Origin of the sequence: Pseudoalteromonas agarivorans (assembly GCF_024518735.1) — a bacterium.
GTDB classification, from domain to species: Bacteria; Pseudomonadota; Gammaproteobacteria; order Enterobacterales; family Alteromonadaceae; genus Pseudoalteromonas; species Pseudoalteromonas atlantica.
The window spans coordinates 634,385-749,727 of record NZ_JANIGJ010000001.1 but is presented as its reverse complement, the minus strand read 5'-3'; the positions used below and the strand labels follow the sequence as shown (position 1 = coordinate 749,727).

At 40.4% G+C, this 115,343-nt stretch carries 92 protein-coding genes, 1 tRNA gene and 1 pseudogene (2 of these 94 running past the window's edge); 68 read left to right on the top strand and 26 right to left on the bottom strand.

The window, feature by feature from the left end:
- A protein-coding gene (locus NQT65_RS03285; protein ID WP_256850500.1) for an Ig-like domain-containing protein crosses the window boundary here: on the top strand, positions 1 to 2,450 show its 3' portion. 853 nt of this gene lie to the left of the window's left edge; the window shows 2,450 of its 3,303 coding nt (coding positions 854-3,303); the start codon falls outside the window, past its left edge; its stop codon occupies positions 2,448 to 2,450.
- Between the two features lie 249 nt (positions 2,451 to 2,699).
- Positions 2,700 to 5,396, top strand: a complete 2,697-nt coding sequence (gene topA, locus NQT65_RS03280; RefSeq protein WP_256850499.1) for a type I DNA topoisomerase — start codon at positions 2,700 to 2,702, stop codon at positions 5,394 to 5,396.
- Between the two features lie 119 nt (positions 5,397 to 5,515).
- Here topA and NQT65_RS03275 read toward each other — a convergent pair whose 3' ends face one another.
- Entirely contained in the window at positions 5,516 to 5,758 is a 243-nt protein-coding gene (locus NQT65_RS03275; protein WP_004587793.1) for a hypothetical protein, read from the bottom strand.
- A 235-nt stretch (positions 5,759 to 5,993) separates the two neighbouring features.
- On the opposite strand from NQT65_RS03275, the gene NQT65_RS03270 reads away from it, so the two are divergent.
- The gene (locus NQT65_RS03270; RefSeq protein ID WP_256850498.1) at positions 5,994 to 6,545 is read left to right on the top strand and encodes a TIGR00645 family protein; all 552 of its coding nucleotides are present in this window, start codon (positions 5,994 to 5,996) and stop codon (positions 6,543 to 6,545) included.
- Positions 6,546 to 6,671: 126 nt separating this feature from the next.
- On the opposite strand, the gene NQT65_RS03265 is transcribed toward NQT65_RS03270, so the two are convergent.
- Complete coding sequence (locus NQT65_RS03265; protein ID WP_138685152.1) at positions 6,672 to 8,297, bottom strand: alpha-glucosidase family protein; 1,626 nt, start codon at positions 8,295 to 8,297, stop codon at positions 6,672 to 6,674.
- 653 nt (positions 8,298 to 8,950) lie between these two features.
- Between NQT65_RS03265 and NQT65_RS03260 the strand changes: the two genes are divergently transcribed.
- The 6 genes from NQT65_RS03260 to NQT65_RS03235 all read left to right on the top strand — a co-directional run bounded on the left by NQT65_RS03260 (position 8,951) and on the right by NQT65_RS03235 (position 21,063).
- Positions 8,951 to 11,737: a TonB-dependent receptor gene (locus NQT65_RS03260; RefSeq protein WP_256850497.1), complete on the top strand. Its 2,787-nt coding sequence runs from the start codon at positions 8,951 to 8,953 to the stop codon at positions 11,735 to 11,737.
- A gap of 115 nt (positions 11,738 to 11,852) precedes the next feature.
- A complete protein-coding gene (locus NQT65_RS03255) occupies positions 11,853 to 13,346 on the top strand; it encodes a tryptophan halogenase family protein (RefSeq protein WP_256850496.1) in 1,494 nt (497 codons plus the stop codon).
- The gene (locus tag NQT65_RS03250) at positions 13,346 to 15,202 is read left to right on the top strand and encodes a glycoside hydrolase family 13 protein (protein ID WP_256850495.1); all 1,857 of its coding nucleotides are present in this window, start codon (positions 13,346 to 13,348) and stop codon (positions 15,200 to 15,202) included. The genes NQT65_RS03255 and NQT65_RS03250 overlap by 1 nt, the downstream gene beginning before the upstream one ends.
- A gap of 88 nt (positions 15,203 to 15,290) precedes the next feature.
- Positions 15,291 to 17,150 carry an alpha-amylase family glycosyl hydrolase gene (locus NQT65_RS03245; protein WP_256850494.1) on the top strand — a complete coding sequence of 620 codons (1,860 nt, stop codon included), beginning with the start codon at positions 15,291 to 15,293 and terminating at the stop codon, positions 17,148 to 17,150.
- On the top strand, positions 17,143 to 18,642 hold the full coding sequence (locus NQT65_RS03240) for an MFS transporter (protein ID WP_256850493.1): 1,500 nt from the start codon (positions 17,143 to 17,145) through the stop codon (positions 18,640 to 18,642). The genes NQT65_RS03245 and NQT65_RS03240 overlap by 8 nt, the downstream gene beginning before the upstream one ends.
- Before the next feature lie 9 nt (positions 18,643 to 18,651).
- Complete coding sequence (locus NQT65_RS03235; protein ID WP_256850492.1) at positions 18,652 to 21,063, top strand: glycoside hydrolase family 15 protein; 2,412 nt, start codon at positions 18,652 to 18,654, stop codon at positions 21,061 to 21,063.
- Between the two features lie 108 nt (positions 21,064 to 21,171).
- Here the strand turns inward: NQT65_RS03235 and NQT65_RS03230 are convergent, their stop codons facing one another.
- Positions 21,172 to 22,188 carry a LacI family DNA-binding transcriptional regulator gene (locus NQT65_RS03230; protein WP_054982417.1) on the bottom strand — a complete coding sequence of 339 codons (1,017 nt, stop codon included), beginning with the start codon at positions 22,186 to 22,188 and terminating at the stop codon, positions 21,172 to 21,174.
- 279 nt (positions 22,189 to 22,467) lie between these two features.
- Between NQT65_RS03230 and glk the strand changes: the two genes are divergently transcribed.
- The 5 genes from glk (at position 22,468) to gap (ending at position 28,354) form a co-directional block, all read left to right on the top strand.
- Entirely contained in the window at positions 22,468 to 23,460 is a 993-nt protein-coding gene (gene glk, locus NQT65_RS03225; protein WP_024034046.1) for a glucokinase, read from the top strand.
- Between the two features lie 34 nt (positions 23,461 to 23,494).
- Positions 23,495 to 24,508 carry a LacI family DNA-binding transcriptional regulator gene (locus NQT65_RS03220; protein WP_024034047.1) on the top strand — a complete coding sequence of 338 codons (1,014 nt, stop codon included), beginning with the start codon at positions 23,495 to 23,497 and terminating at the stop codon, positions 24,506 to 24,508.
- A 325-nt stretch (positions 24,509 to 24,833) separates the two neighbouring features.
- Positions 24,834 to 26,684 carry a phosphogluconate dehydratase gene (gene edd / locus NQT65_RS03215; RefSeq protein WP_029773525.1) on the top strand — a complete coding sequence of 617 codons (1,851 nt, stop codon included), beginning with the start codon at positions 24,834 to 24,836 and terminating at the stop codon, positions 26,682 to 26,684.
- Positions 26,685 to 26,718: 34 nt separating this feature from the next.
- Positions 26,719 to 27,339, top strand: a complete 621-nt coding sequence (eda, locus tag NQT65_RS03210; RefSeq protein WP_256850491.1) for a bifunctional 4-hydroxy-2-oxoglutarate aldolase/2-dehydro-3-deoxy-phosphogluconate aldolase — start codon at positions 26,719 to 26,721, stop codon at positions 27,337 to 27,339.
- 10 nt (positions 27,340 to 27,349) lie between these two features.
- On the top strand, positions 27,350 to 28,354 hold the full coding sequence (gene gap / locus NQT65_RS03205; protein ID WP_029773117.1) for a type I glyceraldehyde-3-phosphate dehydrogenase: 1,005 nt from the start codon (positions 27,350 to 27,352) through the stop codon (positions 28,352 to 28,354).
- A 69-nt stretch (positions 28,355 to 28,423) separates the two neighbouring features.
- Here gap and NQT65_RS03200 read toward each other — a convergent pair whose 3' ends face one another.
- The 3 genes from NQT65_RS03200 to NQT65_RS03190 all read right to left on the bottom strand — a co-directional run bounded on the left by NQT65_RS03200 (position 28,424) and on the right by NQT65_RS03190 (position 32,738).
- The gene (locus NQT65_RS03200; protein ID WP_256850490.1) at positions 28,424 to 29,719 is read right to left on the bottom strand and encodes a leucine-rich repeat-containing protein kinase family protein; all 1,296 of its coding nucleotides are present in this window, start codon (positions 29,717 to 29,719) and stop codon (positions 28,424 to 28,426) included.
- A gap of 73 nt (positions 29,720 to 29,792) precedes the next feature.
- On the bottom strand, positions 29,793 to 30,506 hold the full coding sequence (locus NQT65_RS03195) for a YebC/PmpR family DNA-binding transcriptional regulator (protein WP_004587809.1): 714 nt from the start codon (positions 30,504 to 30,506) through the stop codon (positions 29,793 to 29,795).
- A 168-nt stretch (positions 30,507 to 30,674) separates the two neighbouring features.
- Positions 30,675 to 32,738: an HAD family hydrolase gene (locus NQT65_RS03190; protein WP_256850489.1), complete on the bottom strand. Its 2,064-nt coding sequence runs from the start codon at positions 32,736 to 32,738 to the stop codon at positions 30,675 to 30,677.
- 612 nt (positions 32,739 to 33,350) lie between these two features.
- On the opposite strand from NQT65_RS03190, the gene NQT65_RS03185 reads away from it, so the two are divergent.
- The 6 genes from NQT65_RS03185 to NQT65_RS03160 all read left to right on the top strand — a co-directional run bounded on the left by NQT65_RS03185 (position 33,351) and on the right by NQT65_RS03160 (position 38,879).
- Positions 33,351 to 33,812, top strand: coding sequence for a hypothetical protein (locus NQT65_RS03185; protein ID WP_256850488.1), 462 nt, complete (start codon positions 33,351 to 33,353; stop codon positions 33,810 to 33,812).
- 99 nt (positions 33,813 to 33,911) lie between these two features.
- The gene (gene secD, locus NQT65_RS03180) at positions 33,912 to 35,750 is read left to right on the top strand and encodes a protein translocase subunit SecD (protein WP_256850487.1); all 1,839 of its coding nucleotides are present in this window, start codon (positions 33,912 to 33,914) and stop codon (positions 35,748 to 35,750) included.
- Positions 35,743 to 36,675, top strand: a complete 933-nt coding sequence (gene secF, locus NQT65_RS03175; protein WP_256850486.1) for a protein translocase subunit SecF — start codon at positions 35,743 to 35,745, stop codon at positions 36,673 to 36,675. Before secD ends, secF begins: the two co-directional genes overlap by 8 nt.
- 117 nt (positions 36,676 to 36,792) lie before the next feature.
- On the top strand, positions 36,793 to 37,269 hold the full coding sequence (locus NQT65_RS03170; protein WP_126006789.1) for a GreA/GreB family elongation factor: 477 nt from the start codon (positions 36,793 to 36,795) through the stop codon (positions 37,267 to 37,269).
- Positions 37,270 to 37,414: 145 nt separating this feature from the next.
- Positions 37,415 to 38,368, top strand: coding sequence for a hypothetical protein (locus NQT65_RS03165; protein WP_256850485.1), 954 nt, complete (start codon positions 37,415 to 37,417; stop codon positions 38,366 to 38,368).
- Positions 38,369 to 38,477: 109 nt separating this feature from the next.
- A complete protein-coding gene (locus NQT65_RS03160) occupies positions 38,478 to 38,879 on the top strand; it encodes a hypothetical protein (RefSeq protein WP_420875619.1) in 402 nt (133 codons plus the stop codon).
- A 60-nt stretch (positions 38,880 to 38,939) separates the two neighbouring features.
- Here the strand turns inward: NQT65_RS03160 and NQT65_RS03155 are convergent, their stop codons facing one another.
- A complete protein-coding gene (locus NQT65_RS03155; RefSeq protein WP_126006791.1) occupies positions 38,940 to 39,281 on the bottom strand; it encodes a zinc ribbon domain-containing protein YjdM in 342 nt (113 codons plus the stop codon).
- 305 nt (positions 39,282 to 39,586) lie between these two features.
- Here NQT65_RS03155 and NQT65_RS03150 point away from each other — a divergent pair, with 305 nt between their 5' ends.
- Genes NQT65_RS03150 through NQT65_RS03140 form a run of 3 tightly spaced genes read left to right on the top strand, consistent with a single transcriptional unit; the run spans position 39,587 to position 42,624 of the window.
- Positions 39,587 to 40,981, top strand: coding sequence for a RimK family ATP-grasp domain-containing protein (locus tag NQT65_RS03150; RefSeq protein WP_256850484.1), 1,395 nt, complete (start codon positions 39,587 to 39,589; stop codon positions 40,979 to 40,981).
- Positions 40,982 to 40,984: 3 nt separating this feature from the next.
- Complete coding sequence (locus NQT65_RS03145; RefSeq protein WP_256850483.1) at positions 40,985 to 42,094, top strand: GNAT family N-acetyltransferase/peptidase C39 family protein; 1,110 nt, start codon at positions 40,985 to 40,987, stop codon at positions 42,092 to 42,094.
- A gap of 17 nt (positions 42,095 to 42,111) precedes the next feature.
- Positions 42,112 to 42,624: an MgtC/SapB family protein gene (locus tag NQT65_RS03140; RefSeq protein ID WP_024034059.1), complete on the top strand. Its 513-nt coding sequence runs from the start codon at positions 42,112 to 42,114 to the stop codon at positions 42,622 to 42,624.
- A gap of 36 nt (positions 42,625 to 42,660) precedes the next feature.
- Here the strand turns inward: NQT65_RS03140 and NQT65_RS03135 are convergent, their stop codons facing one another.
- The gene (locus NQT65_RS03135; RefSeq protein WP_008131596.1) at positions 42,661 to 43,671 is read right to left on the bottom strand and encodes a GlxA family transcriptional regulator; all 1,011 of its coding nucleotides are present in this window, start codon (positions 43,669 to 43,671) and stop codon (positions 42,661 to 42,663) included.
- A gap of 124 nt (positions 43,672 to 43,795) precedes the next feature.
- Here NQT65_RS03135 and NQT65_RS03130 point away from each other — a divergent pair, with 124 nt between their 5' ends.
- Positions 43,796 to 45,703, top strand: a complete 1,908-nt coding sequence (locus NQT65_RS03130; protein ID WP_256850482.1) for a beta-ketoacyl synthase — start codon at positions 43,796 to 43,798, stop codon at positions 45,701 to 45,703.
- A 330-nt stretch (positions 45,704 to 46,033) separates the two neighbouring features.
- Positions 46,034 to 47,059, top strand: coding sequence for an energy transducer TonB (locus tag NQT65_RS03125; RefSeq protein ID WP_256850481.1), 1,026 nt, complete (start codon positions 46,034 to 46,036; stop codon positions 47,057 to 47,059).
- A gap of 60 nt (positions 47,060 to 47,119) precedes the next feature.
- On the opposite strand, the gene NQT65_RS03120 is transcribed toward NQT65_RS03125, so the two are convergent.
- Together NQT65_RS03120 and NQT65_RS03115 are read right to left on the bottom strand one after the other, a co-directional pair.
- Positions 47,120 to 48,304, bottom strand: coding sequence for an acetyltransferase domain-containing protein (locus NQT65_RS03120; RefSeq protein ID WP_256850591.1), 1,185 nt, complete (start codon positions 48,302 to 48,304; stop codon positions 47,120 to 47,122).
- A 169-nt stretch (positions 48,305 to 48,473) separates the two neighbouring features.
- A complete protein-coding gene (locus NQT65_RS03115; RefSeq protein ID WP_004587826.1) occupies positions 48,474 to 48,890 on the bottom strand; it encodes an MgtC/SapB family protein in 417 nt (138 codons plus the stop codon).
- 228 nt (positions 48,891 to 49,118) lie between these two features.
- On the opposite strand from NQT65_RS03115, the pseudogene NQT65_RS20245 reads away from it, so the two are divergent.
- Positions 49,119 to 50,611: pseudogene (locus tag NQT65_RS20245) on the top strand (BCCT family transporter).
- Positions 50,612 to 50,769: 158 nt separating this feature from the next.
- Entirely contained in the window at positions 50,770 to 51,144 is a 375-nt protein-coding gene (locus NQT65_RS03100) for a hypothetical protein (RefSeq protein WP_138685134.1), read from the top strand.
- On the opposite strand, the gene fghA is transcribed toward NQT65_RS03100, so the two are convergent.
- Positions 51,098 to 51,940 carry an S-formylglutathione hydrolase gene (fghA, locus tag NQT65_RS03095; protein ID WP_256850479.1) on the bottom strand — a complete coding sequence of 281 codons (843 nt, stop codon included), beginning with the start codon at positions 51,938 to 51,940 and terminating at the stop codon, positions 51,098 to 51,100. The genes NQT65_RS03100 and fghA overlap by 47 nt on opposite strands.
- Positions 51,941 to 52,008: 68 nt before the next feature.
- Positions 52,009 to 53,130: an S-(hydroxymethyl)glutathione dehydrogenase/class III alcohol dehydrogenase gene (locus NQT65_RS03090; protein ID WP_004587830.1), complete on the bottom strand. Its 1,122-nt coding sequence runs from the start codon at positions 53,128 to 53,130 to the stop codon at positions 52,009 to 52,011.
- Between the two features lie 131 nt (positions 53,131 to 53,261).
- On the opposite strand from NQT65_RS03090, the gene NQT65_RS03085 reads away from it, so the two are divergent.
- The 5 genes from NQT65_RS03085 to NQT65_RS03065 all read left to right on the top strand — a co-directional run bounded on the left by NQT65_RS03085 (position 53,262) and on the right by NQT65_RS03065 (position 57,977).
- Complete coding sequence (locus tag NQT65_RS03085) at positions 53,262 to 54,131, top strand: LysR family transcriptional regulator (RefSeq protein ID WP_029774426.1); 870 nt, start codon at positions 53,262 to 53,264, stop codon at positions 54,129 to 54,131.
- Positions 54,132 to 54,256: 125 nt separating this feature from the next.
- Positions 54,257 to 55,474: a lipoprotein-releasing ABC transporter permease subunit gene (locus NQT65_RS03080; protein WP_256850478.1), complete on the top strand. Its 1,218-nt coding sequence runs from the start codon at positions 54,257 to 54,259 to the stop codon at positions 55,472 to 55,474.
- Positions 55,467 to 56,165, top strand: a complete 699-nt coding sequence (lolD, locus tag NQT65_RS03075) for a lipoprotein-releasing ABC transporter ATP-binding protein LolD (protein WP_248451462.1) — start codon at positions 55,467 to 55,469, stop codon at positions 56,163 to 56,165. Before NQT65_RS03080 ends, lolD begins: the two co-directional genes overlap by 8 nt.
- Entirely contained in the window at positions 56,155 to 57,399 is a 1,245-nt protein-coding gene (locus tag NQT65_RS03070; protein ID WP_256850477.1) for a lipoprotein-releasing ABC transporter permease subunit, read from the top strand. The genes lolD and NQT65_RS03070 overlap by 11 nt, the downstream gene beginning before the upstream one ends.
- A 113-nt stretch (positions 57,400 to 57,512) precedes the next feature.
- Positions 57,513 to 57,977: a YehS family protein gene (locus tag NQT65_RS03065; RefSeq protein ID WP_256850476.1), complete on the top strand. Its 465-nt coding sequence runs from the start codon at positions 57,513 to 57,515 to the stop codon at positions 57,975 to 57,977.
- A gap of 62 nt (positions 57,978 to 58,039) precedes the next feature.
- On the opposite strand, the gene NQT65_RS03060 is transcribed toward NQT65_RS03065, so the two are convergent.
- Both NQT65_RS03060 and NQT65_RS03055 read right to left on the bottom strand, forming a co-directional pair.
- Entirely contained in the window at positions 58,040 to 59,773 is a 1,734-nt protein-coding gene (locus NQT65_RS03060; RefSeq protein WP_256850475.1) for an AMP-binding protein, read from the bottom strand.
- Positions 59,774 to 60,077: 304 nt separating this feature from the next.
- Entirely contained in the window at positions 60,078 to 60,524 is a 447-nt protein-coding gene (locus tag NQT65_RS03055) for a DUF3010 family protein (RefSeq protein ID WP_004587837.1), read from the bottom strand.
- A gap of 383 nt (positions 60,525 to 60,907) precedes the next feature.
- Here NQT65_RS03055 and thrS point away from each other — a divergent pair, with 383 nt between their 5' ends.
- From thrS to NQT65_RS03005, 10 genes are all read left to right on the top strand, one after another.
- Positions 60,908 to 62,818, top strand: a complete 1,911-nt coding sequence (thrS, locus tag NQT65_RS03050; RefSeq protein ID WP_004587838.1) for a threonine--tRNA ligase — start codon at positions 60,908 to 60,910, stop codon at positions 62,816 to 62,818.
- A gap of 59 nt (positions 62,819 to 62,877) precedes the next feature.
- Positions 62,878 to 63,438, top strand: a complete 561-nt coding sequence (infC, locus tag NQT65_RS03045; RefSeq protein ID WP_024034072.1) for a translation initiation factor IF-3 — start codon at positions 62,878 to 62,880, stop codon at positions 63,436 to 63,438.
- Positions 63,439 to 63,649: 211 nt separating this feature from the next.
- On the top strand, positions 63,650 to 63,850 hold the full coding sequence (gene rpmI / locus NQT65_RS03040; RefSeq protein ID WP_004587840.1) for a 50S ribosomal protein L35: 201 nt from the start codon (positions 63,650 to 63,652) through the stop codon (positions 63,848 to 63,850).
- A gap of 15 nt (positions 63,851 to 63,865) precedes the next feature.
- Entirely contained in the window at positions 63,866 to 64,228 is a 363-nt protein-coding gene (gene rplT, locus NQT65_RS03035; protein WP_004587841.1) for a 50S ribosomal protein L20, read from the top strand.
- Positions 64,229 to 64,674: 446 nt separating this feature from the next.
- Positions 64,675 to 66,492 carry a M14 family metallopeptidase gene (locus NQT65_RS03030; protein WP_256850474.1) on the top strand — a complete coding sequence of 606 codons (1,818 nt, stop codon included), beginning with the start codon at positions 64,675 to 64,677 and terminating at the stop codon, positions 66,490 to 66,492.
- Between the two features lies 1 nt (position 66,493).
- The gene (locus NQT65_RS03025) at positions 66,494 to 67,135 is read left to right on the top strand and encodes an MBL fold metallo-hydrolase (RefSeq protein ID WP_256850473.1); all 642 of its coding nucleotides are present in this window, start codon (positions 66,494 to 66,496) and stop codon (positions 67,133 to 67,135) included.
- A 90-nt stretch (positions 67,136 to 67,225) separates the two neighbouring features.
- Positions 67,226 to 67,684, top strand: a complete 459-nt coding sequence (locus NQT65_RS03020; RefSeq protein WP_002960703.1) for an Lrp/AsnC family transcriptional regulator — start codon at positions 67,226 to 67,228, stop codon at positions 67,682 to 67,684.
- Between the two features lie 129 nt (positions 67,685 to 67,813).
- Positions 67,814 to 69,370 carry a SulP family inorganic anion transporter gene (locus NQT65_RS03015; protein WP_004587844.1) on the top strand — a complete coding sequence of 519 codons (1,557 nt, stop codon included), beginning with the start codon at positions 67,814 to 67,816 and terminating at the stop codon, positions 69,368 to 69,370.
- Positions 69,371 to 69,599: 229 nt separating this feature from the next.
- Positions 69,600 to 70,673: a sensor histidine kinase gene (locus tag NQT65_RS03010; protein ID WP_024034075.1), complete on the top strand. Its 1,074-nt coding sequence runs from the start codon at positions 69,600 to 69,602 to the stop codon at positions 70,671 to 70,673.
- Entirely contained in the window at positions 70,670 to 71,494 is an 825-nt protein-coding gene (locus tag NQT65_RS03005) for a LytR/AlgR family response regulator transcription factor (protein ID WP_256850472.1), read from the top strand. The genes NQT65_RS03010 and NQT65_RS03005 overlap by 4 nt, the downstream gene beginning before the upstream one ends.
- A gap of 62 nt (positions 71,495 to 71,556) precedes the next feature.
- On the opposite strand, the gene pyk is transcribed toward NQT65_RS03005, so the two are convergent.
- Positions 71,557 to 72,993, bottom strand: a complete 1,437-nt coding sequence (pyk, locus tag NQT65_RS03000) for a pyruvate kinase (protein ID WP_256850471.1) — start codon at positions 72,991 to 72,993, stop codon at positions 71,557 to 71,559.
- A gap of 384 nt (positions 72,994 to 73,377) precedes the next feature.
- On the opposite strand from pyk, the gene gndA reads away from it, so the two are divergent.
- Positions 73,378 to 74,751: an NADP-dependent phosphogluconate dehydrogenase gene (gene gndA / locus NQT65_RS02995; protein WP_256850470.1), complete on the top strand. Its 1,374-nt coding sequence runs from the start codon at positions 73,378 to 73,380 to the stop codon at positions 74,749 to 74,751.
- A 66-nt stretch (positions 74,752 to 74,817) separates the two neighbouring features.
- Here gndA and ansA read toward each other — a convergent pair whose 3' ends face one another.
- Positions 74,818 to 75,828, bottom strand: coding sequence for an asparaginase (gene ansA / locus NQT65_RS02990; RefSeq protein ID WP_024034079.1), 1,011 nt, complete (start codon positions 75,826 to 75,828; stop codon positions 74,818 to 74,820).
- An 82-nt stretch (positions 75,829 to 75,910) separates the two neighbouring features.
- The gene (gene sppA / locus NQT65_RS02985) at positions 75,911 to 77,776 is read right to left on the bottom strand and encodes a signal peptide peptidase SppA (RefSeq protein ID WP_096739664.1); all 1,866 of its coding nucleotides are present in this window, start codon (positions 77,774 to 77,776) and stop codon (positions 75,911 to 75,913) included.
- Between the two features lie 219 nt (positions 77,777 to 77,995).
- Here sppA and NQT65_RS02980 point away from each other — a divergent pair, with 219 nt between their 5' ends.
- The 7 genes from NQT65_RS02980 (at position 77,996) to NQT65_RS02950 (ending at position 83,453) form a co-directional block, all read left to right on the top strand.
- Positions 77,996 to 79,957: an oxidoreductase gene (locus tag NQT65_RS02980; protein WP_256850469.1), complete on the top strand. Its 1,962-nt coding sequence runs from the start codon at positions 77,996 to 77,998 to the stop codon at positions 79,955 to 79,957.
- Positions 79,958 to 80,047: 90 nt separating this feature from the next.
- Positions 80,048 to 80,731: an HvfX family Cu-binding RiPP maturation protein gene (locus tag NQT65_RS02975; RefSeq protein WP_256850468.1), complete on the top strand. Its 684-nt coding sequence runs from the start codon at positions 80,048 to 80,050 to the stop codon at positions 80,729 to 80,731.
- Between the two features lie 242 nt (positions 80,732 to 80,973).
- On the top strand, positions 80,974 to 81,522 hold the full coding sequence (locus tag NQT65_RS02970) for an NAD(P)H nitroreductase (RefSeq protein WP_004587853.1): 549 nt from the start codon (positions 80,974 to 80,976) through the stop codon (positions 81,520 to 81,522).
- Positions 81,523 to 81,726: 204 nt separating this feature from the next.
- Positions 81,727 to 82,104 (top strand): hypothetical protein, encoded by a 378-nt coding sequence (locus NQT65_RS02965; RefSeq protein WP_024034084.1) that lies wholly within the window; start codon positions 81,727 to 81,729, stop codon positions 82,102 to 82,104.
- Between the two features lie 128 nt (positions 82,105 to 82,232).
- Positions 82,233 to 82,323, top strand: a tRNA-Ser gene (locus tag NQT65_RS02960).
- Between the two features lie 53 nt (positions 82,324 to 82,376).
- The gene (locus tag NQT65_RS02955; RefSeq protein ID WP_029772511.1) at positions 82,377 to 82,763 is read left to right on the top strand and encodes a hypothetical protein; all 387 of its coding nucleotides are present in this window, start codon (positions 82,377 to 82,379) and stop codon (positions 82,761 to 82,763) included.
- A 69-nt stretch (positions 82,764 to 82,832) separates the two neighbouring features.
- Positions 82,833 to 83,453 (top strand): BamJ family beta-barrel-assembly machinery protein, encoded by a 621-nt coding sequence (locus NQT65_RS02950; protein WP_004587856.1) that lies wholly within the window; start codon positions 82,833 to 82,835, stop codon positions 83,451 to 83,453.
- A 268-nt stretch (positions 83,454 to 83,721) separates the two neighbouring features.
- Here NQT65_RS02950 and NQT65_RS02945 read toward each other — a convergent pair whose 3' ends face one another.
- Together NQT65_RS02945 and NQT65_RS02940 are read right to left on the bottom strand one after the other, a co-directional pair.
- On the bottom strand, positions 83,722 to 86,103 hold the full coding sequence (locus NQT65_RS02945; protein WP_256850467.1) for a TonB-dependent receptor: 2,382 nt from the start codon (positions 86,101 to 86,103) through the stop codon (positions 83,722 to 83,724).
- Positions 86,104 to 86,227: 124 nt separating this feature from the next.
- The gene (locus NQT65_RS02940; RefSeq protein WP_004587858.1) at positions 86,228 to 86,617 is read right to left on the bottom strand and encodes a YkgJ family cysteine cluster protein; all 390 of its coding nucleotides are present in this window, start codon (positions 86,615 to 86,617) and stop codon (positions 86,228 to 86,230) included.
- 212 nt (positions 86,618 to 86,829) lie between these two features.
- Between NQT65_RS02940 and NQT65_RS02935 the strand changes: the two genes are divergently transcribed.
- From NQT65_RS02935 to NQT65_RS02925, 3 genes are read left to right on the top strand one after another with little or no spacing between them, the layout of a single operon-like run.
- Complete coding sequence (locus tag NQT65_RS02935) at positions 86,830 to 87,258, top strand: tetratricopeptide repeat protein (protein WP_256850466.1); 429 nt, start codon at positions 86,830 to 86,832, stop codon at positions 87,256 to 87,258.
- Positions 87,259 to 87,297: 39 nt separating this feature from the next.
- A complete protein-coding gene (locus tag NQT65_RS02930) occupies positions 87,298 to 87,777 on the top strand; it encodes a hypothetical protein (RefSeq protein ID WP_256850465.1) in 480 nt (159 codons plus the stop codon).
- A 22-nt stretch (positions 87,778 to 87,799) separates the two neighbouring features.
- Complete coding sequence (locus NQT65_RS02925; protein ID WP_256850464.1) at positions 87,800 to 88,384, top strand: DUF1287 domain-containing protein; 585 nt, start codon at positions 87,800 to 87,802, stop codon at positions 88,382 to 88,384.
- Positions 88,385 to 88,386: 2 nt separating this feature from the next.
- Here the strand turns inward: NQT65_RS02925 and yfaE are convergent, their stop codons facing one another.
- From yfaE to ubiG, 5 genes are all read right to left on the bottom strand, one after another.
- Positions 88,387 to 88,659 carry a class I ribonucleotide reductase maintenance protein YfaE gene (yfaE, locus tag NQT65_RS02920; protein WP_004587862.1) on the bottom strand — a complete coding sequence of 91 codons (273 nt, stop codon included), beginning with the start codon at positions 88,657 to 88,659 and terminating at the stop codon, positions 88,387 to 88,389.
- A complete protein-coding gene (nrdB, locus tag NQT65_RS02915; RefSeq protein ID WP_004587863.1) occupies positions 88,659 to 89,789 on the bottom strand; it encodes a class Ia ribonucleoside-diphosphate reductase subunit beta in 1,131 nt (376 codons plus the stop codon). Before nrdB ends, yfaE begins: the two co-directional genes overlap by 1 nt.
- A gap of 73 nt (positions 89,790 to 89,862) precedes the next feature.
- Positions 89,863 to 92,145, bottom strand: a complete 2,283-nt coding sequence (gene nrdA / locus NQT65_RS02910) for a class 1a ribonucleoside-diphosphate reductase subunit alpha (RefSeq protein ID WP_256850463.1) — start codon at positions 92,143 to 92,145, stop codon at positions 89,863 to 89,865.
- A gap of 412 nt (positions 92,146 to 92,557) precedes the next feature.
- The gene (locus NQT65_RS02905; protein WP_256850462.1) at positions 92,558 to 93,238 is read right to left on the bottom strand and encodes an HAD family hydrolase; all 681 of its coding nucleotides are present in this window, start codon (positions 93,236 to 93,238) and stop codon (positions 92,558 to 92,560) included.
- Positions 93,238 to 93,948 carry a bifunctional 2-polyprenyl-6-hydroxyphenol methylase/3-demethylubiquinol 3-O-methyltransferase UbiG gene (gene ubiG / locus NQT65_RS02900; protein WP_004587866.1) on the bottom strand — a complete coding sequence of 237 codons (711 nt, stop codon included), beginning with the start codon at positions 93,946 to 93,948 and terminating at the stop codon, positions 93,238 to 93,240. Before ubiG ends, NQT65_RS02905 begins: the two co-directional genes overlap by 1 nt.
- A 178-nt stretch (positions 93,949 to 94,126) precedes the next feature.
- Between ubiG and gyrA the strand changes: the two genes are divergently transcribed.
- The 10 genes from gyrA to NQT65_RS02850 all read left to right on the top strand — a co-directional run bounded on the left by gyrA (position 94,127) and on the right by NQT65_RS02850 (position 104,889).
- Positions 94,127 to 96,826, top strand: a complete 2,700-nt coding sequence (gyrA, locus tag NQT65_RS02895; protein WP_024034094.1) for a DNA topoisomerase (ATP-hydrolyzing) subunit A — start codon at positions 94,127 to 94,129, stop codon at positions 96,824 to 96,826.
- Between the two features lie 110 nt (positions 96,827 to 96,936).
- Positions 96,937 to 98,019 carry a 3-phosphoserine/phosphohydroxythreonine transaminase gene (serC, locus tag NQT65_RS02890; protein ID WP_126006938.1) on the top strand — a complete coding sequence of 361 codons (1,083 nt, stop codon included), beginning with the start codon at positions 96,937 to 96,939 and terminating at the stop codon, positions 98,017 to 98,019.
- Positions 98,019 to 99,296, top strand: coding sequence for a 3-phosphoshikimate 1-carboxyvinyltransferase (aroA, locus tag NQT65_RS02885; RefSeq protein WP_004587869.1), 1,278 nt, complete (start codon positions 98,019 to 98,021; stop codon positions 99,294 to 99,296). Before serC ends, aroA begins: the two co-directional genes overlap by 1 nt.
- A 107-nt stretch (positions 99,297 to 99,403) precedes the next feature.
- Complete coding sequence (gene cmk / locus NQT65_RS02880) at positions 99,404 to 100,114, top strand: (d)CMP kinase (RefSeq protein ID WP_004587870.1); 711 nt, start codon at positions 99,404 to 99,406, stop codon at positions 100,112 to 100,114.
- Positions 100,115 to 100,209: 95 nt separating this feature from the next.
- On the top strand, positions 100,210 to 101,877 hold the full coding sequence (gene rpsA / locus NQT65_RS02875) for a 30S ribosomal protein S1 (protein ID WP_004587871.1): 1,668 nt from the start codon (positions 100,210 to 100,212) through the stop codon (positions 101,875 to 101,877).
- A 65-nt stretch (positions 101,878 to 101,942) separates the two neighbouring features.
- On the top strand, positions 101,943 to 102,230 hold the full coding sequence (ihfB, locus tag NQT65_RS02870) for an integration host factor subunit beta (RefSeq protein ID WP_004587872.1): 288 nt from the start codon (positions 101,943 to 101,945) through the stop codon (positions 102,228 to 102,230).
- Positions 102,231 to 102,251: 21 nt separating this feature from the next.
- A complete protein-coding gene (locus tag NQT65_RS02865; protein ID WP_004587873.1) occupies positions 102,252 to 102,533 on the top strand; it encodes a lipopolysaccharide assembly protein LapA domain-containing protein in 282 nt (93 codons plus the stop codon).
- A gap of 2 nt (positions 102,534 to 102,535) precedes the next feature.
- The gene (gene lapB / locus NQT65_RS02860) at positions 102,536 to 103,672 is read left to right on the top strand and encodes a lipopolysaccharide assembly protein LapB (protein ID WP_256850461.1); all 1,137 of its coding nucleotides are present in this window, start codon (positions 102,536 to 102,538) and stop codon (positions 103,670 to 103,672) included.
- Positions 103,673 to 103,718: 46 nt separating this feature from the next.
- Positions 103,719 to 104,423, top strand: a complete 705-nt coding sequence (pyrF, locus tag NQT65_RS02855) for an orotidine-5'-phosphate decarboxylase (protein WP_256850460.1) — start codon at positions 103,719 to 103,721, stop codon at positions 104,421 to 104,423.
- A gap of 91 nt (positions 104,424 to 104,514) precedes the next feature.
- A complete protein-coding gene (locus tag NQT65_RS02850) occupies positions 104,515 to 104,889 on the top strand; it encodes a hypothetical protein (RefSeq protein WP_004587876.1) in 375 nt (124 codons plus the stop codon).
- 250 nt (positions 104,890 to 105,139) lie between these two features.
- Here NQT65_RS02850 and NQT65_RS02845 read toward each other — a convergent pair whose 3' ends face one another.
- Together NQT65_RS02845 and NQT65_RS02840 are read right to left on the bottom strand one after the other, a co-directional pair.
- A complete protein-coding gene (locus NQT65_RS02845) occupies positions 105,140 to 105,970 on the bottom strand; it encodes a CvfB family protein (protein ID WP_054982457.1) in 831 nt (276 codons plus the stop codon).
- Positions 105,971 to 105,972: 2 nt separating this feature from the next.
- The gene (locus tag NQT65_RS02840) at positions 105,973 to 107,298 is read right to left on the bottom strand and encodes a DEAD/DEAH box helicase (RefSeq protein WP_256850459.1); all 1,326 of its coding nucleotides are present in this window, start codon (positions 107,296 to 107,298) and stop codon (positions 105,973 to 105,975) included.
- A gap of 198 nt (positions 107,299 to 107,496) precedes the next feature.
- Between NQT65_RS02840 and trhO the strand changes: the two genes are divergently transcribed.
- The 5 genes from trhO to NQT65_RS02815 form a co-directional block, all read left to right on the top strand.
- The gene (gene trhO / locus NQT65_RS02835; RefSeq protein WP_138685112.1) at positions 107,497 to 108,504 is read left to right on the top strand and encodes an oxygen-dependent tRNA uridine(34) hydroxylase TrhO; all 1,008 of its coding nucleotides are present in this window, start codon (positions 107,497 to 107,499) and stop codon (positions 108,502 to 108,504) included.
- Between the two features lie 253 nt (positions 108,505 to 108,757).
- Positions 108,758 to 109,774, top strand: a complete 1,017-nt coding sequence (locus NQT65_RS02830) for an efflux RND transporter periplasmic adaptor subunit (RefSeq protein WP_420875618.1) — start codon at positions 108,758 to 108,760, stop codon at positions 109,772 to 109,774.
- A gap of 2 nt (positions 109,775 to 109,776) precedes the next feature.
- Positions 109,777 to 112,854, top strand: coding sequence for an efflux RND transporter permease subunit (locus tag NQT65_RS02825; RefSeq protein ID WP_256850458.1), 3,078 nt, complete (start codon positions 109,777 to 109,779; stop codon positions 112,852 to 112,854).
- A 137-nt stretch (positions 112,855 to 112,991) separates the two neighbouring features.
- On the top strand, positions 112,992 to 114,887 hold the full coding sequence (locus NQT65_RS02820; protein ID WP_004587882.1) for a DUF294 nucleotidyltransferase-like domain-containing protein: 1,896 nt from the start codon (positions 112,992 to 112,994) through the stop codon (positions 114,885 to 114,887).
- Positions 114,888 to 114,890: 3 nt separating this feature from the next.
- Positions 114,891 to 115,343, top strand: the 5' portion of a protein-coding gene (locus NQT65_RS02815) for a 3'-5' exonuclease (protein ID WP_256850457.1). 255 nt of this gene lie beyond the right edge of the window; the window shows 453 of its 708 coding nt (coding positions 1-453); it begins with the start codon at positions 114,891 to 114,893; its stop codon lies off the right edge, out of view.

Genomic DNA, 115,343 nt, shown 5'->3' with positions numbered 1-115,343 from the left:
TTAGCACAATCAGCGCCGCAGATAGCGCAGTTGTTAAAGCAACTATTCTTGACGGAGATGGCGTTGAAGTTGAAGGGGCAGTTGTAAACTTCTCATCAACTTTAGGTAACTTAATCCCAAGTATTGGTACTGCACTAACGAATGAAAGTGGTGTTGCATCAATTAACTTAACTTCGGGTACTGTAGAAGGTGCAGGCGTTATAACAGCCCAGTACGAAGGTGTTGAGCAAACGCTGGGTTTTTATACAAAAGGTGATGCTGTAAATCCAGACCAAAGTACTGCAGATATTAGTTTTTCAATTCTAGAAAATTGTCCAGCAGACTTTAAATCTCAAAGAGATGCAAGCCAGTGTGATCTTGTAACTAGTATCTCAGGTGATTCAACGGCGATTCTTTATATCGAAGTGACTAACGAGAATTCGACAACTCCTCTTACGCAGACCCTAGTAACAGCGAGTACAACAATTGGCTCAATTACACCTTCAACTGGCACGGCTATTACCGATGCAAATGGTATCGCACTTTTAGATATAGTTCCTGGTCAAGATGTAGGCGCCGGTGAAATTACTGTGTCAGTGCTCGATAGCGATTTAACTAAGGCATTTCAAATTGCTGCTGTAGATGTTGAAATTGCTATTAGCAGCTCGGTTGCAGACGATGAACTATTAGCTGCAGGTGCAACAGCACTTATCTCAATTGAAATCTCAAAAGACGGTGAGCTATATACCACACCACTTACAGTTGAATTTTCATCTGGTTGTGTTGGCTCTGGCCAAGCACTTATAGACGAAACAGTAACCAGCATTGGCGGCTTTGCACGCTCTACATACCGTCCGCTTACTTGTGTGGGTGGGGATATAATTACGGCTACCGTGATCACCGGTGGCGATACGGTTTCTGCTAGTACCACTATAAATGTATCACCTGCCAATATTGGCTTTTTACAATTTGTAGAAGTGACTGAACCAGTAATTGCATTAAAAGGTACGGGTGGTGCTGACAGAACTGAAATCTCTGAAGTAACATTTAAACTTGTGGATTCAAATGGCAATGATTTAGCTTCAAGAACGGTTAACTTTGAGCTGTCAACGGCAGTCGGTGGTATAACGTTAGGCACAGCCAGTGCAATTACTAATGCCAGCGGTGAAGTGACTACTTCAGTTCAATCGGGTTCAATTGCTACGCCTGTGCGTGTTATCGCTTCCAGCGAAGAAGACGTAGATGGCGACACGGTTATTGTAACCGCCCCTTCAGATATTCTTGTAATTAGTACAGGCATTGCGGATCAAAATAGCTTTTCGCTATCTCGTTCTATATTTAACCCTCATGCGTTAAATGTTGATGGTAATACCGTATCGGTTAATGCTCGCCTAGCTGATCACTTTAACAACCCTGTGCCAGATGGAACAGCTGTTAGCTTTATAACAGAAGGGGGCGTAATAGAGCCAAGTTGTACAACAACCAATGGTACGTGTAGCGTAACGTGGACTAGCAGTAACCCGCGCCCGTTTACTGACTCTATGTATGAAAATACTATTACGCAAAAGTGTGATGGTGGCTTACCATGCCCATTAGGAATTTTAAATAATGACTTAACGGTAGATTTACCGCTAGGTGGTCGCGCCACTGTACATGCCTATGCAATTGGTGAAGAAACGTTCTCTGATTTAAATGGCAACGGCTACTTTGACAGTGAAGACTTTTTTGATGATTTATTTGATATCCCAGAAGCCTTTATCGATAACAATGAAGATGGCACCTATGGCGGTAAAGACTGTAATGATGGTACCGACCCCTGTTCACGCGATAACTCAACCGGTGATGAGTTTGAAGAATTTGTCGATTTTGATGGCAATGGTACATGGACCACAGAAAACGGCCTATACAATGGTTTATTGTGTCGTGAAGAAGACGAAGCCGCAGGTGTTTGTAGTCGTCAAATGGTTAATGTATTTCAAAACCAAGAAATCGTTATGTCGGGTGATACTGCATACTTTAGGCTAGTTACATACGCAGATGATTGTTCTGCTATCGCGGGTGCAACCGCTTCAGAGGTACGTGTAAACAGCGACCCTGCAAGTCCGCTTGTTCGCCGTGTGCAAAACGACCCCACTAGCGCAATAATGTGTCAGGTTGACTCGATTGACTTAACACAAACTACTGGTGCATCAAGTTTAAACCTTACGGTATTTATAGCAGATATATATAACAACCCAATGCCTGCTGAAACAACCATTTCTATTGACACAGACAACGGTATTTTAACAGGTAGTGATAATTACACTTACCCTAATACAACAAGTATTGTGCCTGTTGGTTTATCGTTTGGTATTACGCGTGAAGACTTAGATGGAGGAAATGAGCAGTTTAGTGGTATTTTAACCGTTACTGCCGAAGCGCCTTCTGGGTTAGAAAGTACGCTTTCTGTTAGCGTAACCGACGATTTATAATCGGTAGAATGTAAAAAATGCCAACCTTAAGGTTGGCTTTTTTATTTGTGTTCTATATATTCCACAGCAATTATTTTAAAAACACCGGTTTGTATAATTTAACAACAAAAATTGTTTGTTTATTCAGTAAATACTGAAAAGTTTGTATTAAAAGCTTGTAACAATAGGTGTTTGTAGATATACCTATAAATATTCGCGCCGTTTATGTCGGCAAAACACATTTAAATATTTGGTTAGAAATAGGCAACTATGGGCAAATCGCTAGTAATTGTAGAGTCACCTGCTAAGGCTAAAACAATTAATAAATACTTAGGTAAAGACTTCATCGTAAAGTCCAGTATTGGACATGTGCGTGATTTACCTACTTCAGGTTCGAACAAAGCTAAAGTACCGGCGACTAAAACGCCAGCTGAAGTTCGTAAAATGGAACCTGAAGAAAAGGCAGCGTATAAACAGCAACGAGATTACACTAACTTAGTTGCACGTATGGGTATTGATCCTGAAAAAGGGTGGGAGCCACATTACGAAATTTTGCCAGGTAAAGAGAAAGTAGTTCAAGAGTTAAAAAAGCTGGCCGAAAATGCAGACCAAGTTTATCTCGCAACGGATTTGGATAGAGAAGGGGAAGCAATTGCTTGGCACCTTCAAGAAATTATTGGTGGTGAGCCTGAAAAATATAAACGCGTTGTATTTAACGAAATTACAAAAAATGCGATTCAACAAGCGTTTGAAACACCAGGTGAGCTAAATACCGACATGGTATATGCACAACAAACACGCCGCTTCTTAGACCGTGTAGTTGGCTTTATGGTATCGCCATTATTATGGGCTAAAGTAGCGCGCGGGCTTTCTGCTGGGCGTGTGCAATCGGTTGCGGTACGTTTATTAGTAGAGCGCGAACGTGAAATTAAAGCGTTTATTCCAGAAGAGTTTTGGGATATACACGCCGATGTTAAAAATACTGAGTCACAATTACGCTTAGAAGTCACCAAACAAGCAGACAAGCCATTTAAGCCGGTAAATGAGGCACAGGCTACAGCCGCAGTTAAAAGCCTTGAGACAGCCGAATATAAAGTAATAAGTGTTGAAGAAAAACCAAGCAAAAGCCGCCCAAGTGCGCCTTTTATTACTTCAACCATGCAACAAGCCGCCAGTACACGTTTAGGCTATGGCGTTAAAAAAACAATGATGCTTGCACAGCGCCTTTATGAAGGCGGTTACATTACTTATATGCGTACCGATTCAACTAATCTGTCAAAAGATGCAGTTGAAATGTGTCGTGATTATGTAACGCAAGAGTTTGGCGCAAAGTACTTACCTAAAGACCCAATTAGCTACAGCTCTAAAGGCAATGCACAAGAAGCGCACGAAGCGATCCGTCCTTCAAGTGTCACTGTACTTTCTGGGCATGTTGAAGGTGTTGATGCCGATGCCAAAAAACTGTACGAATTAATTTGGCGTCAGTTTGTTGCCTGTCAAATGGTACCTGCAGAGTACGACTTAACAACGCTTACTGTGGCCGCTGGTGAGTTTCAACTAAAAGCAAAAGGGCGAGTACTTCGCTTTGATGGTTGGACAAAAGTGCAACCTGCGGTACGTAAAAAGAATGAAGAAGATCAATCGCTGCCAGCAGTAAAAGAAGGCGAAGTACTTAGTTTAATTGAGCTTGACCCTAAGCAGCACTTTACTAAACCGCCAGCGCGCTTTAGTGAAGCAAGTTTAGTAAAAGAGCTTGAAAAACGTGGTATTGGTCGTCCATCTACGTACGCATCAATTATTTCAACAATTCAAGACCGTGGTTATGTACGGGTAGAAAACCGTCGTTTCTTCGCTGAAAAAATGGGCGAAATTGTTACCGACCGTTTGGTTGAAAACTTCACTGATTTAATGAACTTTGATTTTACCGCAAAAATGGAAGGTCGTTTAGATGATATCGCCGAAGGCGAGCGTGTATGGACCCAAGTGCTTGATAAGTTTTATGCTGATTTTTCTACGCAATTAAACATAGCCAAAGATGAGCCAGAGCAAGGCGGAATGCGCCTTAATCAAATGGTCGAAACCGACATTGACTGCCCTACATGTGGCAGAAAAATGGGTATTCGCACGGCATCAACGGGTGTTTTCTTAGGGTGTACAGGTTATAACTTACCGCCTAAAGAACGTTGTACAACCACTATGAACCTAGTGTCAGGGGATGAAGCGGTTGCGGCAGATGTTGAGGACATTGAAACTGAAACATTAATGCAAATGAAGCGCTGTCCAATCTGTGAAACGGCTATGGACTCTTACCTAATAGACGAAACCCGTAAATTACATGTTTGTGGTAATAACCCTGCATGTGAAGGGTATATCGTTGAGCAAGGTACCTTTAAAATTAAAGGATACGATGGGCCTATTATCGAATGTGATAAATGTGGTTCAGACATGGAGCTTAAATCGGGCCGTTTTGGTAAGTATTTTGGCTGTAACAACGAAGAGTGTAAAAATACGCGTAAGTTACTTAAAAACGGCGAAGCTGCACCACCAAAAGAAGATCCTGTGCACATACCTGAACTTGAATGTGAAAAGTCAGAAGCTTATTTTGTTTTACGTGACGGGGCTGCAGGTATTTTCTTGGCGGCTAACACTTTCCCTAAATCACGCGAGACGCGAGCGCCTAAAGTGGCTGAGCTAAAGCGTTTTAGAGAGCGTATTTCACCTAAGTTTTATTACTTAGCTGATGCGCCAGAAAAAGATCCTGATGGTAATTTAGCCGTAGTACGTTATAGCCGTAAAAATAAAGCGCAATACGTGATGACTGAAGTTGACGGAAAAGCCACAGGCTGGACTGCTCACTATGAAGCGGGTAAATGGGTAGAAGAAGCGAAGAAAAAAGCAGCGCCTAAAAAGAAAGCGGCTGCAAAAAAATCGCCAGCTAAACCTAAAGCAAAAAAAGAAGCTGAATAAACTTTAAAATTAATCTAGTTTAAGACAAATAAAAACCGGAATGCACAGCCTGTGTCATTCCGGTTTTTTTATGATTATATGCGTCGCAATGGCTTTATTAGCCGCATATTTTTTATTGTTTAGATTTGTACAGTAGATACTTTTTTGTAACCTTCAGACTCTAATTCATCATTAACGCATTGAAGAACATAGCCAAATAGATCGTCGTTACTTACATCATCATCTTTAGCCCAATTTACACACATATCTGTGTATTCTTTAATTGTTTGTGCAGAAGCTACTGGTGCATCGTCTGCGATTGCAACTGTTGCAGATACAGCAAAAAGTGGTGCAACTATTAATGCTAGCAATGCTTTATTCATTTGTTGATTCCTAAATAAATGGTTTTACGATTTAAATACATTTTAAAGCTGTATTTAAATAGTGCCCAATGCAGAACAACTCTGTTGGTGTAGTGATTTTTAATCGAAATTAAAATAAAAGATAACGAAAAATTTTTATCGTCAAGATGAGTAAATTACGCTTAAATAATTATATAAGTAATTGTGTTGTAATAAATTATAAGCTAAGGTCGCTTTTTTATAAAAAGATAAGTTAATGTCAGAACACCGAGCAAAACCAACCAGTACGCCTCGTAAAATACACAAAGTAGAGCAGGGCTTAGAGTCGTTTATATTTAAAGGGCGCTGGTTATTAGCCCCGTTTTTTGTAGGCCTACTATTTGCTGTAATATTGCTATTAATAAAGTTTTTTAAGCAACTTTATTTAATGGGTATTGCCACTTTTAGTGCAACAAACCAAGAGTTATTAGTGGGTATACTTACCCTCGTTGATACCGCTTTACTGGCTGGTTTATTACTTATTATTATTTTTAGTGGTTATGAGAACTTTGTTTCAAAGCTTAATATTGAGGGCCACGAAGATAGGCCGTCATGGATGGGGAAAGTAGGTTTCTCTGGCTTAAAAATGAAGCTTATTAGCGCAATTGTTGCCATATCTGCAGTTGAGCTTTTAAAGGTATTTATTAATTCTAATATTCATTCAAGTGATGAGCTATTTTGGAAAGTGATTATCCATGTCACCTTTGTAAGCTCTGGCGTGTTATTTGCGCTCACTGATTATTTAAATAGTAAAACACAATCACATTAGAAAGGTTAAGTTAGTGGTTTGGAGGTCGGTATTTCGTCTTAATACCGGCTATAGCAGCCCCACGATTTGAGCGCACAAAAAAGCCCGATACAATCGGGCTTTTGAGTATTATTAGTCAGGGCATTCTTATTTTACAAAAGCAAAGTAACAGTCAAAACCATTCATGTTTAGCTTATTACCATCTAAAGTAGCATTACAATGAGATAGTGAGTCATGCGCCTCAGTCACTGTTTTAGTCAACTCAAATGTTTGATTGGTATCAGCTAAGTTAAACACACATAACATAGTTTGCTCGTTTAGCGTTCTGTAAAAAGCGAGGATAGGCTCAGCAGTATCAATAAACTTAATATCGCCTGCTAATAACACAGTATGCTGTTTACGCCATGCCATAAACTCACGATAAGCATTAAGTATAGAGTTTGCATCTTTATCTTGTACAGACACAGCCTGCTGCGTATGCGCGCTATCAACCGGTAACCAGGGTTTAGCAGCACTAAATCCTGCATTTTGTGTGTTGGTCCCTTCCCATGGCATTGGCGTTCTACAGCCGTCGCGACCTTTAAAGTTTGGCCAAAAGGTAATGCCATATGGGTCTTGTAGGTCTTCAAATGCTACAGAGGCTTCACCTAGCCCCAGCTCTTCACCTTGGTACATACATACGCTACCACGCAAAGAAGCTAATAAAGCTGTAAGCATTTTGCATTGTTCTGGGTTTATTTCACCATTTTGGCTCCAGCGGCTCGCAACACGCTCTACATCATGGTTGCTAAACGCCCAGCACGGCCAACCTTCAGTCATGCGTTGCTCTAGAGTCTGTACGGTTTCTCTTATGTATTCACTTGAATAATCATCCGTGAGTAGCTCAAAACTGTAACCCATATGCAGCTTATCACCGCCTTGGGTATATTCTGCCATTGTTGCCAATGAATCTTCCGATGAAATTTCACCAAGTGATACAGTACCCGGGTATTTATTAAGTAGTGCACGTATGTCTTGCATAAACTCAATGTTTTCTGGTTGGGTGTTATTATAATAATGGTACTGAAACGCGTATGGGTTATCTTCACTAAAGCCACGGCCTTGGCGTTTATCTTTAGGCTTTGCAGGATTGTCACGTAATTGTGCATCGTGGTAGCAAAAGTTAATAGCGTCTAATCTAAAACCATCTACACCTTTTTTAAGCCAAAACTCTACATTTTCTAAAACAGCTTTTCTTACATCTGGGTTATGAAAGTTTAAATCAGGCTGTTCGGTTAAAAAGTTATGTAAATAGTATTGACCGCGACGAGGCTCCCATTGCCAAGCACCGCCACCAAAAATAGATAACCAGTTATTAGGCGCTGTGCCATCTTCTTTAGCATCTGCCCATACGTACCAGTCAGCTTTATCATTGTTTTGGTTTTCGCGGCTATCTAAAAACCATTGATGTTGGTCTGATGTATGGCTTAACACTTGGTCAATAATAATTTTAATGTCGCGTTTATGTGCTTGATCTATTAACTCATCAAAGTCGTTTAGGTCACCAAATATGGGGTCTATATCGCGATAGTCACTTATGTCGTAGCCAAAATCTTTCATTGGAGATTTGAAAAAAGGAGAAATCCAAATAGCGTCAACGCCTAAGCTTTTAATGTAATCAATGCGATTAATTATCCCTTTAAGATCACCAATACCATCGTTATTGCTGTCTTGAAAGCTTCGCGGGTAAACCTGATAAATAACCGCACCTTTATACCACTGCTGTTGGGCCATGCTTTTCTCCGTCGTTCCACACAGTATTTATATTGTTATTAGTTTGATTGAAACAATCACTAAATTTTCAAAAAGCATACGTGAAGGGTGCTGCTCTGTAAAAAGTCTGCATACGTATGCAGCTAATTTACTTACATAAAAGCGGTTTTAGCTAAGCAGAAAGTTACCCATAAAAACCACCGCAGCACTTTTACCAATCATGTTTATTTTTGTGTAACTAAAACAGCTGACTATTTTGGTGCTTATTTTTAAAGGGCTGCACAGCTTTGGTGATTTCATTCTTTGGTCAGACCAATTTAATCTGATAATCTTTACAAAAGATATGCGTGTAAATTTATAAAAAACCTTTAATTAACGCTATTTACAAACGATGACACAGGGATTTCAGTTAAATAATTGATGTATTTTTATGATGATAATAAATCACTAAGTTGCACCAATATAAAACTATTTAAAACAGTAGGTTAAAGTTTTATTTGTGAACTCATTGTTAACTTTTAGCCTTTTGCATAGTACTGAATACGTATGCATAAAGTTGTTAATAAAATAATTCGAGCGTTAATATTGATGCTGACAACAAAATTAGCTCGCCTGTTTGACTATCACTCAAATAAAGAAGCGAGTATCACAATATGGGTAACGGGAAAAACATCATGTCTATGTTCAAACCAAGTATATTAACGTTGGCAATGGCTACTGCAGGATTAGCAAGCTTTGCCTCTGTAGCAGCACAAGAAGATACAGTTAAAAATGATGACGTTGAGGTTATCGAAGTAAAAGGCTTTCGTGGCAGTGTTGTAGAATCAATCAACACAAAGCGTTTTTCTACTCAAGTCGTTGAGTCAATTTCAGCTGAAGATATAGGTAAACTTCCTGATTCATCTATTGCTGAGTCTATTGCACGCTTACCAGGTTTAACGGCGCAGCGCCTAGATGGTCGCGCAAGTAGAGTATCAATTCGTGGTTTTGGTGAAAACGAAAGTGGCACTACATTTAATGGCCGCGAGCAAGTATCTATTGGCGATAACCGCGGCGTAGAGTTTGACCTTTACCCATCAGAAATTATGAGCGGCGTTACCGTATATAAAACACCTAATGCAAGTATTGAAGCAGAAGGTATTGCCGGTGTTATTAACATGCAAACCGTACGTCCTTTAAGTAAAGGCGAGCGTGTATTTCAAGTTAACGGCCAATACGAGCAAACTAGCTTTGATAAACTAAACCCAGACGGTAACGACGATGGTTACCGCGGTACTATTTCATACATTGATCAATTTGCAGATGACACCATAGGTGTTGCGTTTGCACTAAATACCATGAGCTCTCCAAATCAAGAAAAACGTTGGAACTCTTGGGGTTACCCTGAATTTACTGCTGATGATGGTCAAACGTACTCTATATTAGGGGGTGCAAAACCATTTGTACGTTCATCAACCCTTGAACGTGACTCAGCGATGCTCGTACTAGAGGCCGCTCCTACAGACAAATTAAACATGACGTTTGATGCGCTATATGTTGATTTTACAGATGAAAAAATCTTACGTGGTATCGAAATCCCATTCGCATGGGGTCAAGGTTCGATTGACCCGGCAAGCGTAGCTGTAGATGACGCAAGTGGTTTTATTACCAGTGCGGTAACAAATGGCCAACGTGTGGTTGTTCGTAACGACTACGAAGAGCGTGAAGCAGAACTAACCGCGTTTGGCTTTAACACTAAATACGATATTGATGACTCGTGGTCAGTAGAGTTTGACGCAAGTTACTCTCAAGTAGACCGTAAAATTTGGAGCCTTGAGAGCTACTCTGGCACAGGCCGAGGCGATGCTCGCGGTGTTGCAGATAACCTAGGTTACACATTTAACGGTGGTAATACAGGTGCTACGTTTACTCACGATTTAGATTACAGCGATTACAGCTTAATACAATTAGGTGGTCCTTTATCATGGGGTGCAAGCTCTGCTTTAAATGATAAATATGGCTTAACCGGCACCGAGTATGAAAACCAAGCGCAAGATGGTTTCATTAATGCACCTACAATTGAAGATGAGTTATCTACGTTAAAACTAGCGGCATCTAAAGTATTAGAAAACGAATACTTCAGCTCAATTGAATTTGGTATGTCTTATAAAGAGCGCGAAAAAACCAAAGATTCGCAGGGCTTCTTTATGACGTTATCTGGGTTTTCACTTGATAACCCGGGTTTAGTTACCGTGCCAGAGCAGTATCGAATGGGCAGCGTTGATTTAGACTTTATTGGCATGGGCGATATGATTGCCTACGATGTAAATGGTCTTGTTAATGACGGCTACTACGACTTACTTGATGAAAGCTTAACAAATACGAGCCATTTAACTAAATCGTGGACCGTAAAAGAAGAAATTACCTCAGCGTTTGCACAAGCTAATATTAATGCAGAAGTAAGCGGCTTAGCGTTAACAGGTAATATAGGTGTACGTTACGTTCACACTGTTCAGTCATCGCAAGGTAATGCATTTAGTACTGTAGATGGCATTGTTGTGGCATCACCTACCAATATTAGCCACGATTATTCACACGTTTTACCAAGTTTGAACTTATCACTTGCGATTGATGAGCAGCAAACAGTGCGTTTTGGTGCAGCTAAAACAATCTCACGCGCCCGTTTGGATGAAATGAACTCATCTATTGATGCATCATACAACACAACGCCTGATGAAAATGGTAACTTTTGGTCTGTATCGGGTGGTAACCCTAACCTAGAGCCTAAAGAAGCAACTGGTTACGATTTAACGTACGAAAACTACTTTAGCGATGAAGGTTACTTCTCTGCTGCGTTTTTCTATAAAGACTTAACCCAGTGGATTTTTGACGGCACATACGAAATTGATATGTCGGGCGTTGCTGACCCTTCAACAGGTGAAATCCCAGCTACTTCTGAAGGTACTGGTAGTGGTAAAGTAAATGGCGGTGGCGGCGACCTATACGGTTACGAGCTATCTCTTGCATTGCCATTTAAAATTTTCCACCCGTCACTTGAAGGTTTTGGTTTAATTGCAAGCCATACCGGTATTGAATCAGACATTGAAGATCAAAACGGTAATGAGTACGAGTTACCGGGTCTGTCTGACAAAATTCAAAGCTTAACGGTTTACTACGAAATGAATGGTATTCAACTGCGTACCAGCATGCGTAAACGTAGTGCCTTTAAAGGTGATGTATACGGGCTAGGTTTTGATACCGAGCAAGTGGATATCCTAGGCGAAACAATTTGGGACATTCAAGCGGGTTACGACTTTAGTGAGGCCGGTGTTGAAAGTCTTGAAGGGTTATCAATTCAGTTCCAAGTTCAAAACTTAACAGAAGAGCCGTTTACATCGCTTTCTGGCGATAACGCGCTACAAGTTCGTGACTACCAAGATTACGGTCGTACTTACTTGTTAGGCTTTAGCTACAAGCTATAATAAAGGTTGTGTGTAGGAGCCCTTGTAATTTGTTTTACAAGGGCTTTTTTATAGCTACTTTATTTAAATTTTATCAAACTTAACAAAGCTTTAAACTGTAAACGTGGACAATAATATGAAACCAATAAAACACGTCGTAATCGCAGGCGGGGGCACGGCAGGGTGGATAACAGCCGCCTTGCTTAATAAAGTGTTAGGTAAAGTAATTAAAATAACCCTTATTGAGTCAAGTACTATTGGCACTATAGGCGTGGGTGAAGCAACAATTCCGCCTATTATTCAACTTAACAATGCACTGGGTATAAACGAGCAAGATTTTATAAACGCTACAAATGCATCTATAAAATTAGGAATTGAGTTCGAAAATTGGAAAACCCCCTCCCATAGCTACATGCATGCTTTTGGCTCATTTGGAAAAGACTTCCCCTTTTGCGATTTTTACAATTTTTGGGTAAAAGGGCATATTAGCGGTGCAGAGGAAAGCTTATGGGATTTTTCTCTTAACTACCAAGCGGCTAAACAGCATAAATTTGCACCCTTAAATACCATACCTAATACACAATTGCCTGGCTTGAGTTATGCCTATCACTTTGACGCAACGTTATATGCTGAGTTTTTAAAAAAACTCGCAACATCACGCGGTGTTGAGCATATTGATGCCAAAATAGAGCAGGTTGAACAATGCCCTCTATCAGGGAATATAAAATCATTAACCCTTGGTAACACACAGCAGATAAATGGTGACCTTTTTATAGACGCTACTGGGCAGCGCGCCTTACTCATAGAGCAAACCCTTAACACAGGTTTTGTCGATTGGTCTCATTATTTACCGTGTGATAGCGCCGTGGCGGTGCAGTCTCAAGGTACTAGCGAGCTAAAACCTTATACGCGTTCAATTGCACACAGCGCAGGCTGGCAGTGGCAAATACCGCTGCAAAGCCGAATAGGAAATGGCTTGGTGTACTGTAGTCGTTATTTATCTGACGATGCGGCAACGCAGTTATTATTAAATAATTTACCTGCTGAGCCAATGACTGAGCCGCGGGTGATAAAATTTAAAACAGGACGACGTTTAAAACAATGGCATAAAAATGTGGTATCGGTTGGCCTTGCCAGTGGCTTTTTAGAGCCGCTAGAGTCTACCAGTATTCATTTAATACAAAGTGCCGTAACCCGTTTAATAAAGCTGTTTCCACACAATGGCATAAGCGATGCCTTAGTTACTGAATTTAATAAGCAAAGCGTGATAGAAATAGAGCACATTCGTGATTTTATAATATTGCATTACACACTAACAGCACGAGAAGACTCTCCATTTTGGCGACAATGTAAGCAAATGGACATTCCTGACTCATTGGCCCATAAGCTCAAATTATTTAAGCAAACCGGTAAAGTAGTGCGCGAAAACGACGAATTATTTGCCGAAGTTGCCTGGCAACAGGTGTTTATTGGCCAAGGGCTTATCCCCGAAGATTACAACAGCATTGTTGACTCACTCAGTAGTGAACAACTAAACGATTTATTCTCAACACTAAAAACGCTTATTACCTCAACGGTAGATCAATTACCCACTCATAAAAATTTTTTAGCAAAAATTAAAAAGGCCTGATGATGCAACTTTTAAAAAAACTTTTACTTGTAAGTGCCTGTACTTTACCAACCATTAGCTACGCACTTGACGTTGAGCCAGCTAATTGGTGGGTTGGCATGAGCAAAAACACGATTACCATCATGGTTCATGAGCAAAACATTGCAAACGAGCAAATTAAATTAGCTAAATACAACGGCGTTAAGTTAAATAAAGTAACCCGTACCGATAATCCAAATTATGTATTTTTAAATATTACCATTACCGACGCCGCTAAAGCCGGAACGCTTGAATTTAATAGCAGCGAAACAAGCAATAACTTTGAGTTTCCACTTCTTGAGCGAGATAAAAACAGCGCTCAGCGTCAAGGGTTTACATCAGCTGATACGCTTTATTTAATTAACCCAGATCGCTTTGCTAATGGTGATAAACAAAACGATACTGTCGCAAGCATGTTAGAAGCGGCAAACCCGAGTATAAAAGGTGGGCGCCACGGTGGTGATATTCAGGGCGTTATAAACGCGCTACCCTATTTAAACGATTTAGGCGTAACACAGCTTTGGTTAACCCCAGTGCTTGAAAACAACATGCCTAATTATTCTTATCATGGTTATGCAATTACAGACTTTTATAAGGTTGACCCACGAATGGGCTCTAACCAGCTATACAAAACGTTATCAGTAAAAGCAAAAGAGCAGGGTATAGGCCTGGTAATGGATATGGTCCTTAACCATTTTGGCTCTGAGCATACTTGGGTTAACGATAAGCCAACTAAAGATTGGATTAACTTTAATGGTGAGTTTAATAAAGGCAAAAATGCCACTAGCCATGCGCGCCAAACCATACAAGACCCACACGCTAGTGAATACGACAAGCGCCAGTTTAACGATGGCTGGTTTGTAGAAACCATGCCTGATTTAAATCAGCGCCAACCACTGTTAAGTGAATACTTAATTCAAAATGCAATTTGGTGGATAGAATACGCCGATTTAAGCGGCATACGTGTTGATACCTACTCTTACTCAGATAAAGCATTTTTGAGTGATTGGACAAAAGCCATAATGCAAGAGTACCCAGATTTTAATATTGTTGGAGAAGAGTGGACGTCTAACCCTGCTATTGCCTCTTACTGGCAACGAGGCAAGCATAACCAAGATGGCTATACATCAAGCTTACCAAGCGTGATGGACTTTTCGTTGCAAGAGTCGGTAATTCAAGCGCTAAATGAAGATGAAAGCTGGAACACGGGTTGGGTTAAAGTATATGAATCGTTAGCTAATGACTTTTTATACCCTGATACAAATAACATTATGGTATTTGCCGATAACCACGATATGAGCCGTGTCTACACTGAGCTTGGTCAAGATGTAGCCAAAACAAAAATGGCGATGACCTTGTTTTTAACCACACGTGGCATAGCGCAAATGTATTATGGTACGGAAGTACTATTAGATAACACCCCAAGTAAAGACCATGGTGATATTAGAATCGACTTCCCCGGCGGGTTTGAAGGCCAAACTCGTAATGCCTTTACCAAAGAGGGCTTAACAAAACAGCAAAAAGAGATGCATAACACCATCAGTACGTTGCTTAACTTTAGAAAAAACAGCTCAGCACTAGATAAAGGAAAGCTTGTACACTTTACGCCTCAACAAGGGGTTTATAGTTATGCGCGTATTAGCGATGAGCAAACTGTGTTGGTATTTATGAATAAAAACACACAAGCGCTACAAAAAAATATTGAGTATATGCAAGAGGTAATGCCTAACAGCACAACAGCATTTAATTTATTTACTCAAAAAACACAAAAGCTTGGCAAAACCATTGAATTACCAGCGATGAGCGCAACGGTACTCGTTATAAATACGCCACAATAGTGACCTGAATACGTATGCAGCAACTGTATGGTTGCTGCAGTAATCTTTAGTATAAAGTTAATAACAATACTGACAAAAAAGACACACAATGAAAAAATCAGTTTATGTACCCGCAGTACTGTGCAGTGCACTTATTGCTACAGGGTGTTCAGAAAATAACAAACCTGAACAACAGCAAGCACCTGCCCACACGCAAAATGAGCTCACCAAGCCGGTTGTATATCAAGTATTTACCCGTTTGTTTGGTAATACCGAAACAGCCAATGTGTCATGGGGCACTAAAGAGCAAAACGGTGTAGGTAAATTTGCCGACTTTAACGATGCAGCCCTCAAAGGCATTAAAGAGCTAGGTACCACGCACGTTTGGTATACCGGTGTATTACACCACGCGTTAGTGGGCGATTATACCGACTACGGTATTTCACAAGATGACCCCGATGTAGTAAAAGGCCGCGCAGGGTCACCGTACGCAATTAAAGATTACTACGATGTTAACCCCGATTTAGCCGTTAATGTAACAAACCGCATGGGGGAGTTTAGCCAGCTTATTGAGCGTACACATAACCACGGTATGAAAGTCATTATTGATATAGTGCCTAACCATGTTGCCCGAAATTATCAATCACTTGGAAAGCCTAAAGGCGTAGAGGATTTCGGCGCGCAAGACGACACCAGTAAAACGTACGATAAAAATAACAACTTTTATTATGTGCCTGGGCAGTCATTTCAAGTGCCTACCTCTACAACTTATACCGTGTTAGGTGGAAAGGCTCACCCACTTGCGGATGGCTTTTTTGATGAAACACCTGCTAAATGGACAGGTAACGGTGCCCGTGCACCAAAACCCGATATTAACGATTGGTACGAAACAGTAAAAGTAAATTATGGCGTAAAGCCAGATGGGAGCTATGATTTTGCTCAGCTGCCAAACGACTATAAAGACAAAGATTACCGTGCTCATTATGCGTTTTGGCAAGATAAAGAGCTACCAGATAGCTGGTACAAATTTAGAGACATTGCGCTTTTTTGGCTAGACAAAGGCGTTGATGGCTTTAGATACGACATGGCCGAAATGGTACCGGTTGAATTTTGGAGCTTTTTAAATTCGTCAATAAAAATGCAAAAAAGCGATGCCTTTTTATTGGCTGAAGTATATAACCCGTTAATGTACCGTGCGTATATTCAGCAAGGTAAAATGGATTACCTGTACGATAAAGTCGGCTTTTACGATACCTTAAAAGCGATAATGCAACTTAAACAACCTGCCAATAGTATTTTTGATGCGCATCAAAGTGTGCTCGATATAGAGCAACACATGCTGCACTTTTTAGAAAATCACGACGAGCAACGAATCGCAAGCCCAGATTTTGCGGGTAATGCCCAGTGGGGTAAACCTGCTTTAGTTGTTTCTAATTTAATTAGCCGCGCGCCAACACTTTTATATTTTGCACAAGATGTGGGAGAAGATGGCTCTGAAAACGCGGGGTTTGGAGCGCCGACACGTACCAGTATTTTTGACTACATTGGCGTTCCAGCGCACCAAGCATGGATGAATAACGGAAAATTTGATGGCGCTAACTTAACCGCAGAGCAAGTAGCACTTCGTGATTACTACAAAGCGGTTATGTCACTTAATAGTTTACCTGCTGTAGTAGGCGGAGAAATGTCGGCACTTAACCTTGTAGGAAGTGAACGTGTAGTTGGTTTTACCCGCTCTTTAGGCCAGCAAAGTGTGTATGTGTTAAGTAACTTTAGTGAGAAGCCACAAACAGTTACGGTTAATTTATCAAAGGCACAATTAGGTGCAATGAGTGAAAATACGCTATTAAATGATTTACTTGAAAATCACACCACCGAGCTTAAAGCTCACCCGCAAGGCGCTACATTTAACCTCACACTTGATGCATTTAGCAGCGCAGTATTAACAAATAAGGCTAATAATGAATAATCAAAATAATAATACCGATAAGCCAAATTTAAGTTTTTGGCAAATATGGAACATGTGCTTTGGCTTTTTAGGCATACAATTTGGTTTTGCCCTGCAAAACGGCAATGTGAGCCGAATATTTCAAACATTAGGTGCACAAGTTGATGATATTCCCATTTTATGGGTTGCAGCCCCGCTTACAGGCTTAATTGTTCAGCCTATTATAGGCTATTGGAGCGATAAAACGTGGGGGCGCTTTGGGCGTCGTCGTCCGTTCTTTTTTATAGGCGCAGTGTTAACAACGCTTTCACTATTTATTATGCCGCATTCACCAACGCTTTGGATTGCCGCGGGTATGTTATGGATCATGGATGCGTCAATCAACGTAACCATGGAACCGTTTAGAGCACTTGTTGGCGATAACTTGCCAGCAAAACAGCGCGCGACAGGTTACGGTTTACAAAGCTTTTTTATTGGTATTGGGGCGGTGTTAGCCTCAGCGCTACCATGGATGATGACCAACTGGTTTGATGTAAGTAATACCGCAGCCCCAGGGCAAATTCCTGAATCTGTTAAATACTCATTTTATTGGGGTGGGGTGGTGTTACTTGTTGCCGTGCTTTGGACCGTGGCACGTACTAAAGAATACAGCCCTGAGCAATTAGCGGCTTTTGAAAAGCAAAGCGCTCAACATACAACAAGCAAAGTGGTTGATATTAACTTTAATAAAGGTGCCATTATTTTTGTGGTACTGGGTTTAGCAACTCTTGCATTAGTCATGGGCTTATCCCTTGAAAAAGAATTATACCTACTTGCTGGTGGTTTATTAGCGTTTGGTATTGTGCAGTGGATTGCAGCGGCGCTTAAAAGTGCGAATAAAACCCAAGGTGGTTTTTACCAAGTAGTACAAGATGTATTTACTATGCCAGAGGCCATGAAGCAGCTTGCCTGGGTGCAGTTTTTTAGCTGGTTTACTTTATTTGCTATGTGGATTTATACCACCGCTGCAGTAACAAGCTTTCATTATGGTAGTAGCGATGCAACTTCTAAAGCATTTAACGATGGTGCAGATTGGGTGGGTATTTTATTTGCCGCCTACAATGGATTTGCCGCAATTGCCGCTATTTGTATTCCGTTTTTAGTTAAAAAAATGGGATTAAAAGGCGCGCATTGCTTTAATTTATTGCTTGGCGCGTTAGGTCTTGCAAGCTTTATGTTTATACAAGACCCTAAAATGCTACTTATACCTATGATAGGCGTAGGGTTTGCGTGGGCGTCTATTTTATCACTCCCGTATGCCATGTTAAGTAATGCACTACCGAGTAACAAAATGGGCGTTTATATGGGGATTTTTAACTTTTTTATAGTTATACCTCAGTTACTTGCCGCCAGTGTTTTAGGGCTTATCTTACGCCACGTATTTTCTAATCAGCCTATTTACGCATTATTAATTGGTGCAGCTTCGTTTGTTGTTGCTGCTGTTGCAGTAATGCGCGTTAAAAATTCTCATTAAGGACTCACAATGAAAAAATATAACCTTATAACCGCCTCTCTTTTAACGTTAGGTTTAACGGCTTGCGGCGCTCAAAACACAAGCACGACTAACGAAAGTACCACAGCACAGGTTACATCGGCACCAGGCGCCCCAGGTGCAGAGCCTTTTTGGGCCTATGCAGGTAAAACAGGAATTGGTACATCATACGAGCAATACCAAAACGGCCAATACACTGATGCAGCTGCAACGGGAGATGTGTCTAAAGTATGGTTTTCAATAGCTAAAGGGATGATCACCGAAACCATATTTGGGCTTATTCACCAAGCACAAATAAAAGACATGCAATTTATAGTAACAGGTAAAGATTTTACAGTTAGTGAAGCGGATGATTTAAATGTCACCATTGATTACTTACATAAAGATGCACAAGGTCGCCCGTTATCGCTGGCTTATAAAGTAACAAGCACTGATAAACAAGGCCGCTTTAGCCTAGAAAAACACATATTTACTGACCCAGATGGGCAAACCCTGTTTGTACGCAGCGTATTTAATACTGAGCTTGAAGGGTTAAAAGCGTATGTGTCTGTTAATCCGTACATTAATAATAACGGCTTAGGTGACTTTGCTAAAACGACAGAGCAAGGCCTAGTAGCATGGGAAAACGATAACTATCTATCACTTCAATCCGCGACACCATTTAAAGCAAAAACAGTAGGGTTTACAGGAAAAAGTGATGGCATTAATGCACTTAAAACTACGCAATCTCTAAATAACCAATACACAAATACCGGCGAAACTGCTGGTAATGTAAGCATGCTTGCAGAGCTTGGCGAGATAAGTACTAATACCACTTTTGATTTAGCCCTGAGCTTTGGTAAAACGCAGCAGCAAAGTATTCAGCAAGGTGAACAAAGTTTGGCAAAAGGGTACCAAGCGGTGCTCGAACACTACAATGGCAAAGGTGAAGCGCTAGGCTGGGAAGATTACCTACAAAGCCTAAAACCGCTTAATACCATGGTTGAACAAACAGCCGATAACGGTAAGCTTTTATACACCAGCGCCATGGTATTAAAAGCACAAGAAGATAAAACACACGCAGGGGCATTAATTGCTTCTTTATCTAACCCATGGGGCGAAACGGTTTCAGCCAAAGAAGGTTCTACGGGTTATAAAGCGGTATGGGTGCGCGATTTTTATCAAGTAGCCATGGCATTTATGGCGCTTGGCGATACTGCCACAGCAAAAACAGCGTTCGAATACCTTGAAAAAGTGCAAGTAAACAGCAAAACACCAGGTAATAAAGGCGATACAGGCTGGTTTTTACAAAAAACACACGTCGATGGTGAATTAGAATGGGTAGGCGTACAGCTTGATCAAACTGCTATGCCTATCATGCTGGCATGGAAGTTACATAAAGCCAACGTACTTAGCGATGAAGAGCTAAAAAGCTGGTACGGCAAAATGTTAAAACCAGCGGCCGATTTTTTAGTCGAGGGGGGACTTGCTAAAATTTTGTGGAACGACACACAAATTACACCACCGGCAACACAACAAGAGCGCTGGGAAGAGCAAAGTGGTTATTCGCCATCTACAACTGCGGCAATAGTGGCAGGCCTTATTACCGCAAGCGATATCGCAACGCTTAGTGGCGATGATAAAAACGCGCAGCGCTACCTTGCTACGGCTAAAAAATACAGCAGCGATATTGAATCGCAAATGTTTACTACCGAAGGTAACTTAAAAGGCGAGAATAGCGATGGCGAATACTTTATTCGTATAGGCCAAGATACCGATGCAAACTCAAACACTAAAATTAACGCTAATAATGGCCGCGAAGGCTTTAATAAAAAGCAAATTTTAGATGGCGGCTTTTTAGAGTTAGTACGCTATGGCGTACGCGGTGCAAATGATGAAAGCATCGTTAAAACACTACCTGAGTATGACGACGAAACACTAGAAGATAACCTACAAGTTAAATACAGCTTTAGCTTTGACGATGGCAGCGGCACTTTTGCAGGCTACCGCCGCTATGGCAATGATGGCTACGGTGAAGATGAAGTTAAAGGCACGAACTATGCTGAGGGTGGCAGCAATACACCAGGCCAACGTGGGCGTGTATGGCCATTTTTCACCGGTGAGCGCGGGCATTACGAAATAGCAGCAGCTAATGCAAACAACGCTCTGGATGATGCTAAACAAGCGCAAATTAAAAACAGCTATGTAAAAGGCTTAGAGCAATTTGCTAATAACGGCCTTATGTTACCAGAGCAAGTATGGGATGGTGTAGGGGTTAACAAAGCAGGTTATGAGCTAGGCGAGGGGACTAATTCAGCAACACCATTGGCATGGACTCATGCCGAGTATATTAAATTAGTTCGTTCACTGAGCGACAAACAAGTTTGGGATCATTATCCCGTTGTTGAGAAAGCTTTAAAATAAGGCTAGTTCAAAATGTAAAATTAAAGCCACGGTTAACAGCCGTGGCTTTTTTGTATCTAAGTGGGGGTTTAATGTTTAATAAGCACAATGACGTTGAGTGATAAATTCTTAACTAGACCCTCTGGCAATTAATACCGGCGGTAAAAGGGTGCTTTGTACTTCTTCTTCACGTATTAATTTAAGCAGGTTCTCTACTAACATTTGCCCTGCAACGGTGGTGTCTTGCGCTATGGTTGTAAGCGGTGGGTTTATGTAGCTTGCAATGGCTATGTTATCAAAACCGACCACGGCCACTTCGTTAGGAACATTAATATTGGCTTCTTTTAAAGCGCGAATTGCACCAATGGCAATTAAATCACTAGCGGCAAATAAGGCGTTAAATTTTATGTTATTAGCAATAAGTGAGCGTGTAGCATGATAACCAGACTCTTCAGTTGAAATAGCATTGGCCATTTTTCGCTCATTAATGGTTATACCATTAGTAAGTAGCTCATCTTTAAACCCCTGAAAGCGGGCAAAAAATTCTGGGCTGTGATCAGATGCATCACCGATAAACGCGCAATCGGTGCGGTTATGGGCAATTAAATGGCCAGCGGCTAGTTTGCCCCCGCCGTAGTTGTCGCAGCATACAGTAAGATCTGGGCGGTTATCTACTGTGGCGCCCCAGCATACAAACTTAGTGTTTTGGTCAAGCAAGGTTTTAAATTTTGGTTGAAAGTCTATGTAATCACCATAGCCGAGCAAAATAATACCATCGGCTCTGTGGCTGTCTTCGTAGTCGGCTTGCCAATCGGCACTAGCTGATTGAAACGATACTAATAAGTCGTAACCTTCTTTTGCACACGCACGGGTAATACTGCCCAGCATTGATAAAAAGAATGGATTTATTTGTGATTCATCTGATGTTGGGTCTTCAAACAACAATAGCGCAAGGGTACTACTTTGCTGAGTACGCAAGTTGCTGGCATTTTTATCAACTTTATAGTTAAGTTGTTTTGCTATGTCGTGGACGCGTTTGCGTGTTTCTTCATTAACAAGGGGGCTGTTACGTAAAGCGCGAGATACAGTTGATTGTGAAACCCCTGCATAATGGGCAATGTCAAATGAGGTGGCTTTACCTTTCATTGTTACAACTTAATTAAATGCTAAATAATTGTGTCATTTTCGACTATTAGTGAATTATTTCAAGCTTTTTGCGATTTATTATTGATCTAATCCTGACACCGGTGTCATAATGCCAATGTTTTATCATTTTGTTGTCAAAACGTATTAGCTGCTATTTTATATAGCAGCATTTTTTACTGTGATAGCTACTTTGAGGTGATAGCTCAAAGTGTATAAATAACAACGCATAGCCGTTGTAAAATAATAAGCATAAGCCGCTTACACAAAAGAGATAATACCATGAGCCAAAATTCTTCTGCCCAGTTTAACCCTATCTTAGTTGCCGATATTGGTGGCACCAATGCGCGCTTTGCATTAATTACCGACTTTAATGAGCAAACTAACCAATTTGTTATTGAGCATATTAACATATTTCCCAGTGCTAATTTTGGCTCTTTAGAAAGCGCACTTGAACAATACCTAACAACGATTCCCCATGTTACGCCAACTCAGGCATGTTTAGCTGTTGCAGGCCCTATAAAAGCAGGCCAAGTGCATTTAACCAATTTAGGTTGGCATTTTAGTGTTAGTGAATTTAAAGCACATTTTAATTTAACACAATTAGAAGTAATTAATGACTTTGCTGCTTTTGCTTATGCAGCGCCTTATTTAGACTCAACGCAAAACATTACTATTAAGCCTGGCCAAGCCGATGCAAATGCAAACATTGGTGTTATGGGCCCAGGTACTGGCTTTGGTGCTGCGTGTTTAGTGCGTACAGCGCAGTCAACGGCAGTATTAAGCTCTGAGGGCGGGCATATGTCGCTTGCTCCTGTAAACGAGCTAGACGCTTTATTAATTAACGAGCTTCGAAAAGAGCACCCTCATGTATCTATAGAAACTGTTTTTTCAGGCCCAGGTATTGCCCATTTATACAAAGCAATGGCAGCCGTGAAAGGGGTTACAGCTAAAAATTTAGACGCAGCACAAATTAGTAGCCTTGCAAACAGTGGCGAGTGTGAAGTGTGCGATGCAACGCTTAATCAGTTTTGTGACTGGATAGGCAGTGTGGCAGGCGATTTAGCGGTAGTATACGGCGCATTAGGTGGCCTATTTATAGGTGGCGGTATTTTACCGCGCATGCAAACCCGATTACTTGAAAGCCGCTTTGTAGAGCGTTTTTCGCAAAAAGGTGTTATGTCGCAATATGCAGGGCAAATTCCAGTTACTTTAGTAACACAAGATAACATACCGCTAATTGGGGCGGGTGCGTGTTTATATAACAGCAAGTAAATTTGCTTAATGGTTGTATTTGGATAATGAACAAATGAAAAAAGTAACCATAAATAGCGTAGCAAGCCATGCGGGGGTTTCTAAAAAAACCGTGTCGCGGGTTTTAAATAATGAGCCTAACGTGAGTGCAGCTACGCGCGAAAAAGTACTTAAAGTATTTAAAGAGCTTGATTACACGCCGAACCCAATAGCACGCGGGCTTGCGCAAAATCGCAGCTTTATTATTGGCTGCTTATACGACAACCCCAGTAAAAGTTATATAACACGCGTACAAACGGGTGCGCTTGCTGCCTGTAAAGAAAATAACTACAACTTACTAATACACCCGTGCGAATTACGTGGCGATGATTTAATTAACGATATAGAGCAGTTATTACAAACCTCGCGTTTAGATGGCGTAGTACTTACCCCGCCATTTGGTGATTTTGAAAAACTCGCTAATTTTTTAAAAGCAAAAAAAATACCCTATGCACGGGTTGCATCGGCACTGCTAGAAGATGATTCAATTTCAGTGCGCAGCAACGACGAGCAGGGCGCTTATGAAATAACCGAGCACTTAATTTCGCTTGGTCATAAGTCGATTGCTTTTATTAAAGGGCACCCTGATCACAGTGCAACTCAGCAGCGCTTTAAAGGTTACAGACGAGCTTTAGCAAGCCATGGAATAGAATTTGACGAGCGCCTAGTAGAAGAGGGTAACTTTAGTTATCACTCAGGTGTAGACAGTGCGCGCAGCATTTTAGATTTATCGCCACGTCCTACCGCGGTATTTGCATCGAACGATTACATGGCGGCAGCGGTGCTAAAGCTTGCCACACAACGCCAATTAAGAGTGCCAGATGATATATCTATTGCAGGGTTTGATAACGCACCAATTGCACGCCATATTTGGCCGGGCTTAACGACTATTGCACAACCTGTAGAAGAAATGACTAAACAAGCTGTTACGCAGCTTATATCGCATATTTCGCAGCCACAAGAGCAGCCGTATCAGGTAACGCTAGAATCACGCTTAATTACCCGCGAGTCTACTGCTGCAATAAAATAACCCCCTTTTTTGTTTTTCACAGTAACCCGAATTTGAGTGACGCTTATTCGGGTTTTTTTTGTGCGGATTTTAGCAAATAAACTAAAATTAGCATGGTCATTAATTGGTCACGTTAAAATTTTACACTATTTTTGTTACTCAGGGTTGACACCGGTGTCAATGCTATGCGTTAATACAGTGACACCGGTGTCAGGGTTGTTGTGAGAGGCTCCCTGGTAGCGTACCTTTGAACGGGTAAATCAAAGATGCTCAGTGCAGTTATTTACGTGGAGTCTGTAATTGCTACTGAGCCTTTTTCCTCTAACTAATAGAGATGAGCTAAATTATGTTGCACCCTCGCATTGAAGAAGTCACCCAACGCGTTATTGAACGCAGTAAACAAACCCGTCAAGATTATTTAGATCGTATTTCGCACGCAAAAAAACAAACAAGAGTCCGTGCCGGGCTAGGCTGCGGAAACATCGCTCACGTTATGGCTGCGTGTAGCAGCGACGACAAAGCGCGCTTAAAGGCTGATGAGCAGCCAAATCTTGCTATTATCAACTCATATAACGATATGCTTTCGGCCCATGTGCCATACAAAGATTTCCCAGATTTAATTAAAGACCTTGCTACTAAGTACGACGCAACTGCCCAAGTTGCAGGCGGTGTACCAGCAATGTGTGATGGCGTTACGCAAGGGCGTGACGGCATGGAACTATCGCTTTTTTCTCGCGACGTAATTGCTATGTCTACTGCGGTATCACTATCGCATGACGTATTTGACGGCGTTTTTTGTTTAGGCGTATGTGACAAAATTGTCCCAGGTTTATTAATTGGTGCCTTATCTTTTGGTCACTTACCGGTATTCTTTTTACCTGCTGGGCCAATGCAATCTGGTATTCCTAACAAAGAAAAAGCACGTATTCGCCAAAAATTTGCACAAGGCTTAGTAAGCCGTGAAGACTTACTTGAAGCTGAAAGCGCCTCGTACCACAGCGCAGGTACGTGTACGTTTTACGGTACCGCTAACTCAAACCAAATGTTAATGGAAATAATGGGCTTACACCTTCCAGGTAGCTCGTTTATTAATCCTTATACTGAGCTTCGCGATGGTTTAACAGGTAATGCTGTAGAAACCATGCTTAAGCAGCTTACAGATGATAAAGAAAGCCCGTGTTTAGCAGATGTAATCAGCGAAAAAACCATTATTAATGGTTTAGTTGGCTTGCTATCTACAGGTGGCTCAACTAACCACGCTATTCATATTGTTGCTATCGCAAAAGCGGCGGGTATTCAAGTAACGTGGAAAGATATGTCTGATTTATCAGAAGTTGTACCACTACTTACGCGTATTTACCCTAACGGCTCAGCCGATGTAAACCATTTCCAAGCCGCAGGCGGTATGGGCTTTTTAATGCGTGAATTAGCCGGTGCGGGTTACTTGCATACTGATGTTAAAACTATGCTTGGTGAAGGTTTAGCGCCTTACATGATGGAGCCGCGTTTAGATAAAGACGACAGCTTAATTATGAGCAACTCAACAGGCCCTTCAAAAGTGAAATGGGTAGATTGCCCAGAAAACTCACTCGATGAAGAAGTACTGCGTCCAATTAGCAATCCATTTAGCAAGCAAGGCGGCCTACAACTACTTACAGGTAACCTAGGTAAAGCAGTCATTAAAGTGTCTGCTGTAGCCACTGAGCACCAAGTAGTAACAGCCCCAGCTAAAGTATTTAGCTCACAAGGCGAACTGCAAGAGGCATACAGCCGTGGCGAGTTAAACCAAGACTTTATTGCCGTGCTTAAAGAGCAAGGCCCTAAAGCGAAAGGTATGCCAGAGCTGCATAAATTAACGCCAGTAATGGCAACACTTCAAGACGAAGGCTTTAAAGTAGCCATTGTGACTGATGGCCGTATGTCGGGCGCATCAGGTAAAGTGCCTGCTGCTATTCATTTAGCGCCAGAAGCTGTTGAAGGTGGCATTATTGCAAAAATTCTTGAGGGCGATTTAGTAACACTGGATGCGCCAAACGGAATATTAAAAGTACATGTTAGCGACGAAGAGCTTGCTAAGCGTGAACTACAACTTAGCCAACCAAGCTTAACCTTTGGTACCGGCCGAGAGTTATTTACTGGATTTAGAAATATTGTAAGCAGCGCCGATTTAGGTGCGAGTGCTTTTGGACTTGAATAATAATTGCCACACACTGGGTAATGAGGAACAAGTAATGAGTATTAAAAAAATCTTAGCGTCGGCACCTGTGGTGCCAGTGGTTGTAATCGAAAAACTAGAAGATGCAGCACCACTCGCTACAGCGTTATACAACGGTGGCTTAAAAGCCCTTGAAATTACGCTTCGCACGCCTGTTGCAGTGGAAGCTGTAAAACTAATGAAAGCAGAAGTTCCAGAAGCTTACGTTGGTACAGGTACAGTGGTTGATAAAGCAAGCTTTGATGCTTCAGTAGAAGCAGGCGCTGATTTTATGGTAAGCCCAGGTGTAAGTGATGAATTATTAGCATTAGCTAAAGATTCAGACATCCCTTTTTTACCGGGTGCAGCAACTGCAAGCGAAGTAATGCAGTTAGCAAGCCATGGCTTTAAGTACTTAAAATTCTTCCCTGCAGAGGCTGCAGGTGGAACGGCAATGCTTAAGTCGATTGGCGGGCCATTGCCGCACATTACTTTTTGCCCAACCGGTGGTATTAGCCTAGCAACAGCCCCTAATTACTTAGCGCTTAATAACGTTATTTGTGTTGGTGGTACGTGGATGCTAGATAAGCAACTAATTGAAAACAAAGACTGGCAAGCCATTGAAGCGCTTGCTCGACAAGCAAGTGAAGTTAAATAGGAGTCTAAAAATGATTAATGTAGCAATTAATGGCTATGGCCGTATCGGTCGCAACGTATTACGTGCACTTTACGAGTCAGCACAAAACAGTGAAATTAAAATTGTAGCAATTAACGATTTAGCACCGGCTAACGTAAATGCGCATTTAACACAATTTGACTCAGTTCACGGTCAATTTTCTCAAAAAGTAACGTTATCAGATAACACTATGCTGATTGGTGATGACGTAATTACTTTGACTCAAGAGCGTGACCCTGCAAACTTACCGTGGAAAGAGTTAAACGTAGATATCGTTTTAGAATGTACTGGTTTTTTCACTAAGCGTGAAGACGCAGCTAAGCACATTACAGCAGGTGCTAAAAAAGTAATTGTGTCTGCTCCTGGTAAAGATTTAGATGCAACGGTAGTACACGGCGTTAACAGCGATGTAATTAACGCTGATAGCAACATTATCTCTAACGCATCATGTACGACTAACTGTTTAGCGCCAATTGCAAAAGCAATTAACGACACAGTAGGTATTGAGCAAGGTAGCATGACTACAATTCATGCATATACAAACGATCAAAACTTATCTGACGTTTATCACCCAGATCTATACCGTGCACGTAGTGCAACTCAGTCTATGATCCCAACTAAAACAGGTGCTGCTGCAGCTGTTGGCTTAGTACTTCCTGAGCTTGCGGGTAAATTAGACGGTATGTCGGTACGTGTACCTACTATCAATGTTTCTTTAGTTGATTTTACGTTTATCACTAAGCGCGAAACAACTGCTGAAGAAATCAACGAAGTAATGAAAGCCGCAGCAACAGGTTCAATGAAAGAAATTTTAGAGTACAACGAGCTTCCGCTTGTTTCTATTGATTTTAATCACAACCCTGCGTCATCAATTTTTGATGCAACGCAAACTAAAGCTGATGGCAAACTAGTTAAAGTAATGGCTTGGTACGACAACGAGTGGGGTTTCTCAAACCGCATGTTAGACCAAGTTAAAGCATTAGGTCAGTACTTATAATTGACCCTGTAAAAGTTTAGCTTTATCCAACCAAGCCTGCATTATGCAGGCTTTTTTATTTTGATTAATTTACAACCACTCGTTTAATAAAGCGCTTAGCTCTTTAAAACTAGGGCGCGATGCAATATCCGTATTTATAGCACGCGCTGCTATATCGGACATTTTACCAAACAGTTCGTTTTGCTTATCTGCAGTGCTAACAGTGCTTAATAAGTCCTCAATTAAACAACCAAAAGCGCGTACTTCTATAAATTCTATGCGTTTTTTCTCTTCTTGAGTAAGCATGGCTAAATTTGTAGCTGCACCAAAATCACCAAATAAAACGTCATATTGTTCATTTATCATGGTGTTGTGTGCGTAAATATCGCCATGGCTTACGTAATTATCATGTAGGTGAGTTAGCGTATTTGCCATCTGTTTTGCTATTTTATAAACAGCTTCAATAGGGTAATTACAACCGTCATTAAATGTATCGCGCGTACAGGTTTCTAAACTTGGCGGCAAACCTAAATTAGCAAAGCGTGTATCTATTAGCTCCATTACTAAACCAAGCTGTGTGCTTTGCTCTATGTAGCTTAATACGTTAATTAAGTTTTTATGATAGCCTGCTTGTAAACAGCAGTTTACTTCATCAAGTGGGTAGCCATCGCTTGTAATTGCCCCTTTAAATAATTTTACCGCCACATCATGCTGTACTGTTTTAGCTAAATGAATAACGCCCGATGCACCTTGGCCAATTACTTTTTTAAGCTGAAAATTTTCAAGTGGCGTGTTTTGTAAACGACTGTTAGTTAAGCACTGAGCTTTATTAAATGCATTACCCGCAAAGGCAAGCCAAGCAAGTTTGGGGAGTTCTAATAGCCAATTATCAAGTTTTGTTAGGTTATTAGCAGAGAGCCTAACTAGCTCTAAATTAGTACAAGAAGCCATACTCGCGGGTAGTTGTTTTAGGTTATTTCCTGCAAGGGCGAGCTTTTTAAGCTGTGTGAAATTACCAAAGTCACTTGGCAATGCGCTTAATTTGTTATCAGTAAGTATTAACCATTCAATATTTTTAGGTAAGCTGTTTAGTTCAAACTCTGTTATTTGATTGCCTTTAAATGCAACCATAATTAAAGCAGGGCACTTAGCGAGTACTTCAGGTATATGATTAAATTGGTTAAACGATAAAAACACCCGCTTAAGCTTTGTTAAGCATGCAAATTCATTTGGCAGTGTAGTGAGATTATTGTTTGATAAATCGAGTACTTCTAGGGTATCTGCAAGGGTTAAAATTTCTAAAGGAAACTCAGTTAAGCCTTCAACGAGTTGTAAGCGAGTAACACCATTCAACCTACCAGCTCTAAGCTCTGCAAGGGTATTCATAAATTTTCACAAGCCTTTTAAAATAAAAAAGCCAACATCGCTGTTGGCTTAAAGTAAATACGTTTAGTAAAGTTTAAAATTGCGCGTTATGGTAAACGTTTTGCACGTCGTCACAATCTTCAAGCATGGCTAAAAAGCGCTCCATTACTTCTACGTCTTCACCTTCAATAGGGGCTTCAACTTGTGGTACAAACGAAATTAAATCTACGTCAAAATCTGTAATACCCATTTCTTCAAGCGCTGTACGGGTGTTGTTGTATTCTGTATGTGGTGCAAAAACCGTCACTTTACCGTTTTCTACTTCTACATCTGTTACATCAACATCGGCCATCATAAGGGCTTCTAGTACTGCTTCATCGTCATCGCCATCAAAAACAAAAATAGCGAGGTGATCAAATAAATGTGATACCGAATTTTGTGCGCCTATTTTAGCGTTTGCTTTGGTAAAACAAATACGTACATCAGCAAACGTACGTTTGTTGTTGTCGGTTAAACAGTCAACAATAATCATACAGTTACCAGGGCCGTAACCCTCATAACGTGTGGCTGCGTAATCTTCACCGCCACCGCCTTTGGCTTTGTCTATTGCGCGCTCAATAACGTGTGCGGGTACCTGGTCTTTTTTAGCGCGCTCGATTAAACGGCGCAGCGCAAGGTTACCATCTGGATCTACGCCACCATTTTTAGCGCATATGTAAATTTCTTTACCGTACTTAGAATAAACTTTAGTTTTAGCACCCGCAGTTTTAGCCATTGAATCTTTTTTGTTTTGGTAAGCTCTTCCCATCTGCGTTTCGCCTTAATATAAGTAAATTATTGAATAAAATTGCAAGGCCGTATTCTAAAGGTAAAGCCGCAGTATCGCCAGTAAATGGCGTTAATTAATCATCTTGCTGGTGTAATAGATACCTATAAAAGAGCTAATACAACATTCAGTAGGCGTGTAGCCGTGCATTTACCTATGTTTTAAAAAGCAGTATAAGCTGTCAGGTAATACATATCTAAGGTAGCGTTTTCTAAAACCTGCTTTCCATAATGAAGAGGAGTACTTTCTACGAAATTTTAATGGGTTAAAGTACATCTTCCATGGTGATGATGCCTTTGCAAAACAGTTTTCATAACTGTTATCACCAACATATTCAGAGTGCTTTAAATCACCAAAATGTATTGACTCATTATAGGTAGGATTATTTAATAGCCGAGAGATAGGCTTGATAGCAAATTCAGGGTTAATGTGAATTTCTTTAAAGGCTTTTTCAACCTCCTTAAAGTCTGAAATAAAATCAAGTGCACCTTTTTGAAAGTTATTGATGATTATAATTTTTTGATCAGAAGACTTATTAGGCTCACAAACCGGCACTATTTTATCTCCTTCTTCACGAAACTTAATGACAGAGCCATGAGGTGCGGAAAAAATAAACTCAAACATATGAACGCTTTCCGCCAAAATATTAAAATTATTTTTTGGGGTCGACAAATTACACATATAACCTGACATATTCATGCCTTTGTCAATAAACTTGGCAGCCGTTTGAAAAGTGCCAATATAGTAACCATCGATTTCGACTTTTTCATTTGCAATATTCATTAGCTCAGAAAGTGAATTTTGAATAGTTCCTTGCCAACCAATATCAACAATCGCTACTTTTTTAGCCCCAATGAATTTAATTTGCTCTAAGTATTTAATTAAATAACGCCTTTCTATTACTGAAACTTTAGTAACATCTGCAACAAGCAAATTAAATAATAAAGCAAGTTTTTGTTTATCGTCATTGTTTAAAATAATTTGATCTTTATCATTAAAACCAACTTGATGAATTTCTTTTGTGTAATTAGAGGCACATAAATCAACCCTTTCAAGATAGTTTTTAACACTTAAATTTGGGAAAGTATGACAGAGAATTTTAATCGAGCTTTCATCTATCTTATTTCGGATAGTGGGGATGTTTATAGCTCTTCTTGATGCGTACATGTATTCGCTTAGAGGGGCGCTACTGTCGCTATTTAAAAGCTTATATGTTTGATGCATTATATAACCATCGCGCGCCAAAAATAGAACTTTATCTGGTTCATTGTTGGCTAGCTGAGCTGTTAGCCAGCGTATAAAACCAAAGTAAATTATCCCGCAATATATATAGCCAAAGTCGTACCAAAAATCTGCTTTTTTAGTATTCCTTTTTGAGTATGCTTTATTCGTTATTGTTGCAAAATATAATGACTCTTCAATAGATAAGTTTTTATTATAAAGTTCTCTCAATCTTTTAAAATGGGTGTTTTTTAATGCGTAATCACTTACTTTTTTATAATAAAAAATATTTATATTATAATGTTGTGCATTAATTATATCTTCTTTGAAGTTGGCACCTATATGTAATATTTTTTTTGATTTGCATTTTAATTCTTTTAATATGTACTTATATAACCCGCCTTTATATTTTGATTTTCTTATTTCTCCAGATAAGTATATATTTTCATATTTTTCATAGCCATTATTTAATAATATTCTTTTTATAATATCTTTAGGTAGGTACATGTCAGAGGTGAATATAACCTTTTTATTTTGCGCAATACATTGCTGATAATATGAAAAAATATATTCATTTCGGGTGCAGAACTCTAATTCTGTTTGCATTTCTATTGATTTAAGAATGTTTAATTCGCGTTTACTAATGTTTAGTGATTCATGTATATAATCATAAATTTCATCTAAGCAAATCGATTCTGTGTAGTTTTGTTTAGATATTAGTTTTGCCGCTTGCTGCTCTGCTTTAGTTCTAACATCTTTGAAATTAAAACTCAGTGCGCCATGCTTTTCAGTATAGACTTTTTCAGTTAGGTAAAATATATCAGACGGTGAGTATACTTTCCTTAGGATAGCAGTATCAAATATATCAAAAGATATGATGTCATTTTTGGTAATGAGGCTGCATAAATCTTTATTGTTAAAGACGCTATACTTTATCTTAAAAATTTTAGTGTAAAGTCTTGAGTAGATACGCTTTAGTAAATTATTTTTCATAATGACTTCCTGCACACATTATTAGTTATCCATAACAAAAATAACGAAACAAATAAATATTTTGTTATATTCAGCTATTGTACATAATTTATTATTATTTGTGCAATGATAAAAAACACACCGTTACTATATTTTTAAAATAACAATCACCACAAATTTGAAAACTGTACCTACATTTAATAACTATCCTTTTAAATTTATTTAAATACCTCGCGGTATAGTTTGATTTTAAAATGTACATAGTTAATTAATGCCTTTTTAATACACAAATGCAGCACTAAAGTGCTGGTTTTTGCTGTTCTATAATTTCTACCTTTATTTTTGCTTCAATAGATTTATAGGTGCCTCTTTGGTACGTCCGGCTTAGAAAGTGCATTTAAAGAAGTCTATATTCAAAAAAAGGAACAAAAAATTGCACAGACATATATAGTTTTGGCTTTGCTAATCAAAAGTATCAATAGCTCAGTAGGGGGAGTCTCAATAACTCTAAATTAGCAAGTACGAGGTAAGTTTTGTGTTGTAGTTATCTTACAAGATAATTTCTGTAATGCATTGTATTTTAAATACTTGCCCATATATATTACGCATCCCCTATTTTAGTTTGACGCAACCATGTTTAACATTCGTGTGTTTATATCTGCTTTTTTACTGTTTTGTGCGCTTTTTAGTGTTCAAAGTAGTGCGCAGTGCGCGACACATAAATTAAACACTGCAACCACCTCATTGAGTGTGTTTGCTGATAGCGTTGAGTTAGCTAAAACGCTGCCTATATCAAAATCGGTAAAGGGGAGTGAGCACAAAAAAACTCATCAAACAGGGTTTGACGCTCATCAACCTAGGTTAACGGCCAGTAATTCTTCGTTATTTTTACATGTCGTGCAAAGTGAGCCTGAATACGACGTTGTATTTGAGTTTTTTGCACACACCCTTTTTAGAGAAATATACCTAAGCCCCAACGCGTTTATTGCCCAACAGCCATGGTATACACTTGTAACGCATAGCAAAAAGTCGCGACTCAGCGGCTGGAAAGACGCTAATTTACTCTATACCGCCGTAAGTACCTACCACGCTTAATTTTCTTATTTAATTTTTACTAGGTTTTTACGTTTAAGCCTTTAGATTAATTGTGCTTTTAGAAAAGTACGTTACCGGTTCTGGTAATAAGGAAACACCATGTTAAGTGTAAAAAAAGATCACAAGCCGTTTATGGCTAAATTTAAATTAAGCTATATAGCCATGCTTATTGTGCTGGTTTTATTAGCCATTAGCGCATTATCCAACTTATACCCAAATAAATCGTGGTTACATGTAAGCAATGCACCTCATAGCGAAACACAAGTTGTGCCAAGTACTAATACATTAGTTACTTTTTTAAATAACCAAGGCTTAAAAGTTGAGCAAGGGCTAAATAATCAAACATCTATAAATATTTTGTTAAACGAGCCAACTAAAAGCGCACAAGCGCAAGCGGCTATAAAGGCGCAGTACCCAAACACGCAAGTTAAAATTGTAGAGCATGCAACGAGCCCACTTTGGCTGCAAGAGTTTGGTTTATCGCCAATCAAATTGGGACTAGATTTAAACGGCGGTGTGTTATTTGTACTCGACGTAGATTTAGATAAAGCAATTGATGAGCAATTAGTCAGTGCGTATCAACAAGCAAAATCAATTATTATTAAGCAAAAAGCGCACGGCCTTAAAGTGCTGCAAACAGGGCACGGCTTTGAAATAAATGCACACCCAAATGGAGCGAAAAAGCTTACCCCGGTAATCAATGAGCTACAAAGTCGATTTGCTAATTTAGCAGTTTCAACAACCAGTATTGGAGATGTTAAAAATGCAAAATTCACCTATTCAGAGCAAGGGCGAAGCAACTTTGATAAAGAAGTAATGAGCCAAACGCTTACAACGCTTCGCTCACGTATAGAAGAATTAGGCATTACCGAAGCCGTCACTCAGCGCCAAGGTAAAAACCGTATACGCATAGAGCTGCCAGGCGTGCAAGACCCAACAGAGGCAAAGCGCATCATAGGTGCAACTGCATCACTTGGGTTTTATCAGTTAAAAGAAATCGGTGGGCAAACATTTGATATGCAATCAGGCGGGACCATCAAACTTGACCCAGTGCCAATTTTTACCGGTGAGCATATTAATAATGCCACAATAGGGCGCGATGACTGGGGTAAACCCCTTGTGCAACTTAGCCTTGATGGGCAAGGCGGCGATGCCATGTCAGCGTTTTCAAAAGCGAATATTGGTAAGCCTATGGCCACGGTTTACTCTGAGTACTCTCAAAACGCTAAAGGTGAAACCGTTAAAAAAAGCGAAGTAATAAATGTGGCGAATATTGCGCAGCATTTAAGTTCACGTTTTAGTATTACTAATATGAAAAGCCAACAAGCAGCGGCCGACCTAGCACTATTATTACGCGCAGGCTCGCTAACTGCACCGGTTACTATTCTGCACGAGCAAACAATTGGCCCAAGCCTAGGTCAAGAAAATATAACTAACGGCTTGGCCGCATTGATGCTGGGAATGAGTATTACACTTGCCTTTATGGCAATGTGGTATCGCCGCTTAGGGCTTATTGCAAACGTAGCGCTGTTATTAAATTTAACGTCGCTTGTGGGGCTAATGTCGTTATTACCAGGGGTTGTGTTAACACTTCCGGGTATTGCCGGGCTGGTACTCACCATTGGTATGGCGGTAGATACCAACGTTATTATATTTGAGCGAATAAAAGAAGAGCGTAGAAAAGGCCGCTCTGCTTATCAAGCTATTCAAGAAGGTTACAAGCAAGCCGCTAACACCATATTTGATGCCAATATAACCACCATGATCACCGCGCTTATTTTATATGGAATAGGTTACGGCCCAGTTAAAGGCTTTGCTATAACATTGGCACTTGGCTTAATAACCTCGGTATTTACTGGCGTGTACGTATCAAAAGTACTAAGCCAAACGATATATTTAAAAATGGCTAAAAAAGCAGGAGTAAATGCACATGCTTAACACTTTTTTAAAGGGCGAGGCGGGTACACGTCTGCGTTTTTCGGGCATGCTTTTGAGCGCCATACTTGTACTGCTATCGGTATTTACGCTTAGTCAAAAAGGGCTTAATTTTGGGCTCGACTTTACCGGTGGTTACCTAACAGAATTTACCACCAGCCAAGGTGTTGAGCTAAAACAACTTGAGCAATTTATTACTAAAAATCACAATGGCGAGTTTGAACTAACCGCACAAGGGAATAATCACTTTCAACTACGCGAAGCGCCCAGCGGTTCAACAGCAAATAGTAGTGATTGGCAAAGCGCCATTACACAAAATGCAGATATTAACGCCGAGGTTTTATCATCAGCGTATATTGGCTCGCAAGTGGGGGATGAACTGTTTGAGCAAGGTTGTTTAGCGCTATTTTCAGCTATGGTTGCAGTAATGCTTTATTTAGCGGTGCGGTTTGAATGGCGTTTAGCCGTAGGCTCTGTGGTTGCGCTAGTGCATGATTTATTACTGGTACTGGGGCTATTTTCGCTATTAAGTATCGAGTTTAATTTATCGGTACTTGCCAGTTTGCTGGCCATTATAGGTTACTCACTTAACGACTCTATAATAGTAGGCGATAGAGTACGCGAGCTTTTACGTGTTAAATCTAATAATGCGCTTAGCCCCGCAAGTATTATTAACAACGCCATAAAAAGTACCTTAACGCGTACGCTTATTACATCGGGTACCACACTTGCTACAGTTGCAAGTGTTTGGCTCCTCGCGGGTGCGCCATTACAAGGCTTTGCCATCGCGCTATTTACCGGCATTGTAGTAGGCACGTTCTCATCTATTTGTATTGCCGCCACGTTACCCGAGCTTTTAGGGTTAAGTGCTAAAAATTACGAAGAAAAACAAGATGCAGAAACGCAAGCGTTGCTCGATATGCCCTAGCAATAAATGCTTATAAAAATCTGCATTAAAACACAGGCGTTTAAAATAATGGTTTTAAGCGCCTTATAACGGTAAAATTAATCACATAGTTTACCGTATTGGTTATTAGCGCCTTTCATGAATAAATCCCACGTAACAGAACACCTTAAATTTGCACTCGAAGCACAATTAAACAGTGCAAAACAAGCAGCAAAAGCCGCGCACGACGCCGCCACTCACGAAGAAAGTGTTGCAGAAACGCAGTACGATACCCTAGGACTCGAGGCCGCTTATTTAGCACAAGGCCAAGCCGAGCGTGTAAACGATTGCTACAAAAGCATTAAACAGTTTGAAGCCATTTTTAAAGAGCCCACTCACAAAAAAGTGATTATAAGCTCACTCGTTTGTTTAGAAGATGAAAACGAGCTACAAAAATGGTTTTATTTAGGCCCAGCCGCAGGCGGGTTAACGGTTGAAGTAAAAGGGCAAACTATTCAAGTTGTTACACCCGAAGCACCCCTCGGTAAACAACTTTTAGGCAAACAGCTTGATGATGAAGTAATCCTAACCATTGCAGGCAAAAACCATGAATATGAAGTGGTAGAAATTTTATAAACATTGGTTTTATATGTAGGTCGGATAAGCGAAACGCCATCCGACAAAGGTAATTCTGTCTAATAACATTATTAACAGTCGTTTTGGTGTGTTATTAATTATCAAAATGGGAGCAATAAGGTGTTAGCCTTCAAGGAATAGAGTTGTGAAAACACAGAAACCAGTTTGTCAGATTTGTGGCTCCTTCAGAGAGTTGACTCTTCACCTGCATGAGCTTGGTAAATTTTGTGAGCTACTTAGCAATGAAAAAGCAGTATTTAAGTCAGTTAAAAAAGAAATCGTTGAGTGTGGTGTTGCCAAAACTCAAAGCATTGCCAAATGGCTTCGTTTAGCTAGTCAACTTGAATCAGTTGACATGAATACCTTTAGATATGAGGAAGCACATTTTTACTGCGAACCTGTAGCTGACGAACTTAATTCAAATGCAAACCATGATTCTTCTCTAGCAACCCAGATTACTAGATTTCTATTTATTTCGAATGCACTTGAAGAGGCTTACCGGTTATCAAGTCAAGTTTATGAACAACAGTTTTTTAAACTAAAAAAAACTAGTAAAAATATAGAAAGAAAACGAAGTTACTCAACGCAATCAGCATGGCTGTTAGACGAGGTTTTTGTTTCAAGAGAATTGCCAGAGTATTATTCCCACAAAGTAGATGGGTTAACTGAAGTATCGAAAATATACAAAGATATATTCAAAGTTAATTTTGATATAGATCTTGAAAAAGACAATCATAAATCAATTGGTTTTTCTTTGGTAAGGAACATAAGAAATCATATAGCGCATGCTGTTTTTCCCATTATTGATAATCCCGAATTTACCTGGGAGTTTGATGACCCAAGAACTAAAAAACTGGTTTTGACTTTATTGTCAAGAGCTTCTCGACTAGCAGCGATGAACATTCAAATTATCATTGGCTTTGTTTGTGATGAATTTAACTCCGATGATTATATTTACCTCTCAGAAGACCTTGACGTCGGCGATATATTTTTGGGAACCTGTACTTTACGCTACGCAAATAACCTTCACATTGAACAAGGTTTTGGTCTAAATGAAAGTTCACAATGGGCATGGCGATCAAGTGCTTTAGAAGGCTAACATGCCGTTCAGATGAAACTAAAGCGGTTGGCTCAGTTCCACTTCGCTTCATATTATTACTGACAATTTTATTCCGCTTTAGCGGGTATTAGGTAAACAAGGAAGTATTTTGATTCATAGATTTTTATCAATATCCGCGATGCTCTTTTTATTATCAGCCTGCACAACAGTTGAGCTTTATTACACGAAGGCTTCTGGCGAACGTGTATTAGGGTGTGATGTGGAGTTTGTTGGCTTACCAAGCGTTGACAAGTTTGCGGTTGAATATGCACTTAGCCTCTGCGCGAAAAGCTCTGTTAAAAAAGGGTATTCCATAGATAAAGAAAAGGAATACCTACTGACCCTAGAGCTTCAAATTCCAGAGTCAAAATGTGGTGAATCATGGAACCATAAGTCGGCAAAAGAGCTGTATAAAACTGGCAAATTGTCAAAGAAGGAATATGGCTATATTGTTGCTCATATAGACCTGGGTTTAGCGGTTGTTAACGAATGCTCGCCAATAACTAAATAATAATCAATCATTTCGATCGTTTTGGCGAGTCATACAGGATGCCTTCGCCCTTTATCCGACCTACGAATTAGCCTTTTTCACAAACTTCGCTGTTACCATCATTTCGCCAATGCCATCTACTTTGCAATCTAGCTCGTGATCTTTTTTATCAAGCACACGCCTTACGACTGCTTTTGTGCCAATTTTAATGACTTGTGAGCTGCCTTTAATTTTTAAATCTTTGGCTACGGTTACTTTATCGCCATCACTTAGCATAGTGCCATTGGCATCTTTAACTAAAATTGCGTCTTCATCGTTTGTACTGTTTGGGTTCCATTCATAGGCGCATTCAGGGCAAATAAGCAGTTGTTGGTCTTCGTAAACATATTCAGATTCGCACTGTGGGCAGGCAGGGTGTGACATTTTTAACGCTCATAAAATAGTAGTTTTACGTATTTTAATCTGCATTAATAGGAAAATATAGTTAATCAATATTTTTTATCTTCACGCTAAAAATATCTCGTTTGTGTGGTTTTTAAAAAGGGCATATAAAGCAGATGTCGCTTAAGCAATTTAAGCGCTAACACTTACAGTAGGTATTTGTTAAAGCACCCATCGTATTAAGTGATACGCGCAATGCCCACTTAGTACGCTGGGTGTTTCTATTTATAGTGCTGAGTATTTTATGAGGCATGCTTTTTATATTTCTGACTTAACTAGGAAAAGTCGTGTTTAAAACCTTAATAGTGGTTGATAACAACGAGCAAACCCTTGCTCAATCGTTCGACAATGTAATTACGTTTAATAGTTACTTACGTGATTACCCAAAACATAATGAACCTAAAACCCGCATTATTAATTTATGCGACTCAAGCCAATACTTGAGTAAAGGTTACTATTGCTCATTACTTGCAGAGGCCCGTAAACACCAAGTATTACCCAGCGTTAAAACAATAAACGCGCTTCGAAGCGGTCAAGCTCCTATGTTAAATATTGGCTCTATTGATGGCGAAATTTACTTTGGTAATGCCTTAAACGAGCTACAAAGCAAAGCGGCTAAATCGGTATTTAAGCAATACCCAGCGCCTATTTTATATGTAGATGAGCAAGGCTTGTTACAGCAAGGTTCGCTTAGCACTTTAAACGATGAGCAATTCAGCAATTTTGTAGCAAAACTAAATACGTTTACTCAAACCCAATGGCGCATTGGTACTGTGCAGCGCCGTTTTAGATGGGATATGGCAATCCTTGTTGATCATAACGAAAAAGTACCACCGAGTGATAAAGACGCCATAGCCCGCTTTATAAAAGCAGCGGCTAAGCATGGTATTAATGCTCAAGCATTAAGCTTTGAAGAAATAGACAACATTGCCCAGTTTGATGCGTTATTTATTCGCCAAACTACAGCAATTGACCACCTAACGTATCGCCTTGCAAGCAAAGCACAAAGCCTAGGTTTAGTAGTAATTGACGATGCTGAGTCTATTTTACGTTGTTGTAATAAAGTGTATTTACACGATGCGTTTAATTATCAAAAAGTGCCGAGCTTAAAAACGGTGGTAGTGGCTGATCAATCAGCGCAAACGCTTGAGCAATTAGAAGAGGCTTTTACCTATCCGCTTGTTTTAAAAATGCCTGAAGGGTCGTTTTCTAAAGGGGTATTTAAAGTTGCAAACCGCAGTGAGCTTGAAGCTAAACTAACCGAGCTGTTTGAATATAGCGCATTGGTACTTGCACAAGAATACATGTACACAGAATACGATTGGCGAGTAGGTGTATTAAATGGCCGCGCTATATATGCGTGTCGTTACTTAATGGCTCGTAATCATTGGCAAATTTATAATCATGATGCTAAACGGTTTTTCTCTGGTGGTTTTGAAACGCTACCTACCTTTGAGTTACCAAAAGTTGTTTTAGATGCCGCTTTAAAAGCATGTAAAACTGTGGGCAAAGGCTTATATGGCGTAGATGTTAAAGAGCATCAGGGCCGCGCTTATGTGCTTGAAGTAAATGACAATCCAAGTATTGATCACAAAGTAGAAGATGGCTATTTAGGCGACGAGCTATACATGATCATTATGGATGAATTTAAACAACGTTTAGAAGCGCGAGGCCGTGGCTAATACATGAGTAACCTTGTTATTCGAAAAGCACTTAGCAGTGATTTAACCGCACTAATAGACCTTGAAAACGCTTGCTTTAATAACGACAAATTGAGCCCACGCAGTTTAAAGCGTTGGCTAAGTGCTAAGCACGGTATTTTGCTCGTTGCAGATAACGGCGAGCAAGTATGCGGCTATGGGCTGGTGTGGTGCCATAAAGGCACACGTTTAGCGCGTTTATATTCGCTTGCTGTAATACCCACAATGCAAGGTAAAGGCATTGCCAAAATGCTATTAGCTGAGCTTGAAAAACAAACCAACGAGCGTGGGCGACTTTACTTACGATTAGAAGTGGCGGTAAATAACGAAAGTGCGATAGGGCTCTACAAAAGCTTGGGTTACAGAGTGTTTGGTCAATATAGTGATTATTATGACGATCACAGTGATGCACTGCGAATGCAAAAAAATATTCGCCAAACGAGTGAGCTAAAAGTAGCGCGGTTAACGCCGTGGTACCAACAAACTACCGAGTTTACCTGTGGGCCTGCGGCGTTATTAATGGCAATGGGGGCACTTAAGCCAACAACCGAGCTTAGCCAATCACATGAGCTGGCACTTTGGCGCGAAGGCACCACCATTTTTATGACATCGGGCCACGGTGGTTGCCATCCGTTTGGTTTAGCACTGGCGGCTAATAAACGCGGCTTTAAAAGCGAGGTCATGGTAAATACCACAGAGCCTTTGTTTTTAGATGGCGTACGTAATGAAAACAAAAAAGTGGTGCTTTCAACAGTACATCAACAATTTGTTGATGGTATTGCACAGGCAAATATACCACTTAGCTATAAAGATGTTGAGCTTGAGCATATTGAACAGTGGTTAAGCCAAGGCTTTAGTGTGCTGTTACTAATTAGCACATACCGGTTTGATGGTAAAAAATCACCTCATTGGGTGTGCGTTACCCACCTTGATGAGCACTGCGTGTATGTTCATGACCCATTTTGCGAGCCAGGCAGTGACAAACAGCTCGCAATAGATTGCCAGTACGTGCCTATAGCGCGCAGTGATTTTAGTAAAATGTCAGCATTTGGTAGCCAACGTTTAAGAACCGCAGTAGCCATTGCTAATAATTAATAGGTTTTAAGTAAAGAGTGACTTTTTTAGATTTAATTGATGTAGCCCCTTATTCGTGGGCGGCCATTGGTACCGCCGCTTTTTGCGGTGCCATAATTGGCTTAGAACGGCAATTGCGCGGTAAACCTGTGGGTATTCGTACCTCAGCTTTAATAACTCTGGGCACGTATTTGTTTTTATCGACCGCGTTTAACTTACAAGGCGATGTGATTGATCATTCGCGTGTAGTGGGGCAAATAATTACAGGCATTGGCTTTTTAGGCGCTGGCGTTATGCTTGCAAAAGACGGCGCTGTAGTAGGGGTAACCTCTGCTGCAACCATTTGGGTGCTTGCCTCAATTGGCGTAATGATAGCCACCGACAATTTAGGTGCTGCCATTAAACTTTCGGTGCTGGTGGTTGGTATTTTATACGGTGTAGATGTACTGGAGGCAAAATTTAAAAGCCTAAGCAAAGGCGTACACACTAAAGTAAAAAATTATCAAAAGCGTTACTACCGAAAAGACTTTAACGACACAGAGCGCCACTGATTTAACGCCACTAATTTAGTGGCGTTATTATTTGTATTAGCCAAATAGTTTTCTTCGTACTACTTTTCTGTACTCGCTTGGCGTTTGACTAAGCACTTTTTTAAATACGCGGGTTAAATGACCTTGGTCGTTATAGCCGACCTCAAGTGCTACTTCTTGAATCGTTAAATTAGATGAAGCTAATAGCTCTTTAGCGCCTTCTACCCGTAATTGTTGCCAATATTCTATAGGGCTTTGATTAGTCGCAAGCTTAAAGCGGCGGGTAAATGTACGGTAACTCAAACTAAATTGGGCGGCTACTTCTTGTAAGTTTAACTCGCTGGCTAAATTAGTTTTAAGCCAAAACTGAATTTGCGCTATGAGTTCATCTGGATGGCGGTCAACCGCGCCTTCAAGGTAACGCTGATCTTCGTATGGTTTACGTACTTCATGCGAAAAGTTACGCTCTACATGTTGAGCTGCTGCTTTGCCATAGTATTGGCTAATGATATGAACGATTACATCGGCAAGGGCATTTAAACTTGCCACCGTATACATGCGCTCAGACTGGGTTATAAAAAAGTCGGGCTTTAAGCGCACTAACGGGTAGTCGTTGCTAAATTGTTTTGCATAATGCCAGTGGGTTGTTGCAGGGTGCCCATCCAGTAAGCCCGCTTCTGCAACTAGGCAATTACCCGTACCTACACCAATTATATGACTGCCGGTTTCAAAGCTTTCTTGTAGCCATTCAACCACTTCTTTATTAGTACGAACGACAGGGCGAGGGTTTCGCCAAATCCCAGGCACAATAATTAAGTCGTTGTAGGGCGCGTTATGTGTGGTGCAGTCGGGAACTATGGCAAGCCCAGTACGGTTTTGTATTGGCTCATTATTTTTAGCAATTAAATTTATACTAAGCGGTCTAAAATCCGTGTGGCTTAAATGGCCTTTTGCATAAGCCTCACCGGCTCTTAGCATTTCAATAGGCAGTGTTAAACTGGTAATAAGTAAATGCGGGTACACTGCTATGGCAATATTTAACGCTGGGTTTACTGATTTTTTATGCATGTGAATGCTCCGACCAGTGCTTTTTGGCCTTTAATGCTGAATATTTGGCTATTAAAGCACAAAGTGCTGTGGTTAATCCAATTAAACTGTTTGCTTCTCCTATAACACGTTTTAAAGGTTAATTATGACAGCATTACCCGTAATAGTAGGCATGGGTGGTATTAACGCCGCTGGGCGTACTTCTTTTCATCAAGGTTACCGCCGTATCGTGTTAGACGCATTAAACGCACAAGCTCGTAGTGAAACATTTTTAGGCCTCGCCACATTAATGAACTTAGTACGCGTTGTTGATGGTCAATTACAAGACACAAACGGTAATAATGTTGAGCAAAGCGACATAGAAGCACGCTTTGGTGAGCAAATTATTGCTGGCACACTTATTCGTAAAATTGAAAAAGAACATTTTGACGCAGATGCCACGCCTTGGCAGCAAAAAATGACGTTAAAGTCCTCTGATGAAAACGCAATTGTATTTGAAACGCGCGCACGCGATTTACCAACCCCAGTGCCTGCCAGTTGGAAAGTACAAGAGCTTGAAGGTAAAAAAGTAAAAGTGACTATAGCGGCAGAGCTAGATGTAAAATTAGATTCTACCCGTGATAACCCAATTAAATCGGCAGGGCAGTTTCCTACCGGGTTTGATCCATCAATAATGTATAACAGCCGTTACCAGCCACGTGGTTTGCAAGCCACTATATTTGCAGCAAACGATGCTATTAAGTCAACTGGTCTTGATTGGCAACGCATAATGAATAGTGTAGAGCCAGATAAAATTGGTACTTATTCAGCCTCGGTTATTGGCCAAATGGACGACAAAGGATTAGGCGGTTTAGTTAAAGCACGCCAGCAGGGCGATCGTGTTAGTACAAAGCAATTAGCACTTGGCCTAAACACGATGTCGACTGATTTTATAAACGCCTACGTTACAGGTAATGTAGGTACTACGTTTTCTACCTCGGGTGCATGTGCCACGTTTTTATATAACTTACGCGCTGCAGTAAACGATATTCAAGCAGGGCGCACCCGTGTTGCGGTGGTAGCAAGTGTTGAATGCGCTATTACGCCTGAAGTAGTAGAAGGCTTTGGTAATATGAGCGCCCTTGCTAATGTTGAAGGCCTACGCCGTTTAGATAATTTAAGCAGTGAACAAGAGCCAAATTACCGTAAAAGTAGCCGCCCATTCGGTGAAAACTGTGGTTTTACATTAGGTGAAGGCGCACAAGTGGCCATTTTAATGGAAGATGCGTTAGCACTTGAACTAGGTGCAGATATTATGGGCTCAGTGCCTGATGTATTTGTAAATGCCGATGGTATAAAAAAATCAATCACCTCACCGGGCCCTGGTAACTACATTACGATGGCTAAATCTGCAGCGCTTGCGACAAGCTTATTAGGTAAAGAGGCGCTACAAAAACGCAGCTTTATTTTAGCGCATGGTTCTAGCACGCCGCAAAATAGAGTAACAGAGTCACTTATTTATCATAAAGTGGCACAAACGTTTGCCATTGATAGCTGGAAAGTGACGGCGCCAAAAGCTTATGTAGGGCATACAATTGCTCCCGCCAGTGGCGATCAGCTCGCTATTGCGCTGGGTGTATTTAGCCATAATATTATGCCGGGTATTACTACCATAGATAAAGTTGCCGACGATGTTTATGCTGAACACTTAGATATACGTAACAGCCACTACGATTGTGGCGACATGGACATAGCCTTTATAAACTCAAAAGGTTTTGGCGGTAATAACGCCACTGCTACTGTACTAAGCGCTAAAGTAACACTACAAATGCTTGCTAAGCGTCATGGTGAAAAAGCGATGAGTGATTACGCTGATAAAAACACATCCGTTGTTGCTGCGCAAAATACCTATAAAGCGCAAGCTGACCTTGGAAAGTACGAATTAGTATATCGTTTTGGTGATGGCGCCATTGACGATAACGACATTGTAATTGGCGAAGACGGAATAGAGCTTCCCGGTTTTGATAAAGCAATTTCGTTTAATACAACCAACTCCTATCAAGATATGTTTTAAGCACACATACTTGAATCCAAAGGCGCTGTTTAAGGCGCCTTTTTTTATGCCTGTGTTTTTTATAAAAGCCATAATAATACCAATCCGTTATACTCAATCATTTTGCGTGGCTAAACATGTCACTACCTGCGTTAAAATTCTCAATTAGAATAATTAAATAGCGAATTTTTTCCTAGCTACAAACACGTTTTCCAACCTTAAAATAGATCACTTAATAAAGCGGATTGGTATAAAGTTGATTAAAAAATGACGTGTTTTTTATGGATTAACTTGCATTTATGGAGTACCTTTGTTTTTATAATAGAAACATAATCTAGGATGGATATATCGATGAAAAAACTTTTACTAGCACTTTCTCTCGCTTCAACCTTTACTCACCTATCAGTATCAGCAGATGATTTTGTAGCTGCTGAAATTATTAATAAAAATTACGACCAACTTACTAATACCTCGCCGCGTGCATCAAGGTTAGAAGGGATTAATTTAAGTAGCTACGTGGTTGATGAAAACGGCCAGGTGAGTGATATCGAAATTGTGGCTTCGCTTGGTCAAAAAAAATATCAACGAGAAGTTCTCGATTATGTTTCTAAGCTTAATTATAAAAGTGCACAGATAAATGGCAGTGCCGTGCCTACGGCGAAAACTATTACGGTAAGCTCGCAAAATGTACACGCTAGTTTTTCGAACGATCAGGCATCCCCGGCGTTTTTTGAGGATTATGAGAAAGCCAGCCAGCTTATTGATGATAAAAAGTACGATGAAGCTAAAACGTATATTACTGAGCTTGAAAACGAACACACTAAAAACACAGTCGAAATAGTTTTACTGGCTTGGCTTAAAAGCCAACATAGCTACTTTGTGCAAGATTGGAAAAGCTTTGATAAGTCTATTTATGAAGCCTTTTTGTTTAGAGATAACTTACCGGATCAAATAAAAAAACGCGTTATTAAAAATGCCTTACAATGGTTTATTTCAAAACAAGACTACGTACGTGCTTACGATGCAATTGATGCATTAGGCGATATTGAATCAATAACGTTTAGCGAGGAAAATAGAGCGCAATTACTTGCACAAGTGAATGACATTTATAAAAATTCTGGCGCTATAAATCAGCAAATAACGCTTGAGTCTGAAAAAGCGGTTTTACCTTTACTTTCTAAAGGTACGGTTGAACTTAGTGCGAGTAAACCGTTATCTAAAGTACAACTTCGCTGTGAAAACAAAGTCGTTGATTATAATACCAACGAGATTGATAAAATATTAATTTCAAAAAATGATATTCGTTGTGGGCTATTAATTAAAAGTGCACAGGCGCAAACGGTTACTTTAAAACAAACTGGTGAAAGCTTTTTATAAAGTATTTAATTGGTAATAAACACTTAAATAAAAACCCCACAATATTATGTGGGGTTTTTGTTATATATATTTAGCAATTAGAGTGTGCTTATTATTGCGCTTCCAGCCTAAATAGCGTTTTGCAAGTAAAGTGGTTAAGCCTATAACCACAGCTATAAATAACAAAGTTGCGCCATAACTCATACCGTACCCCGGTGGAAGGCCTACTAATGTGTCACCGTATGTCATATCGCTAAAACTAAGTCCTAAAACAGGGATAAGCAACCAAGCGACAGCGTGCAATAAATACAAATGTGCAAGGTATGAGAACATACTGGTTTTACCAAGCACTTGTAAAAAGTTGCGAGAAAAGTCGGCTTTAACATGGCTTAAAAGTTTAAGCGCAATTAGCCCAAGGCCCACGGTTAGCAACATAAATTGTAATGACAGTGGGTATTTAGTCGGATTTAAAAACGACATAACAGTATTAATAGTATTGGTATGAATAGTAAACACTGAAGTGTCGCCGTATAAATTAAAACCGCGCAGCACAGTGTATAAAGCAAGGCAGCTTGCACCTAATATGGCTGCATAATTCATCACCTGGGCTTTGTATTGGTGTTTTTTATAATATACCCCCGCGCAGTAAGCTAAAGCCATTAAACCTACAATGGGCGCAACTGGGTAAGTTGTTCTCATTTTTATGCCCAAAGGTAGTTCAAGTACATTTTTTTGATGTGCAATAGACCAAAGTGTATGTGCAAGCGTATTTGGCTCAAAGCTTACGCCATCAAATAGGTTATGGCCAAACACCAACAATAAAGCACTTATTAGTACGCCGTAAATGCCTAATAAACGTAATAAGCCTAATATGACAAATCCCCAGCCTATCGCCCAAATGACCTGTGCGTATAACATTGGAAAAGCGGGGTTAAAGCTCCATGACCAGGAAACAATGGTAAATTCAAAAATGATTAGCACCAATCCACGGACAATTAAATTGTAAGAAAATGCCTTAGTTGAAGCGTATTTATGCTCGATAACAGCTGCTGAAAGGCCTGCTAAAAAAACAAATAAAGGGGCGCAAAAGTGCGAAATAAAGCGGGTGAAAAAAGTAACAGGGCTGGTACCCGGAACCGTCATAGGATCGGTTACTGAGTAATTAAGACAATAATACATACCATGGTCAATCACCATAAATATAATGATAATGCCACGCAATAAATCAATATGATGCAACCGAGGGGCTGTAGAGTGAGACGACATCATTAAGCTCAAATACGTTGTATAAATTTGGCGATATTATATGTTATATAGTATCGCCATGCGAGCTTGAGCGCTTTTAAGCGCCTTGATTTATTACATTAATTTAGGTTGCAGTAGTTACTCACAATTTATCTTCTTTCTAGTAATTACATAATGGTACACCTTAGCATTACTTAAACTTTTTAATGTACCTCAGTGTTATAAAATTAATGATAGCTAATAAAATAGCAATTTCGTAACGGCTGTAGGCAACCGCTATACCAATTAAACCCATATTCCATATGCTTGCTGCTGTTGCGGTACCTGATGTAGATTTATTATTTTTTAAAATTGCACCACCGCCAATAAAGCCTATGCCGGTAATAATCCCTTGTAGCATTTTAGATTGCGCTTCTGCACCTTCTAGCACTGACATAGCAATTACCGCATAGCCACATGAGGCAACTGCCACAAGCGGAAAAGTCCTTAACCCTGCACCATGGTGGCTTCGCTCCCTGTCGTAAGCCATAGGCAGTGCGAGTATGTAGGCAATGCCAAGGTGTACTAAATTATCGATGATTTCGTTCCACTGTAAATCAATTTCCATAATGGTCTCTATTGGTTAAGGGTGTAAACTAATAGCAACCTACAGGCCAGCTTGTTTTATTGCTTAAAATCAATGTGTTAAATTTAAATTTGAGAGGCATTCATTGATTAATTGGTAACATTTACATAGTTAATTTACGCTTTTACAGATAAACCCTGCCTATGCGTTTAATTAATTATGCAAAGTGCGTATTATTTTATTATTAAACATTAATAAACAGTATTTCACTTGCCTTTACATACAACCAAGCTTGAAAAAACAGCGTTATTACTTTGCCTTACTCTTTGTGCTATTGCATTTTTGGCGCCTCAATTACTTACTAATTATTTGCAACCACTTATAAATAACGCCTTAAGTTTTTTAGAGGCGCCGTTTTTTTTGTTAGTAAATTTTTTATTACTTGCAGTTATCGTTATTGCCATAAGCCCGCTTGGGAGGCGAAAAGTAGGCGGTGACAATGCCCGTATTGAATTTGGCTTATTTGGCTGGCTTTCTATGCTTTTTGCCGCAGGGATGGGGTCGGGTTTGATTTTTTGGGGAGTTGCGGAGCCTGCGTTGAATGTAGTCAACTCTCCTTTAAAACATACACTTTACCCTGACAAAGTAAGTAGTGCTTTAGCGCTGACGTTGGTTAACTGGGGGGCGCATGCGTGGGCTCTTTATGCAGTATTTGGGCTTGTGTTAGGTGGCTTAACAAAAAACAGTCATTGCAGTGGTGATATTAGCGCACCGGTAATTAGTGCATTAAAAGGCGCAATAAATATAAAATACCAAAACAGGCTTACCTTTATTGTTAAATTAGTGGCCGTGCTCGCCATTTTTTTGGTGTGGTTGGGACAATTGCAAACTCTACGTTATTGCTACGCAAGGGAATTGAAATAAACCTAGGGATAGAGTCAGCGCTTGTATCTGGTTTTATCATAGTCAGCTTAATTGTATTGCTGTATACAATATCGGCTAAGCTTGGGCTTAAAAAAGGTATTCAAACGCTGAGTAAGTTTAATGTTTGGTTGGCTTTTTTACTTTTATTGTGGCTGCTTTTGTTAATGCCCATACAGCCTATAATGGCTATTGCCATTGAGGGCACAAGGGATTACCTACGGCTTATTTTTACAGGGGCATGGCAATTACAAAGCCAACTTAATAACCCCGAGTGGGCAAATGGCTGGACCTACAATTATTATTTTTGGTGGTTAGCGTGGGGACCTTTTGTTGGCGTGTTTTTAGCTAAAATTAGCCAAGGCCGGCCAGTGTGGCAATATATATTGGGCGTAGTTTTGCTACCTACGCTTGTGACTATTGTGTGGTTTAGTGTGTTTTCGGGCTCAGCTATCGCATGGGATAAAACCTACCATGCCGGTATTTTAGATGCCATTAAAGCCGACTATACTCAAGGGCTATTTATATTTTTTCAGCAGTTAGGCTGGCAAGGCGCCGTACTTATTTGGTCAAGCTTGTTACTGTTACTTATTTTTGTGGTTACCTCAGCCGATTCGGCCATATTAGTAATATGTGATTTAACAAATAGCAAAAAGGCAAAAGCATGGAGTATTTATGGTTGGTCACTCGCGCTTGGGCTTTGTGCCTTTATATTACTGGTACAAAATAATGAGCCACTAAACAGAACCATTGCTATTATTGGCGCTTTACCGTTTTTAGTTATTTTTATTTTGCAGCTGGTGGGCTTTATAAAAGAGTGTATAAGTGAATTTAAGTATTAGGGCTTAAACCCATTTTATTAATAAAAGGATGACGCACTGTATTAAATTGTACGCTTAGGCCGTGCAAAATTAAGTATATAGAACAGGTATACATATTTTTACAATACTATTTTTAAAGATGTTTATAATTTAGGTAATGTTTTTGATCAGGATGAGTCATGAGAGCGCTAACTTTATGTTTATGTGTTATTTACCTAAGTGGCTGCACAGTCGCTGGTGTTATAATTGATGGGCAGGCACAGTCAAATGCACGCGCCAATAAATATAGTAATAGCCCAGCTCGTTCAGATCCTTATAAAAATCCACTCGAACCTGTACCGAAAGACAAAAACGGGTTTAGTTTTACCGATATAGGATTGAAAATAGATTCATTGCTGATCAATTTAGTAAAAGATGAGGGCAATACGGTACAAGTGTGTAGGCAGGTGAGTAAAGTATTGAAAGAGTGTGTAGAAGTAGATAAATCTGATCTACACACTAATGAGATTACGCAGTTAAAAACTGACTATGAAATGATAAGTGTTGGTCAATAAAGCTGCTTATAAAAAAGTAACTATGATCGTAGCCAGCTTGCATTTCAATGCTAAGCGGGTAACCTTTATTTTTAGCAACAGCCGCTAAATTTTGTGGCTTAAGTTGCTCCTCTAAAAACCCATCGGCATCGCCTTGTGTAACAAGCATAGGGAGAAAATCAGCTTGCTGCGCTTTTTTCATCAACTCGCACGAATCGTATTGAGCCCAAAGCTCTTTGTCAGTACCTAAGTAACCCGTAAATGCTTTCACGCCCCATGGGCAGTCAATTGGATTAACAATAGGGCTAAAGGCCGAAGCGCTAACAAACGCTTTAGGGTTTTTAAGTGCCACAATTAAAGCGCCGTGCCCGCCCATAGAGTGACCGCTAATTGCTTTAGTACTGGTTACTGGGAAGTGTTGCTCAATAAGCATAGGTAGTTCATCAACTACATAGTCATACATATTAAAATGTGTATTGAACGGTGCTTGTGTTGCGTTTACGTAAAAGCCTGCGCCTTGGCCAAAGTCGTAGCTGTCATCATCAGGGACATTATCACCACGTGGGCTTGTATCAGGCGCTACAATTGCAATACCCAGCTCAGCCGCTTTTTTAAATGCGCCGGCTTTTTGCATAAAGTTTTCGTCTGTACAGGTTAAACCCGATAGCCAATAAAGCACTGGCACTTTATTTGTTTCGCTTGCGCCAGGGGGTAAAAATACCGCAAAACGCATTGTGCAATGGGTACTTGTTGCAGTGTGGGTATATTGTTTGTGCCAACCACCTGCTACTTTTGTACTTGAGATATTCTCTAACATAAAAATCCTTAAAAGCCGCAAACAATTAAGTATTACGGCTTTTTAATACATCGGTTACCAATAGCGTATTAGTAGTGAATTACTGTACGAATACTTTTACCTTCGTGCATTAAATCAAACGCATCGTTAATTTCTTCAAGGCTCATGGTATGCGTAATAAAGTCGTTAAGAGCAAATTCGCCTGCCATGTAACGCTCAACAATTTCAGGTAACTGTGAACGGCCTTTAACACCACCAAATGCGCTACCACGCCATACACGGCCAGTTACTAGTTGGAAAGGACGGGTTGAAATTTCTTGGCCAGCACCGGCTACACCAATAATTACCGACTCACCCCAACCTTTATGACAACACTCAAGTGCTGAGCGCATTACATCAACGTTACCAATACACTCAAACGAGTAATCAACACCGCCATCGGTCATATCAACAATCACTTCTTGAATTGGCTTGTCGAAGTCTTTAGGGTTTACTAAATCGGTTGCGCCAAGTTTTGTTGCAAGGTCAAATTTGCTGGTATTAATATCTACACCAATAATGCGACCCGCGCCTGCCATTTTTGCACCAATAATAGCCGATAAACCAATGCCACCTAAGCCAAAAATAGCCACGGTATCGCCTGGTTTTACGTTTGCAGTGTTTGTTACCGCACCCATACCTGTGGTTACGCCACAGCCTAATAAACAAATTTCTTCAAGCGACGCCTCTTTGTTTACTTTTGCGAGTGAAATTTCTGGAAGTACTGTGTACTCAGAAAAAGTAGAGGTACCCATGTAGTGATAAATTGGTTGGCCGTCTTTAAAAAAGCGTGTAGTGCCATCTGGCATTAGGCCTTTACCTTGTGTTTCGCGCACTGCTGAACACAGGTTAGTTTTGCCTGAAGTACACATTTTACATACGCCACATTCAGCGGTGTAAAGTGGAATAACGTGATCGCCTACTTCAACACTGGTTACGCCTTCGCCCACTGCATACACAACGCCTGCGCCTTCGTGGCCTAAAATTGCTGGGAAAATACCTTCAGGATCTTCACCTGATAAAGTAAATGCATCAGTGTGACAAACACCAGTAGCAGTAATTTTTACCATTACTTCGCCTTTTTTAGGCATCATCACATCAACTTCTTCAACGCTTAATGGTTGGTTTGGACCCCACGCAATAGCTGCTTTTGATTTTATAAATTCAGACATGTGTTTATCCTTTGTAGTGGTTTTAAATAACAATTGTAGACCCAATTTGTTTGGGTGATGGCTCTATTGTATTTGTTTCTCAAATAATGATAATCTCTGATTTATTAAAACACTTTTACAGTATGGTAATAATGGCGCGTTGGGATGGCATAGACGAATTTATAGCAGTGGGTGAAGAGGGTAGTTTTACAGCTGCGGCTAATGTACTGGGGTTGTCGGTTGCCCATATAAGTCGCCATGTTACGGCGCTGGAGCAGCGTTTAAATACCCAGTTACTCACCCGTACCACCCGCAAAGTGGTATTAACCAAAGAAGGTGAAGCCTTTTTACATCAAACTAAGCAACTACAGCACGCTATGGACGATGCCACGCAAAGCTTAGCAACGCAGCAAACAACGCCTAAAGGTAAAATTAAATTAACAGCACCGGTTATGTATGGTGAAACTTTTATTATGCCCATTGTGCACAATTTTATGCACGCTCATCCTGAGGTCGAAGTTATTGCTACGCTTTCTAACGAGCAAGAAAATTTACTCGAAGGCGGGTTTGATTTAGCCATTCGGTTAGGGCATTTAAAAGATTCAAGCCACAGAGCACGGCGTTTAAGTGCTAGGCGCTTTATAATGTGTGCCTCCCCAGATTATTTATCCCGAGTAGGTGAGCCTCATACCCTAGGCGAGCTAAACCAACATCAATGTTTAATTGGTAACAGCAGTTATTGGCGAGTAAACGAAAATGGCCGCGATAAACACATTAAAATTGCAGGACGATTGCGCTGTAATAGTGGTTGGGCATTAGTTGATGGTGCAAAAAAAGGCTTAGGAATAGTGCAGCTGCCTAATTATTACATTGAAAATGAGCTACGAACGGGCGAGCTTGTGCCAGTATTAACTTCTTATCAGCCAGATCAAGAAGGCGTGTGGGGAATTTACCCGCCGCGCCAGTTTGTTGCCACTAACGTAAGAGTATTACTTGATTATTTAGTGGCCGGGCTTGAATAAAGCGCGTTTAAAATATAGCCAAGTATAAGATTTATAAATTATTTCTTACATTTATGGTCATATTCAATTCATCTTAGTTCGTGCTACTATAGCCGCACACTTTCAGCATAAATGTTTTAAATAATATGTTTCAACCGGTTAGCTTATTTATAGGGCTCAGATATAGCCGCTCCTCCAAAGGAAATGCGTTTATATCGTTTATCTCGTTTTTTTCTATTGCCGGAATAGCCATAGGGCTAATGGCCTTGTTCACTGTAAGCAGTGTAATGAATGGCTTTGAAAACAGTTTAAAAACAAATATGTTAGGGCTCATTCCTCACGTAGAAGTACAAGCCAATAAACACACCAGCGAACAAATGACAGCGTTAAAAGCCGATTTAGAGCGCTCAAATTATGTAGATCACGTAAGCCTTTACCGCCACGGCGAAGCCATCTTGCAAACCAATAAAGATTTACACGGCGTATTACTGCAAGGCTTGTATGACAATAACGGATCGCTATATAAAATTACCGATAAAGTTGTGCAGGGCAATTGGCAAAACGTTTTAAATAATAGCTACAACATAGCTATTAGCCGTTATTTAAGCCGTAAGCTTGGTGTAGGTATGGGAGAGAAGCTGCGCGTAATTATGCCCAATGCCTCAACTTACACGCCGCTTGGGCGCGTACCTAGTCAGCGTTTATTTAAAATAGCCGCAATATACGAAACGGGCTCAGAGATAGATATGAGCCTTGCATTTACCAGCGGCGCATCTTTACAGCGGGTATTAAAGCTTAACAAAAATACCGCGCCTAACTTAAGTGTGTCGTTACATGAACCCTTTGAATTAGCGCAATTTACAACGGACAGCCAGCACATTTTACGCGACTACCAAGTAAGTGACTGGCGCAGTAGCCAAGGTACTTTATTTGCCGCGGTTGCCATGGAAAAACGTATTATGTCTATGTTGTTAGGGCTGATTGTATTAGTGGCTGTATTTAATATTGTTTCGGCACTGACTATGATGGTGAGTGAAAAACAAGGCGAAGTGGCGATATTACAAACCTTAGGTTTAACGCCTTCACAAGTACAAAAAGTGTTTATGGTGCAAGGTTTGTATAACGGGGTGATTGGCACCGCGATAGGGGCACTTTTAGGTGTATTGTTTAGCTTATATATTAATGAACTACTCGCTGCTGTGGGGCTGAACCTACTAGCAGGTGTAGAACTTCCGGTAAAATTTGATGTGTTAAGCCTCGTTATTATTGCGCTTAGCAGTATTGCAATGAGCTTTTTAGCCACTTTATATCCTGCGCGCAAAGCCGCAAAAGTAAAACCAGCAGAGGTATTGCGTTATGAATGATTTAGTTATTAGCTGTCAAAACTTAAGTAAAGTTTATCAAGATGGACAAAACCAAGTAGAAGTATTAAAAGGGGTGGACTTATCTCTTAACCAAGGGGATATGCTGGCTATAGTAGGCAGCTCAGGCTCAGGGAAAAGTACCTTATTGCATATTTTAGGAACCCTTGATACGGCTACATCGGGTAGCGCTAAAATAAAAAATCAAGACGTTGCTAAATTATCGCGAACAGAGCAGGCGGCGTTTAGAAATAAAAACTTGGGCTTTATTTATCAGTTTCACCATTTATTAATGGAATTTAGTGCGGTTGAAAACGTGGCTATGCCGCTGCTAATTAAAGGGCTCAACGCAAAAGAGGCGAAAGAGCAAGCCCTGCAAATGCTAGATAAAGTAGGCTTAGCGCATCGCTGTGAGCATAAACCTTCGGCACTGTCTGGTGGAGAGCGCCAGCGTGTTGCTATTGCGCGAGCGCTGGTGACTAAACCCGCATTAGTGTTAGCCGACGAACCTACCGGTAACCTTGATAAGCAAAACGCGATTAAAATTTACGATTTAATAAATGAGCTAAATAAAAGCTTAAATACTAGTTTTGTGGTGGTTACTCATGACTTAGAGCTTGCAGACAAGCTAGGTAAAATTGCGTATTTAGATGATGGGAAACTTGCCATAAAAGAGTCGCACCATGTTGCTTAGTTTATTTTTAAGTGAACGCTTTAGAGCGTATTCTGGTCATAAAGACGAAAAAAACGCATTTGTAAGCTTTATTGCCAAAGCCTCTACCGTTGGTATTTTATTAGGGGTGGCGGTGTTAATTGTTGCGCTTTCGGTTATTAATGGCTTTGAGCAGCAATTAGTGCATCGTTTATTAAGTGTGGTACCGCAAGTTGAATACGTAGCGCCTAGCCGACCGATTGCTGATTGGCCTAACAAAGTAGAAAAACTTAAAGCAGAGCCTCATGTTACAGGTGCTGCGCCATTTATAGCAGTAAATGGTATGGCGCAATTTAAAAGCCAGCTAAAAGCGGTAGAAATACGCGGCGTTGAACCTAGCTATGAAGGGAATGTATCGGCCATAAATCAATTTACCAAAGGCACTCTCGTTAGTCAGCTGCGCACGGATGACGTTATTTTAGGCAAGCAAATTGTAAAGCAATTAGGCGCTAATATAGGCGATAACATTACTTTACTCATTCCTAAAATTAGCGAGCAAGGCAAGTCTCTATTAGCCCCTAAGCGCGTAACGTTAACACTTGCGGGCATTATAGAAATGGGTGGGCCAATTGACAGTAGCGCTGCATTTATTCACTTAAATAAAGCACAGTCAGTTTTAGGTTACGACGCCAGCCAAGTGACAGGTTTACGGTTGAGCGTAGATGATGTGTTTGCTGCGCATCAAATTGCACTGCGAGTAGGGCAAACTATTAGTGATTATGTGTATGTTTCTAGCTGGTTTAGAACGCAAGGTAGCCTGTATCAAGATATTCAAATGGTGCGCACAATTGTGTACATTGTGGTGTTTTTAATTATAGCGGTAGCTAGTTTTAACATTGTATCGTCGCTTGTAATGGAAGTGCGCGAAAAACAAGGCAACATAGCTATTTTAAAAACTATGGGTGCTAAAGACAGTACTATTTTAGCTACCTTTGTCATGCAAGGTTTAACACAAGCCTTTGTTGGCGTGTTACTTGGCACACTAGTTGGGGTTATATTAGCGCTTAACATTAGTGAGCTGTTTACATGGGGTAGCCAGTTATTTGCAGCTAATCCGCTTGAAGGTGTTTATTTTATTGAATTTTTACCCAGTAAATTAGTACTCAGTGATATTGGAATAACAGTTATTGTTACCTTTGTTTTAGCTGTACTTGCTACTATTTATCCGGCGTGGCAAGCAACTCGAGTCGACCCTGCCAAGGCATTGGGTAATTAACAACTCTTTATAGTGTAAATATCAATAGGGCAGCGTGCCTTAAGCTGCTAAACTGCGCGCTCATTTAACGTGGGCGCTGTAATTTAGCCTCGCTTTCTACTCAGGAAATTACTTTGACAAATAACGATATTTTACGCCGTGTTCGCTATACCTTTAATTTAACCGATACTGTCATGGTCGGTATTTTTGCCGCCGCAGAGGCTACAGTTACCACTGAGCAAGTCGTTGCATGGTTAACAAAAGAGGGTGAGCAAGGGTTTGTTAAAATGTCAGACACTGAGTTTGCTACGTTTTTAAATGGCTTTATTAATACTAAGCGTGGCAAGCGCGAAGGCCCACAGCCTGTGCCAGAGGCTAAGTTAAATAATAATATTATTTTTATGAAGCTACGTATTGCTTTAAACATGAAAGCAGAAGATGTAATAGCAACGCTTGCACAGGTTGACTTTGAATTAAGTAAACATGAGCTCAGTGCGTTTTCTCGCAAAGTAGAAAATAAACATTATCGTGTGTGTAACGACCAAGTTTTGCGTTTGTTTTTAACAGGTGTTCAGCAGCAGTATCGCCCCGCAGAGTAAGTAAATTATTTAACGCTAAAAGCTCAGCAATTGCTGAGCTTTTTTGTAGTTAATGTTTGCGGTTAAGAAAAGGCCTTATCAGTAAGAGATTGCTGCATTTGCTCTCGCATTTTAAACTTTTGCAGTTTGCCTGTTACTGTCATTGGGTAACTCTCTACAAAGCGAATATAACGAGGCATTTTAAAATAGGCGAGTTTGTCTTTTAAAAATGCACGTATTGCTTGCTCATCAAGTACTGCATCTTCTTTTGGCTGGATCCACGCACACACTTCTTCGCCGTACTTCTCATCACTAATACCAAATATAGCGGCATCTTGAATACCTGGGTAAGTGTAAAGAACCTCTTCAATTTCGCGTGGGTAAATGTTTTCGCCACCTCGAATGATCATGTCTTTAATGCGGCCAACAATACTCACAAACCCTTCGCTGTCCATTACCCCTAAATCACCAGAGTGTAACCAGTCTTCGTCATCTATAGTGGCTTTTGTTTTTTCTTCGTCATTCCAATAGCAGCGCATTATACCGGCGCCCTTACTGCAGACCTCACCAGGTACACCTATTTTTTGAATGTTACCCAGTTCGTCAATAATTTTAACTTCAGTGTGAGCAAGGGCACGGCCAACGGTTGTTACTTGGCGCTCTATTGATGAGTCGGTTTCGGTTATATTGTTGATTGGGCTGCACTCAGTTTGCCCATACGCAATTAATACTTGATGCATGTTCATTTGTGTTTGTACTTTACGCATGACTTGCTCAGGGCACGTTGAGCCCGCCATTACACCAGTGCGTAAGGTGCTGAGGTTATAATTGGTAAAATTAGGCAGCTCTAGTTGGCTAATAAACATAGTAGGCACACCATGCAGCGCGGTACAGCCCTCTTGCTGGACAACATTAAGCGTGGTTTTTGCATCAAACGCATCGCTTGGGTATATAGCTGCGGCACCTTTACTTACACATAGCAGGCTGCCAAGCACCATCGCAAAACAATGATACAAAGGCACAGGTATGCACAGTTTATCTTGCGCTGTAAAATGCATAGCCTCTGCAACAAATAGCGCATTATTAAGTATGTTCTTATGGGTGAGTGTAGCGCCTTTAGGGTTGCCCGTTGTGCCAGAGGTAAACTGTATATTTATGTCTTGATCCGCGTTTAAATTTGCTGCAATCGCATTTAATTCAAGCTTGTGGGCTGGGGTGGCAAAATTCATCACATCAGCAAACGTAAACATACCAGGGCTTTTTTCATTGCCAATGCGTATTACATTTTTAAGGCTAGGTAGGGCATGTGCATTTAGCTCACCGGGTTCACATTGGGTAAGCTCTGGCGCTAAGCTGTTAAGCATGTCTATATAATTGCTGCCTTTAAAATGTGACGCGGTAATTAATGTGCTGCATTCTACCGAGTTCAAAGCATAGGCTAACTCGTTTGGCCTGTAGGCAGGGTTAATGCAGACCATAATGGCACCTATTTTGGCGCTCGCAAATTGGGTTAAACACCACTCAATGTTATTGGGTGACCATATTCCTACTCTATCTCCTGGTTTAACGCCGATTGCTAGTAGCCCCATAGCGAGTTGATTAACTTCATTTTGAAATGCTTTATACGTTAAGCGTACATTTTGATGGCTAACAACGACAGCGAGCGAATCAGGGTGTTTGTCGACAATAAAATCAAAGTACTCGCCAATTGTTTTATCCGTTAGCGGCGTGCTTTGCGCACCTTTAAAATAGCTTTTTGTGAGCGGTAATGTGTTTATTTGTTCTACTTCTTTTACCGAGCGCGATGGTGTGTGCATGTGCTTCTCCGTATTAATGTGTGTCAGTTACTTATATCAATCCGTGCTGATAAGTCAGTATTCATTTGCTTAGCCACGAATAGCTGTGTAGCAAAATAAAAAATAGTTAAGCGAATTGTTATAGGCTGTAGTTAAAATAAACACAAATTGTCGACAAAGAAAGGGTGGTTAGACTAATGTACTAAGCATAAAGAAAAGTTAAATGGAACGTTTTACAGAGGGGCAATAAAAACTAACTTTTATAAAGGCATAAAAAAACGCCACTAAATGGCGTTTTTATAGTTTGTTTTAATCGCTTTGTGACTTATAGCTCGTCACTGCGGTAGGTTTTTTTCATAATGTATACATAGGCATTAACAAAAGCGTTTTCTTGGTACTTTTTAAGGCCTGTGTCTTCAAACGCAATAGGTATAGGGTTGCGTTTAAGCTGCTCTTTAATTTCGGTCGTTGAGAACACGCGAACGTCTAACTCTTCAATTAATTGAATCGCTGTTTCCATTTTAAAGCCCTTTGCACTGCCTGCAAATTTACCTTTAGGTTGGCGCTCACGAATGGCAACAGAATCAATTTGGTAATCTTGCATTAGTTTTGCAAAATCAAATTGAAATTTACGCATTATTTCAGTGTCGTTACCGTTACCTAAGGTAAAGCGTGTTTGGCGCACATCGCGAATATCAAATACGTCGTTATCTTTACTTAAAATACAAAGTAGTACATCACTACCGGTAATTTCTACACCACATGTTCTCATTGCTGTTCTCTAATATAACTTAATTGCTTGGTATTATACCCAACATCTAATAAATTGCGAGAGCAAGGCGGCGCAGGTGCATTTTAATAATCAATAAACTCAAGTTGTCACATGCTTAATTTAAATTAGCGAGCGAAAAACAAAAAAATGACAATTTTAGGTAAAATTTCAAGTAATGAACGCGCTTTAAACTTGTAATTGATACTCTATCACGCGACAATATCTTTTTTGTAGTTGAGCAGACTCAGCATCTACATTAGTCATTTACGGCGAAAAATAGTCAATGCTTATTCGTAAAAGCGTTGTCGAGTCATTCTCATTTAATTTATTTAAAAATACACGTGATACATTGTAGGTGTCACCACTGTATGTAAGGATTTATAATGCCAGTTATTACTCTTCCTGACGGCAGTCAGCGTAGTTTTGAAAACCCTGTAAGTACTCTTGATGTAGCTAACGACATTGGCCCTGGTCTTGCTAAAGCAACCATTGCTGGTCGCGTTAATGGCGAGCGTGTTGATGCGTGCGATATGATCAACGAAGATTCGCGCCTTGAGATCATCACCGCAAAAGATGACGACGGCCTAGAGATTATTCGTCACTCGTGTGCTCACTTAATCGGTCACGCAGTTAAGCAGCTTTTCCCAGACGCTAAAATGGCTATTGGTCCAACTATTGATAACGGTTTTTACTACGATATTGATATGGAACATTCTTTGTCTCAAGAAGACTTAGACGCAATTGAAAAGCGTATGTTGCAACTTGCAAAAACAAACTACGACGTAGTGAAAAAAAATGTCAGCTGGCAAGAAGCACGCGATACGTTTGAAGCGCGTGGCGAAACATACAAAATGGAAATTTTGGACGAAAACATCGCAAAAGATGATCGCCCAGGATTATACCACCACGAAGAATACGTAGACATGTGTCGTGGTCCGCACGTACCAAACATGAAATTCTGCCAAAACTTCAAAATAATGAAAGTAGCTGGCGCTTACTGGCGTGGCGACTCTGAAAACAAAATGCTACAGCGTATTTACGGCACAGCGTGGGGCGATAAAAAGCAACTTAAAGCGTACCTTAAACGCTTAGAAGAGGCTGAAAAACGCGATCACCGCCGTATTGGTAAAGCGCTTGATTTATGGCACTGGCAAGAAGAAGCGCCAGGTATGGTATTTTGGCACAACGATGGTTGGAGCATTTACCGCGAGCTTGAAGAATTTGTTCGTGAAAAACTGCGTGAGTACAGCTACGAAGAAGTTAAAGGTCCAATGATGATGGACCGCTCTTTGTGGGAAAAATCAGGTCACTGGGAAAAATACTCAGACGCCATGTTTACCACAGAGTCAGAAAAACGTGAATACGCTATAAAACCAATGAACTGCCCAGGTCACGTGCAAATTTTTAACCAAGGTTTAAAATCGTACCGTGATTTACCACTGCGTATGGCCGAGTTTGGTTGTTGTCACCGTAACGAACCATCAGGCGCTTTACACGGCTTAATGCGTGTACGTGGCTTTACACAAGATGATGCTCACGTGTTCTGTACAGAAGAGCAAGTAATGGACGAAGTTTCAGCGTGTATTAAGATGGTTTATGATACATATGAGACATTCGGTTTTGACAAAATTGTAGTTAAGCTTTCTACGCGTCCTGAAAAACGCATCGGCGACGATGAAATTTGGGACAAAGCAGAGGTTGCATTAGCCGATGCACTTAAAGCAAACGACATTGAATTTGATTACCTACCAGGTGAAGGTGCCTTTTACGGACCTAAAATTGAATTTACTTTGTACGATTGTTTAGACAGAGCGTGGCAATGTGGTACAGTGCAACTCGACTTTGCATTACCGGGTCGTTTAGGCGCTACTTATGTAGCAGAAAACAACGAACGACGCACTCCAGTTATGATACACCGTGCTATTTTAGGTTCAATTGAGCGCTTTATCGGCATTTTAACTGAAGAATACGCTGGTTTATTCCCAACATGGCTTGCTCCAAAGCAAGTGGTAATTATGAACATTACCGATAAACAAGCAGATTACGTGCACGAAATTGTACAAAAATTAAATAAACTTGGAATTAGAGCCGCTGCTGACTTGAGAAATGAGAAGATTGGCTTTAAAATCCGAGAACATACACTTAAGCGTATTCCTTACTTACTCGTTGTCGGCGATAAAGAAGTTGAACAACAGGAAGTAGCAGTACGTACCCGCACAGGTGAAGACCTAGGCAAATTTAATGTTGATGATTTTGTAGCTAAAATTAGCGAAGAAATTAAAAATCGACAGTAAAAATCGAGCGTGTAGGGCAATCACAAACAGCCAACTACGCGCTTATATTATTGATATTCTTGGAGGAACGTACCATTAGAGGCGGCAAGAAAGGGCAACAAACAGCTCAAAAAAATCGTATTAACGAAGAAATTACAGCTCAAGAAGTTCGTTTAATCGACATCGAAGGCGAACAAGCTGGAATTCAGTCATTAAAAGACGCACAAGCTATGGCTGATGCAGCGGGTGTTGATCTTGTAGAGATTAGCCCAAACGCTGAGCCGCCTGTTTGTAAGGTTATGGACTACGGTAAGTTCATCTTTGAAAAAAGCAAAGAACTAAAAGAGCAGAAGAAGAAGCAAAAGCAAATCCAGATTAAAGAAATCAAATTCCGTCCTGGCACGGATGAAGGTGACTATCAGGTTAAGCTGCGCAACTTACGTAAGTTCTTAGAAGCTGGCGATAAAGCTAAGATTACTATCCGCTTCCGTGGCCGCGAAATGGCTCACCAAGAAATTGGTATCGAATTATTAAACCGTGTTAAGGCTGATTTAGAAGAACTTGCAGTAGTTGAGTCTTTCCCAAATCGTGTTGAAGGCCGCCAAATGGTTATGATGATGGCGCCTGTTGCTAAAAAATAATTTTTAAGCGATAATGCGCACCGAATTTAGCGCAGGTACCCAAGTAATATGCAAATATTCACCTGTGCTAACCGGTTTTAAAGTAAAATTGCGGCATTTTTGCTGGGTTTTCACCGGAATATGGCAGTAAGTTAGGCCTAAAAGTGGAGCTATAGAAATATATCTCACGCCTGCTTACTAATTTTTAAGCAATACATTTGGAGTTATTGCAATGGCTTATAAGCTAAAAAGTCACAGAGGCGCTGCTAAGCGTTTCAAGAAAACTGCTTCTGGCGGTTTCAAGCGTAAACAAGCGCATCTTCGTCACATTCTGACTAAGAAAACTTCTAAGCGTAAGTTACACCTACGTCCTAAGATGATGGTTCATAAAAATGACCATGGTCTAGTTTCACGTATGTTACCATTCGCTTAATAGGGGTTTTTAGAAATGGCAAGAGTTAAACGCGGCGTTGTCGCACGTGCACGTCACAAAAAAGTTTTAAAGCAAGCTAAAGGTTACTACGGAGCACGTTCACGTGTTTACCGCGTAGCTTTCCAGGCAGTTACTAAAGCGGGTCAATACGCTTACCGTGACCGTCGTGCTAAGAAACGTACTTTCCGTCAATTATGGATTGCACGTATCAATGCAGCTTCACGTCAAAATGGTCTGTCTTACAGCCGTTTTATCAATGGTCTTAAAAAGACTTCTGTAGAAATCGATCGTAAGATCCTTGCAGATATCGCTGTTTACGACCAAGTTGCATTTGCAGCGCTTGTTGAAAAAGCAAAAGAAGGCCTAGCGGCAGCTTAAGCTTTTTTAAATAAGTAATAAAGAGGAGCCCTAGGCTCCTTTTTTTGTGCCTGTAATTTAAGACTCGCTTAATAATATCCCCCCGCAATAATACTTTATTATTTTGTGGGGCTAAATGTGTCGTTATCTGCGTTAAAAAACTCTCATTAAGAACTACTAAATAGCGAAGTTTTTACTACTATTAACACATTTATTCATTCTCAAAATAGATCACTTAATTAAGCGGATTGGTATAAACAACGAATTGTTTGCTAAGCTGCCGATAATTTTCCCCAGCCTTAAAATTAACTACTTTAATAACTACTTTAATAACTACTTTAATAATCACTTTATTAAGTGCATGGGTATAAACGGGCTTTCTTTTTTGTTGAATCACCGCACTTTTATAATATCGCTATGTTTACTTGGTATAATTTATTTTATTAAAGCGTTTGTTAGAGAAAACTATGTTTGCAAGCCTGTTATTTTTATCTGCAATTGTGGCAGATAACAGTCATTTACCGCCTCTTATTCCTTGGCAAGGTGATAGCGTTTCGTTATTACAACAGCAAGGCCCGTTAACCACTGATTTTGAGTTATCACAGGGCAAAGCCTCGCCAAACTATGCCGATACTATGGCGTTTGTAGATAGGCTTGTAGCGGCAAATCCCACGCAGTTTCAGTCTCAAATAATAGGCTACAGTAATAGTAATCGCGCTATTAAAATGGTGGTTGCCAGTGAGCAAGGTTTTTTTGAAGCGGGGCAAATGGCCAACAGCACTAAGCCAACCGTTTTTATCCAAGCCGGTATTCATGCAGGTGAGATAGATGGTAAAGACGCCATGTTTATGTTGCTGCGCGATATTGCAACCGGTAAGCGCCGTGATATTTTAAAAAAGGTAAACATACTTTTTATTCCTATTTTAAACGTAGATGGGCATGAACGCAGCAGCGCATTTAATCGCATAAATCAGCGCGGCCCTGAAAAAATGGGCTTTAGAACCAATGCAAATAATCTAAACCTTAATCGCGATTACACTAAATTAGATACACCAGAGGTGAGAGGTGTTTTAAAGGTTATTAATGATTACAACCCAAACTTATACATTGATGTGCATGTTACCGATGGCGCCGATTATCAGTACGATGTGACCTATGGTTATAACCCTGTATTTGCAAGCGAATCGCCTGCTATATCTGATGCGTTAGATCAGTATATAAAGCCGGTTATTGACGAAACATTACAAAAGCAAGGGCATATACCTGGGCCATTGGTATTTGTTATGGATAAACGCGACTTTAAAAAAGGCCTTGCAGGTTGGGTGGCTACACCGCGTTTTTCAAACGGGTGGGGGGACTTAAAATCATTACCAACAATTTTAGTCGAAAACCATTCTTTAAAACCTTATCAACAACGCGTATTAGGCACCTATGTATTTTTAGATGGGGCAATAAACGCGCTTTCTCAATACAGTCATGAGCTTTCGAACGCCGTTAAAAAAGAGCAAGAATTTGTACCTGAGAAACTAATTGTTAAACGAGGTTATGCTAAACAAGCAGACACAATCAGTGAGTTTAAAGGGGTAGAATACACATCAAGTGCAAGTGCGCTTTCGGGGCAAACTGAGGTTAAATATTTAGGTAAAGCCTATACCTATACTGATTTACCGATTTATTGGCAGAAAGAGGTTGAGCGAGTTGTTGATGTGCCAGAAGCGTTTTTTGTTCCGCCTGTGTATAGCGATATAATAGAAAAGCTTAAGTTACATGGGGTTTCAGTAAACAAACTTAAAGGCGCGAATACGCAACCTTTAAAGCTTGCCAAAGTACTTGATTACTCGTTTGATAAAGCCCCATTTGAAGGCCGCTTTAGAGTCTCTGCAAGTTTTGATTATGTACCAGCAATAAATGTAGATTTAGACGGATGGTATCAAGTAAATACGCAGCAAAAAGCAGGGGAGTTAGCGGTTCATTTATTACACCCAGAAGCCCCTGATTCATTTTTTGCGTGGGGTGAGTTTAATACGATTTTTCAACGAACAGAGTACATGGAAAACTACGCGTTAATCCCTTACGCAAGGAAAATGCTTAAAGACAACCCTAAACTTGCTCTCGAGTTTGATAAAAAACTTCAAGATAAAGCATTTGCGCAAGATGCCAATGCACGTTTGCACTGGTTATATTCACACACGCCATTTTATGACGAAGCGTATTTGAAATACCCAATTTTAATGTCGTATGAGCAAGTAGCCGTTATTCCCGATCAAAAAGATAAAGAAATTTAATATGCACGTTATTACGATACACGTGACTGCTTTTTCTCAAAATTGCAGAATTATTAGCTGTACAGAAACAAAGCAAGCTGTGGTGATAGACCCAGGTGGTGACACACAAAAAATTATAGCCACGCTTAGTGAGTACAAATTAGTACTGAGCGCTATTTGGCTTACGCACGGGCATTTAGACCACGTAGGTGCGGCTGATGAATTACGCTCACACTACAATGTGCAAATTATTGGCCCGCAAAAAGATGAGTCATTTTGGTTTGATAACTTGCCTATGCAAGCACAAATGTTTGGTTTTTCAGCTATTGAAGCTTTTTACCCTGATATTTGGCTTAATCATAATGATGTATTAACGCTTGGTAAACTTAGCTTTAGTGTTAAGCATTGCCCCGGGCACACACCTGGTCATATTGTGTTTTATGAGCCTGATCAGCAATGCGTTATTGTTGGCGATGTTATTTTTAAAGGCGCTGTAGGGCGTACAGATTTCCCTAAAGGCAATACAAAGCAGCTCATTGAGTCTATTAAAAGCCATATTTTAACGCTTGATGAGAACACGCGTATTTTAGCTGGCCATGGTGAAGATACCACTGTAGGCCACGAAAAGCGCACTAATCCATTTGTAAGTGGCCAATTTGGTTAATTAAAATCCATGAAAATGCAAAATTATTGCAGACGGAATTTTAAATTGGCTGTATAATTTAACCAGTTTATTAGATAAATAAGAAATAAAATGTCTCTAAATCACGTAGATCGCCAAATTTTGGCACTTTTACAACAGGACGCAAGTCTTTCAACTGCTGAAATTGCAGACAAAGTAGGCTTATCTCAATCACCTTGTTGGCGACGCATTGCAAAGCTTGAACAAGATGGCTATATCAAAAGTAAAGTTGCGCTTTTAGATGAGAAAAAGCTTGGTTTTGACATGCTTGTATACGCACATGTGCGCTTATCAAATCATGGCAAGAAAAACTTAGCTGAATTTGAAAAGCTAATTATGAGCTATGACGAAGTGACAGAATGTTACACAATGGCCGGCACGATGGACTTTATGCTGCGTATAATCTCACAAGGTATAGAAGGCTATGAGCACTTTGTACGTGACAATTTACTCAGCTTAGAATACGTTCAAGAGGTACACTCTAACGTAACCATGACATGTGTAAAACGCAGTACATCTCTTCCTCTATAAAATAAACGACACAAAGTTAAGCTATACTAAGAAAGCTAATAACGGTGTGTGCGAATTGTTAAATGAGCGCTAATTTGGTAACATTTAGCGCTTTTTCGATCCTAACCTAATAACCCCCTGAGGAACTCAATGTTTAACTTACTCAGCAAAGCGCCTAGCTCTGCTAAAAACGATATTTTATCTGGCTTAACTGTAGCACTTGCTTTAGTTCCAGAAGCTGTTGCGTTTGCTTTTGTAGCAAATGTCGAACCTTTAGTTGGTCTCTATGCCGCGTTTATCGTTGGTTTAATTACGGCTATTTTTGGTGGCCGCCCTGGTATGATTTCGGGCGCAACCGGTGCATTAGCTGTTGTAATGGTAAGTTTGGTACTAGATCACGGTGTTGAGTATTTATTTGCCACGGTGTTGCTGATGGGGATACTGCAAATACTCGCGGGAATATTTAAGCTCGGTAAGTTTATTCGCATGGTCCCCCACCCAGTTATGCTCGGCTTTGTAAATGGATTAGCGATAGTAATATTTTTAGCGCAACTTGGGCAGTTTAAAGTACCAGATGGCGCAGGTGGCCAGCAATGGATGACGGGCAATCCGCTTTACATCATGTTAGGTTTAGTTGCATTAACTATGGCTATCATTCACTTTTTACCTAAGCTCACCACTGCAGTTCCTTCTTCTTTAGTGGCTATTGTAACGGTAACCGCGTTAGTAATAGGCCTTGATTTAGACTCGCGCACTGTACTTGATTTCCTAAAAGGGATGACAGGTAATGAAGCGGCTACCATTGCTGGCGGCTTACCTGAATTTCACATTCCTATGGTTCCATTTACCCTAGAAACTTTTTATATAATTTTTCCGTATGCATTAATTTTAGCGGCTATTGGTTTAATTGAGTCGTTATTAACGCTTAGCTTGATTGATGAAATTACCGAAACCCGTGGCCACTCAAATAAAGAGTGTATTGGCCAAGGTGCTGCTAATGTAACCTGTGGCTTTTTTGGCGCAATGGGTGGCTGTGCCATGATTGGGCAATCAATGATCAACATTAATTCGGGCGGGCGCTCGCGCTTGTCGGGTATAAGTGCTGCACTAATGCTGCTTGCATTTATTATATTTGCTTCAAGTTTAATTGAAATGATCCCACTGGCTGCGCTTGTAGGTGTTATGTTTATGGTTGTACTTGGTACGTTTGAATGGGCAAGCTTTAAAATGATGAAGCGCGTACCACTGTCTGATGCCTTTGTAATTGTATTGGTATCTGGCGTAACCGTAGTAACCGATTTAGCGATTGCCGTGTGTGTTGGTGTTATTGTTTCTGCCTTGGTATTTGCTTGGAATCATGCAAAACATATCTACACAACTAATTACATTGATGAGCAAGGTGCTAAAGTTTACGAGCTTCACGGCCCGTTATTTTTTGGCTCAGTTAAAAACTTTTCTGAGTTATTCGATGTTAAAAACGACCCTAAAGATGTAATTATTGAATTTGAACACAGCCGTGTTGCGGATCACAGTGCCATAGAAGCCATCGACAGCTTAGCTGATAAGTACACTAAAGCAGGTAAGCAGCTTCACTTACGTCATTTAAGTAAAGACTGTAAACAGCTGTTACACAAAGCGCGTGACTTAGTTGAGGTGAACGTAATTGAAGACCCAACTTATAAAGTAGCCTCTGATAAACTTGCCTAGTTTATAAGGTGGCTTTGCCCATACGAGCTGATTGAATCGGCATTTTAAAAGCGAAAGGTTAAAGCCTTTCGCTTTTTTATTGGCTTAACTTTGCGGTAAGGCTCTTAAAAATTAAGACAGTTGGTACTGCTAACACTTTGTAATAATCGATATAATAACCAAACCAGTGGTTAAATTAGCTAACGTAATTTTAACTTATTGGCTAACTTATACGGAGTTGTATTTTATTTTGAATTGGCAATCTTTAGTTGATAACAGGCAACGCTTTTTTTGGCTATTGCAAATTGCAGGCTGGATTGGTTATGCGCTTGTAAATTATATCGGCTCTAAAGTATTTGAAATGCGTGATATTTACGTGTTCGTTATATTATTAAATGCCTACGCAGGCTGTTTAATGACAGTCCCACTTCGTTATATTTACAGAAAAACCTGGAATGCATCGCCTTGGATATTAATGGTGGTTGTATTTGGTGCCTCGTACATTACAGGTACATTGTGGGCAATTGTACAAAAATTTAATTTATGGGAAATATACCGCCATGGTTATCGCCCAGAAGATTGGTTTTACTATTTACAGCATGGCTTAGACTCTGTTTACATAATTTTATGTTGGAGTGGCTTATACTTTGGCATAAAGTATTACCAGCTATTACAAAGTGAGCGACAAAAAGCGCTTAAAGCAACTACAATGGCCCATGAAGCGCAATTAAAAATGCTCAGATATCAACTTAACCCGCATTTTTTATTTAATACGCTTAATGCTATTTCTACATTAGTTTTGGTAAAAGAAAACAAAGATGCTAACTTAATGGTGGCAAGGTTAAGCGACTTTTTGCGTTATACACTAAATACCGATCCCATTAAAAAAGTGCCTTTAGAGCAAGAGCTACACGCATTAATGCTGTATTTAGAAATAGAGCGGGTTAGATTTGATGAGCGCTTAAAAGTAAATGTAGATGTAAGCGAGCAAGCAAAAGAGGCACTTGTGCCAAGCTTAATTTTGCAACCGATAATTGAGAACGCAATTAAATACGCCATTGCGCATATGTCACAAGGCGGTGTGATAGACATAAAAGCACAGGTTTTTGCCAACGAGCTACTACTTGAAGTAGGTGATAATGGCCCCGGTACCGAGCTAATAGACGGACAACTTGTAAATGCGCAAGGGGTAGGGGTGGCAAATACCAAAGACAGATTAAAAACGCTCTATGAAAATAATTATTCGTTTGTATTATCACATAATACGCCAAGTGGATTGAAAGTTAATCTGCGAGTACCGTTTGAGAAGGCTGTGAAGAAATGACTAAAATTAAAACCATCATTGTTGATGATGAACCATTAGCAAGAAAGGGCTTAGCAGTAAGACTTGAAGAATATACTGATATAGAAGTAGTTAAACTGTGTAGTTCAGGCTCTGATGCAATAGCAGCATGTAAAGAACACCCAATAGACTTAGTTTTTTTAGATATACAAATGCCAGGAATGAATGGCTTTGAAGTTGCCCGTGCCTTAAGCGAAAGCGCTAAAGCGTTACCCGCGATTGTGTTTGTTACTGCATTTGATCAATTTGCAGTAAAGGCATTTGAAATACATGCTTTGGATTACATTTTAAAACCCGTTGACGATAACAGACTAAAACAGGCGGTAGAAAAAGTGCATAGTTACTTAAAAACACAGCAAGACAACGCCCATAAGAAAAAACTAGCGAGTTTTGTTGCCGGTATTACAGGTAATAACTGTGAAGAAATACTTAAAAAATTAGCCACAGGCGATACCCTAACCGACAAACGTTACCCAGAATCACTGGCGGTAAAAGAGCAGGGTGAAATTATTCGTGTCCCGGTTGCGACAATTCAGTGGGTTGATGCCGCCGGCGATTATATGTGTTTACATTGCCAAGATGGACAAACACATATTTTGCGCAAAACAATGAAAGAGCTTGAGCAAGAGCTCGACCCACATTTGTTTGTGCGCGTTCACCGCAGTGCAATTGTAAATACAAAACAAATAAGCAAGCTGGTTACACAAGTCAGCGGTGAGTATTTATTAGTGCTTGAAAACGGACAAGAGCTTAAAGTAAGCCGAAGCTACCGCGATAAAGTAAAAGCAGCGCTAGCCAGCTAGTTTGATATTTTACAGACATAAAAAATGCGAGCTTAGCTCGCATTTTTTATATAGGGCAGAAATTACGCAACAGTTACAATTTTCATTGTGTTCGTTGCGCCCACAGTTTCCATTGAGTCACCGTGAGTAATAATTACTGTATCGCCAGAGTGTAATGAACCTTGTGATACAAGGGTATCAAGTGCGGCTTTAACCATTCCGTCTTTTTCAGTTTTTGTAGAATCAAAAAACACAGGGTAAACACCACGATAAAGCGCTGTCTGCCCTAGCGTGCTTGCATGGCGTGAAAGCGAGTAAATAGGTAAACCAGAGCTGATACGCGACATAAGTTTAGCGGTGCTACCTGACTCAGTTAAGGTAACAATGGCTTTAACCGAATCTAAGTGATTAGCAGCGTACATAGCTGAAAGCGCGATAGATTCTGCATTGTTAGAAAAACGGCTGTCTAAACGGTGCTTAGATACGTGGGTTTCTTTTTGCGATTCTGCACCTAAACAAACACGTGCCATTGTAGCGACCGTTTCTTCAGGGTAATCACCGGCAGCGGTTTCTGCTGAAAGCATAACTGCATCAGTACCATCAAGTACCGCGTTTGCCACATCCATAACTTCTGCGCGTGTTGGCATTGGGTTATCGATCATCGATTCCATCATTTGTGTTGCGGTTACAACAGTACGGTTTAATGAACGAGCGCGACGAATAATGAGTTTTTGTTTACCCATTAGCGCAGCATCACCAATTTCAACACCTAAATCGCCACGAGCAACCATTACAGCGTCTGATGCTAAAACAATGTCATCTACGGCTTCTTGTGTTTCTACGGCTTCTGCACGCTCAATTTTTGCTAGTAGTTGTGCTTTAGAACCTGCTGCTTCTGCTAAAGAGCGTACATAACGCATATCATCGCCACTGCGTGGGAACGATACTGCAATGTAATCAACATCTATTTCAGCGGCAGTGATTAAATCTTCTTTGTCTTTTTCTGTAAACGCAGGGGCTGTTAAACCACCGCCTAAACGGTTAATGCCTTTATTATTTGATAATACACCACCTACCGTAACCGAGCAGTGTACTAAGTGACCTTCTACTTGCTCAACGGTTAGTTGAATAAGGCCATCGTTTAATAGTAATAAATCGCCAGGGCTTACATCTTGTGGTAATTCTTTGTAATCAATACCTACCGCGTTTACGTCGCCTTCACCTTTTTCCATTTTTGCATCTAGGGTGAATTTAGCGCCTACTTCAAGGTTTACTTTACCTTCTTTAAACGTTGAAACACGAATTTTAGGACCTTGAAGGTCTGCAAGGATAGCAACATGTTTACCTAATTTTGTGGCTATCTCGCGTACAGCTTGTGCACGGTCTTTATGATCTTGTGCAACACCATGTGAGAAGTTTAAACGTACTACATTAGCGCCAGCGCGAATAATTTTTTCTAGATTGTTATCTCGATCTGTTGCAGGCCCAAGTGTAGCGACTATTTTTGTGCGTCTTAGCATCAAATTCTCCTGTGTGCTTAGATGTGTAAGCAGGTTGACGGTTATTTTGTGACTTCAAAATACTTATAACTTATGTATAAACATTTTTAGTTATAGGCAAACTAGTTAGTATTGCCACTATTTTATACAAAACGAATATGTCATCATTATGACACCGGTGTCAAAATCCGTCAATGATCTTAAATTCAAAATACGCAGAGTATTTGTAACCGCACAGCCCTTATATTTGATACAATTGCAGTGCTTTTTAATAGCGTAATAAAAAAGCATGCTGTGTTAGCTCAACGTTCGCATTTTATGACGGTATGAGTATAATGCACGCGGTATTATTTAATGAATTACTTAGTTTACTAACCAAATAGTTGTTACCGAGGAGGACACTAAATGCAAGTTGCATTAGTCGGGTTAGGCGTTATGGGCAAAAATATTGCCTTAAACATGATTGAAAAAGGCATAACGTTAGTCGCATATGATAAAAACCCACATGCGGGTGAAGAGTTATTAAGTTGTGCTAAATCGCAAGGCATGGCCGATAGACTTCATATTGTTTCTGATTTAGGAGACATGGTAAGGCGTTTAGAAGCACCTCGCTCTATTTTATTATTAGTGCCTGCAGGCGAACTGGTTGATGCTGTGTGTAATGAGCTTGTTGAAGCTGGCGTACAGTGTAACGATATGATTGTAGATTGTGGTAACAGTAACTACAAAGACGGCATTAATCGTAAACTTAAGTATCAAAACAAATTTGAATTTGCCACCATGGGTATTTCTGGCGGTGCCGAAGGCGCTCGTCATGGTCCTGCAATGATGGCAAGTGGCTCAGAAGGCGGTTGGGAGCGAATCGAACCGTGGTTTGAAAAAGTAGCCGCTAGCTACAATGGCGAGTCGTGTTTTGCACGCGTTGGTCAATCGGCCAGTGGCCATTTTGTAAAAATGGTTCACAACGGCATTGAATACGCAATTATGCAGCTTATTGCTGAAGTGTATCAACTACTTCGTATTGGCACAGGTCGCTCACCAAAAGAAGTGGCTGAAATTTTTGATGACTGGTCTACCGGTCACTTAAATAGCTACTTACTTGCTATTTCTAGCCATATTTTATCTCTTGAAAACACCAAGCAAGAGCCGCTTGTTGATTTAATTGATAATAAAGTAGGCGCAAAAGGCACAGGCCTGTGGACTGCGCAAAATGCACTTGAACTGGGTATTGCTGTTCCTTCACTGGTTGCTGCGGTGCAAGCTCGCCACTTAACCAATGTATGTGACACTACCGCTGCACAAGAAATGACGTATGCCGCTAAAGCTACAAACAAGGTTGATATTGACCTTGAAGAGCTAAAAGATGCCTTTACATTGGCGAGTTTATTAGCGTATCGCCAAGGTTTAGCGTTAATTAAAGGGGCATCACGTACCCATCAGTGGAAAGTAGACTTGTCTAAAACGCTGCAAACATGGCGTGCGGGTTGTATTATTCGTGCTGACTACCTAGATAGCGTAGCGCAAGGCGTGGAATACATTGATACGCTTGAAAATGAATCTAATGCGCTTCGCAAAGTAACTGGGCAAGCTATAATGACTGGCTTAGCGTTCCCTGTGCTTGCATCAACACAAACGTATTTAGCCACATTAACCACACCAAGTAATGGGCATTTAGTACAAGCTCAGCGTGATTACTTTGGTGAGCATGGTATTAAAACTCACTCAGGTGAAGTGTGCCACTTAACTGATTTAGTGGGTATAGACGCGAAAGTACGATAATTACCGCGTTTATAAAATAACAAAGGCACGCTATTTAGCGTGCCTTTTGCGTTTTGGTCACTAAAATTAGCGGCTTAATTCACCGCGTAAATTGTCTTGCATTAAATGGCGAATCGTTTCAATTTCTAGGTTTTGGCTAAACAAATAATGCAGCTTTGTTAAACACGCCTCTAGTGTCATATCGTAGCCACTTATTACACCAATATTTAATAACGCGTTACCCGTAGCATAGCCGCCCATATTTACATGGCCTTTTAAACACTGCGTTAAATTAACAATAACCATGCCGCGTTTACTTGCCTCACTTAGCACGTCTAAAAAGTCGGGGTCTTGTGGGGCATTACCTACGCCAAAGCTAAGCAATACCAGTGCTTTTATATTGTCATTCACCAAACTTTTAACCACGTCTTTACTAATGCCTGGGTATAAATAAAGTACACCAATTGGTTGAGGTGTAATGGTGGTTACCTGTAGTTCGTTTTCTACATAAGGGCTTAGCTGGCCTTTAATTAGCTGAATATTAATACCAGATAACGCTAAAGGCTCTAGGTTAGGAGATGCAAAAGCATTAAAACCATCGGCATGTGCTTTCGTGGCTCGGTTACCTCTAAATAATTGGTTATTAAAAAATAAGCTCACTTCAGCAATGGGGTAATTAGCCGCTAAAAACATGGCGTTTAATAAGTTAACTTGGCCGTCAGAGCGTAATTGCGATAAAGGAATTTGTGAGCCAGTAACAATAACGGGTTTAGTTAAGTTTTCGAACATGAACGACAGGGCAGAGGCTGTGTAAGCCATTGTATCGGTGCCATGAAGTACCACAAAACCATCGTAATCGTGGTATTTGCTTTTAATGTCATCAGCTATTAGTTGCCAATGCGCTGGCGACATATCTGATGAATCGATTAAAGGGCAGTACTCGTGAATATCAAAAAGGGGCATTTCTTCACGGTTAAATTCTGCGTTATTGACCACTGTTTCTGTTAAAAAACCTTCAGCCGGAATGTAGCCACGGCTCGATTTTTTCATACCTATGGTACCGCCAGTGTATGCGATATAAATGCGTTTACGTTTCATAAAAAAAGCCCAGTAAAAAAACTGGGCTTAGTATAACGTTAAGTTGTTTTAAATACAGCTGCTTGAGTAAATACGTGCACTTTTATTGTGCAACGCTACACTCTAAACAACGTGCGTATACACCCTGCGGATCGTTATAATCTTTCAGATCAGCGACTTCACTACTTAGGCGCTTTATCACCGTATTAATATTAGCTTGAGTGGCTAAAACAGAGGCTGTATTTGTATTTAAGCCAAGCATAGATTTAACGGATGCACTGCCAAAAATATCTTGCAGCATTTTTTCTTGCGGGCTTAGGTCTTGCTTAATTGTTTTCACTTCGTAGTGATTAAGTTTGGCAAGCGCCGCTGCAGCATCAATCGCATCTTGTTTATCACCAAGCTTATCAACTAGGCCAAGCTCTTGTGCTTGTGAAGCAATCCACACACGCCCTTGTGCAATTTTATCAACTTGCTCTGGTGTCATATTGCGCGCATCAGCAACAACATCTATAAAGCGGCTATAAGCTTCTTCAACACTCATTTGAATAACTTGCGCCATTTTTTCATTAAGCGGGCGAGTAATAGAAAATCCAGCCATTTCTGACGTTGCAACACCATCTGAGTACACACCAATTTCAGATAAAGTATCTTCAAAAGTCATAAATGTACCAAACACACCAATAGAGCCGGTGATAGTACTTGGTGCTGCCCAAATTTCGTTAGCTGCTGAGGCAATCCAATAACCGCCAGATGCGGCAACTGAGCTCATCGATGCGATTACTGGTTTGCCTGCGGCTTTAAGTGCTAATACTTCAGCGCGAATAACCTCAGAGGCAAACATGCTGCCGCCACCTGAATCAATACGTAAAACAACCGCTTTTACTTTATCATCAAGGCGTGCTTTGCGAAGTAATGCTGCGGTAGAGTCGCCGCCAATTTCACCTGCTTTGCGCTCACCATCAACAATCGTACCTTTAGCAACAACTACAGCAACTTTTTCTGTAATTGGGTTATCAAATTCGATAGGGGGCTTAACTAAGCTTAAGTATTCACGAAAAGACACTTGCTTAAATGTTTTACCGTCTTCTTGTGCGCCAACTAAATCAATGAGTTGTTGGCGAATTTGCTGAGTTGTTTTAAGCGAGTCGACCCATTGATGGTCAAGTGCATATTTACCTGCATCGCCATTTGCAGCCTTCATTTTAGCAAGGTAAGCATCCATGGTTTCGTCAAAGTTCGATTCATCAAAAGGGCGAACTGCAGCAACATCTTGCTTATATTCGCTCCATAATGCACCAAGCCAAACACGGTTTGCTTCTTTAGCAGCATCAGACATATCGTTACGAATAAACGGCTCTACCGCCGACTTAAACGTACCGACACGGAAAATATGCTGTGTTACTTTAAGTTTTTCTAGTGCTTCTTTAAAGTAAAGTGGATACATTCCATAGCCTTCAATGGCTACCGAACCATAAGGATGCATTGCAATTTCATCGGCATGCGATGCAATATAATATTGCGATTGAGTGTAATAGTAGCCCGATGCAATCACTTTTTTACCCGCTTGCTTAAAGGCATCTAACGATTTAGTAATACGCTTTAGCTTATTTAGGTGGGCTTTCGGCATTTCTTGCAAATCTAGTAAGATAACGCTGATGCGCTCGTCATTAGTGGCTTCATCAATCACTTTGACTACATCATCAAGTAAAATTTCACTAGGTGCTTCTGAATTAGACGTAGCATCGTTAATAGCTGCTTCGACAGGGTCTATATATGTTTTTTCTTCCACAATAGGCCCATTAAGATTAAGCCTAAGTACAGAGCCATCTTCTATTATTATTGTATCGTCATCGCTTGATAGCGACATAAAAAATACAACAACCAGTAATAAAAACAAAATGTTGAGTATTAAACGACGAGAAAAGTTTATTCCAGCCCAAATACCTCTAAATACCTTTGCTATCAAAATAGCTCCTTAATTTGGTACAGCTAATACATTAGTTCCATCTTAGCCTAGAATAAAAATAATTTTAACTTCTAAATCGTAACGAAGTGTTTATGAGGTTACATAAATATACGTTTTTAATCGTATTTTTAATTAAATGCAGGCACATATTGCTTATTACTTGCCATTAAAGCAGAATTAGCTAATGTATACAGGTTAGACCAGTTAACGGGGCACAGGATGTTAGAACAACAATTACAATTAAAACACACACAATTACGAAACCGCTTGGTAATGGGTTCAATGCATACAGGCCTTGAAGAGGGCTGGCACAACCGCAAAAGATTAAGCGCTTTTTACGAGGCGCGTGCTAAAGGCGGCACGGCCATGATCATTACCGGGGGATACAGCCCTAACTTGCGCGGTAAATTAACGCCTATTTCTTCATCATTTAACAGTTATTATGATGTATTTAAACACCGTGCATACACAGGCGCCGTTCATAAACATGGCGGAAAAATATGTTTGCAGCTTTTACATGCTGGTCGATACGCTTATCATCCGTTTAACCAAGCCCCGAGTGCTATTCAAGCGCCTATAAATCCATACAAACCTAAACAAATGTCGTTAGGCTCGATTAAAAAAACCATTAAAGACTTTGCGCACTCTGCCTATATGGCAGAAAAAGCAGGTTACGATGGTGTTGAAGTAATGGGCTCTGAAGGTTATTTAATTAATGAATTTATGGCGCCACACACCAATAAGCGCGATGACGAATTTGGTGGCAGCCTAGAAAATAGAATGCGATTAGCGCTTGAAATAGTTAAAGCCGTTAGAGCTAAAGTATCTGATACGTTTTTAATTATTTTTAGATTATCTGTTATGGACCTAATCCCGAATGGCTCAACCCCTGATGAAGTCACTATTCAGGCAAAAGCACTTGAGCAGGCCGGTGTTGATATTTTTAATACTGGCATTGGGTGGCATGAAGCACGCGTGCCAACAATCGCCAGTATGGTGCCTCCTGGAGCATTTAAAGAAGCTTCAAAACGATTGAAGTCAGTGGTGAATGTACCTGTTATAGCTGTAAACCGTATTAATACGCCGGATATAGCCAACCAAATCCTTAATGATAATGAAGCCGATTTAATTTCAATGGCGCGCCCTTTATTAGCCGATCCGGAGTTTTTTAACAAATATCAAAATCAGCAAACTAAACAAATAAATATTTGTATTGGCTGTAACCAAGGCTGTTTAGACCACGTATTTAAAAATAAACGTGCAACCTGTTTAGTTAACCCACAAGCGGCCTTTGAACTTGATTACCCGTTAGATAAAGCTTCTAAAGCTAAAAATGTATTAGTTGTTGGCGCGGGCCCTGCTGGGCTTTCGGCAAGTTGTTATTTGGCTGAAAAAGGGCACACAGTAACGCTTATCGATCAAAAAACACAAATGGGTGGCCAATTTAATCTAGCCATGCAAATTCCAGGTAAAGAAGACTTTAATCATACGCTTAGCTACTTTACTAATGAACTTGAAAGGCTCAACGTAAATGTAGAGCTTGGTAAAGCCTACGATGATGCAATGTTACAAAAATACGATGACATCGTATTTGCCACAGGTGTACGCCCGCGTGAAGCTGCAATTGAATGCGCAGACTCTAAGCGTGTATTTGCTTATGATGAAGTTATACGCGGTGAGGTCGAACTGGGCAAATCAATAGCCATTTTAGGTGCCGGCGGTATTGGCTTTGATATGGTTGCTTTTTTAAGTGAGCACAAATCGCAATCTATTCCTGAGTTTAAAAAGCAGTGGGGTATTGAGTGCGAGGCAGAGCCGCACAAAGATGAGCGACAATTATACATGCTAAAACGCAGTGCAGGGCGCTTTGGTAGCGGGCTTGGTAAAACTACAGGCTGGATACATCGTCAAGTCGCTAAGCAACATGGTGTTAAACAAATTGCTGATTGCCAGTACCACAGTTTTGATAAAAACGGCCTTACAGTTACTGTTGCCGGAGAAAAACAAGTACTACCGGTTGATACGGTTATTGCGTGTATAGGGCAGATTTCTAATAATGAAGTGCTTGAGCAACACCGCGAAAATGCAAAGGTACATGTTATTGGTGGCGCTAAATTAGCAGCAGCAATTGATGCAAAGCGTGCAATTTTTGAAGCGCTTCAAGTGGCCAGAGCCATTTAACAGTGTTAATAAAATGAAATAATTTACAGTGCCCTCAGGTCTTGTGTGTATAGAGTCCATAACTTAAAACACTGACAAAGCAGGCCACACATGAGTAAATTATTTCGTTTGTATAATAAAATCATGGGTAATCTATCGTATGCCGACGGATTACCTGCGTTACTTTTTCGCTTAATTTTAGCCCCCGTAATGATTATTGCGGGCTTTAATAAATTAGCCCTAAGTGGAGAAACCGACGGCTTTTTTAGCTATTTTCTTGCTGATGCAAGCGTTGTACAATGGTTTGGCAATAGTGAATGGGGTTTAGGTTTACCATTTCCAGACTTACTTGCCTTTTTAGCAGGCTGGAGTGAATTTTTAGGCGGGTGGTTTTTACTCTTTGGGCTATTTACCCGCTTAGTAAGCATTCCGCTGATGTTTACAATGGTTGTGGCAGCAACAACTGTGCATTGGCATAATGGTTGGTTTGCTATAGCGCCATCAAACCCTACAACCAGTTCGGCTCAAGTACTTGATTGGTTATCAATTCCTGGGGCTAAAGAAAGCCTTGAAAACTCACTAGAAGTACAAGAACGTATAGGTAAAATTAGGGGCATAGTTGAAGAGCACGGATTTACTGATTACTTATATGAAAAAGGTAAACCTTCCGTAATAAATAACGGTATTGAATTTTCTGCTATTTATTTTGCCATGTTACTTAGCTTGTTTTTTGTAGGTGGCGGTCGCTTTGTTAGTGTTGATTATTGGCTCAGGCGTGCAGTAGTAAAAGAGTAGCAAACAAATTGGTTTAAAAAGGGCGTATAAATATTTTTTATACGCCCTTTTTGTTTGTAACGTGTGTTAAACGCATCGCGCCTCTCTCGGATTTATACAGTGGTATATGAATATTGTTTACGCAGTAATGGCGCTGTAATACGAGAGAATAAGTAGGGTTTTAATAAAATTGATAATTACGCAGAGTTTATTTTTTAAAGGCATAAATGGTACTCTAACGTTTTGAATTATGAGAGTACGCTATGGATGCTATTGAGCTTTTACTAACCCGCCAATCTGACGCTAAATTAACCGCCCCAGGGCCAAATTCAGAGCAGCTCGATATAATAAAGCAAGCCGCGTTACGGGTGCCTGATCACGGATGTATTGCGCCTTGGCAGTTTATTGTCGTTCAAGGTGATGCCCGCCATAAATTAGGTGAGATATACCATCAAAGCGCCGTTGCTGAGCAGCAAGAAGAAAAAGTGATTAAACGCGCAAAAGAGCTTGTGCTGCGCGCACCGATGATCATTATTGCTATTGCTAAGTATCAAGCCCATCCAAAAGTGCCGCGTATTGAGCAAGTACAAAGCGCCGGTTGCAGTGTACTTGCCATGCAACAAGCCGCATTTGCACAAGGTTTAGGTGGTGTATGGCGTACAGGGTATTTTGCACAAAGCACAGCAGTCAAAAATGCCCTTAATTTAGACGAACAAGATGAAATTGTTGGGTATTTATATTTAGGCACCCCAGAGATTGAGTGCAAAAAGGCAGCTAAGCACAAACCAGATGATTACTTCACTTATTTATAATAAATAATGAACTATTGCAGTTTTGCGCAGTCATATAACATTAAGGTTGCTGCTGTTAGGCTCGTCCTTTTTTGATTTAGCTGTGAGAAGCGCACGGAAGCAATATAGGTTAACTTTTTCTTCTTCAGTTTGTTTTTTAATCGGTTGTTTTTTGTTAAAGTATGGAAAGTCTTAATAAAAATAACGATAAAGAAGACGAAAACGATGGGAAATTTATTTTTACAAGAGAAAGAGAATTGGCTGGCATGGTCAATTTGGGGAATAGTGGGTGCTTTTATTACACTTTATGTGGCAATGAGCACGAATACTGCACATTTTATAGCTGGCTCTGCTATGGGAATGCTTGTTTTATTAACCTGGTGGATGCAGCAGTCTAAAAGGTTTGATTTTGGTCGGGCCTTTAAAATTTGTTTTTATGTGTTATTGCTTAGTGTATTACCTGCATTTTTATTTGTGGTAGTACCAAGTGATGATTTAAACCGTTTTGATTTAATATTTCAAAGCGTTACATTTTTAGCACTTAGTTTATTACTATGCTTAATTTGTTCGTGGATTGCACGCAGGCCAAAGCAATATTATTAATAGGGCAATGAGCAATGTAGATTTTTAGCTATTTGTGGTGGTTTTTTGAACCAAATGCTGTTTTTAGCTAATTATTTACATTTAGGTCTTTACAAGTTGCTCAATACCCCCTATTATTCGCGCCGTACGGAGAGATGGCAGAGTGGTCGAATGCACCGGTCTTGAAAACCGGCATAGGTTTGTAGCCTATCTAGGGTTCAAATCCCTATCTCTCCACCATTATTTAAAAAAACCGCCTTATGGGCGGTTTTTTGCTTTGTGGAGTTTAATAAATGTCAAAAGAAGCAAACCTTACAACATCGCAACGCTTAGTAAAGCATGTACTACTGTGGATTGTATTTGGCTACTGTTATCAAAGCGCGATTAATTTATTAATAAAAATGGCAGCAGATGCACAACCAGACGCAACGCTTATCACCGCCTTTGTGTATGGTATTGGCTTTAACGTATTAACTGCGCATCTTATTACTAAATACGATACGCATTGGCCTGTTATTGGCGCAGCTTTTATTGCTTTAGTTGGTTTAGTATTAGTGCCATTGGTGCTGTTTGGCAGTGGCGGTTTACTAGCGTGGCCATTGCTTGTTGGATTTTTATTCAGTTTACCCCTTTGTAGCTACATAGTTGGCAAAATTAAGGTAAAACACAGCAAAAACTAGCCCCAAACCGGTTTTATTTTATGTTAGCATGTACGCGTCTTTTAACTAACAAAACGTGAAAAACACATTATGTCAGATAATTTTACTACAGATGCTGAAAAAGCAAGTTACGGTATTGGCTTACAAATGGGTGAGCAACTTAAGTCTAACCCTTTTGAAGGCTTAAACCTAAATTCAGTATTTGAAGGCATGAAAGATGCGTACGCTGGTAGCGCTTTTCAAGTTGAGATCCCTGAGATCCAAGCTGCATTTGAAAAAATTAACGAAGAGATCCAAGCGCGTCGTGAAGAAGAAGCAAAAGTACTTTCTGCTGAAGGTATTGCATTCTTAGAAGAAAACGCTAAGCGCCCTGAAATCACTGTTACCGAGTCTGGTTTACAATACGAAGTACTAGCAACAGGCGAAGGCGAAAAGCCAACTGCTGAGTCTACAGTACGTGTTGATTACCACGGTACATTAATTAACGGTACAGTATTTGATAGCTCTTACGAGCGCGGTCAACCAGCTGAATTCCCAGTAGGTGGCGTGATCAAAGGCTGGACTGAAGCTTTACAAATGATGCCAGTAGGCACTAAATGGCGTATTTACGTTCCTCATGAGCTTGCTTATGGTGAACGTGGCGCAGGTGCTGCAATTGCACCTTTCTCAACGCTTGTATTTGACGTTGAGCTACACGAAATCCTTTCTTAATTTAATTATTAAGTCAGTATTTAAAAAGCCGTGGTCTTGACCGCGGCTTTTTTGTGTCTTGTGGTTTTATACCAAGCTTTAAAAACGTTAATAATGTAGGCCAATCCGCATAATTAAGTGAGTTATTTTGGGGGAAAGATAAACTTGCTACCTGCGCTACAAACGCTATTACAACAAGTAAATAACCTAGTTAATTAAATGAGTAGGCATAAAAAAACCGCATATAAAATGCGGCTTTAAAAGTAACTAAATAAATGCCAAAGGGTTATTAAAAATAACCTCTAATACCAAAGCGGAAGTTTCTACCAGGTAGTGGGGCTTTATCTTTTATAAACGAGCTGTGAACAAAGCCAAGTTCGTCTGTAATGTTATCTACATTTAAGTATAACTGCGTATCTATAGCGCCTAAACTTAACTGATAATTAGCTTGAGCATCAACAATTGTGTAGCCATCGGTTTTAGTTTCATAGGCGCTAATATTATCTTGCTCAAAGTAGTGCGTACCTGTGAGTGTTAGTTGTAAATCGCCTACATTGTATTGTAATTCAGATCCTAATTTATTTGCTGGTATGCGCGGCAAGTTACCTTCGTCGTCTTTTAGCTTAGCGCGTGTTGAATCACCAAATACTTTAACCATGGCACTAGGGTCAATTTGATAGTGTACATCAAATTCTACACCGTAGAGTTCAGCATCTTTGCTGGCAAATTGATATACGGCAACCGCATCATCATGAGCGCCAATTGCAGACTCTAAACCATCTCCTTCGTCGTAAACTAATCCAGTGTTTTGTTGATAATAAAAGTTTTTAATATCGTTATAGAAAAAGTTAACTGTGTAACCAAAGTCACCGCTAAAACGTCTAAAGCTAAAATCTAAATTGGTCGATTTTTCTTGTTTAATGTCTTCTGGCTCAAAGTGAATCTCGTTATCTTCAATATGATAGCCAAGGCCTAACTCGTAAGTACCTGTAGCAATGTGTAATCCGTTTGATAAAAGCTCAGCAGAAAGGGGCGCACGCTCAGAGTGAGATAAGCTAAGTGCTACGCTTTGCCCTGGTGTGTATTGCCAAATAGCACCGGCAGAGGCGCTTACATTAGTAAAGCTTTCGCTGTATGCAATGCTTTCTTCTTCGCCTTCGTCATGATCTTCTTCTTCATCGTGATCATGTGCGTGCTCGCTGTCGGTAATTGTGCTTGTTATTTCGTAATCTTCAATACGCGCACCAAGCTCGAGTGTAACATCACCAAATTCACGTTCTTCAAGTAGGTATAACGCATGTGTAGTGGTTACACTTGCAGGAGTAAATGCTTCTTCGCCAATTGCGTCGTAGTCCGATTCGCTATAATGATAGCCCATCATACCGTGCCACTGCGCTAACTTGTGCTCTACATTTAAGCGTGCTTCGGTTGTTTCATTTTTAAAGGTGGTGCCAATTTCACCGTCTTCAATTTCACTGTGTTTGTAATCAGTGTAGCCAACACGAAGGTTAATATTTTCAATCCAGTTATTATCAAGCGCATAGCTTATAAGACCTTGCCAACGATCTTGCTCTAGATGTGCATAAACAGACTCTTCTTCCTCTTCATCTGCGTGCTCATCGTGTTCTTCTTCGGTTTCACCTTCATGGTCATGATCATGATGCTCATGTCCAGGAATACCGTAATCGGTTTCAATGCTACCGTAAGAAAAGCCAACCGTTAAATGATCGCCCACATAACTCGTACCCACATTAAATGTGTCGCTATCAATAAAAGTGTTTTCTACAGAGTTATGAGTTTCAACATCACCATCTTCATCTGTAATGTTAAATGTAGGCGTTTCATAGTCATCACCGCTGCGTTTAGTCCCATCAAAATGAAAGTTAAATCCGTCATTTCCTGTTTCTAGTTTTGCAGCCACGGTATTTGAGTTAGAAACCGTGTCATGGCTGTATTCAGCAGCACCGGTTAAATCATCTAAATTGCTCGTTGGAATACGGTTATCAACCACATTTACCACACCACCAATTGCACCTGAGCCATAAAGTAGGGTGCTTGGACCGCGCAATACTTCAATTTGTTCAGCTGCTAAGCTGTCACTTGATGTTGCATGGTCAGGGCCAATGCGTGATGCATCGCTGGCATCTAAACCGTTTTGGGTAATTTTAACGCGAGGGCCATCTAAACCACGGATAATAGGGCTTGATGACACCGGACCAAAGTAACTGGCATTAACACCTGGTAAGCCCTTTAGTGTTTCGCCAAGGGTCGCTTTTGATTTGTTTTTAAGCTCATCACCTGATAAAACGCTTACCGGCGAAATCATTTCTAAGCTATTTTTATGCAGTGCAGAGGCATATACAACAACGGTTTCTACCGAGGTAGGGGTAAGCGAAACCGTTACATTGTTTGAGTTTTCATTTACCGCAATACGCGAGTCTATAAAGTTGTCTTTACTTACATGCAATTGACTTTGAGAGTCTACATCAATAGAAAACTCGCCCTGTGCGTTGGTTCTTACACCTTGGTCTTTACCATGTACGTGTACAGCTGCGTTTTCAATAGGTTGGTTTTTATCGTCTGTTATTTTACCGGTAACGGTAGCAGCAAGTGCTGAATGGGAACATAAAACAGAAAAAACTGCAGAGGAAATTAATGTTAACTTTGTCATTGTCTTAAAGGTTCGCGGTTACTATTTTGTGATATAATATAACACCGCGTTTTTGACTTATCAACAATGTTATACTATAGCTTAATGTTTTTCGATGAATAAACACGCAAATAAGATAAGCTGATTAAGAGCGGCTATCAAGCATAATTATATTAAGCTTATGTTGTGCTCTAGTTTGGTTTTTTACATCGATAGGTTCTATCATTTCGCATTCATCACGTATCATTTCTGACACTAGGCTTGGATAATGGCGGCAATCTTCTGGCCTATCTAGGTAAATGCTACAGGTATACATTGTTTTATGGGAGGGCTCTTTTTTGGGCGCTATTTCTAAAAAGGGGCAAGTGGAGAGTCGCATTTGCGTTTTTGGATCAAACCAAATTTCATCATCTTTAACATATTGATAAATCTCTGGGTTAAACAGTGCCCACATTTCAATTTCTTGTACGGTTGCACTTAAATCGCCCCCACCGTATTTAATACAGCATTTACCGCATTGGTTGCACTCTTTCATTTGTAGCCAGTATATTAGGTGTCCATTAGTTTCTCAGTGTATCACTGTAACTAACGTGGATTACTTTTTTATATATAATTTTAAAACCACACTTTTAATTCCAACCCGCTATCTATTAATAATGTATTATTACACCTAAATAATTAGCCGTTCTAATAAGATTAGGGCGCCTCTAAATAGTTAGTTTAGTGACCAGTTAAGGATAGTTCCTGATGATGAACACCAAAGTATATAAAGCAGTACATGATTTAGCAGAGCAACTGATGGAAGCTGCAAATAGAAACGACCGTAAAAGGTTTGAATTATTATTTTCTAGGCTCAAAGCTATTTGTGAAGAAAACGAGAATACTTCAAAAGATCACCCTGTACAGTGGGAAACCTTAGCTGACTTTACCGAAGAACTTGAAGAGGCAATTACCACATACGAAAAAGCGCTACAAAAGTCGGTTGCAATCAATAATAAAGATCATATGTCGTCGGTTGCTTATTCAATGGCAACTCTACAAATAGAGCTTGGACAAAAAAACGAAGCGATTAAAAGCCTAAAAAATGCCAAGCTAAGCGCTAATAAAATTGAAGATAAAGCGCTTAAAGCTGAAATTCATGATTTACTTGAGTCACTGACTGAAGAAGAAGGTTAATTAAACCTAGTTAGTCGCGATTTTAATGAGGTTTGGAATATGGATATGTTAACCGCAATCGAGCAATGGATTGATAAGGTAAATCATAAATATAAATACAAACGGGTGTGCTGCACTCAATTTACAGCACAGTTTGCAGGTTTTTACCCAACTGAATTTTTGGAAAATGCCTTTTATGTTGTAATCGATGAAATACCCAAGCCCGATTTTGCTGCTTTACGTGCCATGGGGCTGGGTGATTTTATTGATATGAAAGTCAGCGGCACAACTTATAAAAATACTTACTACTTGTTGCCGACAAGTGTTGATAACTTGCGCGTACATTTTCATGAATTAGTGCATGTATTGCAGTGGCAAAATCTTGGTGCTTTAGCCTTTATAGAGCGCTATATGAATGAAATTAAGCACTTTGGTTATCACAATGCACCGCTTGAAATTATGGCTTATTCGCTCGATACTCACTTTATAAATTCAGGCGAGGAAATAAATGTGCCTGAGTATGTACTGGATGCATTATAAATTTTTTTACAAGGAACAGAATATGGCTAATGTATGGTTATATTTTAGTGTATTAGCTAATTCATTTGAAGAAGACATAACTGCTGCATTAATACAGCGAACAACACACCAAGTTACGTATGATGGGAGTTATCGTTCAATAAGTTACCCAGGAGGTGACGTGCCAAGTAATATTGGGGTGTGTACCGATGTGATAATTCGTGCTTATCGCCAGTTAGGTATAGATTTACAACAGTTAGTACACGAAGACATGCGTGACAATTTTACTCTGTACCCCTCAAAGCGTATTTGGGGACTGACCAAACCCGATAAAAATATAGACCACCGCAGAGTGCCTAACTTACAAACCTACTTTAAAAGACAGGGTCGTGCGTTAGTATTATCTGATAGCCCTGAAGAGTATAAAACAGGTGATATAGTGACTTGGATGTTACCGGGTAACCTGCCACATATAGGGATGGTAGTTAATGAGCGTTCAGTACAAACTGGCAATCCATTAATTGTACATAACATTGGCCGCGGGGCAGAAAAAACCGATATGCTTTTTGATTATAAAATCACGGGGCACTACCGGTTTGAACCACAGCATTTGAATAAAACGCAGTAAATTTATTTTAAATTAATACTTATATTACCGTTTGGCTTACAGCAGCACAGCAGTATTTCTCCCTCGCGTACAAACGCTAAAGGCTCTTCGTTATAGTGCACTTGGCCTGAGACTAACGTGGCTCTGCACGCGCCACAATAGCCTTCGCGGCATTGATACGCTACGTCTATTTTTTGGTTTTCTAAGCAGTGTAAAACAGAAGGGCAGCCAGTGCTAAATTCTATACACTGGCTGTTATCTGCAAGCGTTATACTTGCAGTGGGTTTGTCACTCATTATAAATCAAAGTCACCAAATTCTGAGGCATCTACTTGTGAGTCAATTTGACCTACAAGGTATGAGCTAATTTCAGCTTCTTGCGGTGCAACTTGCACATTGTCAGACACAAGCCATGAGTTGATCCATGGAATTGGGTTACTGTTGTTTTCAAATTGCGCAGGCAGGCCAATGGCGGTCATACGTGCGTTGGTAATGTATTCAACATACTGACATAAAATGTGTTTGTTTAAACCAATCATAGAGCCATCTTTGAATAAGTACTCTGCCCATTCTTTTTCTTGCTCTGCGGCTTCAACAAACATTTTAATGGCTTCTTCACGGCACTGCGCGGCAACAATCGCCATTTCTGGGTCGTCTTTACCATCTTGCATAATGTTTAAAATATGCTGCGTACCCGACAGGTGAAGTGCTTCATCACGTGCTATTAGCTTGATGATTTTAGCGTTACCTTCCATTAATTCACGCTCAGCAAAGGCAAACGAACATGCAAAGCTGACATAAAAACGAATGGCTTCAAGAATATTTACCGACATCATGGCAAGGTAAAGTTTCTTTTTAAGATCAAATAAGCTAATTACAACGGTTTGACCGTTAATTTCGTGCTTGCCTTCGCCATACAGGTTGTAAAGCGACACACCATTGATTAAATCATCGTAGTAGGTGGTTACCGCATCAGCACGTTCGCTAATTTTTTCGTTACTAACTATGTCATCAAAAATAAGTTCTGGTGACTGTGTAACGTTACGAATAATGTGGGTGTAAGAGCGACTGTGAATAGTTTCACTAAATGCCCATGTTTCTATCCATGTTTCTAGCTCAGGAATAGACACAATAGGGAGTAGGGCAACGTTTGGCGAGCGGCCTTGTACACTATCAAGCAGCGTTTGATATTTTAAGTTACTTAAAAATATGTGCTTTTCGTGCTCTGGTAATGCTTGAAAGTCTAAACGGTCTTTACTTACGTCTACTTCTTCTGGACGCCAAAAAAACGAAAGTTGCTTTTCAATCAATTTTTCAAAAATAGGGTATTTTTGTTGATCGTAACGCGAAACGTTAACGGTTTGGCCAAAAAACATTGGCTCTTGCATTTGATCATTATGGTTACGACTAAAAGTAGTATAAGACATGTCTATCACTCAAAAAACTATCACTAAAACTATCAGGACAAAGCGGGCAAAGAGCCCGCTTTAAGTTTAACTATTAAATTTTACACGCGCCGCCTGCACAATCATCATCTTCCACTTCTGGAGTGTCGTCTTGTGCATCTGATGCGCCATCGCGGGTGTTATGGTAGTAAAGTGTTTTAACACCAAGCTTGTATGCACCTAGTAAGTCTTTTAATAAGACTTTCATAGGTACTTTACCGCCTTCGTATTTGTTTGGATCATAATTAGTATTGGCCGAAATAGTTTGGTCAATAAACTTTTGCATTATGCCCACTAACTGTAAGTAACCATCGTTTGATGGAATATCCCACAGTAGCTCGTAGTTATCTTTTAAGCGTTCGTACTCAGGAACTACTTGTTTTAAAATACCGTCTTTACTTGCTTTAACGCTAATGTGACCACGTGGTGGCTCAATACCGTTAGTTGCGTTAGAGATTTGCGACGATGTTTCTGAAGGCATTAATGCGCTAAGTGTTGAGTTACGCATGCCGTGCTCTTTAATGCTGGCACGTAACGAATCCCAATCTAAGTGCAGTGGCTCATCACAAATTTTATCTAAGTCACGTTTGTACGTATCAGTTGGCATAATACCTTGAGAGTACGTTGTTTCGTTAAACTTAGGACACGCGCCACGCTCTTTAGCCAGCTCGTTTGATGCCTTCATTAAGTAGTATTGAATTGCTTCAAACGTTTTGTGAGTCAGTGCATTAGCACTGCCATCTGAGTAACGCTTACCATTTTTAGCAAGGTAGTAAGCGTAGTTAATTACGCCTATACCTAACGTACGACGACCCATAGTTGCATTTTTAGCCGCCGGTACAGGGTAGTCTTGGAAATCAAGTAAGTTATCAAGTGCGCGTACTGCAAGTTCAGCAAGCTCTTCAAGCTCATCAAGTGACTCTATTGCACCTAAGTTAAACGCAGAAAGTGTACAAAGCGCAATTTCGCCTTCTTCGTCATTTACGTTGTTAAGTGGCTTAGTTGGCAATGCAATTTCTAAACATAAGTTAGATTGGCGAATTGGCGCAACTTTAGAAATAAATGGGCTGTGTGTATTACAGTGATCCACATTTTGTAAATAAATACGACCTGTACTTGCACGCTCTTGTGCAAACATAGAGAAAAGCTCAATGGCTTTAATACGTTTTTTACGAATAGACTCGTCTTGTTCGTATTTTACGTAAAGTGCGTCAAACTCAGCTTGGTCTTCAAAAAATGCATCGTAAAGGCCAGGCACATCTGATGGGCTAAATAATGTAATGTAGTCATCTTTAATTAAACGAGAGTACATTAGTTTATTAAACTGTACGCCGTAATCAAGGTGACGAACGCGGTTGTCATCTACACCACGGTTATTTTTAAGTACAAGTAGGTTCTCTACTTCTAGATGCCAAAGCGGGTAGAACAAAGTTGCAGCGCCGCCGCGTACACCACCTTGCGAACAACTTTTAACAGCTGTTTGAAAGTGCTTATAAAAAGGAATACAACCTGTGTGGTACGCTTCGCCGTTACGAATATGGCTACCTAAAGCACGAATTCGACCAGCATTAATACCAATACCTGCGCGTTGTGATACGTATTTAACGATTGCAGACGATGTAGCGTTAATTGAATCAAGGCTGTCGCCACATTCAATTAATACACACGAGCTAAACTGGCGAGTAGGCGTACGGACACCTGACATAATTGGCGTTGGTAGAGATATTTTAAATAACGATACTGCGTCGTAAAAACGTTTGATGTAATCAGTACGTGTTTCGCGCGGGTAGTCAGAGAATAAACTCGCAGCCACTAAGATATATAAAAACTGAGCGCTTTCGTAAATTTCACCCGTTACGCGGTTTTGTACTAGGTATTTACCTTCAAGCTGCTTTACTGCTGCGTAGCTAAAGTTAAGATCGCGCGAATGATCAAGATAAGCATCTAGCTCATCAAGCTCTTGCTCTGTGTAATCAACGAGTAAATGAGCGTCGTAGCGTTTGTCTTCAACCATTTTTGTAACATGGTCAAATAAACGTGGTGGCTCAAACTGGCCATACGCTTTTTTACGTAAGTGGAATACAGCTAAGCGGGCAGCTAAGTACTGGTAGTCAGGCGACTCTTTTGAAATTTGATCGGCTGCTGCTTTAATGATGGTTTCGTGAATGTCTTTTGTACGAATACCGTCGTAAAATTGAATGTGTGACTTTAATTCAACCTGTGAAACCGATACGTTGTTTAAACCTTCGGCGGCCCATTCAATAACGCGATGGATCTTATCAAGATCTAAAGGCTCTTTACGCCCGTCACGCTTGCTTACAGATAACTGTTGGTTCATAGCTTTGCCTGTATTCCTTGGGAATTGTGTATTTTGACCAATGCTTTATACCTCGCCAAAGCAAGGTACGTATTCATTTATTATAAGTTTCACCGTATTGGCGAATTTAATTGAATAACATTTGGCCACAATATCTGGTGTTGTTCAATTTAGAGATCACAAGATAGTGTGGTCTGAGCTGATTTGCAAGGGACATAATTGCCCCTATTTGTGGATAACTTTGGGATAACGTATTTGTGTTAGTAGTCACTCACCTTCGAACAATCATTTAAGTTGAAATAGCTAAAAATCAACTAATGATCTGCTAAATTTATGCATTTTGAAAATAAATTTCGACTGCTTTTTTTATCATCAAGCTTTGCATAAAAACTAACACAATCACAATATATAGTGCTTAAAAATTTACATGGCACTATATATGGTTAAAAGCATCAATAGGGGTGTGCCAGTTAAAATCGGCTTCCCAGCCCTTGGCCTCATCAATACTTGGTATATAGCCCCAAAGCGCTGTTGCTGTGTGCATACCTGCGGCTTTACCTGCTTCTATATCACGTTGAGCATCACCTATGTATAAGCAACGTTTAGGATCTACGTTCATCAGTTTTGTACAGTGTAGTAAGGGTAAAGGTGATGGTTTAGCCTCGGTGAGGGTATCGCCACTGATCACAACGTGTGCATTTTTTAAAGCGGGTATAGCAGCCACTAATGGATCGGTTAAAAACCCTGGCTTATTAGTCATTATTCCCCATTTTATACCTTGGTTATCAAGGGCTATGAGTAATGATTCTATGCCTTCAAAGCAGCGGGTGTGTGTCGCTAGGTTTTGGCTGTAGTGGCTGACTAATTGTTTTATACGTTCAGTTTGTGGTTGCGATGCCCATTGCGCTTTAAAGCCAAGTTCAAGTAGTGCGCCGGCGCCATTAGACGCTACTTTTCTATAAGCTTCAGGCGTAACTTGCGTAACACCTTCACTTTTAAGTACAGCATTTAAAGCAGCACCTAAATCGTCTGCTGTATCAAGCAAGGTGCCATCTAAATCAAATAAGAAAGCGTCGTACTCAAAAGGAGTTAAGGGGGTATGAGAGCTAGCCATTATGCTAACTTCTCAAAATGAAGAATGTAATTAACACTCACATCTGTATTTAATGAATACTGCTTAGAAAGCGGGTTGTAGCCCAGGCCAGCACTGGCACGTACTTTTAAACCGGCTTGTTCAGCCCATGCAATAAGTTGTGCAGGTTTGATAAATTTGTTGTGATCGTGTGTGCCCTCAGGCACCATTTTTAACAGCTTTTCAGCACCTACAATAGCAAACAAGTAAGCTTTAGGCGTTTTATTTAGGGTTGAGAAAAACACATCAGCCCCTGGCTTGGCAAGCTCTGCGACTGCATGAATAATAGAAGCAGGGTCAGGTACGTGCTCTAGCATTTCCATACAGGTTATTACATCAAAGCGAGCAGGGTGCTGGGTTGCAAATTCTTCTGCAGGTACTTTTATATAGTCAACATTTACACCGGTTTCTAGGCTATGAAGCTTTGCTACGGTGAGTGGCTCTTGCCCCATGTCTATACCGGTTACGTGTGCGCCCATGCGTGCCATGCTTTCGCTAAGAATGCCGCCACCACAGCCTACATCGAGTGTTTCTTTATCAAATAAGCCTTGGGTTTTGTTAGCCACAAAGTCTAATCGTAATGGGTTAATTTCGTGAAGAGGTTTAAACTCTCCGTCTTGGTCCCACCATCGCTCTGCAATGGCTTCAAATTTTGCTATTTCTGCGTTATCTACATTTTGATGTTCGGTCATAAAATACTTCCTCGTCAATCTGAGGCCATTATATAGGGCTAAATTGATAAATCGCAAAGTTTTGCGCCTGTAAATTTAAATTAATTGTGATAGCATGGTCGCTTAGAAATAATAACAAATACTCTTGGCGCCTAATACCGGGTTGCTAAGAGCTGATACTGAAGGAATGTGATATCAAATGACTGATCTCGCCAATGAAATTCTGCCAGTCAATATTGAAGACGAGTTAAAAAACTCCTACCTTGATTACGCAATGAGCGTAATTGTAGGACGTGCATTACCAGACGTACGTGATGGTTTAAAACCTGTTCACCGCCGCGTTTTGTTTGCAATGAACGAGCTTAGTAATGACTGGAATAAGCCTTACAAAAAATCGGCCCGTGTGGTCGGTGACGTAATCGGTAAATACCATCCACACGGCGACAGTGCAGTTTATGACACCATCGTGCGTATGGCACAGCCATTCTCACTACGTTATATGCTTGTAGATGGCCAAGGTAACTTCGGTTCGGTTGATGGTGATTCAGCAGCGGCAATGCGTTATACAGAAGTACGTATGGCAAAAATGTCGCATGAGTTATTAGCTGATCTTGAAAAAGAAACGGTTGATTTCGTTCCTAACTACGACGGTACCGAACAAATTCCTGACGTTTTACCAACCAAAGTGCCTAACTTACTTGTTAACGGTTCTTCAGGTATTGCGGTAGGTATGGCAACAAACATTCCACCACATAACTTAACTGAAGTGGTTAATGGTTGTTTAGCGCTTATTCAAAACCCTGATTTAACGATTCATGAATTAATGGATTACATTCCGGGTCCTGATTTCCCAACGGCTGCCATTATTAATGGTAAAAAAGGCATTGAAGATGCTTATTTAACCGGCCGTGGTAAAGTGTACATGCGTGCACGCGCCGACATCGAAACCGATGAAAAAACAGGCCGCGAAACCATTATCGTGCACGAAATTCCTTATCAGGTTAACAAAGCACGCTTAATTGAAAAAATAGCTGAGCTTGTTAAAGATAAAAAAATTGAAGGTATTAGCGCACTACGTGATGAATCAGATAAAGACGGTATGCGTATCGTTATTGAGATCAAACGTGGTGATGTAGGTGAAGTTATCCTCAACAACTTATATTCACAAACTCAGTTACAAACTGTGTTTGGTATGAATATGGTTGCATTAATTAACAACCAACCTAAGTGTTTCAACTTAAAAGAAATGCTTGAAGAGTTTGTTATTCACCGCCGTGAAGTGGTTACACGCCGTACCGTATTTGATTTACGTAAAGCGCGCGACCGTGCTCATACCCTTGAAGGTTTAGCAATTGCGCTTGCCAACATCGACCCAATTATTGAGCTTATTCGTAAATCGCCAACCCCAGCTGAGGCTAAAGTAGCCTTAACAGCTCGCCCATGGGATTTAGGTAACGTACAAGCTATGCTTGAAAAAGCAGGCGAAGACAACGTAGCACGCCCAGATTGGCTGGCAAGTGAGCTGGGTATTCGCGATGGTCAGTACTATATTTCTGAGCAGCAAGCACAAGCAATTCTTGATTTACGTTTACACAAACTAACCGGTCTTGAGCATGAAAAAATCTTAGCAGAGTACCAATCGCTGTTAGATTTAATTGCTGAGCTACTACACATTTTAGGTAGCCCTGAGCGTTTAATGGAAGTTATTCGTGATGAGCTAGTTGAAATTAAAGAGCAATATGGTGATGAGCGTCGTACAGAAATTAACGCGGCAGCGCACGATATTAGCCTTGAAGATTTAATTAACGAAGAAGATGTTGTTGTGACCCTGTCGCACGAAGGTTACGTTAAGTATCAGGCATTGTCTGATTACGAAGCGCAGCGCCGTGGTGGTAAAGGTAAGTCAGCAACGAAGATGAAAGATGAAGATTTCATCGAGCGTCTTTTAGTGGCTAATACCCACGATACCATTTTATGTTTCTCTACTGCGGGTCGTTTGTACTGGCTTAAAGTATACCAGTTACCACTGGCTAGTCGCGCCGCTCGCGGTAAGCCGATTGTTAACTTACTACCACTTGAAGATGATGAACGCATTACTGCTATCTTACCTGTACGCGAGTACGAAGAAGATAAATACATTTTCATGGCAACTGCATTTGGTACTGTGAAGAAAACACCACTAACGGCATACAGCCGTCAACGTGCAAGCGGTATTATTGCGGTAAACCTTAACGAAGGCGATAGCCTAATTGGGGTTGATATTACCGACGGTAGCAACGAAATTATGTTGTTTACTGATGCAGGTAAAGTGGTACGCTTTAAAGAAGCGGAAGAGTCTGCTGTTGTTGATGAAAACGGCAACCCGGTACTTGACGAAGAAGGCAACCCTGAAATTCGTTTCAAAGGTGTTCGCCCTATGGGTCGTACTGCTACCGGTGTTCGTGGTATTAAGATGGCCGACGACCAACGCGTAGTGTCGTTAATTGTGCCTAAGTCTGACGGTGCTATTTTAACTGTGACTGAAAATGGTTACGGTAAACGTACTCAACTTGAAGATTACCCATCTAAGAGCCGTGCAACACAAGGTGTTGTATCTATTAAGGTGAGTGAGCGTAATGGCGCAGTAGTTGGGGCTGTACAAGTTGACGACAACGACGAAATAATGATTATTTCAAACCGTGGTACGCTAGTACGTACCCGCGTTAATGAAGTATCGACGGTTGGACGTAACACCCAAGGTGTTATTTTGATCAGAACTATTGACGAAGAGCAAGTAGTTGGTTTACAACGTATCGAAGAGATTGAAGTTACAGACAGTGACTTAGTTGATATTGAAGACGTTGAAACGGTTGATACAGTAAATGAAGAAGCAACGGATGATAATCCACCTTCTGAATAACTGAAATTGAAAAAGCGGCTAAGGCCGCTTTTTTTAATCATGTTGAAAAAAATTAATAATCCTTTTTTGTTTATCAAAAGAGTTTAAATTACTGGAATGAGGCAAAGGTAATGAGTAAATATAATTTTTGTGCGGGGCCAGCTATGCTTCCACAAGCTGTTATGCAAAAAGCACAAAAAGAATTTTTAGACTGGCAAGACTTAGGCGTATCTGTGATGGAAATAAGCCATCGTAGTAAAGATTTTTTAGCGCTTACTGCAAAATGCGAAGCCAGCCTTCGTCGTTTAATGAACATTAGCGATGAATTTGAAGTGTTATTTATGCACGGTGGTGGCCGCGGTCAATTTAGTGCTGTGCCTTTAAATTTACATCAAAATGGTAAAACAGCGGTTTACTGCGAGAACGGCGTTTGGTCTAAAAGTGCCACTGACGAAGCTAATAAATTTACTCAAACCCACTCAATCAACGTTAGAAATGACGCAAACGGGCTGTTTTCTATAAAAGAAGTGGCGCAGTGGGAGTTACCTGCAGATGCATCTTACATTCACTACTGCCCAAATGAAACGGTAGACGGATTAGAGATTTTTGATGTGCCTAGTCACCCAACAGCGCCTATTATTGCTGATATGTCATCGACTATTTTGTCGCGCGAAATTGACGTAAATAAATTTGATTTAATTTATGCTGGTGCACAAAAAAATATAGGTCCATCAGGTATAGCTATTGTTATTGTTCGCAAAACATTACTTGAGCGTGACGGTTTAGCTAAACCTGGCATTTTAGATTACGCACTTGAAGCAAAACAAGGCAGCATGTTTAATACACCGCCTACTTTTGCATGGTATTTAGCGGCCGAAGTATTTGAATGGCTAGAGCAAAACGGTGGCGTTAAGGCAATGGAAGCACAAAATATTGCTAAAGCTAAGCTGCTTTATGACTTTATTGATGAATCGCCTTTTTATACTAATAAAGTAGCGACGCATTGTCGTTCGCGTATGAATGTACCGTTTTGGCTAAACGATGAAAGTTTAAACGAAAAGTTTGTAACGCAATCTAAAGAAGCCGGCTTACTTGCCCTAGAAGGACACAGAATTGTAGGCGGTATGCGCGCAAGTATTTATAACGCAATGCCACTTGCAGGTGTGCAAGCCTTGGTTGACTTTATGGCGGCATTTGCACAGGAGCACAGCTAATGGAACAACTTCGTTTAGAGCCTATTTCTCGTGTAAATGGCAGTGTTACCTTACCAGGGTCTAAAAGCCTATCAAACCGTATTTTATTATTAGCAGCGCTGGCTCAAGGGACTACCGTTGTAGAAAACCTGTTAGATAGCGATGATATTCGCCATATGTTGGGTGCATTAAAACTACTAGGTGTTAACGTAACGCTTAATGATGATCGCACTGTGGCAACCGTAGAAGGGGTTGGCGGTGTATTTAAAACCCCAAGTGAACCTTTATTTTTAGGCAATGCAGGTACTGCTTATCGTCCTTTAACCGCGGTACTCGCAGCTGTAGCTGGGGAGTATGAGCTTATAGGTGAGCCGCGAATGGAAGAGCGCCCTATAGGGCACTTGGTCGATGCGCTACAAGCACTCGGCGGCGATATTACCTACACAAAGCATAAAGACTACCCACCACTAAAAATAATTGGTGGGCAAATTAAAGGCGGTACTGTTGAAATTGATGGCAGTATTTCTAGCCAATTTTTAACAGCATTGCTAATGGCTGCCCCTTTATTTAGTGGTGATACGCAAATTACCATTAAGGGTACTTTGGTATCTAAGCCTTACATTGATATAACGTTAGATGTAATGGCGCGTTTTGGGGTGACTGTTGAGCACAGCGACTATACAACATTTAAAGTTAAAGGCGGCCAACAATACCAATCACTAGAGCGTATTATGGTGGAGGGTGATGCATCATCAGCGTCTTACTTTGTTGCGGCAGCGGCTATTGCCGGTGGCGAAATTGAAATTAAAGGCGTGGGCGCTAAATCAGTTCAAGGTGATATTGGTTTTGCTAAAGTGATGGAACAAGTTGGCGCTGAAATAAAATGGTATGACGAGCGTTTAGTTGTTCGTAAAGGTGAATTAAAAGGTGTAGATATTGACGCTAACGCTATCCCTGATGCGGCAATGACACTTGCTACGGTTGCTTTATTTGCTAAAGGGCCTACGGCTATTCGCAATATTTATAACTGGCGTGTAAAAGAAACCGACCGTTTATATGCTATGGCAACTGAACTTCGTAAAGTGGGTGCCGAGGTTGTAGAGGGTGAAGATTTTATCGAAATTACACCACCTAGTGCATTCAATGATGTGGCTATAGATACGTATGACGATCACCGTATAGCGATGTGTTTTGCAATGGTTGCCGTAGGCGGAAAGCCTATTACAATCAACGATCCTAAGTGTACATATAAAACTTTTCCAACCTTTTTCAAGGTTTTAGCATCAGTGAGTGAGTAGGCTTTTTATAAATAATTATAAAAAGTTACACACTAAAGCGGATCTATTTGCAGAAGTGACGTATAATATCGCGGTTTTATTTAGGTGTGCATTGCAGGAGGTTTTAAATGCAGGCGTTATTAATGCCCGTAATCACCGTTGATGGCCCAAGTGGTTCAGGTAAAGGAACTGTTTGTCGCTTGTTAGCCGACAAATTGGGGTGGGATGTATTGGATAGCGGCGCAATTTACCGTGTATTATCCCTTGCCGCACTTCATCACCAAATAGCATTAGACAACGAAGAAGCGCTTGTCCCGCTTGCTGCAAACTTAGATGTGCAGTTTTTGGTTGATAGCCAAACTAATGCTGGAAAAGTTATTTTAGAAGGCGAAGATGTAACCTCGACAATTCGTAATGAAGAGGTTGGGGCAGCTGCTTCAAAAGTGGCTGCATTACCGCGTGTACGTGAAGCGTTACTTCGACGCCAGCGTGCGTTTAAAACCGAACGGGGCTTAATTGCTGATGGCCGAGATATGGGCACCGTGGTTTTTCAAGACGCACCATTAAAAATATATTTAACCGCTAGTGCACAAGAACGCGCGCGCAGACGTTATGTTGAGTTGAATGAGCGCGGCCTTGATGTTACACTAAGTGGTCTATTACAGGACATTCAAGCTCGTGATGAGCGCGATATGAATCGCACCGTTGCGCCGCTTGTTCCTGCTGATGATGCAATTGAAATAGACACAAGCGAGCTTAATGCTCAGCAAGTGTTTGATAAAGTTATAACTTTAGTAGATATTGCTATCTCACAAGGCAAGCTTCCTAAACGAAGCTAAACACATTTTATGCACCAGCAGGACGCCAGTGCTATTTTAACAACCCCATGCAGCATGGTTGCTTATTGGTATTAATATATGAGACGTATATTCGTATGTCAGAAAATTTTGCGCAGTTATTTGAAGAAAGCTTAAAGGGTTTTGAAGCAGAGCAAGGCTCTATTGTTAAAGGTACAGTAATCTCTATCGAGAATAACATTGTACTTGTAGATGCTGGTCTTAAATCAGAAAGTGCTATCCCTGCAGAGCAGTTCAAAAATGCTGCTGGTGAACTAGAAGTTGCTGTAGGCGACGAAGTAGATGTTGCACTAGATGCAATCGAAGACGGTTTCGGTGAAACTATCCTTTCTCGTGAGAAAGCGAAGCGTCACGAAGCGTGGATCCGTCTTGAGAAAGCATGTGAAGAGCAAGAGACTGTTACTGGTGTTATCAACGGTAAAGTTAAAGGCGGTTTCACAGTTGAAGTTGATTCAATCCGTGCTTTCCTACCTGGTTCACTTGTTGATGTTCGTCCAGTACGTGACACAACTCACCTTGAAGGTAAAGAGCTTGAATTTAAAGTAATCAAGCTTGACCAAAAACGTAACAACGTTGTTGTTTCACGTCGTGCAGTTATCGAATCTGAAAACTCACAAGAACGTGAAGAGCTTCTTGCTAACCTTGTTGAAGGTCAAGAAGTTAAAGGTATCGTTAAGAACCTTACTGACTACGGTGCATTCGTTGACCTTGGTGGTGTTGATGGTCTACTACACATCACTGATATGGCGTGGAAGCGTGTTAAGCACCCTTCAGAAATCGTTAATGTTGGCGACGAAATCGCAGTTAAAGTTCTTAAATTCGACAAAGATAAAACTCGTGTATCTCTAGGCCTTAAACAGCTTGGCGAAGATCCATGGGCAGCTATCGCTGGTCGTTACCCAGAAGGTTCTAAGCTTTCTGGTCGTGTAACTAACCTTACTGATTACGGTTGCTTCGTAGAAATCGAAGAAGGCGTTGAAGGTCTAGTTCACGTTTCTGAAATGGATTGGACTAACAAGAACATCCACCCTTCAAAAGTTGTTTCACTAGGTGACACTGTTGAAGTTATGGTTCTTGAAATCGACGAAGAACGTCGTCGTATTTCTCTTGGTCTTAAGCAATGTATTGCTAATCCTTGGCAGGAATTTGCTCGTCTACAAAACAAAGGCGACCAAGTTACTGGTAAGATCAAATCAATCACTGACTTCGGTATCTTTATTGGTCTTGACGGTGGTATTGATGGTCTTGTACACCTTTCAGACATTTCTTGGAACACGCCTGGCGAAGAAGCTGTACGTGAATTCAAGAAAGGCGACGAAATCACTGCTATCGTATTGCAAGTTGACCCAGAGCGTGAACGTATCTCTCTAGGTGTTAAGCAAATCGAAGCTGACCCGTTCAATAACTACCTTGATGCAAACAAAAAAGGTGCTATTGTTAAAGGTAAAGTGACTGAAGTTGATGCGAAAGGCGCAACTGTAGAGCTTATCGAAGGTGTTGAAGGTTACATCCGTGTAGCTGATATCGCTCAAGAGCGCGTTGAAGATGCAACAACTGTTGCTTCTGTAGGCGACGAAATCGAAGCTAAATACGTTGGCGTTGATCGTAAGAACCGCACTTTAAGCTTATCTGTTAAAGCTCTTTTCGAAGCAGAAGAGAAAGAAGTACTAGAGAAGCTTAAGAAAGAAGAGCCAGTGTTTGAAAACGCAATGGCAGCTGCTTTCGCAAATGCACAAAAAGACTAATTACTAATTAGTTTTTAATTGGAAGGGCAGTTTTGCCCTTCCACTATTCTCTTTAAGGAAACGCTATGACTAAGTCAGAACTGATAGAAACACTTGCCGAACAGCACGCACACGTTCCAGTGAAAGATGTTGAAAATGCAGTAAAAGAAATTCTTGAACAAATGGCCGGCTCATTATCTACTTCCGATCGTATTGAGATCAGAGGTTTTGGTAGTTTCTCTTTGCATTACCGCGCTCCTCGCACAGGTCGTAATCCTAAGACTGGCGATACAGTAGAGCTTGATGGTAAGCATGTACCTCATTTTAAACCAGGCAAAGAATTACGCGACCGCGTAAACGAGAGTATTGCCTAGTTAACCAGTTGGAGTAGTTACTTGTTTAAGGTATTAAAAATTATTCTGGTTGTACTATGCCTATTTTGCGCATTTTTATTGGGTTCTCAAAATCCACAATTAGTACAAATCAATTATATTATTGCCAGTAATACCTTGCCACTCGCTGTAATAATAAGTATCTGCTTTATACTGGGTGTAATAATAGGGTGTTTTATTAGCTTTAAATTGTTTTCTAAATTAAAGTGGCAAAATTACCGCTTAAAAAAACAATTAGCGCCAGAAAAAAATAATAGTAAGCTTATTGCTAATAAAGACACCTAATCATGATTGAGCTTTTGTTTTTACTACTGCCTGTTGCTGCCGGTTATGGCTGGATTATGGGCAAAAATAGTGCAAAAAACCAAGCTCATCAACTCAATCGCCAAATCACTTCTGAATACAGTAAAGGCTTAAAGTTTTTACTAGACAGAGAAGAAGATCAGGGCTTAGAGCATCTAATAAACCTATTAGAAGTGGCTGCTGACTCTGTTGACCACTATTCAACCCTTGCTACCATGTTTCGCCGAAGAGGTGAGCTTGACCGCGCAATAAAAATTCATGAACTCCTTTTAAAACACCCAAGTTTAAATGAACAACAAGCCGCAGCTAGCCGTCTAGAATTAGCCGAAGATTATATTATGGCCGGCTTATTAGACGGTGCAGAAGAGCATTTAGTGTGGCTTGTTAAGGCTGGGCATGAACAAGCACTTGACCCAATTATTACTTTATACTCGCAAACCCGAGAGTGGGAAAAGGGCATAAATATGTTCGAAGCCCACAGTGAGTTATTTGTTAAAGAGCAGCATTTTAAAGCAACTGCTAATTTTTACAGTGAAGCTGCCTTAAGCGAAAATAAACCGCAATTAATGAACAAAGCCATTAGCTTAAATTACAAAGCGGTTCGCCCTTTATACGAATTAGGGTTATCGGCTTACACTAGTGAAGACTACGTAAAAGCAATTTACTATTGGCGTGAACTCGTTTGCCAATTTACGTTATTTGCGCCTTTGTTTATTGACCAGCTTGCACATAGTTATAAGCAGTTAAATTTAACACATCAGTTTCATGATTTATTATGTGACTTGCTCGATAAAGGCGGGGTGCTAATAAAAATAAAACATTGCCAAGCACTGTTAGAGCAGGGAAATACTAAACAGGCATTTGAGTTTTTAACCGACAGCTTAAAACGTCAGCCTACAATTCGAGGTTTTAGCTTTTTACTACAGCTAATGGGTGATAAAAATCCAAATACCAAAGAAGTACTTGATGAAATTGATAAGCTAGTTACGTCGTATATAGCTACAAAACCAGACTTTCAATGCCAACATTGTGGTTTTACAAGCCACACTATTTATTGGAACTGCCCATCTTGTAAACATTGGGAAACCATTGTGCCAAGTAGAGGCCTAGACGGATTTTAATAACCCCCAACTATTTATAACTTTACTGCCATTCATTAGGATAGTTATGTCTTTAGAAGATACAAAAAAAGTTCTTATTGCCCTAGATTACGATTCACAAGACGCGGCTCTTAATTTTGTAAAAAAACTCTCACCAGATATGTGTCGCTTAAAAGTAGGCAAAGAAATGTTTACTTATTTTGGCCCTGCATTCGTTAAACAGTTAATCGATTTAGGCTTTGACGTATTTTTAGATTTAAAATTCCATGATATCCCTAATACAGTGGCAAAAGCGGTCACCGCAGCGGCTAATATGGGCGTTTGGATGGTAAACGTTCATGCATCAGGTGGTTTTGAAATGATGAATAAGGCAAAGCAGGCACTTGAAAAGTTTGGTGATAAAGCACCTTTATTAATTGCAGTGACAGTGCTAACCAGCATGGACGAAGCTGAACTAAAGCGTTTGGGTGTTGAAAAATCAGCGCAAGAACAAGTTATTCATTTAGCTAAATTAACAAAAGAAGCAGGGCTTGATGGCGTAGTATGTTCTGCCCAAGAAGCGAAAGCGCTAAAAGCGCAATTAGGTAGCGAGTTTAAGCTAGTTACTCCTGGCATTCGCCCTGCTGGTAGCGATGTGGGCGACCAAAAACGCATTATGACACCTAAGCAAGCTATTGAAGCGGGTAGCGATTACTTAGTGATTGGTAGACCAATTACACAATCGTCAGATCCGGTACAAACTTTAGCCGATGTTAATAAATCACTAGTTTAAGTTAACAAAAAGCAATTATTTAGTGCTAAACCCCTTTTATGAATACATTTTTATGCTACATTAGTACTAAGAATGCAGTAAGGGGTTTATTTTGAAGTTAATTTTTGGATCTATTTTAATTGTTGTTGCAGGTTTTTCAGTAAATAAATATGTTTTTTCTAGTAAAGCTTATGATGGAGTAGCGACGATTACTGACTTAGTCGCAAATTACCCTGTCGATTTATTTGAATTTAAGCAAACCATGCATGGCTACGCACACCACTTATGCTATAAAAATGAAGAGCGCTTAACGCGCCAAAACGTAACTACGTCAGATTGCATTTCAAATCACGACGACAAACAAAGTGAATGTGAAAATAAAGTATTTAGGTTGGCGCCACTAAGTTTAGAAACAAAAGCTGAGATACTTGATTATTCAAAGCAATATACAGAATGTACGTTACCGTATAAGCGTATTATGGGCTAATGCCTATTAACAATTCCCTAATTATTTTTGAAGGGAAAACCAAGTGTTAGCTTTGTTTAAAAATTTCATTTACGCGAAGGTGAGGGTAGAGAATAGGGCAATATAAGTGCCGTTAGTGATAAGAGCTAAATAACGTTTTTTATTCATCAAAACGTTTAATCATCTTTGAATAATCATTTAATTAGACTATTTAGAAAAAATTTAACTATAAGCGCCAACATAATGTTAGCGCTTATAAATAAGTTTACGACTATTTTAAGCGGATAGATTTGGCTTCTATGTCTATCAAGCCTTGCTTAAATAAACCACCAATGGCTTTTTTGTAGTTAGCTTTACTGGTTGAAAATACTTTTTTGATAAGCTCAGGATCAGATTTATCACCAATGGCTAGTATGCCGCCTTCGTTTTTAAGCTTTTCCATTATTTTATCGCCAAGTTCACTTACTTTACCCATGCCTGGCTTTTCAAGTATAACGTCTATTTTTCCGTCTTCTCGTACTTTTTGAACAAACCCTTTAAGCTTTTGCCCTACAAATAAGTTTTTAAATACCATGTTGTAAAACACAACCCCAAAGTGAGACTCTTCAATAAGCACTTTGTAGCCAATATCTGTTTTACCAGCAACAATTAAATCAACTTCTTGAAGATGAGTGTACTCAGGCTCATCTTTTGATAAAAAGCGATTAAAGTTGCTTGATGCGCAAATACGTTGGCTCGCATTATCTAAATATAAGCGAACTAAGTAAGAATGACCTTCTTGCATACGTGGTTTTTGCTCGTTAAATGGAGCTAAAACATCTTTTTCAAGTCCCCAATCTAAAAAAGCGCCAATGCTATTTATTTCTTTAACACGAAGCAGTGCGTATTCACCTACTTGGGCATGGGGTTTTTTTACTGTTGCTGTAGGTAAATTGGCGTTATCTAAAAAGATAAAAACGCTTATGCTATCGCCAGCTTCAAGTTCATCTTTAATTTCGTGTTTTGGTAAAAACACTTCCCCTAAATCGTGGCCATCAAGGTAAGCACCTTCATTGCTCACTTCTTTTACAAATAAGGTTTGTGTTGTTCCTAGGTAACTCATAATTATTCCTGCTCAGGCTTTTTTTTACGGCGCATTGGTGAATTGCCATCAATGTTCATCGGGGCTTTTATAGGTGCAGCTGGTTTTTTAGGTTTTGCCTTGCGTTTAACTTGCGGCTTTTTGACCTGTGCAACTTTTTTAGTTTTTACAGCGGCTGTTGCAGGCTTTTTCTCTTTTATACCTTTAAATTTAGCTTTAAGGCCATCAACGCTTGCAAAAACCAACTCGTCGTTCAAAAACGACTTAATTGCTAAGTAGCTTGCCCAGTCTTTAGGGCCTACTAGTGATAATGCATTACCTTTAAATCCGGCGCGGCCTGTACGTCCTATACGGTGTACATACTCTTCAGCGTGTTTTGGTAAATCAAAATTGATTACGTGCGTTACACTTAATAAGTCCAATCCTCGCGAAGCAACATCAGTGGTGATCAAAATTTTAAAGTTTTCGCGGCTAAACGAGTCCATGATCTCTAGGCGTTTGCTCTGTGTTAAATCGCCAGCTAAAGCCACCGATTTAAAACCTTTTGCATTTAATGCTTCACTTAAACGGCTGGTATCGGCACGGGTTGCTGTAAATATAATACATTGGCCAACATCATCTTGTTTTAAAAAATACTCAAGTAACGCTTCTTTATGATCAAGGTGATCGGCCAAATAGAGTGTTTGTTTAATATCACTGTGTTGCTCGTTAGCGGCGCTCAGTGTAATTTGTTTTGGCTTTTTTAATAAATTACGCGATAGGGCATCTACTTGAGCGTGATCTAGTGTCGCTGAAAACAACAATGTTTGGCGCAAGCGATGATTAGCTTGCTCGTTAATCATTTTCAGCTGTTCAGTAAAGCCTAAGTCTAAAATACGGTCGGCTTCATCAAAAATTAATAGCTCTAACCCACTTAATTGTAATGAGCGTTTTGTGATGTGATCGGCCAAACGCCCAGGGGTTGCTACAACAAAGTGCGGGTCGTTACGAAGGGCTTTAATTTGATCGTTAAAGTTCTCGCCACCGAGTATTTTTACAGCTTTAATGTTTGTGCCCGCAATTAATAAACGCAATTGCGTAAATACTTGCGTTGCAAGCTCACGGGTTGGTGCAACGATGAGGACACGTGGATCGCGTTTACTGAGCGCTTTTTGTTTCATAACTCGCTGAACAGCAGGTAATAAAAACGCTAATGTTTTGCCCGACCCAGTTTTAGACTGAGCAAAAATGTCATGCCCTGCAAGTGCGGTAGGCACTGCATGTGCTTGAATATCTGTGGGCTGGGTGATCCCTTGATGTGCTAATTGTGTTTCAAGGCGAGTATCAATCCCAAGATCAGTAAAGTGCAAAGTCGTGTTCTCCAATGTGCAACTTAAATTAATGGCCGCATTATAGCTTACACAAGGGTTATGCCGACAGTAAAAACCATTCTAACGCGCTATTTTTTGCAATTAATTATAAAAAGCGTAAAATACGCGCCCCATATGCGCCGGATTTACGATTCGGTAAACGCCACTTAAGGCTATCAAAGCAAAATAGGAAGTAAAATGACTGCTGTTCATAAAGATGATGTAACAAACGAGCACTTTGTAGTGTGTGCAATGTACAAATTTGTAGGTTTGCCAAATTTTGAAGCGCTACGTAAACCTCTTTTAGATGTGATGGAAGCAAACGAAGTACGCGGTACTTTATTGCTTGCGGCTGAAGGTATTAACGGTACTGTATCAGCTAAGCGCGAAGGAATAGATAACTTGCTTGCGTGGTTAGACACACAAGAAAACCTAAAAGACATAGTGACTAAAGAATCATTCGATGATGAATGCCCGTTTTACCGCACTAAAGTAAAGCTAAAAAACGAAATTGTTACTATGGGCGTTGAAGGGGTTGACCCACTAAAAGTAGTGGGAAGCTATGTTAAGCCTAAAGAGTGGAATGCATTAATATCAGACCCTGAAGTGATTTTGATTGATACACGTAACGATTACGAAATTGAAATTGGCACTTTTCAAAATGCAGTCGATCCTAATACCAAAACTTTCCGAGAGTTCCCTCAATGGGCTAAAGAAAATTTAGACCCAGAAAAACACAAAAAAGTAGCCATGTTTTGTACCGGTGGTATTCGCTGCGAAAAATCAACGGCTTACATGAAAGAGCAAGGGTTTGATGAAGTTTACCACCTTGAAGGCGGTATTTTAAAATACCTAGAAGAAGTGCCAAAAGAAGAAACAATGTGGGAAGGTGAGTGTTTTGTTTTTGATAATCGTGTAGCAGTAAATCATGATTTACAAAAAGGCTCTTACGATCAATGTCATGCGTGCCGTATGCCGATTACAGAAGAAGAAAAGCAAAAGCCAGAATACATGGAAGGTGTTTCGTGCCATCACTGTATTGATAATGTAACCGATGAGCAGCGTGCTCGTTTTGCTGAGCGTCAAAAGCAAATAGAATTAGCACAAGCACGTGGTGAAGGGCACATTGGTAATGAAGCGCAAGCGGTTTTACAACAACGTAAAGAAGCTAAAAAAGCACAAAAAGAAGCCCAGCGTGGTAAATAATCTTTAACTACCTATTATCTACATAGCCCAGTTTATACTGGGCTTTTTTATTTATATAGCCACTTTTTAGTTTAATCCTGCCTGTATTTGTATAAATGCTCAGCCTTTAGGCGCCTTTTTCAAAAATTAATTGGTATTACCAATTTAATTTCATCTTATAGTTTTGCTAATTTATCGTTCTATCCTACCTATTGATCAATCAGCTGTTAGACTTCGTAAGGTAATGGAAATAATAATTAATTAAGGTGTTACTTTGAAATCGCAAAACTTTTTATTCGGTATGCTCAGTTCGCTGCTGTTTTTCAGCCTTCCTGCAATGAGCGCGAACGTTGTTGTACAAAAAATTGCCCTAGAAAGTGCAAAGCAACAAGTGCAAGCGGTAGGAAATACAGAGGCAATTCATTCGGTTGTAATGTACCCCGCAGTAGGCGATAGAGTAACAGGCGTTTTTTTTAAGCCAGGTGATAAAGTAAAAAAAGGCGATACTTTACTCGAACTTGATTCTCGTAGGCAAAAAGCAGCGCTTGATGAGGCTAAAATTAAACTTGCCGACACCCAGCGAATACTAAAACGATTAGAACAAAGTCAGGCCAAAGGCGCAGTGCCTAAAAGCGATGTTGATGATGCTAAAACCGTTGTAGAGCTTGCCAAAGTCACCCTCATACAGGCCCAAACTGAGCTTGAAGACAGAAAAGTAATTGCGCCGATAAATGGCATTATGGGTTTAACAGATGTTGAGGTAGGCGATAGAATAACCGAGCTAACCCCCATAGCCACAATAGATGACACAACAAGCTTGTACATAAATTTTAACGCACCGGAGTCGGCTATCAGTATGCTGCGTAATAAAAGCAGCTTAACGGTGTTTCCTTGGCAATCAGACACTGCCATTAACGCTGATATTGCCTATTTAGATTCACGCGTAGACCCACAAACTCGTACTTTACGTGTTAAAGCCAAGCTAAATAATGAAAAACAACAATTTTTACCTGGTATGAGCTTTAGAGTACATATTGAAGTGTTAGGCGAGCGTTTTGCTGCAGTTCCTGAGGCTGCATTACTGTGGGGGGCAACAGGCCCGTATGTATGGACCAGCGTTGATAAAAAAGCCACACGTGTTGATGTAAAAATAGAGCAGCGCTTGGCGGGGCGATTATTGGTTTCTGGGCCGTTAAATAAAGACGATATTTTAGTAATTGAAGGGGTACAACGCTTACGTGCAGGCCAAGAGCTAAGCTTTAATTTACCCGTACAAGATACGCAGGAGTAGGTATGAAGCAGCAACCTATGATGCAAGACTTACCCTCAATGGCGATTCGCCGCCCAGTACTTATTGTGGTGCTTAACTTATTAATTATTATTGCAGGTATTGCCGCTATTGCGGGTGTTGAAGTAAGAGAGCTTCCTGATGTAGATAGACCACGTATCACGGTTTCGGCGCCATTTCCTGGCGGCTCGCCTGAGACCGTTGATACCGAAGTAACCAGCAAATTAGAAGGCGCAGTAGCGCGTGTAAGTGGCGTTAAATCAATACGCGCACAAAGTGAAGAGGGAAATGCACGTATTGTGGTCGAATTTAGACCAGGCATAAACTTAGATGACGCCGCGAATGAAACGCGTGAGTCTGTTGCACGTGTAGAGCGAGACCTTCCAGAGGAGGTCGAGCGTGTTTCTATTATTAAAGCCGACAACGACGCCGAAGCAGTTGTGTCTCTCACTGTTTCAAGTGAAAGTTTATCGCTTGAAGCACTTACCGAGCGCGTAAATGTTGACTTAGCGCCGCAATTTTTAACTATTCCAGGTGTCGCAGATGTTCGCTTAAACGGAGATAGAGAACGCGTATTAAGAGTACGAATAGACCCGCTAAAACTAAGTAGCTTTAATTTAACAGTGCCCGATGTAGCACAAGTGCTTAGCCAAGCGCCGTTTGATGTGCCAGCAGGGAGTTTAAAGTCAAACGATCAGCAAATTATTGTACGTGCCGATGCAACCTCTATTACTCCAGAGCAAGTTGGCGATATTATAATACAAGGCGATACCCGAATTAGTGATATTGCAGCTGTGTATTTTGGCCCTGCCGATCCGCGCTCTATGGTAAGGCTAAACGGTAAGCCCGTTATTGGTATGGAAATTATTCGACAAGCACAATCAAATACAATTGAAATATCAGATGAAGTGCTCAAGCTTATTACAAGTATGCAAACACGCTTTCCAGAAATGGAATTTACACTTACCTCCGATGACGCACAATTTATAAGAAGCTCAGTAGATGAAGTAATTTACTCTTTATTACTTACAGTATTGTTAGTGGTTGTGACTTTGTGGGTATTTATTGGCTCTTGGCGCGCCACTTTAGTGCCTGCTTTTGCTATTCCTGTTGCCTTAATAGGGTCTTTAGCACTTATATGGGCACTGGGTTTTTCAATAAATATTTTAACCTTGTTGGCGCTTGTATTAGCCACTGGCTTAATTGTTGATGATGCCATAGTAGTAAGTGAAAATATTCAGCGCCAGCGGGGGCTAGGTTTAGGGCGTCGGGCAGCTGCTGTAATAGGCACGCGCGAGGTGTTTTTTGCTGTTGTAGCAACCACGGCTGTACTTGCCGCTGTATTTATACCTATTGCGTTTTTACCCTCTACTGCGGGTCGCTTATTTAGAGAGTTTGGTGGTGTACTTGCTGGTGCGGTAATTATATCAAGCTTTGTGGCACTTTCATTAGTGCCTGCTCTTACCTCCAAATTAAAGTTAAAGCAGGGCGGTTTTCACCCATTTGCTAAACTAGGCCATTGGTTGGGTGGTATTTATACAAATACAATTCATCAAGTGCTTAACCATGCATGGCTTACGTTTGCGCTTTGTTTATTGGTTGCAGCAGGCTCAGGTGCGTTGTACGCCAGTTTAGACAGCGAGCTTTTGCCCACAGAAGACCGAGGGAAAATTCGTATATTTGCACGTGGCCCTGATGGTGTAGGGCTAAACTTTATGGATAGGCAAGCGATAAAAATGGAAGATATTTTACTTCCGTTTGTTGATAGCGGAGAAATTGAGTCTATTTATACTGTGGTAGGTCAATGGGACCCTAATATTGTGTTTATTACTGTGCCATTAAAGCATTGGGATGAGCGCCATTTTAGCCAACAGGAAATTATTAATAAGATACGCCAGCCACTTGGCGATATTCCAGGAGCACCGGCTTACCCAGGTGGGGCTAATAGTTTAAATCTACGTGGTCAAGGGGGAGGCGTTGAAATAGCGTTGCTTGGGCAAGATTATTTGCAAATATTTAAAGCGGCTCAGCAGTTTTCTGCGGCATTAGAAAAAGCCGTTCCTGAGGTGGCACCTGTGCGTATTTCGTATCAGCCATCGCAACCACAACTTAGAGTAAATATAGACAGACGCCGTGCACAAGAGCTCGGTGTATCGCTAGACGACATTGCCATTACCTTGCGCGCAGCAATAAATGGCGACGACGTAGAAGATTTAAACATTGGCGATCAGTCTGTGCCAATTATGCTACAAGCGCAAAACCAAACCATAAACAGTCCAAGTGATTTGGCTAATTTATATATCAGAGCGGGTAATAGCAGTTTAGTACCATTAAGTAGTGTGGCCTATATTTCTGAAGAAGGCGTGGCTGCAGAGCTTGAGCGTCATGCCCAGCGCCGCTCAATAGAGCTCAGCATGGAGTTGCCAGAATCGTTAACCATTGCCGCTTTAGTAGAGCAAATAAAAACGGTGTCTGAGCAATCGTTAGAGCCAGGTATTGCACTTGCGTTTAAAGGCGAAGCGCTAACGTATGAAGAAACATCCAGTGAAGTACTTGTAACTTATGTACTTGCTTTTTTAATTGTATTTTTAGTATTGGCTGCTCAATTTGAAAATGTAAATAGTGCCATTGTGGTTATGATAACCGTTCCCTTTGGTATTACCTCGGCCATATTAGCGCTTTATTTAACCGGCACGTCGTTAAATATTTACTCTCAAATTGGTTTAGTGATGCTGATAGGCTTAATCGCTAAAAATGCAATTTTGCTTGTTGAATTTGCAGACCAATTACGCGATCAAGGCTTGACGGTCAGAAAAGCAGTCGAGCAAGCTGCGTTGGTACGTTTACGCCCAATTACGATGACCCTTATATCGACTCTACTTGGTGCTTTGCCGTTAATTCTCTCTACAGGCGCAGGGGCTGAGGCCCGAAATGCAATTGGCTGGGTGGTGTTTGGCGGCTTAGCACTTGCGGTGTTGTTTACGCTTTACCTTACTCCGGTAATTTACTTAGGCTTAGCACGCTTTACCACGCCAAGGGGGGATGAATCTAAGCAGCTCGCACAAGAGCTTGAAAAAATCTAACCTTAAAGCCATGCCCAGCAACGTTTTTAAATTAAAAGTGTACTAGGCATGGTTATGGCTTGATTGGCACTACTTGTTTGTTAAGATAGCCACTTAAGCATATACATGCCTTTTTGTGTGGCCACAAGGAATCCCCAATGCAAGCCGAACAAGTTGAAATTGCGCAGTTTTTAGCGCAGCACCCGCCATTTGATGACTTACCGACAAACGCTTTAAACGAGCTTGCGCAACAAGTTGAGGTAGCTTACTACCGCTCGCAAACTGATATTTTAACGTTAGGCCAAGACATCGCTGATTTATTTATAATTCGCAGTGGCTCTGTGGAAATTTATCGTCGTAATAACGAGCTTTATAACCGCTTAGATGTGGGCGGTATTTTTGGCCAAATGGGCTTATTGATGAATCGTAAAGTGCGCTTTCCTGCAAAGGCGCTCGAAGACACCCTAGTGTACTGTATTAACTTTACGCTGTTTAACCGTTTTTGTGACGAGTTTGACGGCTTTGCTGATTATTTTGAAGCCGATGGCAATGTACGCCTTCGCCAAGCGTTAGTTGAGCAAGCCGACAGCAACGATTTAACAACCGCCAAAGTTAAGTCGCTCATTCACCGCGATGTGGTAACGCTAAGTACGCAAACCACCATACAAGATGTTGCTAAAGTAATGACAGAAGAAGCGGTATCTTCTGTGTTAGTTACCGATTTAGACAAACCAATAAGCGACGACCCAGAAGAAGACGATGGGCAAATTGTAGGCATTATTACCGACCGCGATATACGTACAAAAGTGGTAGCCGAAGGCCTAGGGCTTGATGTTACCGCAGATAAAATTATGTCGACTAATCTTGTACTGCTTGATTCAAATGCCTATGTATTTGAAGCCGTCCTTGCCATGCTGCGCGACAACTTGCACCACTTACCTGTGGTACAAAAGCGCCGACCTATTGGGGTTATTTCACTATCCGATATTTTAAGGTACGAGTCGCAAAGTAGTTTACTCTTGGTGCGCGGTATTTTAGCGCAGCAAACCATTGAAGATTTAGCACATTACGCGCGCCAGCTGCCCAATGTATTTGTACGTATGGTAAACGAAGATGCTAATTCACATATGATTGGTACGGCAATGGCGGTAATAGGGCGTACTTTTAAACAGCGCTTATTAGTACTGGCAGAAGAAAAATATGGCCCGCCGCCAGTACCTTACTGTTTTATAGCGTTAGGCTCTATGGCGCGAGATGAACAACTTATTGTAACAGATCAAGATAACGCGCTTATTTTGGATGACAATTACGATGATGAAAAACACAACGAGTACTTTCAAAATATTTCTGATTTTGTGTGTGATGGCTTAGCGCAATGTGGTTATACCTATTGTAGCGGCGAAATTATGGCCTCGTTTAAAAAATGGCGTAAAACACGCTCGCAATGGTTTGATCAATTCTCACAGTGGATAGCCTTACCTAAACCACAAGCACTGCTTAACAGCTCAATATTCTTTGATTTAGATGGGGTGTGGGGTAAAACAAAATGGGCCGACGAGCTTAAAATTTTTATTGCTAAGCAAAGTAAACAAAACCGGGTGTTTTTAGCAAATATGGCCGCCAATGCCCGAAACCGCACACCGCCACTTGGGTTTTTTAAAGGCTTTGTGCTTGAGCATAACGGCCAGCATAAGCGCTCAATGAACTTAAAACGCAGAGGCACCGCGCCGCTTTCTGATGTGATAAGAGTGCATGCACTGGCGATAGGCTCTCGTAAGCAAAATTCGTTTGAACGCCTTGAAGATATTATTGAATCGCGCCTGTTACCTGAGGGTAAAGCACAAGATTTACGTGATGCGCTAGAATACATTGCCATGATGCGAATTCGCCATCAAGCATGGCAAATAGAGCAAGAAGAAGAGCCCGATAACGACATAGACCCGCATTTACTTTCGCCGTTTGAGCAACGCAACTTAAAAGAAGCGTTTGCCATACTCGAAAAAGCACAAAGCTACTTAAAGTTTAGTTACTCAGCCAATGCGGGTGTTAAGTAACGAATGGCTAAGCAATCGTATTTTGACTGGCAGGCTCATTATAAAGCACTGGCTAACAACGCTAAAAATGAGCATTTAAAGGCGTTTTATCAGCACGCTTATGGTGATACGCACACGCCTATAAAAGACATTTCGTTTGTGGCTCTTGATTTTGAGACAACCGGTCTAAATAGTGAGATAGACGATATAGTCAGTATTGGCTTAGTCCCCTTTACAATGCAAAGAGTATATTGCACACATGCTAAGCATTGGGTAGTACAGCCTCGTAAAAGCTTAAGCGAGGAGTCAATTGTTATTCATGGTATTACGCATTCAGAAGTGGATGATGCTCCCGATTTAACCTCTCGACTAGGGCCGCTACTTAATGCACTTAGTGGTAAAGTGGTGGTGGTGCATTATGCAGCGATAGAGCGGCACTTTTTAAACAATGCATTACTTACGAGAATTAACGAAGGG

What these genes read in the sequence shown, in the direction of transcription:
- topA (WP_256850499.1), top strand. Translation starts at nt 2,700, where the DNA reads ATGGGCAAATCGCTAGTAATTGTAGAGTCACCTGCTAAGGCTAAAACA.
- NQT65_RS03275 (WP_004587793.1), bottom strand. Translation starts at nt 5,758, where the DNA reads ATGAATAAAGCATTGCTAGCATTAATAGTTGCACCACTTTTTGCTGTA.
- NQT65_RS03270 (WP_256850498.1), top strand. Translation starts at nt 5,994, where the DNA reads ATGTCAGAACACCGAGCAAAACCAACCAGTACGCCTCGTAAAATACAC.
- NQT65_RS03265 (WP_138685152.1), bottom strand. Translation starts at nt 8,297, where the DNA reads ATGGCCCAACAGCAGTGGTATAAAGGTGCGGTTATTTATCAGGTTTAC.
- NQT65_RS03260 (WP_256850497.1), top strand. Translation starts at nt 8,951, where the DNA reads ATGTCTATGTTCAAACCAAGTATATTAACGTTGGCAATGGCTACTGCA.
- NQT65_RS03255 (WP_256850496.1), top strand. Translation starts at nt 11,853, where the DNA reads ATGAAACCAATAAAACACGTCGTAATCGCAGGCGGGGGCACGGCAGGG.
- NQT65_RS03250 (WP_256850495.1), top strand. Translation starts at nt 13,346, where the DNA reads ATGATGCAACTTTTAAAAAAACTTTTACTTGTAAGTGCCTGTACTTTA.
- NQT65_RS03245 (WP_256850494.1), top strand. Translation starts at nt 15,291, where the DNA reads ATGAAAAAATCAGTTTATGTACCCGCAGTACTGTGCAGTGCACTTATT.
- NQT65_RS03240 (WP_256850493.1), top strand. Translation starts at nt 17,143, where the DNA reads ATGAATAATCAAAATAATAATACCGATAAGCCAAATTTAAGTTTTTGG.
- NQT65_RS03235 (WP_256850492.1), top strand. Translation starts at nt 18,652, where the DNA reads ATGAAAAAATATAACCTTATAACCGCCTCTCTTTTAACGTTAGGTTTA.
- NQT65_RS03230 (WP_054982417.1), bottom strand. Translation starts at nt 22,188, where the DNA reads ATGAAAGGTAAAGCCACCTCATTTGACATTGCCCATTATGCAGGGGTT.
- glk (WP_024034046.1), top strand. Translation starts at nt 22,468, where the DNA reads ATGAGCCAAAATTCTTCTGCCCAGTTTAACCCTATCTTAGTTGCCGAT.
- NQT65_RS03220 (WP_024034047.1), top strand. Translation starts at nt 23,495, where the DNA reads ATGAAAAAAGTAACCATAAATAGCGTAGCAAGCCATGCGGGGGTTTCT.
- edd (WP_029773525.1), top strand. Translation starts at nt 24,834, where the DNA reads ATGTTGCACCCTCGCATTGAAGAAGTCACCCAACGCGTTATTGAACGC.
- eda (WP_256850491.1), top strand. Translation starts at nt 26,719, where the DNA reads ATGAGTATTAAAAAAATCTTAGCGTCGGCACCTGTGGTGCCAGTGGTT.
- gap (WP_029773117.1), top strand. Translation starts at nt 27,350, where the DNA reads ATGATTAATGTAGCAATTAATGGCTATGGCCGTATCGGTCGCAACGTA.
- NQT65_RS03200 (WP_256850490.1), bottom strand. Translation starts at nt 29,719, where the DNA reads ATGAATACCCTTGCAGAGCTTAGAGCTGGTAGGTTGAATGGTGTTACT.
- NQT65_RS03195 (WP_004587809.1), bottom strand. Translation starts at nt 30,506, where the DNA reads ATGGGAAGAGCTTACCAAAACAAAAAAGATTCAATGGCTAAAACTGCG.
- NQT65_RS03190 (WP_256850489.1), bottom strand. Translation starts at nt 32,738, where the DNA reads ATGAAAAATAATTTACTAAAGCGTATCTACTCAAGACTTTACACTAAA.
- NQT65_RS03185 (WP_256850488.1), top strand. Translation starts at nt 33,351, where the DNA reads ATGTTTAACATTCGTGTGTTTATATCTGCTTTTTTACTGTTTTGTGCG.
- secD (WP_256850487.1), top strand. Translation starts at nt 33,912, where the DNA reads ATGTTAAGTGTAAAAAAAGATCACAAGCCGTTTATGGCTAAATTTAAA.
- secF (WP_256850486.1), top strand. Translation starts at nt 35,743, where the DNA reads ATGCTTAACACTTTTTTAAAGGGCGAGGCGGGTACACGTCTGCGTTTT.
- NQT65_RS03170 (WP_126006789.1), top strand. Translation starts at nt 36,793, where the DNA reads ATGAATAAATCCCACGTAACAGAACACCTTAAATTTGCACTCGAAGCA.
- NQT65_RS03155 (WP_126006791.1), bottom strand. Translation starts at nt 39,281, where the DNA reads ATGTCACACCCTGCCTGCCCACAGTGCGAATCTGAATATGTTTACGAA.
- NQT65_RS03145 (WP_256850483.1), top strand. Translation starts at nt 40,985, where the DNA reads ATGAGTAACCTTGTTATTCGAAAAGCACTTAGCAGTGATTTAACCGCA.
- NQT65_RS03135 (WP_008131596.1), bottom strand. Translation starts at nt 43,671, where the DNA reads ATGCATAAAAAATCAGTAAACCCAGCGTTAAATATTGCCATAGCAGTG.
- NQT65_RS03130 (WP_256850482.1), top strand. Translation starts at nt 43,796, where the DNA reads ATGACAGCATTACCCGTAATAGTAGGCATGGGTGGTATTAACGCCGCT.
- NQT65_RS03125 (WP_256850481.1), top strand. Translation starts at nt 46,034, where the DNA reads ATGAAAAAACTTTTACTAGCACTTTCTCTCGCTTCAACCTTTACTCAC.
- NQT65_RS03120 (WP_256850591.1), bottom strand. Translation starts at nt 48,304, where the DNA reads ATGTCGTCTCACTCTACAGCCCCTCGGTTGCATCATATTGATTTATTG.
- NQT65_RS03115 (WP_004587826.1), bottom strand. Translation starts at nt 48,890, where the DNA reads ATGGAAATTGATTTACAGTGGAACGAAATCATCGATAATTTAGTACAC.
- NQT65_RS03100 (WP_138685134.1), top strand. Translation starts at nt 50,770, where the DNA reads ATGAGAGCGCTAACTTTATGTTTATGTGTTATTTACCTAAGTGGCTGC.
- fghA (WP_256850479.1), bottom strand. Translation starts at nt 51,940, where the DNA reads ATGTTAGAGAATATCTCAAGTACAAAAGTAGCAGGTGGTTGGCACAAA.
- NQT65_RS03090 (WP_004587830.1), bottom strand. Translation starts at nt 53,130, where the DNA reads ATGTCTGAATTTATAAAATCAAAAGCAGCTATTGCGTGGGGTCCAAAC.
- NQT65_RS03085 (WP_029774426.1), top strand. Translation starts at nt 53,262, where the DNA reads ATGGCGCGTTGGGATGGCATAGACGAATTTATAGCAGTGGGTGAAGAG.
- NQT65_RS03080 (WP_256850478.1), top strand. Translation starts at nt 54,257, where the DNA reads ATGTTTCAACCGGTTAGCTTATTTATAGGGCTCAGATATAGCCGCTCC.
- lolD (WP_248451462.1), top strand. Translation starts at nt 55,467, where the DNA reads ATGAATGATTTAGTTATTAGCTGTCAAAACTTAAGTAAAGTTTATCAA.
- NQT65_RS03070 (WP_256850477.1), top strand. Translation starts at nt 56,155, where the DNA reads ATGTTGCTTAGTTTATTTTTAAGTGAACGCTTTAGAGCGTATTCTGGT.
- NQT65_RS03060 (WP_256850475.1), bottom strand. Translation starts at nt 59,773, where the DNA reads ATGCACACACCATCGCGCTCGGTAAAAGAAGTAGAACAAATAAACACA.
- NQT65_RS03055 (WP_004587837.1), bottom strand. Translation starts at nt 60,524, where the DNA reads ATGAGAACATGTGGTGTAGAAATTACCGGTAGTGATGTACTACTTTGT.
- thrS (WP_004587838.1), top strand. Translation starts at nt 60,908, where the DNA reads ATGCCAGTTATTACTCTTCCTGACGGCAGTCAGCGTAGTTTTGAAAAC.
- rpmI (WP_004587840.1), top strand. Translation starts at nt 63,650, where the DNA reads ATGGCTTATAAGCTAAAAAGTCACAGAGGCGCTGCTAAGCGTTTCAAG.
- rplT (WP_004587841.1), top strand. Translation starts at nt 63,866, where the DNA reads ATGGCAAGAGTTAAACGCGGCGTTGTCGCACGTGCACGTCACAAAAAA.
- NQT65_RS03030 (WP_256850474.1), top strand. Translation starts at nt 64,675, where the DNA reads ATGTTTGCAAGCCTGTTATTTTTATCTGCAATTGTGGCAGATAACAGT.
- NQT65_RS03025 (WP_256850473.1), top strand. Translation starts at nt 66,494, where the DNA reads ATGCACGTTATTACGATACACGTGACTGCTTTTTCTCAAAATTGCAGA.
- NQT65_RS03020 (WP_002960703.1), top strand. Translation starts at nt 67,226, where the DNA reads ATGTCTCTAAATCACGTAGATCGCCAAATTTTGGCACTTTTACAACAG.
- NQT65_RS03015 (WP_004587844.1), top strand. Translation starts at nt 67,814, where the DNA reads ATGTTTAACTTACTCAGCAAAGCGCCTAGCTCTGCTAAAAACGATATT.
- NQT65_RS03005 (WP_256850472.1), top strand. Translation starts at nt 70,670, where the DNA reads ATGACTAAAATTAAAACCATCATTGTTGATGATGAACCATTAGCAAGA.
- pyk (WP_256850471.1), bottom strand. Translation starts at nt 72,993, where the DNA reads ATGCTAAGACGCACAAAAATAGTCGCTACACTTGGGCCTGCAACAGAT.
- gndA (WP_256850470.1), top strand. Translation starts at nt 73,378, where the DNA reads ATGCAAGTTGCATTAGTCGGGTTAGGCGTTATGGGCAAAAATATTGCC.
- ansA (WP_024034079.1), bottom strand. Translation starts at nt 75,828, where the DNA reads ATGAAACGTAAACGCATTTATATCGCATACACTGGCGGTACCATAGGT.
- NQT65_RS02980 (WP_256850469.1), top strand. Translation starts at nt 77,996, where the DNA reads ATGTTAGAACAACAATTACAATTAAAACACACACAATTACGAAACCGC.
- NQT65_RS02975 (WP_256850468.1), top strand. Translation starts at nt 80,048, where the DNA reads ATGAGTAAATTATTTCGTTTGTATAATAAAATCATGGGTAATCTATCG.
- NQT65_RS02970 (WP_004587853.1), top strand. Translation starts at nt 80,974, where the DNA reads ATGGATGCTATTGAGCTTTTACTAACCCGCCAATCTGACGCTAAATTA.
- NQT65_RS02965 (WP_024034084.1), top strand. Translation starts at nt 81,727, where the DNA reads ATGGGAAATTTATTTTTACAAGAGAAAGAGAATTGGCTGGCATGGTCA.
- NQT65_RS02955 (WP_029772511.1), top strand. Translation starts at nt 82,377, where the DNA reads ATGTCAAAAGAAGCAAACCTTACAACATCGCAACGCTTAGTAAAGCAT.
- NQT65_RS02950 (WP_004587856.1), top strand. Translation starts at nt 82,833, where the DNA reads ATGTCAGATAATTTTACTACAGATGCTGAAAAAGCAAGTTACGGTATT.
- NQT65_RS02945 (WP_256850467.1), bottom strand. Translation starts at nt 86,103, where the DNA reads ATGACAAAGTTAACATTAATTTCCTCTGCAGTTTTTTCTGTTTTATGT.
- NQT65_RS02940 (WP_004587858.1), bottom strand. Translation starts at nt 86,617, where the DNA reads ATGAAAGAGTGCAACCAATGCGGTAAATGCTGTATTAAATACGGTGGG.
- NQT65_RS02935 (WP_256850466.1), top strand. Translation starts at nt 86,830, where the DNA reads ATGATGAACACCAAAGTATATAAAGCAGTACATGATTTAGCAGAGCAA.
- NQT65_RS02930 (WP_256850465.1), top strand. Translation starts at nt 87,298, where the DNA reads ATGGATATGTTAACCGCAATCGAGCAATGGATTGATAAGGTAAATCAT.
- NQT65_RS02925 (WP_256850464.1), top strand. Translation starts at nt 87,800, where the DNA reads ATGGCTAATGTATGGTTATATTTTAGTGTATTAGCTAATTCATTTGAA.
- yfaE (WP_004587862.1), bottom strand. Translation starts at nt 88,659, where the DNA reads ATGAGTGACAAACCCACTGCAAGTATAACGCTTGCAGATAACAGCCAG.
- nrdB (WP_004587863.1), bottom strand. Translation starts at nt 89,789, where the DNA reads ATGTCTTATACTACTTTTAGTCGTAACCATAATGATCAAATGCAAGAG.
- nrdA (WP_256850463.1), bottom strand. Translation starts at nt 92,145, where the DNA reads ATGAACCAACAGTTATCTGTAAGCAAGCGTGACGGGCGTAAAGAGCCT.
- NQT65_RS02905 (WP_256850462.1), bottom strand. Translation starts at nt 93,238, where the DNA reads ATGGCTAGCTCTCATACCCCCTTAACTCCTTTTGAGTACGACGCTTTC.
- ubiG (WP_004587866.1), bottom strand. Translation starts at nt 93,948, where the DNA reads ATGACCGAACATCAAAATGTAGATAACGCAGAAATAGCAAAATTTGAA.
- gyrA (WP_024034094.1), top strand. Translation starts at nt 94,127, where the DNA reads ATGACTGATCTCGCCAATGAAATTCTGCCAGTCAATATTGAAGACGAG.
- serC (WP_126006938.1), top strand. Translation starts at nt 96,937, where the DNA reads ATGAGTAAATATAATTTTTGTGCGGGGCCAGCTATGCTTCCACAAGCT.
- aroA (WP_004587869.1), top strand. Translation starts at nt 98,019, where the DNA reads ATGGAACAACTTCGTTTAGAGCCTATTTCTCGTGTAAATGGCAGTGTT.
- cmk (WP_004587870.1), top strand. Translation starts at nt 99,404, where the DNA reads ATGCAGGCGTTATTAATGCCCGTAATCACCGTTGATGGCCCAAGTGGT.
- rpsA (WP_004587871.1), top strand. Translation starts at nt 100,210, where the DNA reads ATGTCAGAAAATTTTGCGCAGTTATTTGAAGAAAGCTTAAAGGGTTTT.
- ihfB (WP_004587872.1), top strand. Translation starts at nt 101,943, where the DNA reads ATGACTAAGTCAGAACTGATAGAAACACTTGCCGAACAGCACGCACAC.
- lapB (WP_256850461.1), top strand. Translation starts at nt 102,536, where the DNA reads ATGATTGAGCTTTTGTTTTTACTACTGCCTGTTGCTGCCGGTTATGGC.
- pyrF (WP_256850460.1), top strand. Translation starts at nt 103,719, where the DNA reads ATGTCTTTAGAAGATACAAAAAAAGTTCTTATTGCCCTAGATTACGAT.
- NQT65_RS02845 (WP_054982457.1), bottom strand. Translation starts at nt 105,970, where the DNA reads ATGAGTTACCTAGGAACAACACAAACCTTATTTGTAAAAGAAGTGAGC.
- trhO (WP_138685112.1), top strand. Translation starts at nt 107,497, where the DNA reads ATGACTGCTGTTCATAAAGATGATGTAACAAACGAGCACTTTGTAGTG.
- NQT65_RS02825 (WP_256850458.1), top strand. Translation starts at nt 109,777, where the DNA reads ATGAAGCAGCAACCTATGATGCAAGACTTACCCTCAATGGCGATTCGC.
- NQT65_RS02820 (WP_004587882.1), top strand. Translation starts at nt 112,992, where the DNA reads ATGCAAGCCGAACAAGTTGAAATTGCGCAGTTTTTAGCGCAGCACCCG.